Below are 115,343 nucleotides of genomic sequence, written 5' to 3' on the forward strand. Positions count from 1 at the left end.
CGATGATCGCGCGGCGATACTCCGCATAGGGCGGCGGGCTGACCGAGGGCAGGATCGTCAGGTTCACGCCAAACGGCTTGTCGGTCATGGTGCGGCAGCGGTCGATCTCGCGCCGCAGATCATCGGGCGTCGGCTGGGTCAGCGCGGTCAGGATGCCCAGCCCCCCGGCGTTGGATACCGCGCTCGCCAGTTCGGCGCGGCCCACCCACATCATTCCCCCCTGCACAATGGGGTGGGCAATGCCCAAAAGCTGCGTAATCCGGGTCTTGATCGCCATGATTGCACCTCACATCGAAACGGCACGGCCCAGCGCCGTCCCTAACGGGACGCGCCGTGGCCAGGATTGGGGAACGGGGGCTGGGCTTCAGGTAAAGCGCGGCGGACGCCGTTCGGCAAATGCGGCAATGCCTTCGGCCGCTTCGGCCCCGGCGCCGGCATCGGCAATGCGCACCACTTCCAGGTCAAGCTGCGTGGCCAGGTCGTTCTGCATGCTGGCCGCGAGCAGGGCGCGCGCGCCGGCAATCGCGCCAACCGGCCCCTGGGCCAGGCGCTCGGCCACCGCCAGGCCTTCGTCAAGCAGCGTCTCTGCCGCCACCACGCGGGTCACCAGGCCGATCTGCGCGGCCTCCTCGGCACCGATGCGGCGGTTGGTCAGGATGATCTCCTGCGCGCGGCGCAGGCCCACCACGCGCGGCAGGGTCCAGCTCATCCCGCCATCGGGCGTCAGGCCCACCATGCCATAAGCCGCGGTGAAATGCGCAGAGGGCACGGCCAAGGCCACGTCGCCCAGGATCGCCAGGCTCAACCCGGCGCCGGCGGCCGGGCCATTGACCAGCGTGACCAGCGGCTTGCCCATGCGCGCCAGGGCCAGCACGGAACGATGCACCGAGCCGGCCAGGGCAAACAGGAACGCCGATGGCCCCTCGCTCGCGCGGCCGAACGAACCCACGTCACCGCCGCCGCAAAAGAGCTTGCCCGTCCCGGTCAGGACCACGCAGCGCACGCTGGCATCGCCCGCCACGCTCGCCACCACCTGCTCCAGCCGGGTGGCCGTGGGCATGTCGAGCGTGTTGCCCGCCGCCGGGCGATTGAGCGTCACGATCGCAACCGCGCCGCGGCGCTCCACCAGAACCAGATCGTCGCTCATGCGCAGGCCTCCATCGCTTCGCGCCCCAGCCGGACCAGGCGCGGAAAGGCTTCCGCGCGCTGCGCCGCCTGGGCATTGGCCGCCGTGCCGCGCAGCACGCGGCCCTTGATGCCGTGAAAGATCGCCGCCAGCCGAAAGAACTGGAACGCGACGTAGAAATCCCAATTGGCAATGCCATCGCGCCCGGTGCGCGCGCAATAGCGGGCGATATAGTCCGCCTCGCTCGGCAGGCCCAGCGGCTGCGGATCGGCCCCACCCAGCCCGGCAACGATATCGCCCGGCATGCGATACATCATCGCATGATAAGCAAAATCAGCAAGCGGATGCCCCAGCGTCGAAAGCTCCCAGTCGAGCACGGCCAGCACGCGCGGCTCCGTCGGGTGAAAGATCATGTTGTCACAGCGGAAATCGCCATGGACCAGGGTGGTCGTGTCATCATCGGGAATGGCCGTGGGCAGCCAGGCGACCAGCGCATCCATGTCGGGATCGCGCCCCGCCAGTTCGTCTTCCAGGTATTGCCGGGTCCAGCGGCCGATCTGCCGGGCGAAATAGTTGCCCGGCTTGCCATAATCGCCCAGCCCCACAGCCACATGATCCACCCCGTGCAGGGCGGCGATCACCCGGTTCATCTCGTCGAAATAGGCAGCGCGCTCGTCCTTGGCCACTTCGGCAAAGCTCGCGTCCCAGAACACGCGGCCATCCACCATGTCCATCACATAGAACGCGCTGCCGATCACGGCATCGTCGTCACACACGCCCAGGATGCGCGCCACCGGCACATCGCTTCCCGCCAGGGCCTGCTGCACCCGCGCCTCGCGCAGCACGTCGTGCGCGCCTTTCAGCACGGTGCCCGGGGGCTTGCGCCGCAAGACATAGCGCGCCGCGGGCGTTTCCAGGCGATAGGTGGGGTTGGACTGGCCGCCGTTGAACTGCGCCACGCGCAGCGGCCCGGCAAAGCCCGCGACATGGGCGGAAAGCCACGCCGCCAGCGCCTGTTCGTCCAGCGCGGTCCGCACCGCACCGACGCCGGCATTGGCTTGGGCAATCTGCGCCGCATCAAGCTGCGCGGGCGGTGCCGATTGCTCAGTGCGCATGGGCCTGCTTCCAATCGCGCTTGATCTTCTTGGCCAGGCTCCACTTGTGCACTTCGGTCGGGCCATCATAGATGCGGAACGCGCGGATTTCGCGGAACACCTGCTCCACGATGGTCTTGTCAGTCACGCCAGTGCCGCCCATAACCTGGACGCAGCGATCGGCCACGCGCATCAGCGCCTCTGACACTGCTACCTTGCTCATGCTGCTTTCGGCCGTGCCCAGGCTGCCGGTATCGAGCACGCTGGCGCACCAGTCGATCATCAGTTCCGCCTGCTTCAGGTCGATCAGGTTTTCGGCCAGCATGAAGCCGACGCCCTCGTGATCGATCAGCGGCTTGCCAAAGGCCATGCGGCGGTTGGCATAGTCGCTGGCGATCTCGTTGGCGCGCTGGCAGGCGCCCAGCCAGCGCATGCAGTGCGACAGGCGCGCGGGCGAAAGGCGGATCTGGGCATATTTGAACCCTTCGCCCGCCTGGCCCAGCATCTGGTCGGCCGGCACGCGCAAGTTTTCGATCGTGACCGTGGCATGGCCGCCGGGCATCGAGCTGTCGATCGTATTGGGCACATGATCGATGCGGATCGCCGGATCGGGCAGATCGACCAGGAACATGCAGGCCCCGCCCGCGCTGTCGGCCTCTTCCGATCGCGCCATGACAATGCCCACTTGCGCGCCATCGGCCCCGGTGATGAAGCACTTGGTGCCGTTGATCACCCAATGGTTGCCGTCCTTGCGACAGGTGGTGATCATCATCGACGGGTCAGACCCGGCGCCTTGCAGCTCGGCCGGCTCGGTCATGAAAAAGGCCGATCGCGCATGGCCTTCGACCATGGGCTTGAGGAAACGCTCGCGCAGCGCAGCGTCGCCCACTTTGCCCAAAAGGTACATGTTGCCCTCATCAGGCGCGGCCGTGTTGCAGGCCAGCGGCCCCAGCGGCGAAAGACCGCTGGCCGCCAGGACCACCGCCGTCTCGCGCTGGGTCAGATGGCCGCCGTCGGGCATGATGTGCGGGGTCAGCACGCCGGCCGCACGGGCCTTTTCACGCAGTTCATGCACCAGCGCATCGGTCGGCGCGCCGTGATGGTCGCGGCGCGGGTCTTGTTCATAGGGCGCGACCACCTCGCGCACAAAGGTTTCCACCTTGCGCGCCAGGTCTTGCGCCGCTGCCATGCCGATCCCGCTCATCACCCTCTCCTTGTGCTTTTGGTCTGGTGTCTGCGCGCTCAGCGCGGGGCCATGCGGATCGCGCCGTCGAGGCGGATAACCTCGCCATTGAGCATGGAATTGCCCACGATCGCTTCCACCAGCTTGGCATATTCGGCCGGCTGGCCCAGGCGGCTGGGGAACGGCACCTGCTGGCCCAGCGAATCCTGTGCATCCTGCGGCAGGCTGGCGAGCATCGGCGTCCAGAAGATGCCCGGCGCAATGGTGTTCACGCGAATGCCAAAGCGGGCCAATTCACGCGCGATCGGCAGCGCCATGGCGGCCACGCCACCCTTGCTGGCGGCATAGGCGGGCTGGCCGATCTGGCCATCGAACGCGGCAACGCTGGCCGTGTTGACGATCACCCCGCGCGCGCCATCGGCATCGAGCGGTTCAGCGTCAAAGATGCGCGCGGCAAACTTGGACAGCACGTTGAACGTGCCGATCAGGTTGATGTTGATGATCTTGGCAAAATCAGCCAGCGGCAGCGGGCTGCCATCGCGGCTCAAGACCTTGGCTGGCGGGGCAATCCCTGCGCAGTTGACCAGGATGCGCGCCTTGCCGTGCACGGCTTCGGCCTGGGCGATAGCATCGCTCACCGATGCCTCGTCGGTCACGTCCACCGTCTTGAACAGGCCGCCGATTTCGGCTGCCTTGGCCTCTCCGGCTGCCGCGTTGAGATCGAACAATGCCACCTTGGCACCGCGCGCGCCGAGCATTTCGGCCGTGGCCGCGCCCAGGCCCGATGCGCCGCCGGTAACGATGGCCGCAAGGCCGTTGATATCCATGAACCTGTCTCCCGAACTCTGTCGATTTGCTGTTGTCTTTAGGATGCTTTGCCGCGCCACCGCACTGGCCGAAACGCTAGCGCGCCTATCCCGCCCCGGTCATCCAGCCAGGGCCCGCGCGATCACCATGCGCTGGATATCCGATGTGCCTTCATAGATCTGGCACACCTTCACATCGCGATAGATCTTGGCCACGCCATATTCTTCGAGATAGCCATAGCCCCCCAGCGTCTGGATCGCGCCGGACACCACCGCCTCTGCCGTTTCCGAGGCGACCAGCTTGGCCATCGAGGCTTCCTGCAGGCAAGGCGCACCGGTCTGCTTGACGGCGGCCGCGTGCAGCACCAGCTGGCGCGCCGCCTCCAGCCGTGCGGCCAGGTCGGCCAGGCGGTGGCCCACGGCCTGGTGGGCGATGATCGGCTGGCCAAAGCTTTTGCGGTCCTTGGCATAGGCCACGGCAATGGCCAGCGCGGCGTCGGCCATGCCGATGCACTGCGCGGCAATGCCGATGCGCCCTGCTTCCAGGTTGGACAGCGCGATGCGATAGCCCTGCCCAGGCGCGCCCAGCACCATGTCATCTGGCACGAACACATCGTCAAACCGGATCGCGCAGGTATCCGATGCCCACTGCCCCAGCTTGTGCTCCACCTTGTCCACCACATAGCCGGGGCTGTCGGTGGGCACGAGCAAGGCGGTGATCCCCTTCTTGCCGGCGGCCGGGTCACTGGCGGCAAAGACGATCGCCACCTTGCCGATGCGGCCGTTGGAAATGAACTGCTTGGCACCGTTGAGCGACCAGCCACCGTCCACCCGCGTGGCGCGCGTGCGCAGCGCTGACGCATCCGATCCGGCATCGGCCTCGGTCAGGGCAAAGGCGCCCGTGGCCCGTCCGGCCACCAGATCGGGCAGGAAGCGTTCGCACTGCGCGGCACTGCCATAGGCAAGGATGCCGGCCACGATCAGGCTGTTGTGGATCGATACGATCGTCGAAAGCGCCCCATCGCCCGCCGCAATCTCGATCAGCGCCAGGGCATAGGACACCGCATCGAGCCCCACGCCGCCTTCGCTTTCCGGCGCAGTCATGCCCATCAGGCCCAGTTGCGCCATCTGCGCGAACAGGTCGGGGGGATAGCCACCCGCTTCCTCGAACGCGCGGGTGTGCGGGCGCAGCTGCTCCTGGGCAAAGGCGCGGACCATGTCACGCACGGCGGTCTGGGTTTCGTCGAGAATCATGGATACTGACCGGACTATTGTTTACTCACGAGTAGATTGCCTTCTGTCTGGTATCATGTCAACACGGCGTTGCAGCCGATGGAGCCGAAAAGTTGCCGCCAGCCGATTCCCCGTTTCAATCCCCGCAACAGCGCAGCAAGGCGCGCGCCGCCAAGCGCGAGGCCGTGCTGCGCGCGGCGGTGCAGATGTTCAACGAACGCGGCTTTCACCAGACCTCGCTGGATGACGTGGCGGCCAGCCTGGGGATCTCCAAGCCGACGATCTATCACTACCTCGGCAACAAGGATCAGGTGCTGCTCGAATGCGTGACGATCGGCCTGTCGCAATTGCTCGAAGCGGCCGAGCAGGCGCGCGAGACCGACGGCAACGGGGCCGAACGGCTGCGCCTGTTCCTGACGCGCTATGCCCAGGTCAACATGGACGATTTCGGCCGCTGCGTGGTGCGCACCGGGGCCGAAGCACTGGGCCCTGACAGCCGCGCCCAGTTCCAGGCGCTCAAGCGCAAGATCGACAGCGCCATGCGCGAACTGATCGAGGAAGGCGTGGCCGATGGCTCGCTGGCGCCGACCAACACCAAGCTGCTGGGCTTTGCCCTGGCCGGCGCGCTCAACTGGCCGGGCCGCTGGCACGATCCCCAGGGCGAATTGCCCCCGGCGCGCATTGCCGAAGAACTGGTTGCCATGCTCGCGCAGGGTTTTCTGCCGCGCTAGGCGCTCGGCCGTTCCGCTCCCCGGCGCCACAGGCGCGGATCAGCCAGGTGGATCGGCAGTGACAGCGCCAGTGGCAGTGCGATCCACGGCCAGGGCGCACCGACCAGCGCGGCGCGCAGGCCCAGCACGATCAGGGCCGCCGGGCCAAGCACCACCAGCACCAGGCCCAACCCGCGCCCGCGCGTCAGCAGCCAGACCGCCTCCACCACCAGCGCCGCGAGCATCACATCGGCAGCATGGCCACTGGCGAAATAGGCGCCCATCTTGCCTGCCCTAGAACGGGCCGTTCAATTGAACGACCTGCCAGTTAAGCATGCCAGCCACGCTCACCCACGCTAGGTAAGGCAGCAGCAGCACGGCCGCCAGGCGCGAGATGCGCAGGCAATAAAGGATCAGCACCGCGATCGAGCACCACAGCGCGACCAGCTCGAAAAAGGCCCAGTCCGGCCGCTGCAAGCGAAAGAACAGCAGGCTCCACAAGATGTTGAGAAAGCCGTTGAGGGCAAACAGCCCGATCACCGTGTCAGACGTGCGCACATCACGCGCCGCGCGCCAGGCATTGACCCCGGCGGTTGCCGCCAGGGCAAAGATCACCGTCCAGGCGATCGGAAACACCGGGCGCGGCGGGGTGAACGCCGGCTTGTGCAGCGCTTCATACCATGGCCCAAGGTCGGTGATCGTGCCGCCCAGCAGCGCGACCACCAGCGCCGCGACCACGGCGATGCCCACGGGCATGGCCCAGGGCCGGCTCATGGCGCGGGGCTTTCATGAGCCGGCCGGGCCAGGCCGAGCAGGTGCGCGCAATCTTTCAGGAAAATGCGCAAGTGCGCCATGGGTCGCTGCCGCACCAGTCGCTTGTTCATATAGGCCTGCCAGGTGAGTTGCTGCACATCGCGATCGGCGCACATCGCCACAAAGCGCTCGCGGCGCTTGTCGCTGGAATACCAGAAATACTGCATCATCCCGAGAATCCAGAACACACGGCCATGCGCGCGCAGGAACGTGCGCCGCGCCTGGCGCAAGACCGCGGGATTGCCACAGGCCAGGAATTCCAGCGCGGTCTGCGCGGCAATGCGCCCGCCGGCCATGGCATAATAGATCCCCTCGCCCGAAGCCGGCGCCACCACCCCGGCAGCGTCGCCCGCCAACAGCACATCGCGCCCGTTGTCCCAGCGGCGTAGCGGCTTGAGCGGGATCGGCGCCCCTTCGCGGCGGATCGTCTCGCAGCGGGAAAGGCCCATGTCCTGGCGCATCAATGCCACCGACTGGCGCAGCGAAAAGCCCTTGCGCGCCGATCCCACGCCGATGCTGGCGGTTTCGCCATGGGGAAAGACCCAGCCATAGAAATCGGGCGAGACGCGGCCCTGATAGAGCACGTCGCAACGCGTGGCGTCGAAATCCTGCCCGCCAGCGACGCCTTGCGCGGTGGCCGGCGCGCGGATCACCTCGTGATAGGCAAAGACGCAAGGGTTGCGTTCCGCTCCCGGCACATGCGCGCGGGCCACGGCAGAGCGGGCGCCGTCGGCCCCGATCACCAGCCGGGCGCGCACCCGTTGCATCGCGCCGCCGCGCGTGGCGCGATAGCGCACGATCGCCCCGCCGTCCGCGTCGCGCTCCAGGCTGTCATAGGTGCCGGTACGCCGCACCGCACCGGCGGTGGCGGCACGGTGGCGTAGCCATTCGTCAAACACCTCGCGATCGACCATGCCGACATAGCCGATCTCGCCCACCGGCATGTCCACCGCGCGGCGCGAAGGCGCCACCATGCGCGCGGCGCGCGCCCGCGCCACCAGCAGCGATTGCGGCACCTCGAACTCTTCCAGCAGGCGCGGCGGTACCGCCCCTCCACACGGCTTGATCCGCCCGCCGCGATCGAGCAGCAGCACCGAACGCCCGGCGCGCGCCAGGTCCCAGGCCGTGGTGGCGCCACACGGGCCACCGCCGATCACCACGACATCGAATTGCTCTATCGGGTTCATATCGCCACAGACCTCAGGCTGACGACCGGCCGGGCCACGCCGCGCGTGCGCATGGCCAGGAGCGCGGAATAAAGGAACAATCCCGCCTCGGCGGCAAAGATCAGGGCAAAGGCCTTGCCCGGCGTGCCAAACGCGCCGCGCGCCACATCGACGCCCAGCGCGCCGATCAGTCCACCCAGGCCAAAGGCAATGGCCTGCGCCGTACCCCACACCCCCATGCGCACCCCTTCACCCTGGCGGCGGCCGGCACCGGCCAGGCCCATCATCGATCCGATGGCGGACACGGCAAAGGCGCCGTTGCACAGGCCCAAGAAGGCAATATTGGCCGCGATCGGCCAGCCCGGGCCAACCCAGGCAGCCATGGCCAGCCCGGCCAGCGCCACGGCCGAACCCAGGCAGCCGACCATGGTCCAGCTGCGCAGCTCGATCGGCAGGCGCCCGCGAAATGCGCTGCCGCCCACGCCGGTTGCAATCATGCCGATCAGCACGCCGCCGTTCTGCAAGCCCGAGAGGCTGGTCGATTGCCCCGGCGTCATCGCAAAGACCAGGCCGGTGAACGGCTCCAGGATCAGATCCTGCATGCTGTAGGCCAGCATCGAGACGAAGATGAACAGGGTAAAGCGCCGCGCTTCATCATCAGCGAAAATCTCGGCCAGCGCCTCCTTGAGCGAGAGCGGCGGCCCGGCCACTGGCGCCGCGCTGGCAAAAAGCAGTGGCCCGCGCCCCTCCAGGCGGAACGTGGCCAGCACCGTGACGAGCAGCGCCACGCCCACCACGCCAGCAGAAACGGCGGTCAGCCGCTGTTCGGAATAGGGATCGAGCAGCGCCCCGGCCGTGCCAGCCGCCACCACGATGCCAAAAACCATCATGATCCAAGTGACGGCAGCCGCCGCCGCGCGCCGTTCCGGCGCCACGCCGGTGGCCAGCAGCGCCAACACCGAGGTGCCCGCCGCGCCCACGCCGGCGCCGATCAGGGTAAAGGCAAAGACCGACAGGGCGATGCCCTTGACGCGCGATTCATCGAGCATGGTCACGCCATGCACCGCCAACAGCGCGCCCAGGCCCAGCGTGACCATGCCGGCCAGGATCCACGGCGTGCGCCGCCGGCCGATGTCCGATCCATGGCCCCACAGCGGGCGCGACAGCTGCACGCCATAATGCCAGGCCACCAGCCCGGCCGGGATGCCGGCAGCAAGGCCATATTCCAGCACCATCAGGCGGTTGAGCAAAGAGGTTGCCAACATGGTGATCGCCCCGATCGCCGCCTGCACCGCGCCCAGGCGCAGGATGGACCACCAGCCGAACGCGTGCTGTCTCACAGGTATCCTCCCAGGCCGAGCGCGGCGGCCATCATGCCAAAGACATAGAGCGACACGCCGGTGGCGTTGTACCAGGGCGCGCGCGCCGCCGGATCGGCCACCAGCCGCGGCATCAGCGCCAGTTGCGCGGCCAGCAGCACCGCCACGGCCAGCGCCGGCAAGGCCAGATGCCAGCGCCACAGCAGCACCACGACCACCCCCTGCGGCACGGCCATCACCACGCTGGCCAGCAAGGCCGCGCGGCGTTCGCCCAGGATCACCGGCAAGGAGCGCAGCCCGGTCAGCCGATCACCGACCACAGCCTTGAAATCATTAAGTGTCATGATGCCATGCGCGCCCAGGCTATAGAGCGCCAAGACCGCCAGCACCCGGCCCGAGGGCAGCGCCCCGGCCATCACCGCCGCCCCGGTAAACCAGCTCAACCCTTCATAGCTGAGCGCCACCACCGCCGGGCCGATCCAGCCGCTGGTCTTGAACCGCAAGGGCGGCGCGCTGTAGGCCCAGGCGCAAGCGAGGCCCAGCGCCGTGGCCGCCAGCACCCATGGCCCGGTGAGCGCCGCCACCAGCAGCGATACGCCGCTCCAGATGATCGCGATGGCCAGGCCCCAGCGCCCGGCGATGCGGCCGGAGGGGATCGGGCGGTGCGGCTCGTTGATGGCATCGACATGGCGATCGAACCAGTCGTTCACCGCCTGGCTGGTGCCACATACCAGCGGGCCGGCCAGCGCAATGCCCGCGATCAGGAAAGACCAGCGCGAGGCAACCGGCACGCCCGATGACAGCACGCCGCACACCATCGCCCACATCGGCGGAAACCAGGTGATCGGCTTGAGCAGGGTGACAACGTCCCGGAGCGCCGGAAGTGGCGCCATCGCGGGAAAGGCAGCAGAGCGAGCCATGGCCGAAGACTACGCCCATGGCGCGCCATGCGTCAAATTAAATTGACAGAATTTATGTCAATCTTCCGCGTCAGCCATGTTGCCCAAGCCATAGCGATGCAGCTTGGAATAGAGGCTCTGGCGGCTCAGCCCGAGGATCTCGGCGGCCGAGGCGCGGTTGTTCGAGGTATATTCCAGCGCCGCCTCGATACACAGCCGCTCGATCAGGTCGGTACTCTCGCGCACGATGTCGCGCAGCGACATGCGGCCGACCAGTTCGGTCAGCTGTTCGACCGAACGCGGCGAGTCGCTGGTGGTCGGCAGATCGCGCAGGCGGCGGCCGATCGGGCGGATGACGAAGCCATAGCAGATCTGGTCGCTACCAGTGCGCACGGCCGAAAGCTCGACCGGCTCGCCTTCAAAGCCATCGCTGGCGCCCACCACGGTCACCACGTTGCGGGCGCTGTCGTGCTTGGTCAACTGGCCCTCGATCAGGTCCAGGTCGATACCCGGCCGACCGACGTAGTCGCCCAGCGGCTGGCCGCGCAGCTGTTCGGCGCTGGCGGCAGCCACAAGTTCGACAAACGCGGCATTGGCCTCGCGAATGATCATGGCGGCGTCGGTTAAAACAAAGGCATCGGGCATCGCCTCGATCACCCGCACCGTCACCCCGGCATCCGGCCGCGCCGCGCCAACCGGGCTGGACAGCCGCACCAGAATGAACTGGCCGCCGCGTTCGCGGAAACCGCTGGCGGAAATCTGCACCTTTTCGCCATCATGGGCGAGCGCGGCATCGAGCGGCTGCAGCCCGTGCGACACCATCGCCGATCCCAGGAACGCAATGATGTGTTCGCGCGCGGCATTGGCAAACAGCGCGGTCAGCTTGCCACCCTGCAACGATCCGGGCCGGCTGTGGAACGCGCGATGCGCGGCCTGGTTCGCCTCGCGGATGCGGAACCCGTCGGCATCGACGATCAGCACCGGCTCCACAGACTGTTCAAACAGCAGGCGATAGCGCGCCTCAATCTGGCGCAGGCGGATATAATCGCGTTCAAGCGACTGCTGCGCCTGCAACAGGCGCTGCTGCAGCGCGGCTTCGTCGCGCATGTCGCGGCCAATGGCGATGCAGCCTTGGCCGCCCGCGCCCAGGCTGACCGTGACGAAGCGCACGGGAATGTCCCCCTCGCCCGACAGCAGGTTGACCTGGCGCCAGTGCTGGGTCACGCCCTTGCGCATCCCGGCGAGCATTTCCATCACCTTGGGCCGGCTTTCGATAGTGACCGTGTCCAGCCATTCGCGGCCAACCCAGCTGCCTGCTTCGGGAAATTCGCGGGGATCGGCCGATACGTCAACGATGCGGCCATCCGCGTCCAGGATCAGCGCAATCTCGCCCGAGACCATCGCCAGGCGGGCAGCGGCATCACCGGCCAGCGCGGCAAAATGCCGGGTGGCAGAGGTGAAAGGCAGTTTGCCTTCGATGCTGTTCCTGCGGCTGGACATGGGCGTGGCCAGCTATGCGCCGAAGCGGGCGGGCAACGCCTGCATCGGCACCAGGCGCTCGGCCAGATCAAGCGCGCCACAGGCATCCTGTGCGCTGCCATCGGCACCGACCTCGTCGACGAGCGCGGGATTGGCGTTCACCATTCTTCCACCAATGAGAATCTTCAGATCGGGCGATCGCGACACACTGCGCATGGCGGAAATCAGGCTCGCAAGCTTTGCGTTAGGACAATCACAACTGATGGTCAAGCCGACCAGATCCACGCTGTGATCGGCAATATTCTGCAGCAACTCCTTGCGCTCCGGGTCGATCAAAACCTCGGTCTGCCAGCCGGCGCGGGCGAATACTTCCTCCACCATCAGCGCGCCAAAGCTGTGCGGATCGCCAGGGATCGGCGCGAACAGGGCCGAGCGCGTGCGAAACGGCACGGCGCGCGGCGGCGGATAGCGCATGGTCACCTCGCGCATCACTTCCTGCAGCCGCCACAGGCCCATCGTCACATCGACGAAATCGCAATCATCGTCTTCCCAGTGCTTTCCCAGGCGCCGCGCCGATGGCGCCAGCAAATCGACGAACACAGATTCGACGCAGGCCCCGCGCGCCAGGATGCTTTCCACCAAGGCCAGCAGTTCATCCGCTTCGAGCTGCAGCGGCAGCGAGGCAAAGCGCGCCGCCTCGGCCGCGTCCACCTTGGCCGTGCCTTGTGCGGCGATGCGCGGCACCGGGCCATGGGACTGGGCCATGAGCAGGCGGGGAATGATATGTTCGCTGATCAGGGCATCAACGGCTGCGGGGGGGAAGGCCCGCGCACTATCGCGCGCCTTGGCCATGGTTCGGCCGGATGCGGCGTTGCGGCCGTCCTTGGCGCGCGGGGCCCCTTCCCCACGACCGGCCCGCTTTGCCGCGCCTGCACCTAAAACAGTAGCCATGTCAGACCCCTCCGGTCCGGTTTGGCGCAGATCGCGCCTTGCCCGGACTGCGGCATCGATACGGCCACTGCTGTTCGGGACCATGAGCCTACGCCCTTTTCGGCGATCTGACAAACGGCAAAGTGTCATATTTTCTTGTCGTCAAGTTTGATTGACACTTGTGCGAAGTGAGGCGTAGTCTCCCCTCAACAACAAAGGTGAGCATCGACACATGAGAGGGGATGCGATCAGTTCCGGCACCACAAGTGCGAACGGTCAGGGCCGCCAGCCACGGCGCAAGCTCTACACCGCGCAAGAGCGGGCGCGCCGCGACTCGACTCGCTGGACCCTGGTGCAAGGCCTGCTCGCCCCGTTCCAGTTCTTCGTCTTCCTCACCAGCCTCGCCCTCGTCCTGCACAGCCTGGTGACGCACACCGGCACGGCCGCCGCCGATACCTCGGTCGTGGTCAAGACGCTGACGCTCTATGCCATCATGATCACTGGCTCGATCTGGGAAAAGGTCGTGTTCGGGCGCTGGCTGTTTGCTCCGGCATTCTTCTGGGAAGACGTGTTCTCGATGCTGGTGATCGGCCTGCACACCGCCTACCTGGCGATGCTGCTGGGCGGCAGCGGCACGTTCGAACAGCGCATGTACGTCGCTCTTGCCGGCTATGCCGCATACCTCGTCAATGCCGGACAATTCCTGCTCAAACTGCGCGCCGCCCGGCTCGATGCAGAGCGCGACGGTCAGCCCGGCCTGGCCCATTCTCCGATGGCCACATCATGAGCGGCGAAACCGGCCTTGCCCCCGCAATCGCCCCGACCGACACCGGCTGCGCCGATGCACCCGTGCTGCGCGAACGCGGACAGCGCGCGGTGTTCTGCGGGTTGACCGGGATCGTGTGGCTGCACCGCAAGATGCAGGATGCGTTCTTCCTGGTGGTCGGCTCGCGCACCTGCGCCCATCTGCTGCAATCGGCGGCCGGGGTGATGATCTTTGCCGAGCCGCGCTTTGCCACCGCGATCATCGAGGAACGCGACCTGGCCGGCATGGCCGATTGCCATGACGAACTCGATCGCATCGTCGCGCAATTGCTCGCGCGGCGCCCGGAAATCCGCACCCTGTTCCTGGTCGGCTCGTGCCCGTCCGAAGTCATCAAGCTCGATCTGGGCAAGGCGGCGCAACGGCTCGACCGCACGCTCGGCACGCACAGCGGCGCCGCGATGGGCACCCGTGTGCTGCACTATTCGGGCAGCGGGATCGAAACGACTTTTACCGAGGGCGAAGACGCCTGCCTCGCCGCCCTGGTGCCGCATATGCCGGCCGCCAGCGCCGGGACCGCACCTGCGCTGCTGGTCGTCGGCACGCTGCCCGATGTGGTGGAAGACCAGTTCCGCCGCCTGTTTACCGAACTCGGCATCGATCAGGTCGGCTGGCTGCCCGCACGCCAACTGGCCGATCTGCCCGCCGTGGGCGCCCATACCCGCTTCTTGCTGGCACAGCCGTTCCTGGGCGAAACCGTGCGCGCTCTGCAGAATCGCGGCGCGCGGCATCTGCCCGCGCTGTTCCCGTTCGGGGCAGAGGGCACGACCGAGTGGCTGCGCGCCGCGGCCGATGCCTTTGGCGTGTGCCCAATGCAGTTCAACCGCGTGGCGGCACCGGGCCGCGAACGCGCCAAGCGCGCCATCGCCCATAGCCAGGATCGCCTGCGCGGCAAGCGCATCACCTTCCTGCCGGATTCGCAGCTGGAAGTGCCGCTGGCGCGCTTCCTCGCCACCGAACTCGGCATGGTGCCGGTGGAAGTGGGCACGCCCTATCTGCACCGCGAGCTGATGGCGCGCGAACTGCCGCTGCTGCCCAGCGCCACGCGGATCAGCGAAGGCCAGCATCTCGATCGCCAGCTTGACCGCGTGCGCGCCGATCGCCCCGATCTCACCGTCTGCGGCCTGGGCCTGGCCAATCCGCTCGAAGCCGAAGGGCTGTCCACCAAGTGGGCCATCGAACTGGTCTTCTCGCCCATCCACGGGTTCGACCAGGCCGGAGACCTTGCCGATCTTTTCGCCCGGCCGCTGCGCCGCCGCGACGTGTTGAGGGTATAGCGCCATGCAGCTCGCCGTCTGGACATACGAAGGCCCGCCCCATGTGGGGGCCATGCGGGTGGCCACGGCGATGGACGGGGTGCACTATGTGCTGCACGCGCCCCAGGGCGATACCTACGCCGATCTGCTGTTCACCATGATCGAGCGGCGCGATCGCCGCCCGCCGGTTACCTATACCACCTTCCAGGCGCGCGACCTGGGCAAGGATACCGCCGCCCTGCTGCAGGATGCGATCCGCGAGGCGGCCGTCCGCTTTGCCCCGCAGGCCCTGCTGGTGGGCGCATCGTGCACGGCCGAGCTGATCCAGGACGATCCGGCGGGCCTCGCCGAAGCGCTGGACCTGCCCTGCCCGGTCATCCCGCTGGAACTGCCGAGCTATCAGCGCAAGGAAAACTGGGGCGCCGCCGAAACATTCTATCGCATGGTCCGCCAACTGGCCGATCCGGCCGTGCGCCCCGCCCCGCGCGAGGGGCGCCGGCCGCTCGCCAATCTGCTCGGCCCCTGCGCGCTGGGCTTTCGCCACCGCGACGATGTGGTCGAAGTGGTCAAGCTGCTCGAAACTCTGGGCATTGGCGTCAATTGCGTGGCCCCGCTCGGCGCCGCGCCGGCTGATCTACGCACCCTTGGCCGGGCCGATTTCAACGTGGTGCTCTATCCCGAAATCGGCATGGAAGCCGCGCGCTGGCTGGCCCGCACATTTGGCCAGCCGATGATCGATGTGGTGCCGATCGGCGTTGGCGCCACGCGCGATTTCATCCAGGCGGTCGCCGCGCTCACCGGCGTCGATCCGGCCCCGGCGCTCGCCAATCCCGCCGCGCGCCTGCCGTGGTGGAGCCGCTCGGTCGATTCGACCTATCTCACTGGCAAGCGCGTCTTCATTTTTGGCGATGCCACCCATGCCATTGCCGCCGCCCGTATCGCGCGCGACGAGCTGGGCTTCACTGTCTGCGGGCTGGGTTGCTACAATCGCGAATTCGCCCGCGAGATGCGCGCCGCTGCTGCCGACCACGGCCTCGACCCGCTGATCACCGACGATCACCTGGCGGTCGAAGCGGCGATCCATGCCGCCGCGCCCGAACTCGTGCTTGGCACGCAGATGGAACGCCATATCGCCAAGCGCATGGGCCTGCCCTGCGCGGTGATTTCCGCGCCGGTCCACGTCCAGGATTTCCCCGCGCGCCACAGCCCGCAGATGGGCTTTGAAGGCGCTAACGTGATTTTCGACACCTGGGTGCATCCCTTGGTCATGGGGCTGGAAGAACACCTGCTCGCGATGTTCCGCGACGATTTCGAATTTTCCGACGCGGCCGGCCCTTCGCACCTTCATGCCCAGCCCGCCCCGGCACCGGCAACAGTGGCACCGGCGCCCGCCATCGTCGCGCAGGCCGATATTCCCTGGACCAGCGAGGCCGAGCGCGAGTTGCGCAAGGTGCCCTTCTTCGTGCGCGGCAAGGCCCGCACCAACACCGAACGCTATGCCGCCCTGGAAGGCCGTGTGCAGATCGACATCGCCACGCTCTATGATGCCAAGGCGCACTATGCCCGCTAGCGCCGCCCCGCCCGTGCGCGTCGCCATCGTGACGCTGGACAACCACCTCAAGGGCGCGGTGGAACGCGCCGGCGTGCGCCTGGGCGATAGCAACATTGCCATCACCCTCCACGCCGCCGCCGATTGGGATCGCGAAGCCGGCGCGCTCGATCGCGCCAAGGCCGCCGTTGAGCGCGCCGATATCGTCATCGCCACGATGCTGTTCCTCGATGACCATATTCGCGCGATCATGCCCACGCTGGTCGAACGGCGCGAAAGCTGCGACGCAATGGTCTGCCTGATGTCTGCCGGCGAACTGACCCGGCTGACGCGGATGGGTGCCTATCGCATGGATGCCCCGGCCAAGGGGCCGCTCGCCCTGCTCAAGCGGCTGCGCGGCTCGACCAAGCCGGGTGGCAAACCGGGCAGCAATTCGGGCGCCGGGCAAATGCGCATGCTGCGCCGCCTGCCCAAGATCCTGCGCTTCATCCCCGGCACCGCGCAAGATGTGCGCGCCTATTTCCTCACGCTGCAATACTGGCTCGCCGGGTCTGACGACAACGTGGTGGCGATGGTGAGCAGCCTGATCGACCGCTATGCCGCTGGCCCGCGCGCCGGCCGGCGTGGCACCATGGCCGCCGCGCCGCCGCGCGACTATCCCGATCTGGGCGTCTATCACCCGCGCACCGCGCAAAAGATGTCGGAAAGCCTGGCGCTGTTGCCACCGCCAGCCAAGGACACGCGCGGCACGGTGGGGCTGCTGCTGCTGCGCTCCTACCTGCTGGGCAACGATGCCGGGCATTATGACGGGCTGATTGCCGCGATGGAGGCCACTGGCCTGCGGGTGATCCCGGCCTTCTTCAGCGGGCTTGACGCACGCGCCGCGATGGAGCGCTTCTTCCTGCGCGATGGCGCGGTGACGGTCGATGCCATCGTCAATTGCACCGGCTTTTCGCTGGTCGGCGGGCCAGCCTATAACGACGCTGGCGCGGCGGTGGAAACCCTCTCGCGCTTTGACGTGCCCTATATCGCCGCCCACGCGGTGGAGTTTCAGACGATCGAGGAATGGCGCGAGCGGCGCACCGGCCTCGTCCCGCTGGAAGCGACGATGATGGTCGCCCTGCCCGAACTCGATGGCGCGATCTGCCCCAGCGTGTTTGGCGGGCGCAGCGCGGGCCAGGGGCAAATCCAGGCCATGCGCGGGGACGAGGAACGCGCCGCGGCGCTGGCGGCCAAGGTCGCCAGGCTGATCGCGCTGCGCCAGGCCGCGCGGCGCGAACGCCGCCTGGCGATCACCATCTTCAATTTCCCGCCCAATTCCGGGGCCACCGGATCGGCCGCGCATCTGGCGGTGTTCGAATCGCTCCATGCCACGCTGCAGCGCCTGTCCGATGAAGGCTATGCCGTCGCCGTGCCCGAAAGCGTCGCCGCGCTGCAGGATGCGATCCTGCACGGCAATGCCGCCCGCTATGGCAGTGATGCCAATGTCGCCGCGCGGATCAGCGCCGACGAACACGTGCGCCGCGAGCCGCATCTCGCCCAGATCGAGGCGCAATGGGGCCCCGCGCCCGGCAAGCTGCAAAGCGATGGCGGGCATATCCAGATCCTCGGCGCGCATTTCGGCAATGTCTTCGTCGGGGTGCAACCCGCGTTCGGCTATGAAGGCGATCCGATGCGCCTGCTGTTCGAGGGCGGCTTTGCCCCGACCCACGCCTTTGCCGCGTTCTACAGCTATATCCGCCACGATTTCGCCGCCCATGCCGTGCTCCATTTCGGCACCCATGGCGCGCTGGAATTCATGCCGGGCAAGCAGGCTGGGCTGAGCGGGGAATGCTGGCCCGAACGCCTGATCGGCGATCTGCCCAATTTCTACCTCTACGCCTCCAACAATCCGTCCGAAGGCATCCTGGCCAAGCGCCGCTCTGCCGCCACGCTGATCAGCTATCTCACCCCCGCCCTGGCGCGTGCCGGGCTCTATCGCGGCTTTGCCGAACTCAAGTGCAGCGTCGAACGCTGGCGCTGGTCCACGCCAGGGGCAGAGCAGGACGCCCTGGAAGCGCTGATCCGCGAACAGTGCGCCACGCTCGATCTGGATTGCGGCGCCATCGCCGATCTGGCGCCCGCGCTCTATGAACTGGAACGCACGCTGATCCCCACCGGGCTGCACGTGCTGGGCCAGGCGCCGCAAGGGGCAGAGCGCGCCGAACTGGTCGACGCCATGGTCGAGGCCGATGCCCAGGCAGACCGCGCCGGCATCGAAAGCGCGCTCGATCGCAGTGACGAGATCGGCGCGGTGATCCACGCGCTGGACGGTGGCTATATCCACCCGGCGCCGGGCGGTGACATCCTCGCCAATCCGCAAGTGCTGCCCACCGGCCGCAACATCCACGGCTTCGATCCCTTTGCCATGCCCAGCCGGTTTGCCTGCATCCAGGGCCGTGAACAGGCCGAGTGCATCATCGCCCGCCATGTCGAAGGTGGCCAGCCGTTCCCCGAAAGCCTGGCCATGGTGCTGTGGGGCACCGACAACATGAAAAGCGAAGGGCTGCAGATCGCCCAGGCGATGAGCCTGATCGGCGCGCGCCCGCGGATCGACAGCTATGGGCGCGTCGTCGGCGCTGAACTGGTGCCGCTGGCCGAACTCGGCCGCCCGCGCGTCGATGTGGTGATCACCCTCTCGGGCATTTTCCGCGATCTCCTGCCGATGCAGACGCGCATGCTCGCCGAAGCCTCGTTGCTGGCGGCCACCGCCGACGAGCCGCTGGAACAAAACTTCGTGCGCAAGCACAGTCTGGCCCACCAGGCGCAGCATGATTGCGACCTGGAAACGGCGGCGCTGCGCGTCTTTTCCAATGCCGAAGGCGCCTATGGCGCCAACGTCAACCAGATGATCGACGGCGGCGTGTGGACCAGCCCCGATGACCTCGCCAATGCCTTCGAAACGCACAAGGGCTATGCCTATGGCGTCAAAGGCCCGCCCACGCAGCGGCGCGAATTGCTGCACAGCGCGCTGCGCGATGTGGATTTCGTCTATCAGAACCTCGAAAGCGTCGAAGTCGGCATCACCGATCTCGATCAGTATGTCGATGGCCTGGGCGGAGTCAGTCGCTCGGTGGCGCGGGCCAAGGGCAGCGCGGCCACGGTCTATATCGTCGATGCCACACAGGGCGCCGCCAAGGTGCGCACTCTGGCCGAACAGATCGACTTGGAAACCCGCACCCGCACGCTCAATCCCAAGTGGTTCGAAGGCATGCTCAAGCACGGCTTTGAAGGCGTGCGCAGCATCGAGCAGCATGTGACCAACACCGTCGGCTGGTCGGCCACCACCGGCCAGGTCGCGCCGTGGGTCTATCAGCGCATCAGCGAAACTTTCGTGCTCGATCCGCAGATGCGGGCGCGGCTTTCACAGCTCAATCCCAACAGTTCCGCCCGCGTGGCCGGCCGCTTGCTCGAAGCCTGCGAACGCCACCTGTGGGAACCCGATCAACAGACGCTCGAGGCCCTGCGCATGGCCAGCGACGAGCTGGAGGACCGCCTCGAAGGCGTGTTCGCGGCGCAATGAGGAAACCGGCATGACCTTGATCGACACCCCTACGCGCTTCACGCCGTCAGATGGCGAAGGATCGGTGCAGGTTCGCCTCGATCCGCAAGACCGCATCGGCACGGCCAAGGTCTTTGCCGTCTATGGCAAGGGCGGGATCGGCAAATCGACCACCTCGTCCAACCTGTCAGCCGCCTTTTCCAAGCTGGGGCACCGCGTGCTGCAGATCGGTTGCGATCCCAAGCATGATTCCACCTTCACCCTCACCAAGAAGCTGATGCCCACGGTGATCGACGTGCTCGAACAGGTGGAATTCCATTCGGAAGAACTGCGCCCGGAAGACTACATGTTCGAAGGCTATAACGGCGTGATGTGCGTGGAGGCCGGCGGCCCCCCGGCGGGCACGGGCTGCGGTGGCTATGTCGTGGGGCAGACGGTCAAGCTGCTCAAGCAGCACCACCTGCTCGATGATACCGACGTGGTGATCTTCGATGTGCTGGGCGATGTGGTCTGCGGCGGCTTTGCAGCGCCGCTGCAGCATGCCGAGCGGGCGCTGGTCGTGGCCGCCAACGATTTCGACTCGATCTTTGCGATGAACCGCATCGTTGCCGCCATCGGCGCCAAGGCCAAGAACTACAACGTGCGCCTCGCGGGCGTCATCGCCAATCGCTCTGCCGCCACCGACGAGATCGACCGGTTCAGCCAGGCGATCGGCATGCGCCGCCTCGCCCATTTCCGCGACCTCGACGCGATCCGGCGCAGCCGCCTCAAAAAGTGCACGCTGTTTGAAATGGAACCCTCGCCCGAGGTCATCGCCGCGCAGCAGGAATACCTGCGCCTGGCGCAGATGCTGTGGGACGGGGTGGACCCGATCGCGGCGGCACCGATGAAAGACCGCGATATCTTCGATTTTCTGGGGTTCGAATGATGAGCACGCACCCAACCTCTCCCTATGAACTGCAACGCGAACGCCTGGCGCACTATTTCGATGGCAGCGCGCGCAAGGCGTGGATCGACCTGACGTCGAACGCCAAGGTCAGCGGTATCCGCGCCACGGTGCGCGCCGGGCGTGATGCCATGCGCGCACAGTTGCTGGGCTGGCTGCCGCAAGACCTGCGCCGCTGCGCCGTGCTCGATGCCGGCTGCGGCACTGGCGCGCTCAGCGTGGAAGCGGCCTGGCGCGGCGCGGCGGTGACGGCGGTGGACGTGGCCGGCGGCCTGGTCGATATCGCGCGCCAGCGGGCCCCGGCGTTCCTCGGCCATGGGCGGATCGACTGGCACGTGGGCGACATGCTCGATCCGCCGCAGGCGTGGTCAGACAGTGGCACGTTCGATCACATCGTCGCGATGGATTCGCTGATCCATTACAAGCTCGATGACATGGCCTGGGCGCTCGAACGGCTGGCGGCGCGCTGCACCGGCTCAATCGTCTTCACCTTTGCCCCGCATACGCGCCTGTTGGGCGTGATGCATGCCGTGGGCCAGGCTTTCCCCCGCGCCAATCGCTCGCCTGCGATCGTGCCGATTGCCGAAGCCGCGCTGCGCGCCCGGCTGGCCAGGCTCGATGGCTGGCGCGTGGGGCGCAGCGGGCGCATTTCCAGCGGCTTCTACATTTCCAACGGCATGGAACTGGTGCGCCGGTGATGGCCCGCCGCACGCCCCTTGCCAGCAGGTGGAGCCGGGTGGCGCTGACCTGGCTGCCGTTTGCCGATGCGGCCAGCGTCGACATTCCGCTGTCACGGCTGCTGCGCCTGTCGCTGTTCCAGGTCAGCGTGGGGATGATGACGGTGCTGCTCAACGGCACGCTCAACCGCGTGCTCATCGTGGAACTGGGCATCCATGCCTGGCTGGTCTCGCTGATGATCGCCATTCCCCTGCTCGCCGCGCCGTTCCGCGCGCTGATCGGGCATCGCTCCGACGTGCACCGCTCGGTGCTGGGCTGGCGCCGCGTGCCGTTCATCTGGTTTGGCACGCTGATGCAGTTCGGCGGCCTGGCGATCATGCCCTTTGCCCTGCTGCTGATGCGCGATCCGCATCTGTTCGCTGTCGGTCTGGCCGCCAGTGCGCTGGCGTTCCTGCTGGCCGGCATCGGCATGCACACCACGCAGACCGCCGGCCTTGCCCTGGTCGGCGATCTCCTGCCCGATGATCGCCGCGCTCGCGCCGTCGCGCTGCTCTATCTATCCCTGCTCGCCGGGATGATGGTCTGCTCCACCATCCTGGGCGGGCTGCTCAACCATTTCACGCCCACCCGCCTGGTCCAGGTGATCCAGGCCTGCGCCGTCACCACTTTCGTGCTCAACGTGGTGGCGCTGTGGAAGCAGGAAGCGCGCAGCCCCGCGATCGCTTCGCCCGAAACGCCGCGCCCGCCCTTTGCCCAGGTATGGCGCCAGTTTGCCGCCCAGCCGCTGACCATGCGCCTGCTCGCCACGGTAGGCCTGGGCGCGGCCGCCTTTGCCATGCAGGATCCGCTGCTCGAACCCTATGGCGGCGAAGTGCTGCGCCTGTCGGTGGGCGCCACCACCAGCCTGTCGGGCGCCTGGGCACTGGGCGCACTGGCCGGCTTTGCGCTGTCGGCGCGGTGGCTGGGCCACGGCATCGATGCGCTGCGCATCGCCGGCTATGGTGTGGTGCTGGGCATTGCCGCGTTCATGCTGGTGATCTTTGCCGCCCCGCTGCAAAGCCCGCTCACCCTGGGCCTGGGCGCGCTGGTGATCGGCGCGGGCGCCGGGCTGTTTTCGGTCGGCACACTGACGGCGGCGATGGGCCAGGCCGGCAGCGATACCGCCGGTCTCGCGCTCGGCGCCTGGGGCGCGGTGCAGACCACCGCCGCGGGGCTCGCCATCGCGTTCGGCGGCGTCTTGCGCGATCTGGTGTCGAGCTTTGCCGTGGCCGATGGCCTGGGCCTGACGCTTGCCCACCACGCCACCGGCTATGGCGTGATCTACGCAATCGAAATTGCCCTCTTGCTGGTCACGCTGGTCCTGATGGGGCCGCTCGTCGGCCAGTTGTCGGGCGCGCGCGCCACGCTTTCACCTGCCGGAGCGCGTCGCTTTGGCCTGACCGAGTTTCCGACATGAGCAGCCGGGAAGGAGAACTCCCATGAGACACGGCAATATCGTCGGCACAGTGGATGCCGCGCAACTCGCGCTGATCGCTTTCGTCCTATTCTTTATCTGCCTGATTTTCTGGCTCAGGCGCGAAGACCGACGCGAAGGCTATCCGCTGGAAGACGCGTTGACCGGCCGTGTCGATAGCGACGGTGGCCCGCTGTCCACCGCCAGCGCCAAGACCTTTGTCCTGCCCTTCGGCATGGGCACGGTCACGGTGCCCCTGCCCGCCAGCGAAAACCGCGAACCGGTGGAGATCAAGGCGGAACGCCGCGAAAACTTTGGCGGCGCGCCCTATTCCCCGGTGGGCGATGTCTTTGCCGCTGGCGTCGGGCCGGGCGCCTATGCCAATCGCGCGCGCTTTCCCGATCGCGATGCCCATGGCAACGCGCGCATCGTGCCGATCGGCAGCGTGCCGCAGATCACCGTGGCCAGCGCCAGCACCGATCCGCGCGGGCTGTCGGTCTATGGCGCCGATGGCGCGCGGGCCGGGACGGTGGCCGATCTGTGGATCGACCGCGCCGAGCACATGATCCGCTATCTGGCGGTCGATACCGGCACGCGCATCGTGCTCGCGCCCATGGCCATGGCCGTGATCCGCCGCGAAGGCGTGATCATCAGCGCGATCAACGCCGCCGATTTCGCCAATGCGCCATTCCCCGAAAACCCCGGTGAAATCACCCGGTACGAGGAAGAGCGCGTCGTCGCCTATTTCGGCACCGGCTATCTCTATGCCAATGCCGATCGGCTGGAGCCGCTGCTGTGAGCGAATATGATTTCGAGCCGGTGCGCGGCCTTCCCGGCGATCTGCCCCCGGGCGAATGGATTGTATGGCAGGCCGCGCCGCACTGGCAGACATTCAAGCGCAGCGCGCTGTTCGCGCCATGGCTGGCCGGTTATTTCGCGGTGCTGGCGCTGCTGGCGCTGGCCAGCGGCAACCTGATCGGCGCAGGCGCTATTCTGGCGGCCGGCGCCGTGCTGCAAGGCTTGCTCACCCTGTTTGCCGTGCTGGTGGCGCGCACCACGGTCTATACCCTCACCAACCGCCGCGTCGTGCTGCGCGTCGGCATTGCGCTGGGCAAGTGCATCAACCTGCCGCTTTCGCTGATCGCCTCGGCCGATCTGCGCGGCCATGGCCGGGGCCATGGCGATATTGCCCTGACGCTCAAGGGGCAGCATCGCCTGGGCTATGCTATGCTCTGGCCGCACGCGCGGCCCTGGCGCCTGGCCCAGCCGCAGCCGATGCTGCGCGCCCTGGCCGATGCGCCGCGCCTGGCAGCAGCCCTGGCACAGGCCTGCGCCCAAGCCGCGCCGCACGGCATCGTCCGCGCCGATACCGCAGAGCCCGCCCAGCCGATCAGCGGCCCGATTGCGGGAGCTGCCGCATGAGCCACGCCCACTCCCACGAAAACACCGTGCCGCGCCCGGCGCTGGCCATGGCCGGCGCGCTGGTGGCCATCACTCTGGCACTCACCACGCTGGTCCGCGTCGGCGTGCTCGATCGCGAGGCGGTGCCGGCGGTGGAGCGCGCGCAGGACAAGGTTGCCGCGATCGAAGTGCGCCACCTGGTCTTTGCCGATCGTGCCGATGGCGCCGTGGTGGTGGACGATACCGACAGCGGCCGCACGCTGGCCGTGCTGGTGGGTGAAAACGATGGTGGCGGCTTTGTACGCGGGGTGATGCGCGGCATGGCGCGCGACCGCCGCATGCACGGCATCGGCCCGGCCGCGCCGTTCGAGCTGACCCAGTGGGCCAATGGCGCACTGACCCTGCGCGATCCGACGACCGGACGCGCGGTGGAACTCGGCTCGTTCGGCGCCACCAACCGCGCCGCCTTCGCCCGCTTCCTAAAAGGCAGCCAGGCATGATCCGCGCCCGCGCCATTACCGTGCCCTGCCGCATCGCCATCGAGCAAAGCCCGGCGCATTTCCACGCCCATGTCGAGTTGGAAGGCGATCTGGCAGTGCATCCGGGTGACCGCGTGCGCGTGCATGGTGACCCGGTGCGGGTGCTGTTCGGGCAAAGCGTGGTGTTCGAACGCACCGCAACCGTGGTGCGCGCCGGCCCGCTTTTGCGCGCCTGGACCCGCCTTGCCGCCTATCTTGGCCTGACCGAGATTTACGAAGTCAGCTTCACACCTGGGAGCCTCAGATGAACGCCCACACCGCCAAGCATCCCGCGGTGGCCGCCAAGGCCGATGTTCATGCCATGGTGAGCCACGAAACCGTGCTCAGCCCGCGCTTCTACACCACGGATTTCAAGGCGCTCGACGCGATCGACGTGTCGCTGGTGCGGCGCGAATGGGATGCACTGATCGCCGAGATGGTCAGCGACCCCAACAAGCACCACTTCAAGCGCGAGCAGGACTTTTCCGGCATCATCGCCGCGCTCGAACCCGAACTCCGCGCCGAATTTACCGATTTCCTGGTCAGCTCGCTCACCTCGGAATTTTCCGGGTGCATCCTCTATGCCGAAATGGCGCGGCGCACCAGCAACCCGGATATGAAGATGCTGTTCAAGCTGCTGGCCCGCGATGAAAGCCGCCATGCCGGTTTCATCAATGAGGCCTTGAAGGACGAAGGCATCGGGATTGACCTGAGCTTCCTGACCAAGGCCAAGAAATACCATTATTTCAAGCCGAAGTTCATTTTTTATTCGGTCTATCTGTCGGAAAAGATCGGCTACGCGCGCTATATCACGATCTACCGCCAGCTGGCCGCCAAGCCGGAATTGCGCTTCCACCCGATCTTCGCCTGGTTCGAGGAATGGTGCAACGACGAGTTCCGCCACGGCGAAGCCTTCGCCTTGCTGCTGCGCGCCGATCCCAAGCTGCTGCGCGGCGCCAACACGCTGTGGGTGCGCTTCTTCCTGCTGGCGGTCTATGCCACGATGTATGTGCGCGATCATGCCCGCCCGGTGTTTCACCAGGCGCTGGGCCTCGATCCCACCGATTACGATTACCGCGTCTTCACCATCTGCTCGCAGATCGCGCGCCAGGTCTTCCCGGTGGAACTCGATACCGATGATCCCCGCTTCCGCCGCGCGATGGACCGCCTGCTCGTGGCCAGCAACCGCATCGCCGCCGGCAAGGCGCGCGGCGGCCTCGCCGGCGCATGGCTGCGCGCCACCGGGGCAATCGGCGCCGGCGCCAACTTTGCGCGCATGTTCCTGCTGCGCCCGCGCCACAATCGGCTGCCCGCCACGGTCCGGCTGCAACCGGCATGGTAAGCTGGACCGGCCACGTCCTGCCTGTCCTGGCAACGATCCTGATCTGGTTCTTTGCAACCGGGCTGGTCGCGTGGCTGGATAATCGCGCGCGGCACACTTTTGCCCACAGCCTGCTGCTGGCCGGCTGCGCCGCGATCGGCGGCATCGTGATCATCGCGCTGGCGATGCAGCATGCCACGCTGCTGGGCGTCTATGCCTCGCTCGCCGGCGCGATCCTGATCTGGGCCTGGCACGAGATCAGCTTCCTGACCGGGGTGGTCACGGGCCCCCGGCGCGAACCATGCCCGCCCGGTGCGCACGGCTGGCAGCGCTTTTCCCATGCCGTGGCAGCCGTCGCCTGGCACGAAGTGGCCCTGGCGCTGAGCGCGGCAGGCCTGATCTGGATGAGCCGCGATGCGCCCAACCAGGTGGGCGCCATGGCCTTTGCCCTGCTACTGGCCATGCGGCTCAGCACCAAGATCGCCATTTTCCTGGGCGTGCCCAACATGAGCACCGATATCCTGCCGCCGCACCTGGGCTATCTCAAAAGCTATTTCGGCAAGCCGCGCCTGGGGCTTGAGCTTTACGCCGCGATTGCCGCCTGCCTGGCGCTGGCCGCCTGGCTCGCCGCCATTGCCCTGGCCGCGCCCGCCAACAGCGCCGATGCCGCCGGCGCCAGCCTGCTCTTTGCGCTCGCCGCCCTGGGCGCACTCGAACACCTGTTTCTGGCCCTGCCGCTGCGCGACGGGGCCTTGTGGGGCTGGGCGCTGCCCACGCGCCATGCTGCCAATTGAACGCACAAGAACCAAGAACACGGACGAGAGGACCGAGCGCGATGGATTTTGAAACCTATTTCCAGGGGGAACTGGCAAACGTTCGCGAGGAAGGCCGCTATCGCATCTTTACCGAGATCGAGCGCCACTGCGGCCGTTTCCCCCACGCCACGCGCTATGTCGATGAAACCACCCACCCGATCACTGTGTGGTGCTCCAACGATTACCTTGGCATGGGGCAGCACCCGCTCGTGCTCGATGCCATGCACGCCGTGCTGGACGAATGCGGCGCCGGCGCTGGCGGCACGCGCAATATTTCGGGCACCAACCATCACCACGTCGTGCTCGAGGCCGAACTGGCCGATCTTCATGGCAAGGAAGCCGCCCTGCTGTTCACCAGCGGCTATGTCTCCAACTGGGCGGGCCTGGGCACGCTGGCGGCGAAGATCCCGGGCTGCGTGGTCTTTTCCGATGCGCTCAACCACGCCTCGATGATCGAGGGCATTCGCCATTCGCGCGCCAAGTGCCATATCTGGCGCCACAACGATGCCGCCCATCTCGATGAACTGCTCTCCCAATATGGGCCAGACGTGCCCAAGCTGGTCGCGTTCGAAAGCGTCTATTCGATGGATGGCGATATCGCCCCGATCGCCGATATTCTCGACGTGTGCGAGGCGCACGGCGCGATGAGCTATATCGACGAAGTCCACGCGGTGGGCCTCTATGGCCCGCGCGGCGGCGGCGTGGCCGAACGCGAAGGGCTGATGGACCGCATCACCGTGATCGAAGGCACGCTGGGCAAGGCCTTCGGGGTGATGGGCGGCTATATCGCCGCGTCGGCCAGCCTGTGCGATTTCGTGCGCACCTTTTCCAGCGGCTTCATCTTCACCACAGCCCTGCCTCCAGCGTTGGCGGCCGGCGCAGCGGCCAGCATCCGCCACCTCAAGGGCAGCGAGATGGAGCGCGCACGCCACAAGGAACGCGTCGCCACCGTGCGCCGCCGGCTCGATGCCATGGGCATTCCGCACCTGCCCAATCCCAGCCATATCATCCCGGTGATGGTGGGCGACGCGCGCAAGTGCAAGCGCATCAGCGACTGGCTGATGGACAACCACGGCATCTATGTGCAGCCGATCAACTATCCCACCGTGCCGCGCGGCACCGAACGCCTGCGCATCACGCCCTCGCCGGTGCACAGCGACGGCGATATCGATCGGCTGATCGACGCCTTGAGTGACATCTGGTCGCAATGTGAACTGGCCCGCCGCTCCGCCGCAGCGTGACGAGAATGCAGGAAAGGGGCCCGCAACCCAGTGGTTGCGGGCCGTGGACCTTGCTATCCTGCCAGCACGTAGCGCGCGCCAGCCAACCCCTTTATCGGCTCGTCGCAAAGCGGCAAAACCGTCAGCATCCGTTCACGCGCCCGGCCATAGCCACGACGCATCACAGTGAGTGGATCAAGCCGATGGCACAGCCTCTTTCCCGCATCATTCTTGCAACCGGCGCCGCTGCCATGGCGGTCTTGCCGCTGATGGCTGGCAGCGCCTCTGCCCAGCAGGCCGGTAGCTATTCCGATTATCCGCCCCCGCCGCCCCAGCAGGGCTATGGCGCGCCGCCGCCGCCTCCGGGCGATCAGGAGGGAGAGGATCAAGGCCCGCCGCCGGGCTATTACGATCAGAACGCACCCCAAGGCTATAATCAGCAGGGATACAACCAACAGGGGTATGACCAGCGCGGTTATAACCAGCAACCGCCCCAGGGCTATGCCCCCAATGGCACCACCACGACGCTGTCGGTGCAGGTGCAAAGCTATGATCAGGGCCCGCCGCCCGGATACGATGGCACCCGCCCGCCGCCACCGCCACCTGGCTACAGCCCCGCCGCGATCGACCAGGCACAGGCAGAGCGTGACGCGCGCTATGCCGCCGATGCCGAGGCCTGGGCCCGCGACAACTGCGTCAAGGCGCGCAGCAATGCCACCGCCGGCGCGGTGATCGGCGGGATTTTCGGCGCGCTGGTGGGCAATGGCCTGTCGAGCCGCCACGATGGTGGCTTTGGCACGCTGGCCGGCGCGGCCGTGGGTGCCGTGGGTGGCGCCGCGATCGGTGGCAGCACGGCCAACCAGACCAGCCCAGGCTGCCCGCCGGGCTTTGTCGTGCGGTCGGGCGCGGCGCCCTACAGCTATGACACGGTGTATTTTTCCAACTATTACTATGCCGCGCCGGGCTGGTATCGCCCGTGGGTCTATGTCGGCGACCGTTGGACCTATCGCCCTTACCCCTATCACGATTACTATTACCGGGCCTATCGCCCCTACCATCCCTATGGCTGGGGCAATCGCGGCTATTACGGCCGGCCGGGTTACTACGGCCGCCCCTATGGCCGTCCCTATGGTCATCAGGGCTACCGCCACTTCTGACGGCGCCACTCATGACGCCGGTGCGTGGGCCACGCACCGGTTTCAGCTCATGCAGTATCCCCCGTCCATCATGAACTCGCTGCAGGTGACAAAACTTGCCGCGTCAGAGCAGAGATAGACCACACCGCCGGCCATTTCCGCGGGTCGGCCGAGCCGCCCGATCGGATGCGCGGCGACAACGCCCTGCATCGATACCTCAAGCGAGGGCACCGCACCCAGATCGACATAGCGCTGCATGATCGATTGCAGCATCGGCGTGTCGATCCCGCCGGGATGCACGCTGTTGGCGCGGATGTTGTAGCCGAGCGCGGCAAATTCGGCGCCCATGCATTTCGACAGCATCTTCACCGCCGCCTTGCTGGTGCAATAGGCGCCGTTGAACGGTGCGCCCTTGATGCCGCCCACGCTGGAGAAGTTGACTATGGAAGCGCCGCTGGCGCGTGCCTGGCCGCCCGCCTTCAACAGCGGCAGCAGGGTCTGCACCCCGATCACCACGCTTTCCACGTTGACCGCATTGATCCGCCGCCATTCTTCCAGCGGGGTTTCCTCGATGCTCGCGACCACGCTGATGCCGGCCACGTTGACCAGGGCATCGATGCGGCCATAGTGTTCGGCCGCCAGATCCGCCACGGCCTGCCAATCGGCCTGGCTGGTCACGTCATGCGCCAGGGCATGATCGGCCACACCGTCATCGGGCGCCGCCACGTCCGTCGCGATCACCGTGGCGCCAGCCGCCTTCATCGCGCGCACCACCTCGCGGCCGATGCCACCCCGCGCGCCGGTCACCACGGCGACCACGTTGTCGAGTTCAAATGCCATGGCGTCTTTCCCTATTGCGCGGTCCAGCCGCCATCGATGACGAGTTCGGCCCCGGTCATATAGCTGGCGTCAGCACTCGCCAGGAACGCGGCAGGGCCGGCGAGTTCTTCCGGTTCGGCCAGGCGGCCATTGGGCGTGGCCGCTTCCATCGCCGCGACCAAGTCTTCGGGCTTTTCGGCAAAGCCCTTGTCCACCCAGCGCTGGAACCCGGCGTTGAGCAGCGGGGTACGGACAAAGCCGGGATGCAGCGAATTGGCGCGGATCGGCATGCGCTTTTGCGCAAATTCCACCGCGATGCCCTTGGTGAACAGGCGCACCGCCCCCTTGCTGGCGTTATAGGCCGATACTTCCGAATAGCCGACCAGCCCCATGATCGAGCTGACGTTGATGATGCTCGCCCCGCCGGCCACATCGGCGCCGCTGCGCGCCATCAGTGGCACCAGCGCCCGCGTGCCCAGGAACACGCCATCGACATTGATCGCCATGATCTTGCGCCAGGCGTCCAGGCTCAAGGTTTCCACCGCGCCGGTCAGATCGGTGCCAGCGTTGTTGACCAGGATATGGCAAGCCCCCTTGGCCTCCATCTGCGCCGCAATCTCCGCCCAATCCGCTTCGCTGGTAACATCGGCGCGCAGATAGGCCGCATCGCTGCCCAGCGCGGCCAGGGCCTGCGCCACCGCCGCGCTGTCGGGCGCGTCGAGATCGCTGATCGTCACTGCCGCGCCTTCGCTGGCCAGGCGCGTGGCAATCGCCAGGCCAATGCCGCGCAGGCCGCCGGTGACCAGGGCCATGCGCCCATGCAGACGGGCCATCGTCATACCCCCATCATCCCGGCCGTGGTGGCGCCGTCGATCGTCAGTTCCGCGCCCGAAATGAAGCTCGCCTCATCGCTCGCCAGATAGGCGACCAGGCCCGCCACTTCCTCCACCTGCGCCATGCGGTTCATCGGCGCCATGCCTTCATAGATCGCGCGCACGGCGGCCGGATCGGGCTGGCTTTCCATGATGGCGCGGATCAGGTCGGTTTCCACCACGCCAGGCAGGATGGCGTTGACGCGGATGCGATAGCGCTTTTGCCCACAATAGACCGCAGCCGACTTGGCCAGCGCCACGACAGCGGCCTTGGTGGTGGAATAGGTGACATAGTTGCCCAGCGGGCGCGCCGCGTTCATCGAGGAATTGATGATGATCGATCCCGTGGCGCCCTGGTTGCGGGCCATGGCGCGGATCGCGTGCTGCACTGTCAGCATCACGCCGGTCTGATTGATGGCCACGATCTTGGACCAGCCTTCGATCGTCACATCCTCGATATTGGCGTCGCCCTGTTCGGTGCCGGCATTGGCGAATGCGATATCCAGCCGGCCATGCTCGGCCAGCACGCTCTCGATCAGGGCCGGCCAGGCGGCGGCATCTTCCACGCGGTGGCTGGCAAAGCGGCCGCCCACCTCCTGCGCCAGTGCCTCGCCCAGTTCGGCGCGCGATCCGGTAAACACCACCTTGGCGCCTTCGGCCGCGAGGCGGCGCACCGTCCCTGCGCCGATCCCGCTGGTGCCGCCGGTTACCAGCGCCACTTTTCCTTCCAGCCTCCTGGACACGGCCATTCTCTCCCGCATTTTGGTCTTGATGGGTGATCATGCCGCGATCCGGGCGCGCGCGAAACCTATGCTTTCAGCAAGGTGACTTGCGCCGCGTCGCCGTCCTAGACCATGCTGGCATGTAGGCCGGGCAGTCACGATCCGGCGCGAGAGGACAGGATGGCACCCACCATGGCAGCACCCGATACCGCAAGCGCAGACACCGTGGCCCAGCGCCCTACGCCCGAAAGCTGCGGCCTGCCGGTCAGCGAGGGGATCAGCTGGCTGGAACTGATGGCCGCCGATTCGCGGCCCGCGCCCGAGGTGCTGACCACGCCCAGCTATCAGAACCGCGGCAGCACGCCGATCGCCGCAGCGCGCTATACCAGCGAGCATTTCGCCCAGCTGGAACGCGAGCGGATGTGGCCGCGCGTGTGGCAGTTCGCCGCGCGCGAGGAAGACCTGCCCGAGCCGGGCGATTATGTCGTTTATGAAAACGCCGGGCGCAGTTTCCTCATCTCGCGCCAGGACGATGGATCGGTGCGCGCCATGCACAACGTGTGCCTCCATCGCGGCCGCAAGCTGCGCACCGAAGATGGCACGGCCGATCGCTTCGTCTGCCCGTTCCATGGCTTTGCCTGGAACAAGGACGGCAGTTTCAACCACATGCCATGCAAGTGGGATTTCGCCCACCTCGATGAAAACAAGCTGGCGCTGCCGGCGGTAGAGGTGGGCCAGTGGGGCGGCTACATCTTCCTGCGGGAAGAGCCGGGCGGGCCGAGCCTGGAGGAATTCCTCGCCCCCCTGCCCGATCACTTCAAGCGCTGGCGCCATGAAGAATGCGTGACAGTGATGTGGGTGGGCAAGGAAGTGCCGGCCAACTGGAAAGTCACGGCCGAAGCCTTCATGGAAGCCTGGCACACCGTGGTCACCCACCCGCAGCTGCTGCCTTTCACCGGTGATTGCAACAGCGCCTACTGGACCTGGGGCGATCATGTGAACGTCAACCTCGTGCCGTTCGGCACGATGTCGCCGCACCTCGATCCGGCGGGCAAGAGCGAGCAGTGGATCGTTGACCAGTTCGTGAAATACAACGGCCGCAGCGGCGACAACTATGATACCGCCGCCGATCCCTATGCTGTTGAAGTGCCCGAAGGCATGACCGCGCGCGAGGCGCTGGGCGCCAAGATGCGCGCGGCCTATACCGCGCAGACCGGCTATGACCACGATCACGCCACCGATGCCGAACTGCTCGATGCGCTGGTCTATAACGTGTTCCCCAACTTCGCCCCGTGGGGCGGGTTCATGCCCAACATCGTCTATCGCTGGCGCCCCGGAAAAACGCCCGATACCTGCATCATGGAAGTGCGCATCCTGATGCGCGTGAAAAAGGGTGAAAAGCATCCGCGCGGCGTGCCGATGAAGTTCCTGCGGCTTGACCAGAAATGGACCGAGGCGCCCGAACTGGGCATCCTGGGCGACGTGTTCGAACAGGACATGGATAACCTGCCCTATGTGCAGGAAGGCCTCCACGCCTCCAAGACCGGCAAGGTGCAGCTGGGCAACTACCAGGAAATCCGCCTGCGCCAGTTCCAGCAGACGCTCGATCAATACCTCGGCATTCCCGAAGGCAGCGACGGAGCCGGTGCGTGAGCGAACCCGGGCAGAGCCACCCGCGCCGCATCGACTGCGTGCTCATCTGCGGCGGGGTGTGGCACGACATGGATTTCGCCCGGCTGGAACTGCTGAAGCTTCTGGCCGACGATCCCGCCGTGCGCACCCGCGTGTTCGAGGATTACGAGAACATCGCCGCGATCGAGGCGGCCGATATCCTGATCACCTATACCTGCGACGTGACGCCCTCACTGGCCGCGCAGGAAGCGCTGCGCGCCTGGCTGGCGCGCGGCGGGCGCTGGTATGCGCTGCACGGCACAAATTCGGTGCTGCGCCTGCTCGACCAGGGGCCCAACGCCGGGCTGTGGGATGCGCCGCGCTGGGCGCCGCTGTTCATGGACATGCTGGGCAGCCAGTTCATCAGCCACCCACCAATCGCGCCCTATCGCGTCGAAGTGGCCGATCCCGCCCATCCGCTGGTTGCCGGCGTGGAGCCGTTCGACACCACGGACGAGCTTTATCACCTCGAAACCCACGGCAACCTGCACGTCCTGCTCGATACCTGCTGCACCGAGCCGGGCACCGGCTTTGTCGAGGCCGCCGCCGCCCCCGGCCGCCATCCGGTGTTCTACATCAAGGACCACGGCGAGGGCGCGGTGCTCTACCTTACCCTGGGCCACTGCCGCGGGCACTATGACCTGCAACCGATGCTCGACTGGTGGCCCAGCGTGGACCGCTGCGCCTGGGATCTGCCGGTATTCCACGATCTGTTGCGCCGTGGCGTGGCCTGGCTGAAAGAGCCGCTGTAGCGGGACCAAAGCGGGACCCCGGATCAAGTCCGGGGTGACGGTAACATGTTAGGATAGCTTTATTTTCTCGTCACCCCGGACTTGATCCGGGGTCCCGCTGCAATTATCAAAACCGCAACCAGCCTACACCTCGACCATCGTCCCCATCGCCGGATCAGACCAGCTCGGCTTTCCAGTCTCGACGTGGCCGGCAAAGCGGCGGCGAAAGCCATCGGGGCCCTCCACGGCAAGATCATACCAGTGGTGGCTGGCGGCAATCGCCACCCGCACCGTGCGCGCCTGGCCGGGCGCCAGCACGATACGCTGCGGCGCAGCCGGTCCATAGGCCAGGTGCCGCAGCGACAGCGTCACCGGCGCCGCGCCAGGATTGGCCAGTGCCACCAGCAGCGTATCGCCCGCTTCCTGCACCGATACACGCGCGGGCGGCGGCAGCGGCCCGGCCAGATCGCGCACAAAGCCATTGGGCCCGCGCACCGTCAGGCGGCACGGCCCGGCAGCCAGGCCCGGCGGCCGATCGCGCAGGGTCGCGCCCGCTGCCACGGTATAAGTCCACGGCCCTGCAGTGCCCCCGCGATCATAGACCTGGAACACCGCGCCCTGGCGCCCGGTATTGGCAAATTCCAGCTGCCAGTCGGCACCGCTGCCCACCTCTGCCACCGCCAGGCGATAGGGCAGTGCGCGCGCCGGGCGCTGGCCGGGTTCCTGCTGGGGCATGGCCTGCTCGGCCGGCGGATGCGGTTGCGGCAGGGCGGCCTGCGCGGCCACGCGGGCGCGATAGTCGCCGATCGCGGGCAGTGCCTGCAAGGCATGCAGCGCCGATCCATCGGGATCGGCAAAATCGAACATGTCGACCAGATCGCCGGTGACCGCGCGGCGCCAGGGCGAAATGTTGGGCTCCATCACGCCAAAGCGCCGCTCCAGGAAGCGGATCACCGAGGTGTGATCATTGACCCCGGAATGGACAAAGCCGCCGCGCGTCCAGGGCGAAACGATCATCAGCGGCACGCGGATGCCCAGTCCCACCGGCTCGCCCTTGTAGGCCTCGCCATGCGTGTCCACGCTGCTCAAGCCCTGGGCACGGTTCACCGCCGGCACCGGGCCGGGGACATGGTCGAAAAAGCCATCGTTTTCATCATAGTTGATGATCAGCGCGGTCTTCGCCCAGACCTTGGGATTGGCCACCAGCGCTTCGATCAGGCGCGCGGTCAGGCTTTCGCCAAAGGCCGGCGTCGCCTCGGGATGCTCGGAATAGCGCGCCGGCGCCACGATCCATGAAACCTGCGGCAGGGTATCGGCGGCCACGTCCTTGGCAAAGGCAGAGACCAGATATTGCGCCTGCGAGGTTTCGGCCGTTTCTGCGCTCGATCCCGCCACCCACGCCCGCCCGCGCCGATAGAGCGACGACGCACGATCGAGCCCGCGGAAATTGGCGAAGTACGGCAGCGAGTTGTCGCCGAAATTCTCGTATTCCTGATAGACCTGCCAGCTTACCCCGGCCTGTTCCAGCCGCTCGGCATAAGTCGTCCAGCGCGCCGCGCCGGGGAAATCGGCCTTGTCGCGCGCCATGTCGGCGGTCCAGTTGCCATCGTCGGCATTGTCGACCGCCTGGGCGCGATCGTCGCCTGCGCTCAGCCCGCTGGTGCCTGAAAACAGGAACATGCGGTTGGGATTGGTCGGCCCGTGGATCGAGCAGAAATACTGGTCGTTGATGGTAAAGGCATCGGCCAGCGCGTGGTAGAACGGGATGTCCTCGCGCACGAAATGGCCCATCGACTGCGGCGTCTTGTGCTTGATCCAGCTGTCGTATTCCGCCCAATCGGCAAAGGCGCCCTTCCAGCTGTGGTCCAGACTTTTCAGGCCCTGGGCATTGCTGATCCGGCCATCCATGCGGAAAGGCAGCACCACGCCCTGGCGATCGGGCGTGGGCTGGTGAAACACGCTTTGCCCATTGCGCAACAGCAGCGGGCGCGGATCGCCATAGCCGCGCACCCCGCGCAGAGTGCCGTAATAGTGATCGAACGAGCGGTTTTCCTGCATCAGGATGACCACATGTTCGACATCGGCCAGCGTGCCGGTGCGCCGTGCGGCCGGCAGCGCCAGAGCCGTGGCGATCGATTGCGGCAAGGTTCCGGCCGCCCCGGCCGCCGCCACCGCTTTCAGGAAACTGCGGCGCGCCGGCCGATACGTCATCATGCTTGCCTCAATAAACAGGCGGATGCCGGCGCTGCGCTCGCCGGCATCCGTACTCTGTCAAAACCGCTTGCGCAGCGTGATCGAGGCCTGGCGCGGCGCCCCCACCAGCATCGACTGCAGCGTACCACCGGGGTCGGTGAAGGCCAGACCGTTCTCACCGAGCGTCGCGATATACTTCTTGTCGAACAGATTTGTGACGTTCCCCTGGATTTCCAGATTATGCAGCGGGCCGTCGGCGGCATCGAAGTGATAGCCCAGCGAGACATCGACCAGCACGCGGCCGGGCACGCTGGCATCGTTGGTATAGGTGTAATAGCGCTTGGACTGGTAATTGGCGCCGATCCGGCCGCTGATCACGCCATCGTCATAGGCGATTTCGGCGTTGGCGAGGTGCGCCGGAACCGTCGCCACCTGCTTGTTCTTGGTGGGGTAGAGCACGCCGCTCAGCACGTCGTCGTCATACCGCGCATCGGTATAGGAATACGAGCCATAGAGCGACAGCGCCCGGGTCAGGTGATAGGTGCCGGCCAGTTCCACCCCGTTGGTGGTGACCGAACCCACGTTGGACAGCACCGTGGCGCAGCCTACGATGATGGCGCAGGGCTGCACCGAAAGCAGCCGGTTCTCGAACTTGACGTGATAGCCCGCGATAGAGCCTTCGAAGTGATCGAGATGGAAGCGCAGGCCGCCTTCCACCGTCTTCGAGGTTTCCGGCTTGATCGTGTTCTTGATGGCCTGGAAACCGGCCTGGTTCGTCATGAACGGATCGGTGGTAAAGGCGCGCATGTTCTCGGCATAGCTGAGGAACGCCTCGACCTGGGGGTTGAACGTATAGTTCACGCCCGCCTGCGGCAGGAACAGGTCACGCGCCTTGAGCCGGCCCGAGGTATCGCGCGCGGCAGCGCTGGATTGGCTGGCGGGATCGTACTGGTTGTCGACGATCACGCTGAGGCCCTTGAAGCCGGCGTTGATCTTGAGGCTGTCGGTGGCCTGGAACGTATCCTGGACAAAGAACTGCGCGGTGGTGATTTTGAAGTTGTACTTATACTGCGTGTAGAACGGATTTTGCGGCCACTCGCGGTTGTCGATGCTCGACGTGGTCGAGTCCGCCAGCGGGAAGAACTGCCGCGCCGTGGTATACTTGTTGGATTCGTACCAACCGCCCAGTTCCAGTTCGTTTGTGCCGATCTTGTAGGTCAGCGCCCCGGTCAGGCCGCCGCGCGCAATCTTGTACGAGGTGGAACGGATCGACAGCGCCGCGCCGCCCGGCGTTGGGGTATAGGGCGTCCACCACGTGCCGATGCCCTTGTTGTGGTGATAATAGGGCGAAATGCGCAGCGACAGGCCACTGCCAAGGTCTGCCGTCAGGCTGGCGCCGGCCAGGAAGTCCTTACGCAGGCCATAGCCGTTGTAATAGGTATCATCGGCGCAGATCGTCTGGCTGTATCCGGCGTAATTGGCGCAATACTTGGAATAGTTGACCAGATCCGATTGCAGGTTCTTGGCAATCGCCAGAGCGGTCTTGTAATCGTTGCGGATATAATCCCAGTTCCAGCCATATTTCTGGATCAAGGCCGGCGACATATCCATGTAGTCGTCGTCCTTGAAATCGGAATAGTTGGCAAAGGCCGTCAGCTTGGCACTCGTGCCCAGCGGCACCACGATCTTGCTGTTGACCGACCAGGCCTGCTGCTTGCCTTCGCCCTTCCACTTGGGCGCATCGAGCCACGATCCGCTGACATAGGCCTTGACCCCGCCACCCAGATCGCCGGTGTTGAGCCGGCCGAACAGGCGATAGGCGTTTTCGCTGCCATAGCTGGCCTGGGTATCGACGCCGAAATCGTCGGTCGGCGTCTGGCTGAAGAATTGCACGGTGCCGCCCAGGTTGGAACTCGACGGCGTATCGAGCGCGCCCGAACCCTGCGCCAGGGTGGAACTGCCGATGTTTTCCGAGGCGATGGCGCGGCTGATGTGCAGGCCGTTGAAATTGCCATAGCTCATGTCGCCCAGCGGCACGCCATCGAGCGTGAAGCCAAGCTGGTTCTGGCTGAAGCTGCGCACCGAAAAGCGCGTGGACCATTCGTTGGTGCCCAGCGCATTGGCCGATTGCACCGAAACGCTGGGCAGCTTTTCCAGCACCTTGAGCGGGCTGGTGCCGGGCGTGGCGGCCTTGATATCAACCGCGGTAACGGTCTGGACCTGGCGGGTTTCGCCACGGCCATAGACAACGATGGGACTGCCTTCGTCATCGCCCCCGGCAGCAGACGCCGGCGTTGCCGCATCGGGTGCTGATTGCGCGAGGACGGGTGAGGCGGCGCCGGCGAGCGCAAGCAGGGCAACGCCGGATAGATGCTTATAACGCATATGAATTCCCCCATGTGTTGTACTGAATGATCACGGGAACGCGGGCGTTATGCGCTTGTGCGGACTCACCGGATCAATTCAGCCAGGTCCTCCTGTCAAAAAAGTTATGCAAAGCGCAACTTATGGTCAACAAACGCTTTGCTTATGCTGCGGCACCTCCATCTGTTGCGTTGCCGAAACGTTTCTGCACAAGACGAGATAGGCCAGCGCCGAGACCGGCAAGCCGATCAGCATCGAGATGTCTGCCCCGCCCAGGGCGCGCGCGACCGGCCCTGTAAAAACATGCGTGCTGAAGAACGGCACCATGGCCAGGAACCCGGCAAGATAGGCGATCAGCCCGCGCGCATTCCACCGGCCATAGATGCCGTCTGGATCAAATATCGCCGCAATCGAATAATGCCCTTTTCGCACGATATAGAAATCAACAAGGTTTATCGCCGTCCATGGCGTGAAGATATACAACAGCACCGACAGCAGCAGTTCGTAATCGTGCATGAAATCCTTCGACGCGGAAAACGATAGCGCCGAGGCCAGCACGGTCACGATCACCAACGAGACCACGCGTTCGCGGACCGTGCTGCGCAGGGTCATGAAGGAATCCGCAATCGACAGCAGCGTCAGTGACGCGCCGTAGAAATTGAGCGAGGTGGCCGTGATCAGCCCGGCAAAGGCGACGACCAGCAGCACCATGCCGAACCCGGGCACGATCTGGTCCCCCACCATGCGCGCGGCGGCGATCACGCCATCCTGCGGCAGCGCGGCGGCAGCGATCGCGCCCACTGCCATCATCCACACCCCGCCCAGCATGGCACCGCCAAAGGTCCACCAGAACGCCGCGCGCACGCCTACTTCGGGTGGAAGATAGCGCGAATAATCAGAAACATAGATCGACCAGCTGAGCTGATACGCGGCCGCGGCAAAGAACTGCAGCAGGAACGGGATCATCACGAAGCGATGGGGATCGAACTGCCCGGCGGGCAGTGGCACCAGCCAGGCTGCGCCGGCGGTAAACACCGCCAGGATCGCGATCAGGGCAAAGGCCAGCGTGCGCTGCGCCCGGTGGATCAGGTCATAGCCGATCAACGCCACGCCCATCGCCAGAATGGTGAAAACCGCCATCGTCGGCCGGGCCGGCAGGCCTGCCAGTTCCTGCACCGTCTGCGCCGCCAGCACCTGGTTGAACGCGTTGTAGCCAACGTAGGTGATCAGCGCGACCACCCACACCAGCAGCGCCCCGCGATAGCCGAACTGCGGGCGCGACTGGATCATCTGCGGCAGGCCCAGCTGCGGCCCTTGCGCCGCATGGAACGCCATGAAGAACGTGCCCAGCGCGCAGCCGCCCACGATCGCCACCAGCGACCAGAACAGGTTGAGCCCCATGGCAATGCCCAGCGCGCCGGTGGCCAGCGTGGCCAGGTGCGCATCGCCGGCAAACCACACCGGCCACAGATGCCAGACTTTGCCGTGCCGCTCGGCCAGCGGCACGAAATCGATCGAATGCGCCTCTATCCGCGAGCGCGTAACCGGTTGGCTGGACATGGCCCATTTCCCCCGTCTTGGCGGGTCGTGCCTGTGCACGCCCGTGTGTACACGCGATGCTGGGGGGCTTGGCCGGGGGCCGCAAGGGGGGAAATGCGCAAGGCTCACTCGGCCTTGGTGGCGCGGGCAAAGCGGGTGCCACGGCGGGCGGCGGTGGCGGTGATGCCAAACGCGCGGCGCAGATCGCGGGTCAGCGCCGATGCCGAATCAAAGCCCGTGGCCAGCGCCACGTCGAGCACGCGCATGTCGGTGGTTTCGAGCAGCACCCGCGCCCGTTCCAGCCGCAGCCGGCGATAGTGGCGCTGCGGCGAAACGCCCAGATGCGCCAGGAACAGCCGCTCCAGCCGGCGCACGCCCACGCCTGCCTGGCGGGCGAGGTCGGCCGAGCGCAACGGCAGGTCGAGGTGGGCCTCCATCGCGGCGATCGCGCGCAGCAGGTGCGGATCGCGGATCGCCAGGCGCTGGCCGGCCGCCATGCGCTGCCCTTCGCCGGCCGGGCGGATGCGGTCGTGGATGAACTGTTCGGCCACGGCATTGGCAAAAGCGAGGCCATGGGCGCGGGCGATGCGTTCGAGCATCATGTCGAGCGCGGCGGTGCCACCGGCACAGCTGAACAGCCGCTCGCTCAGCGTGTAGAGCGCATCGGCCACGGCGATCTGCGGCCAGGCCTCGCGAAACCCGCTTTCCGCCTCCCAGTGGATCGCCACCGGCCCCGGCCCGGCCACCCCGGCCTGGGCCAGCAGCACGATGCCGGTGTCGATCGCGCCAAACCGCCCGCCCCCGCGCCCAAAGCGGCGCAGCGCGGCCAGCCCGGCGCGCCCAAGGCCGCGTTCGGGATGGAACCCGGCGCACACGATCAGCGTGCCCGGCGGATCGAGCGCAGCCAGCGGCGCATCGACCACCACGCGCATCCCGCTCGATGCCGCCACCGGCTCGCCATCGGCGGAATGCAGGCGCCAGGCAAACAGCGGCTGGGCGGCCAGGCGATTGGCCACGCGCAGCGGCTCCACCGTGGAAAAGAACGCCAGGGCGGAAAAGCCCTCCACCAGCAGGAAATCGATTCGTTCAGGCGGGGGTATCGCGGGTTCGGTCATCGCCGCGCAGGAAAACACGCCGCGTCGCAAATTGCATCATCTGTGTCGTTTTCCGCGTCAAATTTTCACGGCACCTGCCGCATGCTGGCATCATCAGCACGGGGGAGTTGCGATGCAGAGCGACGTGTTCATCACTTGCGCGGTTACCGGTTCGGGCGACACCGCCAGCCGTCATCCCGACCTGCCGATCACGCCGGCGCAGATCGCGCAGGCCTCGATCGAGGCGGCCAAGGCCGGCGCCGCGATTGCCCACATCCATGTGCGTGATCCGCAAACCGGGCAGGCCAGCCGCGATGTCGCGCTTTATCGCGAAGTGGTGGAGCGCATCCGCGAGTCCGATACCGATGTGATCATCAACCTGACCGCCGGCATGGGCGGCGACGTGGTGTTCGGCGCGGGCGAAAATCCCCTGCCGCTCAATCCGGTGGGCACCGACATGGTCGGCCCGATGGAACGGCTGGCCCATGTGGTGGAACTTCTGCCCGAAATCTGCACGCTCGATTGCGGCACGATGAACTTTTCGCTGGGCGACTATGTGATGACCAACACGCCCAGCCACCTGCGCGCCATGGCGGCCAAAGTGCAGCAACTGGGCGTGCGGCCCGAACTGGAAGTGTTCGATTTCGGCCACCTGGTCTTTGTCAAAGACCTGATCAAGGAAGGCCTGCTCGATGATCCCGTGATGATCCAGCTGTGCCTGGGCATCCCCTATGGCGCGCCGGACGATCCCGGCACGACCATGGCCATGGTCAACCAGCTGCCGCCAGGCGCCACGTTCTCGGCCTTTTCGATCGGCGCGCGCCAGCTGCCGTTCGTCGCCATGGCCGTGCTGGCCGGTGGCAATGTGCGCGTCGGCCTGGAAGACAACCTCTATCTCTCGCGCGGGGTCAAGGCCTCCAACGCCGATCTCGTCACCCGCGCGCGCACGATCATCGAGGCGATGAACGTGCGCGTGATGGGCCCGGCCGAAGTGCGCGAAAAGCTCAAGCTGCGGAAGGTGGCGTAATGGCGGCGCACTCCATCGCCCGGGCGGGGCTGGTCGGCGGCGGCGTAATCGGCGCCGGCTGGGCGGCGCGGATGCTGCTCAACGGCATCGACGTGGCGATCTTCGATCCCGATCCCGAAATCGAGCGCAAGGTGCAGACCGTGCTCGCCGCCGCGCGCCGCGCCTGGGACAAGCTGGTGCCCGGTGCCCTGCCCGCGCAAGGCCACCTGCTCCTGGCCAGCAGCGTCGAAGACGCCGTAGCCGATGCCGATTTCGTGCAGGAAAGCCTGCCCGAACGCGAAGACCTCAAGATCGCGATCCTGGCCCGCATCGACGCCGCCACGCGGCCCGACGTGGTGATCGGCTCGTCCACCTCGGGCCTTTTGCCCACACGCCTGCAATCGGGCATGGCCCATCCCGAGCGGATGGTCGTGGGTCATCCCTTCAACCCGGTATACCTCCTGCCGCTGGTTGAAATCTGCGGCGGCGCCCAGACCTCAACCCAAACCAGGGACCGCGCCGCCGCCTTCTATTCGGCCATCGGCATGCACCCGCTGCATGTGCGCAAGGAAATCGACGGGTTCATCGCCGATCGCCTGCTCGAAGCCCTGTGGCGCGAGGCGCTGTGGCTGGTGAACGACGGCGTGGCCACGACCGAGGAAATCGACGACGCCATCCGCTTTGGCGCCGGGCTGCGCTGGTCGTTCATGGGCACGTTCCTGATCTATCGCATGGCTGGCGGCGAGGCTGGGATGCGCCATTTCCTGGCGCAGTTCGGCCCCGCGCTGAAACTGCCGTGGACCAAGCTCGAAGCGCCTGAACTGACGCAGGAGCTGATCGACGCGGTTGCCGCGCAGTCTGACGACCAGGCCGGCGATATGTCGATCCGCGCGCTGGAGCGCCAGCGCGACGATTGCCTGATCGCCGTGCTTTCGGGCCTGCGCGGGCAGGATTACGGCGCTGGGCAAACCCTCGCCAGCTATGCCCGCCGCCTGATGGAGCAGGCCCCCGCCCCGCTCGCCAGCAGCATAGATGAGCGCCGGCCCCTGGCCCTCCACGCCACCGACGTGGCGCCGGAATGGATCGATTACAACGGCCACATGACCGAGCATCGCTACCTCCAGGTGTTTGGCGATACCACCGATGCGCTGCTGCGGCACATCGGCGTGGATGCGGCCTACCTGGCGCAGGCCGGCAGCTGGTTCACCGTGGAAACCCACATCCGCCATCTGGGCGAAACCCATGCCGGGGATCGCCTGGTGGCCGCCACGCAGATCCTGGGCGCCGATGCCAAGCGCGCCCACGTGTTCCACAGCCTGTTTCGCGGCAGCGACGGGCAACTGGTGGCCACGGCCGAACAGATGCTGTTGCATGTCAGCAAGGACACCGGCCGGGCCGGGCCGGCCACCGGCGTGCCGGCGGCGCGCATGGCGGAACTGGCAACGGCGCAGGCCGATCTGCCGGTTCCCGATGGCGCCGGCCGCCGGATATCGCTGGGCTGAACAGAAAGGAAAGACCGATGCGCCGCCTGATGATCGCGTTTCTTCTGGCGGCCACGGCCGCAACCCCGGGCCTGGCCAAAGCACCGGCCCAGCCCGCCGCAATGGTCCCGCCGCTGCCCGATCGCTTCGACGATTTCGGGCCGGCGGTCCAGGCGCTGACCCTGCCAGGTGGGCGCGTGGTCCATTTCACCGACAGCGGTGACCTGGGCGGGCGCAGCGTGGTGTTCATCGGCGGCACCGGCACCAGCGCCCGCGCCAGCGGAATGACCGATTTCCTCAAAAGCCTGCGCGTGGCCCTGAAGCTGCGGTTCATCACGGTGGAGCGCAACGGCTTTGGCGATACCGCCTATCAGCCGGGGTGGACCTATGCCGATTATGCCGGCGAGGTGCGCGCCGTGCTCGACCACCTGGCGGTGCAGCGCTTTGCCGGCGTGGCGATTTCGGGCGGTGGCCCCTATATGGCCGCCGTGGCCGGGGCGATGCCCGATCGCGTGATCAGCCTGCACATGCTTGCCACCGCAGCCACCAATCCGCAGGGGCGGCAATGCGGCGTGCCGCTCGCCACGCTGGCGCAATCCCTTGCCGGGCAAGTGCAGAACCCGCAAAGCTGGTGGGCCTTTCCCGCCACCAGCCCGACGCGGCGCATCCCCGGCTTTGCCGATCGCGCGTTCGAGGAAGGCGCGCGCACGTTCTTCATTCGCGGACAGATGGGCGATCCCCTGCCCGAGGCGGCCGAGATGCAGCGCTATTGCGGCGCGGCGCCCGATGTTTCCAAGGTTACCGCGCCGGTGCACATCTACCAGGGCGGTGCCGATCCGCTGGTCACGCTCGACCAGGCGGAATACTGGCACCACCATTTCCCCAACGTGGTCGCCTTCCGCGTCTATCCCGGCGAAGCGCACGACGTGCAATATCGCCATTGGGACCAGGTGCTGATCGAACTGGCCGGGATCACCGGGCAAACCGTGGTGTGCCAGGGCGGACACAGCGCAGCCCTGGCCGATGCCAAGGTGCCCGCCGCGCTGGCCAAGGGTGCCAGCCTGGGCCTGTGCGCATGGCAGGCAAGAAATTGAAGGTCTAGCGCCAGGAACTGTCGTCGCGCGGCAGGCGGCCATGGTCGTCCACCACGCGCACCTGGTGGGGCGGCGCCTCGGCCCAGGTCCAGAACACCACGTTGCGATCGTCTGCCTGGGCGCGGTGGGCAAAGCTGGGAACGATCACGCCCGCCGCACCCTGCGCCACCAGCCGCGTTGCCAGGTGCCAGGTGGGTGGGGTGTGCCCGCGATCGGCCAGGTCTTCCCAGGCGCAGGCCAGATCCGCCGGGGCCACGCCCAGGGCAGCCAGCGTGGCCGTGTCGGTCAGGTCCACCAGATCGGCGCAATCCACGTCATACGAACACAGCGTTAGCGGCTGCGCCTTGAAGGCAAAGCCCTGCTGCGCTTCCAGCCAGGCGGTTTCCGGGCGCAGCGCGGTATAGAGCGCGGGCATGCCCACGGGATTGAAGCGCCCGCCATGGCGCGCCGCGCCTTCTCCCGAAACCGGATCGAACGCCCAACGCGGATGATGTGCGCGATAGACGGCGCCGCTCAGGCGGCTGAACGGCAACGGATTGCCCACGATTAGATCAGGCAAAGCCGCCCTCGGCCATGCGGCTGAGATAGCGCTTCACCGCTTCCCCCCGCCCGGCGTGGACCAGATCCTCTGCCGTCTGATCCCCGAACGAAGGCAGCGGCTGCGACCGATACCAGGCAAAGGCGGCCAGTTCCGAACCGGCCCAGGGGATCACGCGGTTGACGATCTCCACCATGTCACGCAGCCGCTTCTGCGTGGCGGGCGATGCCACGCGGCTGGCTTTGGACACACTGTCGCGCGACAGGCCCAGCGCATGGGCCAGTTCGGTCTTGGTGATGCGCAGACGGCCCGAGACGACATCGGGCGAAACCGCCCCGCCTTGCCCCACCACATCCACCAGAAACGCCGTAGCCACGCTTGCCTCACCAATTGCCGCGATATAGGGGCAATATACGCGGCAATGGCGGATTTGCAAGATGGGGTCAGCTTAGGTTTCCACCACCCCCAACCCCCTCTGACGAAGAGGGGGCTTTAGGATCAGCGCTTTAACTCCCCCTCCTCTTCAGAGGAGGGGGTCGGGGGGGTGGTGCGAACCCTAGCGCTGATCCCCGTATCGTTCCAAAAACACCCGCGTCACGCCATTGGTCCAGCCAAAGCCATCCTGCAGCGGATATTCCCCGCCGCCGCCCGGCGCATGCGCTTCCACGTCATACTTTTCCAGCATCTTGCCGGTGCTGTCATAGGCGGCCTGCACCGTGCCCAGCCACGCGCGCGCGATCGTGGCGGCAAGATCGCTCTCGCCATAGCGCAGCAGGCCTTCGTGGGCGATCCATTGCAACGGCGCCCAGCCGTTCGGATCGTCCCACTGCTGCCCCGTGCGCAGCGGCGTGGTGCGCAAGCCGCCCGGCGCCAGCAATTGCGCGCGCACCAGCCGCGCCACGGCCTGCGCCTGATCGGGCCGGGCCAGGCCCACGAACAGCGGATAGAGCGTGGCAGCCGAAACGCGCGGGCAGGCCTGGCGGCTTTCGCGATCCCAATCGGCAAAGCGCCCCTGCGCCGGCAGCCACAGCCAGCGCTGGATGGCGCGGGCGCGGGCATCGGCCTGGGCGGCAAAGTCGGCCGCGCAGGCGCGGTCTCCCGCCTCGGCACAGCGGCGGGCGATGGCCTTTTCCTGCGCCCATAGCAGGCTGTTGAGATCGACCGGCACGATCTGCGTGGTGCGGATTGTTTCCAGCCGCGCCGGATCGCCCAGCCAGCGCGAGGAATAGTCCCAGCCGCTTTCCGCCCCGGCACGCAGATCGGTATAGACCTGTTCGGCCGGCCGGCCCGACGCGCGCGCCGTGGCCACGTCTTCGCGCCAGGATTCATCGCGCGGACCGGGGGCATCGTCCCAATAGCGGTTGAGCAGGCTGCCATCGGGCATGCGCACCACGCGCGCGAATGCGCCGCTCTTGCGCGCGGCGGTGGCGCCTTTCATCCAGAATGCATGCTCGGCCCGCAGCGCCGCGAGGTGCCGCGCTGCCGTGGCGGCATCGTGGCGCGGATCGAGATCGGCCATCAATGCCAGGAACGGCGGCTGCGAGCGGCCGAGGTAATAGGTGCGCGTGCCATTGGGCACAAAGCCATAGCGCGCCACCAGGCTGTCGAAATCATCGAGCATGCCGGCGATCAGCGCATCCTGGCCATCGGCCTTGAGGCCGAGCATGGTGAAATAGCTGTCCCAGTAATAGATTTCGCGAAAGCGCCCGCCCGGCACGACATAAGGCTGCGGCATGGCCAAGGCGGATGAACCCGGCGGCGGGGTGAGCGCCGGGCGGGTCAGCTGCGGCCACAGCGCGGCGATATGCTCGCGCAGCGATGGCCGCGCCCCCGGCTCGGCCGGCACCACGAAGTGCCGGTTCACAAACGCGCGCAGCGCCGCCGGGCCCTGCGGCTGCTCCGCCCGCCACGCAGCCATCACCGCATCGGGTGCCTCGCGCGGGGTGGCATCGGCAAAGGTCTTGCTGTCGGGATAGAGCCGCGCTGCCTGCACCGCTTCGAACAGCGGACCGAACAATACCTGCGGCGGGGGCTGTGGCGAAGGTGCCGCCTGCCCCATCGTGGCCAGTGCTACCAGCGCGAGCGCGAGGGGGCGCAGCCTCATGCCCGGCCCGCCTGCAATTGGGCGAGGCTCTTGGCCACCGCCGCCTTTACGGCATCAAGGTGGCGCAGGTTTTCCATGTCGCTCATGCCGTCCAGCATCGGATTATGATCGCCCGCGCGCAAGCCCTGCCCGGTCATGACGGCAAACCAGCTGGCATCGCGGAACAACTCTTCGCCACGCAGCATCAGGCGCCCACTCGTGGTGAACTGGTCCACCTTGTAGGCCAGGCTTTCGGGCAGAGCCGTGGCCTGGCAGTGCTGCCACAGCGGTTCGCTTCGCCCTTGGGTGAAGTGATAGTGCAGGACGAGGAAATCGCGCACGTCTTCCATTTCCTGGGCGAACACGCGGTTGTATTGTTCGGCCAGCAGCGGCGCGCAGTCCTGGCGCGGAAACAGCGACAGCAGCTTGCCAATCCCGGTCTGGATCAGGTGAATGCTGGTCGATTCCAGCGGTTCGAGGAACCCGCTGGCCAGGCCGATCGCCACGACATTGCCGATCCAGGCGCGGCGGCGGCGGCCGGGGGTAAAGCGGATCAGGCGCGGATCGGCCGTGGGCGTGCCGATCGCGGCGATCAGGCTGTCGCGCGCGGCGTCAGCCGTTTCGAACCGGCTGGAAAAGACATAGCCATTGCCCACGCGGTGTTGCAGCGGAATGCGCCAGCGCCAGCCGGCCGCCGCCGCCGTGGCGGTGGTGAACAGCGGCGCGGCCGGATCGGCGGCGGTGGGCGCGGCCCAGGCGCTGTCGCACGGCAGCCAGTGCGACCAGTCTTCAAAGCCGGCCGCCATCTGCCCTTCGATCAGCAGGCCATTGAGGCCCGAGCAATCGATGAACAGGTCTACCGCCAGGCGCTCGCCCCGCTCAGTGGTAAGCGCGCGGATGAAACCGGTCTCGCCATCGCGGTCGATCGCCGTCACGCGGCCCTCGTGACGGCGCACGCCGCGCTCTTCGGCCATGCGCCGCAGGAACGCGGCATAAAGGCCGGCATCGAAATGATAGGCATGGCCCAGCGTCGAGAGCAGCGAGCGCGGATCGCCGCTGCTTCGCGCAAACACGCCGGCCCGCGCCAGTTGCGTGGTGAGCGACACGGCCTCGATATCGATCGGGTGCCCGCCGTTCCACGCGCGGATCAGGCGGTGCGGCAGCATCTGTGCATCGCCTGGCAGGCCATAGGTGCCGAACGGATGGAAATAGGCGCTGCCATCGCCCTGCCAGCCGCGAAATTCGATGCCCAGCTTCCAGGTGGCGCCGGTTGCCTGCATGAACGCCGCTTCGTCCAGGCCGATCAGCTGGTTGAACCAGTGGATCGTCGGGATCGTCGCTTCGCCCACGCCGATCGTACCGATTGCATCGGATTCGATCAGGGCAATGGCCACGCCCTGCGGCGCCAGCGCCTTGGACAAGGCCGCCGCCGTCATCCACCCGGCGGTGCCGCCACCCAGGATGGCGATCGACGCAATCGGCGCGCCGCTCATCGCGGGCCGCAGCCCGTCATGCCCGGCGCGGGGCGCTTGAGCGCCAGATACACCGTGCTCCACAGCTGCGCGGCATTGGATTCATCGGCATCGCCGCCGCGCGCGCCAAAGGCTTCCACCTTGTAGCGGCCGCCCGTCACGCTCCATGACCACAGCTCTGAACTCTGCACCGCGCGGCTGGCATCGATCGCCTGCCACAGGGCGCCTTGCGCGCCGCGCACCTTGGCGCAGACCGCGCCGGGCAGATCAGTGCGCGCGGCCTGGCGTGCCAGGCCGGCGGCGGCCAGCGCCTGGTGCCACGACCACACCACCGTGCCGTGATAGGCATTGCGGCCAAAGCGCGCCTGCAATGGCGCAGGGGCCAGCGCGGGATCGGCCACGACCATGCCCGCGCCGGTCATCAGCCCGGCGGGAAAGGGCCGCGCCATGGTATCGGCGGCCAGGGCCACCTGATCGGCATCGGGCTTGCCCATCAGCAGGGCAAAGCCTTCATCGGAATGGATAATCGGCACCGGCTGCCCGGCGGCGTCAAGCGCAATGGCGTGATAGCGCAGCGGCGCATTGCCCAGCGCGGCAAGCGCGGGGGCCGCCGGCACGCCTTCCTGCCGGGCATAGGCATCGACCTGCGCGCGCGCCGTGGCGGCATCCACGCTTTGCAGGAACAGGCGCGGCGCCTGGTCATGCCACACCTGCGCCATGTGCCCCACGCGCGCCAGCATCGCGCGATCATCCGGCGTGGCATAGGGATCGAGCAAGCCAGCCTGGGCCATGGCCGCCGCCGCATCGAGCGCGGCCGGCACCAGCACGGCGTTGACATCGTAGGGATAGCGCCCGCCGCCCAGGCCATCGTTGCTGTCGCGCCATTCGCCTGCATCCATGCCGGGTTTGAGCGCGATGAGGTTTTGCCAGCGCGGATCGCGGGCAAAGGCGTCGGCCGCCTGCACCACATGACGCAGGTTGCGCATCAACGCTGCGCCCAGCGCGGTATCGCCATCGCGCTCGGCCAGGAACGCGGCGGCGCGCGCCTGGCCGCGTGGATCGTCCACCATGTAGGCACGCGCCACCGGCGCCAGCAGAAACGCGCTGTCGATCATCGCATAGTTGTAGGTGGGCGCATCGCTCGCGCCCTGCCCGGCGGCAAGATGATCGAGCACGGCAAATTCGCCGATATCTTCCTCGTGCGCGACATTGCCATCGGCCGACAGGCGGGTGAGCACCGAGCGCAGGCCGGTTTCCACCGCAGGGGGCGTCAACACCGGCATGAGCAGCCGCACCGACATCAGCGTATCCCGTCCGAAATAGGTGTTGAACCGCCACGAACCGGCCAGGAATTTCTCATGATAGCTCAGGAATTGCAACGCGCGCCGCGCCGCTGGATCGGCGGCGGCCTGCGGGGTGAGCAGGGTTGGCGCGGTATAGGGCGTGAGCGCGGGATCGCCGCTCAACGCCGTGATCGCCAGGGTGATGCGCCCATCCGGCCCGGCCAGGATCGCGCCATCGGCCACGCGACCATGGGTTACGGTCAGTGCCAGGCGATAGCCGGCATGCCCATCGAGCCGGTCCCGCTGCCACACCACGCTGTTGCCATCCACGCGCGGCGCCACCAGCACTTGCGCCGGCGCCTTGCCCAGCGCCTGGTAATCGCGCAGCACGCGCACGCTCGACAGCACCGCCTGCTTGAGATCGAGCCGGGGCGTGGTGATCTGTGCAGCCAGGCGCACCCCGCGCAAGGGACGGCCTTGCGCGTCGGCTTCGTGCACCGGCACCGGCGGCGTGGCCAACGTCCAGCGCGCCGGCTGGGCAAGCTTGCTGAACCACAGCCCGGTGCCGCTGTTGCCCGCGGGAAACGCCACGATCAGGCGCGGATCGCTGCCAGACCGTAGCACAACGTGCGCCGCGACATCGCCCGCTTGCACGAAGGAATTGAGATTGAGCCCCTCCTCCACCACCGGCGCCGGTGCCGTCCCGGTCAGCAGCAGCAGGGCAAGCGGGGCCAGCACGCGGGTGGGGATCATGGGTACTCCTGCAATGAGACGATGTTGGCTAGGTTTTCCTCCATCGTCACCCCGGGCTTGACCCGGGGTGACGAACCAGAAAGCAAAGACCAACTACAAAAAAAGGGGTGTGCCGGGGGCCATGGGAGGGCAGCCCCCGGCACGAGGGGGCTTCAGAACCGGTAGGTCAACGAGGCCAAGGCGTTGCGCCCGGCAATCGCGCGGCCGTAGAAATAGCCGTTGACGATCGTCTGCGTCTGGCCCTGGCGCGGGTTGCCCTCGGTAAAGCCCTTGGCGTTGGTCAGATTGTCGATGCTCACCGCCAGGTTGAGCTGGTCGGTCAGGTTGAGGTTGGTGCCGATCGTGAACACGCTGTAGCTGGGCAGCGCCACGCCATTGCCGGCGTCCGCAAAGATCTTGCCCACGTATTTCCAGCGGCCATAGATTTCACCCAGCCCATGGGGCAGCGTGAACGATGGCGTCACGGTCAGCAGCTTTTTCGGCGTGCGTTCGGGCGTGTTGCCTTCGTATTGCGGCTGCGCCGCGCCATCAAAGCGCAGGTTCACCAGGCGCGGCACCTGATACACCCCGGTGGCGGTGATGCTGAAGAACCGCGTCGGCCGCAATTCGGCGTCAAGCTGCACGCCGTTGGTGGTGTTGTCGGCCAGGGCGTTGACGGCAACGGCCGGATTGGCCGGGTCGATGAACTGGTACGACTGGTTCTTGAACAAGGTGCGGAAGCCAACGATCGAGGCCGACAGGATCGACGTGCGCAGGCGCACCCCGCCTTCATAGAGCGTCAGGTCGGTCGGGCCATGGGCGCCGCCGGTGTCTGCGCCGTTGGTCTGGAAACCCTTGGCCCCGCGCAGGTAGAGCGAGACATTGGACGTCAGCTCGTAGTTGATCCCGGCGGTATAGGCCCAGTCGCTGAAACTGGCGGCGACATGGGTATAAGTGCCGTCAAACGTGCTGCCCACGTCGCGCGCCAGGCCGGGCGTGCCGGCCGGCACTGCTTCGTTGACCATGGCGGTGTTGCCGATGTTGGCCGAAATGTGCTGATGCTCATACCGCGCGCCAAAGTCGATGTGCAGCTTGTCGTTGACGGTCAATTCGTCATTGAAATAGCCCGACAGGCTTTCGACGTGGCTGTTGTAGATGCCCTGGCCCCAGTTGCCATAGCTGAGCATGCCGTTGTTGGTCAGCTGGCCCAGCACCTGGCCACCCTGGTCCAGTGCCACCACGTCATAGATATGCGAATTGTCGCGCACGTCGTTGATCAAGGTGGCCACGGCCGATTGGTCGTTGCGCTGGCGCACGTCGTAATACATGCCGCCCACGGTCAGCGAGTTCTGGATCGCGTCACCGCGCGCGTCCCAGGTCACGCCGAAATTGCTGCCGAAATCCTTGGTCGCCAGCGTCTGGTGGTTGAGCACGGTCTGCTGCAACAGGCCATTGCCGTTGAGCGCATTGAGCGTGCCGGTATCCGAGGCGGCAATCACGTTGCCGGTCAGCGTATCGCGAATGCCGAACTGCGTGGTGCCGGGGAACGCCGCCGCGCCGGCGGCCAGGGTGCTGGCAATCGGCGAGGTGCCCGGCGTCAGATAGTTGACTGCCGAGGCGAGGCCCGCCGTGCCCGAACCACTGCCCGGGAAGATGCCATTGAAATCGTACTTGCCATCAAGATAGCGCGCGCGGGCAAACAGCTTCACGCCATCGGCCACCGGCTTTTCCATATCGATGCGATAGGTCCACGAGGTGGTGTGGATGCCGTCCTCGCCGCTGAACGTGCGCAGGCGATTGCCCGTGGCCGAGGCATCGGGCACCGCGATCGAGCGGAACGCCTGGCCCAGCACGTTGTCATAGCGCAGGTCGGTGCCCGGCACGCTGCCGATCTTGCCCGAGGCATCGACCGCAAACGGCATGTCGGCATAATAGGGATCGTGCTCGTCCCGGCGTTGCAGCGTCAACCGCACAAAGCCATCGTCGTCGAACCGCTTCTCGATCTGGCCCTTCACCTGATAGCTGTTGTAGCGGAACGGCGAATGGCGCTGGCCGCGCTGGCTCCAGTAATAGCCGCTCAGGCTATAGGCCAGGCCATCGCTGATCGGGCCCGACAGATAGGCGTCCGCACGGAAATCGGAATAGGTCGTGCCGGTGGCGCGCACCGCCCCGCCCAGCTTGTCGAAATTGAGCTTGCGCGAGATGAAGTTGATCGTGGCGCCCGCGCCATTGGGGGCCAGCACGCCCGAGGTGCCGCCTTCGACCGCTTCCATGCGATCGACCGACAGGTCCTGCTGGAAATAGAAATCCGCGCCGCCGCCGCCATAGAGGATCGGCAGGCCATCCTGCTCCAGCGTGATGAACGTCTGCCCGCCGCCGCGCAAGCCGCGCACCGAATAGTTGTTGGAGGCAGGGCCGGCCGTTGCCTCGACAAAGATGCCTGGCACGAGTTCGAGCGTTTCCGCGGTGGAACGCGGCGCCTTGCGCTGCAGTTCGGCCGCATTGGCCAGCGTCACGTTGCTGGATGAGTTGAACTGCGTGCGCCGGCCCGAGGTGCTGCCGGTGACCACGATGACATCAGCGGGCGAGGCTTCGACCGGCGCGGGCGCTTCGGCTGCGGCGGGGGCCGGCGCGGGATCGATCGTCTGCGCGGCAGCAGGCGTGGCCATAGGGCGCGGTTCGCTGCGCAGGCGCGGCTGCTGGCCCGACATCCGCGCATCGGGCATGCCCGCATCGGCCAAGACCGCCGTGCGCCCATCGAACGAAACCAGGCGCATGTGGCTCGACGCGGCCAAACGGCGCAGGCCATCGGCCACGGTATAGCGGCCCTTGAGTGGGGCGATGCGGCGGCCCTGCGTGGCCGTGCCCGGCGCCAGAATCTGGATGCCCGCCTGATGGGCAAAGATCACGATGGCGTCCTTGGCCGGCTGACCGGGAACGTCGAACTGGCGCACCTGTTCATCCGCCTGGGCCGGCGCGGCGGCGATCACCGCCGTGGCGGCGAGCATGGATGACGAAATGCAGAAGCGATGGATCGATCGCAAGGTATCCTCCCCTGAAGGTTTGTCACGCCTTTGCGGCGTTCGGCCCTACAGATGACTGGCCAACGATTTTCCGTCGGCTCGGTCCCAAAAAATTTCGAATGTATCTATTTCAGGATGCGGATCACGCCGTCGCCGCGTTCCACCCGCCCGCCGACCATCGCCGCGCAGGCCTGGGCAAAGCCATCCATGTCATTGGTCTGGAACGAGCCGACCACGCGCCGGTCGGCCAGTGCCGGGTCCACTTCCAGGCGATCCTCGTGGTAGGCGTTGAACCGCTGCGCGGCCTGGGCCAGCGTTACATCATCCAGCACGATCTGCCCTTCGCGCCAGGCCAGTTCCTGCTGCGCGGCATCGGGCGCGATCGCGCTGACCGCCAGGCCCACGCCATCATCGAGCCGCGCGCGCTGCCCGGCCTTGACCAGTTGCGGCTCGCCGCCTTCGCTCCACACTTTCACCGTGCCTTCGGTCACCACCACATCCACGCCAACGCCAGCGCGACGGACGTTGAACGCGGTGCCCACCGCCTGGACCCGCACGCGGCCGGCGGTGACGGTAAAGGGCCGGTCGGGCGCCTTGGCCACCTGGAACCAGGCCTCTCCCTGCGCCAGTTCCACGTCGCGGCGGCGGCGGGTGAACGACACGCTCAATTCGCTGCCGCTGTTGACCACGGCCATCGAGCCATCGGCCAGCGGCACGCGGCGCATTTCGCCGATGCGGGTGCGGATGCCCGAACCCTGCGGCCACAGCGCCAGCGCGCCCGCGCCGATCAGGCCACCGGCCACGCCCACCCCGGCCAGCGCCATGGCCTGGCGGCGCGTGGTGCGCCATGCGGCGGTAGCCGGCGCGTCTTCCTCTTCGGCAACAGCACTATCATCGCCGCTGCCCTCCCCCGTGCCCAGCGCGCGGCACCGATCGAGCAGGGCCATGCCCGCCTGCGCCCGCAGCAGCGCACCGCGATGGCGCGGGTCGGCCGCCAGCCAGGCATCGAGCCCGGCCGCTTCCTGTGCGCCCAGTTCCCGGTCGAGCGCGGCCGCCCATTGGCAGGCCTGCGCATCGATCGGATTGGTGATGGGATCTTCGTGGTCGATCATGGCCGGTCTCCCTGCCGCGCGGGGCGGGCAAACAGCGGGCGCCGCCTGCGGCGCGTGGGCATTTCGGCGCGTTCGCCCTCGGTCAACTGATCCAGCACACGGCGCAGGCCGCGCGCCACTTCGTTTTCGACCACGTTCTCGCTCAGGCCCAGCGACGCGGCGATCTCGCGCTGGGGCAGGCCATCGATCTTGCGCATGCGCACGATGCGGCGGCTGCGTTCGGGCAGCGCATCGATCAGGCGCTCCACCCGCTCAAGCGCCATGCGCCCGGCCACGATCCGCTCGGGACTGCATTCCTCGTCCACCGCCCCCTGTTCCAGCACTGCCAGGCCGCTGGCCGCCTCGATCCGCACCACGCGTTCGCGGCGCACCTGTTCCAGCACGATATTGCGCGCGATGCGAAAGAAATAGCGGCGCGGATCATCGATATGGTCGACGCTGGAAAGCCCGGCCAGCCGGCAATAGGATTCCTGGATCACGTCATCGACGTCGATCGCCGGAAAGGCCGTGCGCAGCCACGTGCGCAGCGCGCGCTCGTGCGGCAGCACATGGCGGCTGACCCAACCGATCAGGAACGAAGACATTGCAGGCATCACCACACCGATGCACCGCGCAGGCGTTTCCGTCATCCTACCGCCCAAAATATTTTCGCGATGCGTCAGGCCGTTGGCCGCGCCACCATCAACACGTCGGTGCCTTGATAGATCGGATCGGTGCGATCGAGCCAGGCCAGCGCGGCATGGATATCATCACGCCCGCGCGCGCTGGCCTCGGCCCGGCGGCCCAGTGCCGCGACGCAAGCACGCGCCATGGCCGCGCTTTCGGTCAAGCCCTGGATGAACGGATGGCGATGCAGCAGGAACGGCAGCGACAGCACATGCACGCGCGACAGCGCCGGATCTTCAGGATCGAGTACATGGCCCTGGGCCGGCGCCAGCCCTTCATGCCAGTGGCGGTCTTCGGCCAGGGCCTGCGCGCAGATGTGCAGGCGCAGCGTGGGAAAGGGAAAGTCTTCCAAGCCCAGCGGCGCCTGGCCGCGCGCGTCGATCACTTCGTCAAACCGCTCGACCGCGTCGGCGGCGCCGATCGTCCAGCCACCATCGGCCGCGCGCGCCATGCTGGCATCGCGGCCGATCCGCTGCACGATCAGCACGCCGGCTTCGTGCAGCGCCAGTAGGCGCGCCACCGACAGGTGCGGCACGGCGGCGTAATTATCAACAAACACGCGTTTCAGCCCACGCGAAAAACGCGCCAGATCAGCCTCGCTCAAGTCGGGCACGATGGTGGCAAAGGCTTCGTGCATGCGCAGGATGGCGTGGCGCCAGGCGATCGTCTGCGCGCGGGCATGGCTGTCGCGCGCCTGGGCCAGGTTGGCGCGGGCATGGACAAAGGGATCGCTGCCCATGCGCGCGGCAAAATGGCGCGTGGCAAAGCTGTCAGCGTCGCACGTCGGCAAGTCGATCGTGCGGGCATAGTCGGGGTCTGCCTCAGCCAGTTCGCGGGCGAACAGGGCAAACGTACGGTCAAGATCGCCATCGGCGCCGTGCACGGTGGCGGCCAGCGCGGCGGGCGTGCAGTGGCGCAGCGGCGGCGCCTGTTCCGGCACCCAGAAATCAGCCTCGGGCAGCAGGCCATGGCGCGACAGGAACGTCACGGCAAAGGGCTGCTCCATCGCATAGCGCAGCGTGCCATCAGCGCGTTCGTGGAATTGCCCGTGGCGCACGGCCAATTCCACCGCCGCGTCGATCGCGCTTAGCGAACTGCCGATCACGGCCACGCGCCGCCCGCGCGCGGTGCGGGCGCTCGCCCCGGCCAGCCGCGTGCCGACATCGGGCTTGCCATAGCCGCTGGCCACGATCACCGCGTCGAAATCGGCGGCATGCTGCTGGCCCCGCTGGGTCCAGATCACCCGCGCGCCATCGGGGCGGGCGACGATATCCTGCACTTCGGCATGGCAATACAGCTCTGCCTGACACGGGCCGGCCTCGGGCGCCATCAGGCGGCCCAGCTGGTCGGCATAATAGGCGCCCAGCGCCATGCGCGGGAAAAACGCGCGCGGATCGTGCGCCATCCCGGCCACGCCCAGCGCGGCCTGGCGCCGCGCAGTTTGCCGCATGGCCCAGGCATTGAGCGTTTCACCCACCGGCGGCAGTTCAAAGCCGGCGATATTGGCCAGCAGATGCGCGCCATTGTTGCGCGCATTGAACGGAATGCCCTGCCCCGGTTGGCCGCCCGCCTCCAGCAGCGTGACGCGGCAGGCAGGCCCCTGGCGCTGCAACGCATCCAGCGCATAAACGGCTGTCGGCCCGGCACCGACAATGGCGATGGAAGGGAGGCTGGAAGACGCGGGAAATGGGCCGGATGACGACGGCGCGCAAGGCAGGGGTTGCATGATAGCCGATGAACGGCACGGGCGCCCGATCCGTTCCACCCTGCCCTGCGAAATCGTGCTTTCCTTGATATGGGTTACGAGATTGCCATCTCGCCCGGCATGGCGCCGCGCCGCCACTGCCGCCAGCCCAGCACCGCCAGCACCACCAGCGCGGCATAGAGCCCGGCGGTAAGCCACAGGCCCTTGAACACGAACATGCCGACATAGACGAGATCGGCCGCGATCCACAAAAGCCAGTTTTCCGCGTGGCGCCGCGCCGCCCAGAACTGCGCGACCAGGCTGAAGCTCGACAGCGCGGCATCGATCCTCGGCAGCGCGGCATCGGTATAGTGGCTGGTGAACCAGCCGATCGCCACCGCGCCCAGCGCGCCGTAGCCCAGCCCGGACAGCAGCGCCAGCGGGCGCAGCGGCACCACATCCACCGCGCCGCTGGCCCCGGCAGCCGGCGCGCCCGGCTTCCGGCTGCGCACCCAGGCCACCCAGCCATAGATCATGGCCAGGCCGAACAGCGCCTGCAGCACCATGTCGGCATAGAGCTTCACATCGAGGAACAGCTTGAAATAGAGCGCGCAGGCCAGGATGTTGACCGGCCAGCACACCATCATCCGCCGCGCGGTCAGCCATATCCCCAGCAAGCTGACGACCACAGCCACCAGTTCCAGCACGCTCATGCTTGATCCTCTTGCGCAATTGCGGAGAGCAGGGCCTGCCCCTCTGCCCCGGCGAACCACGCGGCATGGCCGATGAAATAGCCCTGCCAGGCCAGCGCGGCATCGCCCGGGCGCTGCACCTGCCCGGCGAAATAGTCCACCTCCGCCAGCGCGAATTCGACATGCGCCAAGGGCAAGAGCCGCGCCAGCAGCGCGCGATCGGCCTGGTCGAGCGGCGCTTCCTGGGCATAGCCCGCCACAAGCGCGCGGGCCTGCGCCATTTCGGCAAGGGGTGCGGTCCCCTCCCCCAGTTCCAGCCAGCGCACCACGCTGCGTTCCAGCGCGATCGCCAGGTCGAGCAGGGCAAAGCCGCGATCTGCCAGCCCGAAATCGAGCACCGCCGCCACCGCGCCGCCGCTCGTCCAGGTCAGGTTCGAGGGGTGCCAATCGTTGTGCGTCCACAGCGTGGGCCGCAGGCGCAGCGCGCTGGCCACGCCGGGCGCATCGTGCAGCGCCAGCACGCCGGCCAGTTCATCCTGCCAGGCGCGCCCCGCTACCCAGCCGGCCAAGGCCGGCCGCGCGGTGACATAGGCGCGCGCCGCCGCCTGCGGATCAGGGCTGCCCAGGATCGTCGCGCTGCTCACCAGTGGCTCGGCCGGGCGCGCCGGGGCGGCATGATCGGCGGCGGCGCGGTGCAGGCGGGCCAGCGCAGCACCGGCGGCATGGGCCTGGCGGTCATTGAGAAACGGCGTCCACGAGGGCCGATCGCGATAGAGATCGTCGCCCGGCGCCAGGGGATGGGCTTCCCACACCCACTCACCCGCCGGCAGCACGGTGTGCCCGGCGGCATCGGCCAGCGGGCGCAGCACCGGCTGCCCGCGATCGGCCAGATGGCGCATGAAGGCATGCTCTGCGCCCAGGCCCGCCACGCTGCGCATGGCGCGGTGATGCCGCTTGAGGAACACCGTGCCGTGCTCTGCCTGCGCCAGCGCGGCGGCCGAGAACGGGCGCGGGCTGTGCCAGTCCAGGCGCCGCAGTTCACCCCCTTGCGGCAGGCGCGCCAGCACCTGCGCCGCTTCAGCCAGGGTAATCGGCGGCCAGGCCGGCGCTTCCAGCGCCGTGCCCATGCCATGCACGCGGTGTTCGGCCCCGCTCAAAATTGCCGCGCCAGGGTGACCATGAAGGCCCGCCCGCTGCCGATGTAATAGCTGGGCGCCGCACCCGCGATCAGCGTGCCGCCGGTGCCGATGGTGTCGCGCGCGGCGGGCGTTACCGCCTGCACGCCCGACAGCACATGGGGATCGGTCACGTTGATGGCGTTGAGGCGCAGATCGGTGCGCTTGCCGTCGAGCCAGGCGGCCAGGTGCACGCCGATCGACAGGTCGAGCGTGGCATAGCCGGGAATGCGCTCGTCATTCATGAACGTGGCAAACTGCGGCCCGAGGTATTTCATCGCGAAACTGCCGAACAGGCGCGTATCGTCATAGGTGCCGCCCAGGGCAAACTGCCAGGCCGGGCTCGACACCGCAACCTTGCCCGCCGTGGGCAGGAAATCGCCACCCGCCGGCAGGTTGTCCTTGATCCGCGCGCGCAGCCACTCGCCCGAGGCATAGAGGCTCATCCCCGCCAGCGGGCGCCAATCGACTTCGGCGTCGACGCCCCAGCTTTCCTGCCGCCCGGCATTGAGCGTGGTGTTGACCATTGCGCCGTTGACGTTGGCCATCGTCGCCACCAGGCGGTTGCGGAAGGCATAGTGAAACCCGGTGGCCGAGGCGGACAGATTGCGCCCCTGCCAGCGCCAGCCCAGTTCCTGCGCCAGCGAATATTCGTTCTTCAGCGCGGTGGTGCCGTAGGTGGCAATGCCGCCATAGCCATCATAGGTATCGTAGAGCGTGTATTCGTCGGGCGCGCGGAAGTTGGTGGTAATATTGGCAAAGACCTGCTGCCGATCGGTCAGCCGCACATGCAGCGATGCGCGCGGCAGCGCGGCAAAGCTATCGAAATGCAGGCGGCCCTGGTTGCCGGGCAGATTGTTGCGCCCGGCGTGGAGCAGGTCCACTCCCTTGAAGCCCAGGTCCAGCGTCACGCGCGGCGACAGGGCCACGCTGTCGGCCAGGAAGAACGCCTTGGCCACGGTGATCGTCTTGGTATCGCCGATCGAGAACAGCCGTCCATCGGCGGTGCGCACGGCGTGTTCGTCGCGCGCCCAGCCATCGACCGGATCGCCATTGGCGCCCAGCGGGGTAAAGCTTTCCACCACGCGGTCGCTGCCATAGTCGATCCACAGCCCGGCCGTCAGCGTGTGGGCGCCGCGCGCCAGGGTCAGCCGCGCGATCTGCCCGGCGCGCATCTGTTCGCCCAGCCAGTTGCCCAGCACGTTGACCGTGCCGCCATTTTCCAGGCCAGCGAGCTTGAGCGGCGCGTCAAGCGCCTGGGTGCCCAGATAAGTACCGGGGTAATAGCCATCGGGCCCGAGCGAGGCGCCATAGGGCGAGTTGCCATAGCCGAACTGGAGATAGCTGGTGGTATCGAGCGTCAGCCCCGTGCCCAGCACCAGATGCACCGGCGCTGCGAAATAGAGGTTGCGGAACGGCTGGCGATAGAGCCGCCAATAGTTGAGATCGCCCGCGCCATAGCTGGCCGACAGGTTGAACCCGCGCCCCTGCGCCTGCCAATCGGCCAGCGTCGGGCTGAGATAGGTGGAATTGCTGGCGTCGTTATAGGAAACCGACAGGCTGGCGGTGTTGCCATTGCCCCATTCGCCGGCGATCTTGGCGTCGATGTGCTGGCGCTTGTCCACGCCCGGCCCGCGCCAGTTGTCGGCGCTGTTGTTGGAATAGGACAGGAACGCGCGCACCGGCGCCTGGCCCAGATTGCCGCTATCGACCCGCACGAACACCCGGCGTTCGTTGAACGAGCCGAGCGAGGCATCGGCCATCACGCCGAAATCGCGGTGCGGCGCGTCCAGGCTCAAGGCCAGCAACCCACCCACGGCATTGATCACCGGCGCGGCGATATCGGCCGAGCCCTGGCTCAATTCCACCCGCGCCACATTTTCAGGATCGGCAAACTGCGCCGGATAGGCAAAGTAATAGCCGATGTCGTTCTGCGGCGCGCCTTCCATGGTCACGCCGATGGCATCCTGGCCCAACCCGCGCAGGGTAAGGCTGGACGAGGTGGACAGGCCGAACGGATCGGTGCCGGCGACGTTCGCGCCGGGCAGGATGTTGACCAGCTGGAACGCGTTGAACGTGGCGGCCTGCTTTTCGATGAACGCCGCGCCGATCGTGCTGACCGCCTTGGGCGCGTCGGTATCGGGCAGCAGCCCTTCGGGATCGGGATGGCCGATGACGCGGATCGGGCGGGTGCCGTCAGCCGCGCCGGCATCATTGGCCGCAGCGGCATGGGCAGCGACGGCGGCCGTGCCTGCCATCATCGCCAGCGCCATGGCCGCGCCCCGCATGGCCCGCTTGCGCGTCGTGCCGATCATCCCTGTTACACTTTCTTCTGCCTGCAAAGGGGGCGCGCCTACACCCTTATGCGCGGCGGCGAAAGCATGGCCTTTTGGCGGGGGGCAAGTTTGCCGCAGGGTTCAGGCCGGCGCCTGTTCGTACCAGCCGCGCGTGGCCTTTACCACATGCACGATCGACAGCATCACCGGCACTTCCACCAGCACGCCCACCACCGTGGCCAGCGCCGCACCCGATTGCAGCCCGAACAGGGAAATCGCGGCCGCCACTGCCAGTTCGAAGAAGTTTGACGCACCGATCAGCGCGGCGGGCGCCGCCACGCACCAGGCCACCCCCAGGCGGCGCGACAGCCAATAGGCCAGCGCGGCATTGCCATAGACCTGGATCAGGATCGGCACGGCCAACAGCGCGATCACCACCGGCTGCGCCACGATCGCCCGGCCCTGGAAGCCGAACAGCAGCACCAGCATGGCCAGCAACGCGACCAGCGAAACCGGGCCAAGCGCGGCCAGCAGCCTGCCGAGCGCCGGCTGTCCGCCGCGCGCCAGCACAGCCCGTCGCAACACTTGCGCGGCAATCACCGGCACGACGATATAGAGCACGACCGACAGCAGGAGCGTGGCCCAGGGCACCTGCACCGCCGCCACGCCCAGCAGCAGGCCGACCAGCGGCGCGAACAGGAACACCATGATCACGTCGTTGAGCGCCACTTGCGACAGCGTATAGGTCGGCTCCCCATCGCAGAGGTTGGACCACACGAACACCATCGCCGTGCACGGCGCGGCCGCCAGCAGGATCAGCCCGGCGATATAGGATGGCCCCTGCCCGGCCGGCAGCAGCGGCGCGAACAGCCAGCCGATGAACAGCGTGCCCAGCAGCGCCATCGAAAACGGCTTGACCGCCCAGTTGATCAGCAGGGTTACACCCACCCCTTTCCAGTGCTGGCGCACCGCACCCAACGCCGCGAAATCGATCTTGAGCAGCATCGGCACGATCATCAACCAGATCAGCCCTGCCACCACCAGGTTGACCTGTGCCAGCTGCGCGGCGGCAATCGCGGCAAACAGCCCGGGCAAGACCTGGCCCAGCGCCACGCCGGCCACGATGCACAGTGCCACCCACAGCGAGAGATAGCGTTCGAACGTGCCCATGGTTCAGATCACCCGCTGCCCGGCAGCATCGACCACAACCTCGCCATCTTCCTTGGCAAAGGCGCCCAGCTGCGCATGGGGCAGCAGGTCCAGCACCGCTTCGGACGGGCGGCACAGCTTGACCCCCAGCGGCGAAACTACCAGCGGGCGGTTGATAAGGATGGGATGGGCCATCATCGCATCGATCAGGGCGCTGTCATTCAGCGCGGGATTGTCGAGGCCCAGTTCGGTATAGGGCGTGCCCTTTGCACGCAACAGTTCGCGCGGCGTGATGCCGGCGCGGACGATCAGCTGCGCCAGCAGATCGCGCGCCGGCGGCGTCTTGAGGTATTCGACCACGTGCGGCTCGATCCCGGCATTGCGGATCAGCGCCAGCGTATTGCGCGAGGTGCCGCATTCCGGGTTGTGGTAGATGACGATGTCGACGCTCACGCCGCAGATCCTTTCAGCAACAGGGGGATAGCGCGGCGACCAGCGGCGCGCACAGCGCGGCATTGCCCGCGCAGCAATCGGTGACCAGGAACAGCATCACGGCGCGCAGGCCATCGAGGTCTGCCCGATAGACGATCGTGCGCCCTTGCCGTTGTGACTGCACCAGCCCGGCGCGGGCGAGGATGCCCAGATGCGCCGACATGGTGTTTTGCGGCACGCCGAGCAGGCGGGCGATTTCGCCCGCTGCCAGCCCGGCCGGCTCGTGCCGCACCAGCACGCGAAACACGTCTAGCCGCGTGCCCTGCGCCAAGGCACCCAGCGCCGCGATGGCCGAATCACTATCCATATATCCAGATTAATGGATATGTTTCGCGTTGACCAGCCCCGGTGTGCTAGGAAATTGCCGGCGCCAGGCGATCGACGAGGATGGCGCTGGCTTGGTTCAGCCCGATCAATTCCACCGCGATACCATGATGGCGCATCTTGGAAACCACGTCTTCCAGCGCGCCCACGGCGGTGACATCCCACAAGTGGCTGGCGGTCAGGTCGATGCGCACGCGCCTGGCATCATCGCGCAGGTCGAACCGGTCGGCAAAGATATCCGCGCTGGCAAAGAACACCTGGCCCGTCACGACATAGGTGCGCGTATCGCTGGCCGCGTCATAGCTGTCGCGCACTTCCATCATGCGCGTCACCTTGAAGGCAAAGAACACCCCGCTCAGCAGCACGCCCACGGCCACACCGGCGGCAAGATCGTGGGTGGCCACGGTCACCAGCACGGTGGCCACCATGACCACGCCCGAAACCTTGGGATGGCGCGCCAGATCGCGGATCGAGCCCCACGAAAACGTGCTGATCGACACCATGATCATGATCGCCACCAGCGCCGCGACCGGCACTTGCGCCACCCACGGGCGCAGCGGTACCATCACCACCAGCAGGAACACCCCGGCAACCAGCGTGGACAGCCGCCCGCGGCCGCCATAGCGCACGTTCCCCACCGTCTGGCCGATCATGCCGCACCCTGCGATGCCGCCAAACAGCCCGGCGGCAAGATTGGCCAGGCCCAGGCCGGTGCACTCGCGCGCCTTGCTGCTCGATGTTTCAGTCAGATCATCGACCACGCTGGCGGTCATCATCGATTCGAGCAGGCCCACCGCCGCCATCGCCAGGGCATAGGGCATGACGATGCGCAGCGTTTCCCACGCCATCGGCACGCCGGGCCAGGTCAGCGACGGCAAGGTGGCAGGCAGGCGGCCGAGGTCGGCGACAGTGTGGACCGGCATGGGAAACGCCATGCTGATCGCAGTCAAGGCCACGATGCAGATCAGCGGCGAGGGGATCGCCGTGGTGATGCGCGGCGCCAGATAGATGATCGCCAGGCCGGCGGCGATGAGGGCATAAGTATGCCACGTCACATCCAGCATCTGCGGCACCTGCGCCGAGAAGATCAGGATGGCGAGCGCGTTGACAAAGCCTGTCCGCACCGAACGCGAAACGAAGCGCATCAGCACGTCGAGCTTGAGCAGCCCGAACACGATCTGGAAAACGCCGGCGAGCAGCGTGGCGGCCAGCAGATAGGGCAGGCCGTGGGCATGCACCAACGCTGCTGCAACCAGCGCGACAGAGCCTGCCGCGCCCGAAATCATCGCAGGGCGCCCACCGGCAAAGGCAATGACGATGCCGATCACGAACGAGGCGAACAGGCCCACTTCCGGGTCGATCCCGGCGACGAAGGAAAAGGCGATAACCTCTGGAATAAGCGCAAAGGTGCCGACCATGCCGGCTAGGACATCGCGCCGGGCGCTGGTGGCGCTGTCCCACCATTCGGCGCGATAGCGCGCAAAACTGCTGTTGTTCATGCTGTAAAAAACCGAGGAGGTCGCAACGGGCGATCAGGCGGCCGATCTGGCGGGCAGCAGGGGCTGCCATCGGCCGGCCACAGGGCTGAAAGCGCCCCGGCGACAAGCATTGTCCGGCGGATTGGCGGCCGGAATAGCCACCCGGGGTTGCACCGGGTCCATGCGATTGGCGCCTCCCTATCGCCGCGCGGCGCCCAGGGCAATGCCCTGCGTGCAGAGAAAAAATCATGGCCCGATCTGATCGGGCCTGCCCCAAAGGCCATGGAATATGCCGTGGGCAATACCCATAACGCGGGCTGACACCCCGCCGGGCGCCCGCTGCCCGGCTGCCCAGCCCCAGGAGAATTTCCCCTGTCCGACATTCTTGCTACCGCCCGCCGTCGCCACACGGCCAAGGCCTATGACCCCACGCGCCGCATCAGCGACGCTGATATCGAAACGCTGGAAAACCTGCTGCGCTTCAGCCCGTCGAGCACCAATCTCCAGCCCTGGCACTTCATCGTGGCCGGCACGGACGAAGGCAAGGAACGCGTGGCCAAGGCCGCGCAGGAACGCTTTGCCTTCAATGCCAAGGCCATCCGCGATGCCTCGCACGTGGTGGTCTTTGCCAGCCTGATCGATGCCAGCGCCGAACACATCGCCCGCATTACCGCCCAGGAAGAGGCTGATGGCCGCTTTGCCGCCGATCCCGACGGGATGAAGGCGCGCGCCAATGGCGGGCGCATCACCTTTTCGGGCATCCACAAGTTCGACACGCGCGACCAGCAGCACTGGCTGGACAAGCAGGTCTATCTCAATCTCGGGCAGTTCCTGCTGGGCGCGGCCACGCTGGGCATCGATGCCACGCCGATGGAAGGGATCGACACGCGCCTGCTCGACGCTGAATTCGGCCTGCGGGACAAGGGCTTCACCAGCCTGTTCGTGGTCGCGCTGGGCTATGCCGACAAGGATGCCGATTACAACGGCCGCCTGCCCAAGTCGCGCCTGCCGATCGAAACGATCATCACCCGCGTCTGAGTGAGCGGGCGGTAAAAGCCTGCGCGCTGGGGCAAGCCCCGGCGCGCAGGCTTTTACACACACCCTTGCGCAAGCGCCCGCGATTGCCGATGGACGGCGACCGGGCATGACACACACGCAAGGCAAACTTTTCCCCCTCTGGCGCGGCGGCGCCGTGGTGCTGTTCGCGCTCTGCGGCCTGGCAGGCCTGGCGGCGTCCGGCGCGGGCGCCCCGCCAGTGACGGTCCAGCCCCACGCGGCCCAGCAGCCCGCACCGCCACCCGCACCACCGCCGGCCTGGCAGCATCGCAGCTGGACCGCGCGCGATCATGCCCCGCGCTTTGTGCAATCCCTGGCGCAAGACCGGGATGGCTTCCTGTGGGTGGGCAGCGTCGAAGGGCTGTTCCGCTTCGATGGCACCACGTTCGAGGCGGTGCCGCCGCCGCCCGGCCACCCGCGCGCCGCCACCGCCGTCAGCGCGCTGGCCGCCGCGCCCGATGGCAGCATCTGGCTGGGCTATGCCGGGCGCGGCGGCGTGGCGGTCTATCGCGACGGGCGCCTGCACGATGCCGGCCGCCCCGGCGATGCCGCCGAAATCACCAGCATCACGATCGGCCCGGATGGCGAGCCGTGGATCGCGGTGGGCGATGGCGAGCACGCGGTCTATCGCCACACCGCCACCGGTTGGCAGGCGATGATCGCCCCCACGTTCGACACCAACGAGGCCGAACCCCAACTGCTTTCGCGCCAGGGGGACATGTGGTTCGTCACCTGGGGCGGGCAGCCGTTCCGCTGGCCGATTGGGCCTGGCCCCTTTCGCCCCACGGCGGTGCCGCTCACCGTGTCGGGCGGCGGCGCCATGATGCAGACGCCCGACGATGCGCTCTATCTCATCGATTCCCACGGTGTGCGCCGCGTGCCGGATCGCGGCGCCGCCGCTCGGCTTGTCGTGCCGGGCACCGCGCTGCCTCCGGCCAACTTCTATCGCGCCGTAGCCGATCCGTTCGGGCGGATCTGGGCCACCACCGCGATTTCGGGCCTGGTGGCGATCTGGCCGCGCAGTGGCGCGGTGGAGCGGATCGGCGAAGAGCAGGGCCTGACTTCTGATCGCGCATCTCCGATCCTAGCTGATCGCGATGGCAATGTCTGGGTGGGGACAGAGCGCGGGCTTGACCGGTTTTCTCCCTCACCGCTGCGCGTGCTGCCGAATATGGCGCCGCGCGGCGGCAGCGGTCTCTTGGCCACGGCCCAGGGTGGCCGTGTCTATCTTGCCAACGATGCGGCGGTATACCAGATCGATCCCGGCCAGGCGCCGCGCGCGCTGGCCCAGGTGCCACCGTGGGTCATGGGCCTGTGTGCGGGCGCCAATGGCGATGTCTGGGCAATCAGCCCGGATCATGCCCAGGTGGTGGCCGGGCCGCACCGTGGCCAGATGCTTCCCATGCCCCGGCACGTGCTGGAAGTGAAGGATTGCGCCGCCGATGCCAGTGGCGCGCTGTGGCTTTCGCCCAGCGGCCTGGGGTTGTTGCACCAGGTGGGGGCACGGCTGGAACCGGTGGCGCTCGACCCCCGGCTCGGCCAGCCGCAAAGCCTGGCCTTCGACCGGCAGGGGCGCCTGGTCATGATCCTCGATCGGCGCACCATCGCCCGGCTCGATCATGGTGCGCTCAGCACCTGGGATGGCAGCAAGATCGGGTTCGAGCGGCCCGGCACGCTCAGCGTGCGCGCTGACGATGTGCTGATAGGCGGCACCACCGGCCTGCTGCGCCTGGATGACAAGGGCGTGCAGATCCTCGACGCGCGCGATCATCCCTGGCTGTTCGATACGCGCGGGGTGGTGTCCACCGCCGCTGGCCAGACCTGGCTGATCGGCTATCACGGCCTGTCGCGGGTCAGCACCGCCGCGCTCACCCAAGCCTTTGCCAACCCGACGCGGCCGATCCCGCACGTCACGTTTGATGATGACGATCGCCGCATCGCCCTGCCCCAGGCCGGCGCGGGCGAACAGATCGTGCGCGATGGGCACGATCGCGTCTTTGCCCTCACCCGCCAAGGCGTGCTTGAAGCATTGCCCTGGGCCAATCCCCTGCCCGAAACCCGCTTTTCGCTGTTCGTGCGCGCGCTGGGCGCCAATGGCCACGAATGGCCAGCGCGGCCGGGCCTGGCGCTGCCGGTGGGGACGACGCAAGTCACCATCCGCTATGGCGTGCTCGATCTTGCCACCCCGGCGCAGCGGCGCTTTCGCGTGCGGCTTGGCGGGCTGGACGATGGCTGGGTGGCCAACGGCACGGCGCAAGACATCTCCTATGCCAACCTGGCGCCCGGCACCTATCGCTTTGACGTGCAGACCACCGACCGTGAGGGCGCCTGGCAGCCGCAGGGCGCGGCGCTGACGTTCACCATTCGCGCGGCATTCTGGCAGACCACCTGGTTTCGCCTCGCCGTCGCCGCGCTCGTGCTGTTCGTGGCCCAGGCGCTCTATCGCCAGCGCACCCGCGTGCTGATCGCGCGCGCCAAGGCCAAGCGCGAGGGCCAGATCGCCGAGCGCGAGCGCATCGCGCGCGAATTGCACGATACCCTGCTGCAAGGGGTGCAGGGCCTGATCCTGCGGTTCCAGGCGGTGGCCGCGCGTGGCGCACTCGATCGCACCACGCGGGCCGAACTCGATGCCGCGCTCGAACGCGGCGATGACGTGGTTGCCGCCGCGCGCGACCGCGTGATCGACTTACGCTCCCCGGCGCCCGATGCCGTCGATCTGGCGCGCGCGCTGGCGCCGCTATGCAGCGATGGCCATGTGCCGCCCGTGATCCTGCGCTGCAGTGGCAAGCCGCGCACGGTGGCGATCGCCGTGGCCGAGGAATGCGTGGCGATCGCCCACGAAGCGGTGGCCAATGCCCGTCGCCACGCTCAGGCACAGACCATCACCATTGCCCTGCATCACGGCCGCCGCATGCTCACCCTGCGGATCAGCGACGATGGCGTCGGGTTTACCGGCGCGACGCAAGGTGCGGCGGGCCATTTCGGCCTGATCGGCATGCGCGAACGCGCCGCCACGCTGGGTGCGCGGATCGAAATCCGCAACGGCGCCACCGGCGGCGTGGTGGTGCAGTTGCAGGTGCCCGGCCGCCGCGCCTATCGCGCGTAGCGATCGGTGGCGCGGATCAACTGATCGAGAATGCCCGGTTCGGAAAAGGCATGGCCGGCCCCTTCAACCAGGTGAAACTCCGCCTCGGGCCAGGCCTGGTGCAGCGCCCAGGCATAGTGGGCTGGGCACGGCATGTCATAGCGGCCATGCACGATCGTGGCGGGGATATGGCGCAGCCGCTCTGCCCCGGCGAGCAGCTGGCCTGGCTCCAGCCAGCAGCCATGCGTGAAATAGTGCGTCTCGATCCGGGCAAAGGCCAGGGCGAAATGGCCATCATCGTGCTGGGCACTGTTGGCCGCATCGGGCAGCAGGGTGATCGTCTCGCCCTCGTACAGGCTCCATGCCCGCGCAGCGGCAATGCGCTCTTCCATCGGCCCGGTGGTCAGGCGGCGGTGATAGGCGGCCAAAATGTTGCCGCGTTCCTCGGGCGGGATCGGCGCGACAAAGCGGGCATATTTGTCGGGAAACATCTGCGACACGCCGAACTGATAGAACCAGTCCAGCTCTGCCTGGGAACACAGATAGATGCCACGCAGCACCATGGCGCTGACGCGGTCGACATGCGCCTGGGCATAGGCCAGCGCCAGGGTGGAGCCCCACGACCCGCCGAACACCAGCCACTGCTGCGCGCCGACCATCTCGCGCAGCCGCTCGATATCGGCCACCAGGTGCCAGGTCGTGTTGGCCTCGAGCCCGGCATGCGGGGTGGAACGGCCACAACCGCGCTGGTCGAACAGCAGCACGTCATAGCGCGCCGGGTCGAATAGCCTCCGATGCGTGGGCGATATGCCCCCGCCCGGCCCGCCATGCAGAAACACCGCCGGCGTCGCGCCGGGCGTGCCACAGCGTTCATAGGCAATGACATGGCCCTCGCCGGTATCGAGCGTGCCGGTTTCATAGGGTTCGATCGGGGGATAGAGCGTGCGCAACATCGGCCTATGTTGCGCCGTGGCGCGGCAAAATCAATCCACCCATTCCCGCGCCAGATGGCGCGCGCCTGCCAGCATCAGCACGGCCGCGAGCAGGTAGAAGCCCAGGCCGATCTGGATCGCCTGGCGAAGCGCATCGTTGCCGAAATGCGGCGTGAGCAGGTCAGACAGCTTGCCGATGGTCAGCGACCCCAGGCCCACGCCGATCAGGTTGTTGATCAGCAGGAACGCGGCAGAGGCCGTGGCGCGCATCGGTGCGGGCACCAGGTGCTGCACAGCGGTCAGGATCGGGCCGAGCCAGATATAGACCAGCGCCTGGGGCAACAGGAACAGCCAGAACGCCAGCGCGGCGCTGCCGGCATGGAGCCCGGCGACGAACAGCGGCACCCCGGCCAGGAACGCCAGCGCGGGCACACGGGCATAGGCGGCGCGGCTGCGCGTGCCCAGCCAATCGGCCAGCACGCCCCCGGCCATCACCCCGGCAGAGCCGCCCACCAGCAGCAGCAGGCCAAAGAACTGCGAGGTTTCGACCAGGCCCAGGGCAAACGAGCGGCGCATCAGCGAAGGCAGCCAGAACGCCAGGCCATAGCCCATCATCGAACACGATGCCGCGCCCAGCGCCAGCAGCCAGAAACTGCGCTTGCGCGCCAGGATCGCCAGCACCGCGCGCATCGCCGGCGCTTCGCCCGCTTGCGGACGGCGCGGATCGCGCACGGTCCAGGCAAACAGCGGGGTGAATGCCAGGCCAGCCAGGCCCACCGCCAGGAACGCCGCGCGCCAGTTCACCGCCGCCGCGACATAGCCGCCCAGGAGGATGCCCGCTGCCGATCCCAGCGGGATGCCCAGCGAATAGATCGCCAGGGCCCGCGCCCGCCGCTGCGGCGGAAAGGTATCGGAAATCAGCGCATAGGATGGCGCTACGCCGCCGGCCTCGCCCACCCCCACCCCCAGCCGGCAGGCAAACATCGCCCAAAAGCCCGAAACCATGCCGCACAGCGCGGTAAACGCGCTCCACACCGCCAGCGAGGCTGCGATCACCCGCGTGCGCCCGCGCCGATCGGCCAGCCAGGCCAGCGGCAGGCCCATGGTGGAATAGAGCAGGGCAAAGGCAAAGCCGCCCAGCGCGCCCAGTTGCGTATCGCTCAAGCCCAGATCGGCCTTGATCGGCCCGGCGAGAATGCCCAGGATCTGCCGGTCGATGAAATTGAAGGTATAGACCACCAGCAGCATCGCCAGCACGAACGCCGGGCGGCGCAGCAAGGGCAGGCTATCGTGCGATTCTGGCGCAGGTGGCATTCGTCTCTCCCATTGAGCGCGGCATGGGCTTGGCTGTACCTTGCGCTGCCGGCCGGTTCCGGCATACTAGTGAAAAATGAATCACTCTTCAAATTAGAACTGGCTGCTCATGGCTGAAACCCGGACTTCTCCCGCGCCTTCCTCCGCCACGGCGGCACCGCAGCCAGATGCGGCGGCGGCAGCACCAGCGCCCCGCCCGTCCAAGGTGCCCAAGACCGAGCGCGGCCGGCGCACGCTGCGCGCGCTGCTCAATGCGGCGGCGGAAGAGTTTGGCGAAAAGGGCTTCCACGATGCCGCGATCAGCCAGATCACCGCGCGCGCCGGGGTCGCCACCGGCAGCTTCTACGTTTATTTTGACAGCAAGGAAGCGATCTTCCAGGCGCTGGTGCGCGATCTATCGGGGCAAGTGAAGGATTTCGTCGGCCCCAGCATTGCCGCCGCGCCCAACCAGCTTGCCGCCGAAAGCGCCGGCCAGCTCGCCTATCTGAACTTCGTGCGCCAGCACAAGGAGATCTACCGGATCATCGATGAATCCGAATTCGTCGATCCGGCCGCCTATCGCGAGCACTACACCAATTCGGCCGCGCGCATCGCCGCCCGGCTCGAAGCGGCCGCCCAGCGCGGCGAGATCAGCGCCGGCGACAGCGAGGTGCGCGCCTGGGCGATCATGGGCATGAACGTGTTCCTCGGCCTGCGCTTTGGCGTGTGGGGCGATGAGGCCCCCGAAGCCGTGGTGCAAGAGGCCGGCCGCCTGCTTGCCCATGGCCTGTCATCGCCACGTGCCAGCGGGGAGGAACGCGCGTGACGGGTTCTGCGCCGTTCGCCCTGCGCCAGTGGACATCGCCCGATGGGCTGGCGCTGTCGGGGCGTGACTATGCCGCCGCGCCCGGCCCGGCGCGGCTGCCGGTGGTGTGCCTGCACGGCCTGACCCGCAATTCTCGCGATTTCGAGGCGCTCGCCCCGTGGCTCGCCGCGCGCGGGCGCCGCGTGCTGGCGCTGGACATGCGCGGGCGCGGGCTTTCGGCGCGCGATCCGGCGCAGCGCTATGACGTGGACACCTATGTGGCCGATGTCTGCGCCCTGCTCGATGACCTGGGCATTGCCCGCGCGGTGTTCATCGGCACGTCGATGGGCGGGCTGATCACGGTGGCCCTCGCCACCCACGCCCCCGCCCGCGTCGCGGCCGCCGTCATCAACGATATCGGCCCGGAACTGTCGCCGCGCGGGCTGGCGCGCATCGCCGGCTATGTCGGCAAAGGTGGCGCGATCGCCACATGGGACGATGCGGCCAAGGCCTGCGCCACGCTCAACGCCGATGTCTTTCCCCACCATGGCGCGGCAGACTGGCTGGCCATGGCCCGCCGCCTGTTCCGCGAGGAGGACGGCGCGATCGTGGCGGATTACGATCCGGCCATCGCCGAGGCCTTTGGCAAGATCGTGGCCGATCCCGATCCCTGGGGTAAATGGCATGCCTTTGCCCAGGATCGCCCAGTCCTGCTGCTGCGCGGTACGGCCACCGATCTGCTGGATGAAGCCGTGGCCCGGGCCATGGTCGCGGGCAAGCCGCAGGCCCGGCTCGCCGCCATTCCCGGCATCGGCCACGCCCCGATGATGGACGAGCCCGACAGCCTCGCCGCGCTGGAGGCCTTTTTCGCCACCCTGCCCTAAGCCGCACCCCATGCCCCCATTGCCAGGGAAACATCCCGCCACGGCAGAGTTCACCAGCCAAAGCGGGTTCAAAGGGTTAAGGGCGTGGGCGCAGCAGCAACGGACAATGCCGATCGGCGGCGCGCAACCCGCGCCCTGCAGGCGCTCAATTTCTTCATGGCCGATATGCAGGCCGGCATCGGCCCGTTCCTGGGCGTGTTCCTGCAGCAGCGCGGCTGGCAGACCGGACCTATCGGCACGGTGATGACCGCCGGCGGCATTGCCGGCATGGCGATGACCGTGCCGGCCGGCGCCTTTATCGATCACACCGCGCACAAGCGCTGGGTGGTGGTGATCACCGGCATCTGCACCGTGCTCGCCTCGTTCCTGCTCTTGTGGTCGCAGGCGTTCCTGGTTGTCGCCGGCAGCCAGGTCGCCACCGCGATTGCCGGCGCAGCGATCGGCCCGGCCGTGGCGGGGATTACCCTGGGCGTAGTGCGGCAGCGCGGGTTCAACGCACAGAACGGCCGCAACCAGGCGTGGAACCATGCCGGCAATCTGGTCGGCGCCGGGCTGTCGGGCTGGCTCGGCTGGCGCTTTGGCATGCCGGCGATCTTCTTCCTGGCGGCAGCGTTCGGCGTCCTGGCGATCACCGCCGTGCTCTCGATCCCCGAACGCGCGATCGATCACCGCGCCGCGCGCGGGCTGGAGCCGGAACACCAGGCCACCGCCGATGGCCAGGCCGAGGGCTTTCGTGAACTGCTTTCCAACAAGCCGCTGCTGATCCTCGCCGCCGCGCTCGCCTGCTTTCACCTCGGCAACGGGGCGATGCTGCCGCTTTATGGCATGGCGGTGGTCGGCATGGGCAAGGGCGATCCGGCCATGTTCACCGCGACCACGGTGATGGTCGCCCAGGCGGTGATGATCGTTGCCAGCCTCGCGGCGATGAAACTGGCGGATCAGCGCGGCTATTGGCTGGTGCTGCTGGTGTCGTTCGCGGCGCTGCCGCTGCGCGGGCTGCTTGCCGGCGCGTTTATCGAACACTGGGGCGTGTGGCCGGTCCAGGCGCTCGACGGCATTGGCGCCGGCCTGCAGAGCGTGGCGGTGCCGGGCCTGATCGCCTGCCTGCTCGATGGCACGGGCCACGTCAACGTGGGCCAGGGCGCGGTGATGACGGTGCAGGGCGTGGGCGCCAGCCTCTCTCCCGCGATCGGCGGCTGGCTGGCGCAGATGCTGGGCTATCACGCCACGTTCTTCATCCTCGGCGGCTTTGCCCTCGCCAGCCTGGCGCTGTGGATAGGCTTTGCCGGCACGCTGCGCCCGGCTTGCGCGGCCGGCGCCGGGCGGCCATGACGACGTCGATGTCAACTTCCACCGGCGCCATCTGGGCGATCGCCAGCCTTGCCACCGCCGGGGTGATCGCGCGCCCGATGCGCTGGCCCGAATGGATCTGGGCCGCCAGCGGCGCCGCGCTGCTGGTACTGACCGGGCTGATGCCGCTGCCCGCCGCCGGCGCCGCCGTGGCCAAGGGGCTCGACGTTTACTTGTTCCTGACCGGCATGATGCTGCTGAGCGAGGCGGCGCGCCAGCACGGCGTGTTTGACTGGGTGGCGGCGGCCGCCGTCAACCACGCCGGCGGATCGCGCGCGCGGCTGTTCACCCTGGTCTATGCCACTGGCGCGGTGGTCACCGTGTTCCTGTCCAACGATGCCACCGCCGTAGTGCTGACCCCGGCGGTCTTTGCCGTGGCGCGCAAGGCGCGGGCAGAGCCCTTACCACTTCTGTTTGCCTGCGCGCTCATCGCCAATGCGGCCAGTTTCGTGCTGCCGATTTCCAACCCCGCCAACCTCGTACTCTATGGCGGGCACATGCCGCCGCTGGGGCCGTGGCTGGCGGCCTTTGCCCTGCCATCCCTGGCGGCGATCGGCGCCACTTATGCCGTGCTGCGCTGGTATTTCCGCCGCGATCTGGCCGGCACTTGCGCCGCCGTGGTGGAACGGCCCGCCCTGTCGCGCGCGGGCAAGGCGGCGGTGCTGGCCATCGTGCTGACGGCCGGCGTGCTGCTGGCGGCCTCGGCGCTCGATCGCCCGCTCGGTCTGCCCACGGCCGTGGCGGGCCTGGCCTGCGCCATCGGCGTATCGCTGTTCGCGCGGCAATCGCCGCTGGGCCTGGCGCGCCACATTTCCTGGGGCGTGCTGCCGCTGGTGGCCGGCCTGTTCGTGGTGGTAGAGGCGGTGGATCGTACCGGCGCGATCGGCGCCCTGGCGCGGATGCTGTCGCAGGCCACGGCCCAGCCGGCAACGACTGCGCTGGCCGCCGGAACGGTGCTGGCGTTTGTCTGCAACATCATGAACAACCTGCCCGCCGGGCTGGTCGCGGCCGGAACAGTGGCCCTGGCACATCCGCCGCGCGTGGTCGTCGATGCCCTGCTGATCGGTGTCGATCTTGGGCCGAACCTGTCGATCACCGGCTCGCTCGCCACGATTCTGTGGCTGCAGGTGATCCGGCGCGAGGGCGAAGACGTGGGCTTTGCCACGTTCTTCAAGCTGGGCCTGATCGCGATGCCGCCCGCCCTCGCCCTCGCGCTGCTGTGCCGGGTATTTCTGGCTTAGCTTAGCCCAGCTGGCGGTCGAGCCAGCTTGCGGCCAGGTTTGTCCACTGCCCGGCCGGCGCATTGGCCGGGCCGGTGCCAAAGCCGTGGCCGCCTTCTTCAAAGAAATGCGCCTCCACCGGGCGGTGGGCGGCCTGCATCGCTTCGATGAACAGCGTGCTGTTCTGCCACGGCACGGCCGGATCATCGAACGAATGCGCCAGCATCACCGGCGGCGTCTGCACGCCGACATGGCGCGCCGGCGATCGCCGCGCGATCAGCGCCGCATCGGGATGATCGCCCAGCAAGCGGCTGCACGACAGCGCGTGAGTATAGGGCGGCTCCATCGCGATGACCGGATAGACCAGCACGCCGCAGGCCGGCCGCGCATCCAGACGGTCGATCGCATCGCCTGGCGCGAACAAGGCCTCGTCATACCCGGTCAGCAGCGAAGCGGCGAGATGGCCACCGGCGGAAAAGCCGATCGCCGCCACCTGCGCCGGATCAAACCCGTGAGCGCCGGCCAAGGCGCGGATCTGCCGCATCGCGCGCTGGGCATCGGCCAGCGGCACATCGGCGCGCGGGGTCCAGCCTTCGCCGGGCAGGCGATAGACCAGCACGAACACGGTATAGCCCAGCGCGGTAAACCGCGCGGCCACGTCCACGCCTTCGTTGCGCACCGAAACGAAGGTATAGGCGCCGCCCGGAATCACCAGCAGCGCGCGGCCATTGCCGTGTTGCGGGCGGAACACGCGCAGTTCCGGTACAGCCACGTCGGTCACGAACGTGGCCGCCAGATCGGCCGCGCGCGCCACCGGGTGAAAGGTTCCACCCGGCGCCACGCGCCCCTGCCACAGCGGCACGGCCTCTGCCGCCTGCCACGCCGGCGGCAGGGCGCTCGCCCCGATCGGGGTTTGCAGCGGCGCGCGCGCATGGCCCGCCGCTGCATCGGCAAACGAACCGGCCATCATGGCGCCCCCCAACAGGCCCAGCATGCCCCGCCGGTTGATTGCATGGTCCATCGCCCTTCCCTTCGCACGTTCGCGCTTTCCAGCGTCAATACTTGAAGCCGATGCGAATGCCATAGGTGCGCGGCGGCGCATAGCTTGCCGTGGTCGAACTCCACACCGGCGTCACCAGCGTGGGAATGCGGCGATCTTCCAGGTTATTGACGAACAGGTTGACATAGGCATGGCCGCTGGCCTCGTCGAACTGCAGGTTGAGGTCGGTCTTGGTATAGCCATCGATCAGGCCCTGCGCGATGTTCTGCGCCGTGGCATAGCTGTGAGTCTGGTAATAGAAATCCACCGCCGGCGTGATCTTGGCGCCCGAGGCAAATGTGAACGTGTGGCCATAGCTGGCGCGCGCGCTGAACGTCGGGGCATTGGGCAGGCGCTTGCCGGTATTGTCGGTCGTGGCGGCATTGATCGGCGCATAGCCCAGCAGCGGCGCAAAGATGTTGTACATCGTATCGGCATAGAGCAGCCCATCGGGCGTATTGGCAAAGCTGCGGAACTTGGCGTCCATCAGCGAGATATAGCCCGAGAAGCGATCGGCCGAGGTCGGCCGGAACGTGGTTTCCAGCTCCAGCCCGCGAATGCGCGCCTTGGCGGCATTGGTCGTCACCGCGATCGGCCCCTGCACCGGATCGACGATGATCGTCGAAACCTGCAGGTCGCGATAGTCCATCTGATAGGCGGTAAGGCCCACGAACAAGCGGTTGTTGAGCAGGTTGGCGCGCAAGCCCGCTTCATAGTTGGTCACGGTTTCAGGCGCATACTGGCGGAACGCAGCGGGGTTGGTGCTGGCCTGCAGGCCGCCGCCGCGATAGCCGGTCGATACCGAGGCATAGCCGATCACGTCAGGCGTGATGTCGGCATCAAGGCCGACTTTCCAGTTCACCTTGCTGAACTTGGCCGCCGGGCGGTTGCTGTCGTCGGTATAGGCGAGGGCAAAGGTCGGGCAGGTGGTGGAGTTGATATTGGCGCGCGTCACCGTGTCGCCCTGGCAGACCAGCTGCTGCTCGCGCGAGAACACCTTGTCCCAGGTGGAACGCAGGCCCAGGTTGATGCGCAGGCCCGATACCGGCTTGAGCGTCGCCTGGCCGAACAGCGCCTTGGAACGGCTGCCCGTGCCCGAATAGGTGTTGACCACGTCCACCGCACTGATCGTGGAAATCTGGTTGCCGGTGCCGGCCACCTTGGCGCCAAAGATGTTGTACACGCTGTTGAACGGTGCCGGCGCGGTGTTGCCGGCGTGCAGCAGGCGCTGGCCCGAGGGCTGCTTGTCTTCCGAGATATAGGCGCCGGCAACGAGCTTGATCGGCCCGCTTTCATAGTTCACGTCAAGTTCGTGCGACCAGGTCTGCATGCGCTGGTTGATGTATTCCTGCGAGAATACGCCGCTGGTTGCGGTCACGCCGTTGTTCTTGAGTTCGGAATAGCCAGCCAGCCAGGTCAGGCTAAGCGCGCCCGATGCGCGCCACACCATCTTCGAGCGCACGTCATAGCTTTTGACCGCCTGGCGATTGTTGGTCACCAGATCGAGGCCGGGATTGACCGCATCGCTCGGCACGATCACGCCCTGGCCGAACGTGCCGGCCTTGAGATCGGCATTGGGATAATAGGTATAGTTGCGCAGATAGACCGCCGGCACGGTGCTGTTGTTTTCGCCATAGGCGCCCGAAACGCGCCAGCTCAACGTGGGCGTGATATCCCACTTGGCAGTGACACGCACGGCCGACAGATCGGTCTTGTCAAAGCGGTCGGTCTTGAACTGCGGGCCATAGCCGTCGTTGATCTGGTGGAAGGCGGCAATGCGGATGCCGAACGTATCGGCAATCGGCAGGTCGATCGCGGCCTGGGCGCGGATATCGTTGAAGCGGCCATATTGCACACTGGCGCTGCCGCCCAGGTTGCGCCCCGGATCCGCAGTGTTGATGTTGACGACGCCGGCCGTGGCATTGCGGCCATAGACCGTGCCCTGCGGCCCGCGCAGCACCTCGATCGAGGCCACGTCGAACACCGCCATGGTCAGCGCAGCGGAAAACGGATTGTAGATGCCGTCGATCTGGGTGGCGACGGTGGAATAGCCGCTGAAGCCGTTGTTGCTGCCGATGCCGCGAATGGCAAAGCCGTTCTGCGACAGCTTGAGCGAAGGCACCGTGGTGGCCAGCTGTTCGCCGGTGGTCAGTCCCTGGCGATCGAGCAGGCCCTGCGCCACCACGCTGACGGCGATCGGCGCCTTGCTGATGCGCTCGCTGCTCTTTTGCGCGGTGACGACGATTTCGGCCGGTGGCGTATCGGCCACAGCCTCGGGCGCGGCCTGCGGGGCGGCTTCCTGCGCCAAGGCGGTGGTGGGCGCCGTCAGGGCCAAGGCCAGGATGCCGGCCGAGCCGAGCAGGATGGTGCGATGGATCATGTGTCTCTCTCCCTGGTTGGATCGGCGCTGCACCGGCCGGGCCGGCGCGTGGTCGTCCGCGATTCGACGCTACGCCTACGCCATCATTTTCGTTTGCGCAATCGATTGCGCATCGATGCACAAAAATTGCCCTGGCCGCCTTGGCGGGTGTCTCACGCTGTCACGTTGGCTGTCGTCAGGTGGGCTGTCGTCAGGTGGCTTGCGCTCAGGTTGACTGGCGCACCAGCAGGCGCGGCTCGATCCGCACCGAGGCGGCGTCTTCGCCGGCAATGCGCCGCATCAACAGATCGACCATGATCCGCGCCCCTTCGCGCAAGTGCTGGTCGATCGTGGTGAGCGCGGGCACGAGATGCCCGGCGATCGGCAGCCCGTCATAGCCGATCACCTTGATCGTGCCCGGCACGTCACAGCCCATTTCGGCCAGCGCCTTGAGCATGCTGGCGGCCGTCACGTCGGCGCCGGCAACGATGCCATCGGGCATGCTGTCGAGCGCGCCCAGGTGCTTGGCCAGATCGCGATAGGCGGCATCGGGCTCGAAGTGCGAGGGCAGTTCCACCGGCGGCGGCAGGCCGGCAGCGGCCAGCGCGGCGCGCACCCCGGCCAGGCGCTCGCCAAATTCCACCCCCAGCCCCGGCCCGGCAAAGGCCAGCAGGCGGCACCCCCGCGCGATCAGATGTTCGGCCGCCATCTGCCCGCCGCGGAAATTGTCCGATCCCACCGCGCAATGGCGCTGCCCTGGCATCTGCCCGCCCCACACCACCATCGGGCGATAGCGGCGGGCCATGCTTTCGATCACATGGTATTGATCCGATTGGCCGATCACCAGAATGCCATCGACCCGGCCGGTGCCGATATAGCGATCCAGCCAGCGCTCATCATCGGGCAGCACGCGCGAGAGCAGCAGGTCATAGCCATGCTCGACCAGGGCATCGGCGAGGAAGCCGATCATCGTGTTGAAGAACGGGTCAGACAGGTGCTGCAACGCATCGTGGCCCATTGGCACCACCACGCCCACCGTCATTGTGCGCTGGGTGCGCAGGTTGCGGGCGATTGCGTTGGGCTGATAGCCCAGCTTTTCCGCCAGGGCGACGATCCGGCTGGTGGTCTCTTCGCTGACCCGGCCCGTCCCGCTCAGCGCGCGGGATGCGGTTGCGGTGGAAACCCCTGCCAGTTCAGCAAATTGCTTGAGATTCATGTGGTCCGTTTCATCGTATCGCCGCTGCCGCCGGCACCATGGCGCGGCGGCTATCCCACGGCAAGGCCATGCCTGTGCCCAGGCGGGCGCCTATCCCGCCGGCTGGCCAAACGCGCGGCGCAAGGCCGCCAGCCGCGCCGCGATCAACCGGCACGAGGGCGATGCATCGGGCACCACGCGGTCAAACCCGTGATAGGCGCCGGGGATCACCAGCAGTTCGGTCGGCACGCCGGCATCGGTCAGGCGCCGGGCATAAGTGATGTCTTCATCCACGAACAGATCGATCCCGCCCACCGCGATGAACGCCGGCGCCAGGCCGGCCAGGCGCGCACAGCGGGCCGGCACCCCGGCCGCCGGCACCGCACGCGATCCCGGCGTGGCGCCCAGGAAACTCTCCCAGCCAAAGCGATTGGCCTGCGCGTCCCAGCCCAGCTTGCCGATGCCCGGAGGCGGCATCACCGTGCTGCCGGTGCGATCATCGAGCATGGGATAGGTCAGCACCTGCAAGACCAGCGGCACCTCGCCCCGGTCGCGCGCCTGGATCGCCAGCAGGGCGGCATGGCCGCCACCGGCGCTTTCGCCCATCACCGCCAGCCGCCGCCGGTCGACGCCCAGCGCCTCGGCCTGGTCATGCAGCCAGCGCAGCCCGGCATAGGTTTCCGCCACCGATCGGGTAAACCGTGCCTCGGGCGCCAGGGTGTATTCCACCGAGACGATCACGCAATCGAGGGCGTGGGCAAAATCCTGCAGATAGCCGCGCTCGGCCAGGGCGGAACCGGCCACGAACCCGCCGCCATGGGTGTGCAGGATCGCCGGGCGCGGGCCACCGCTGGCCCGGCTGCCGGCCCCGCTGCTGGCATTGATCACCTGCACCGTTACGTCGGGAATGCCTGGCCCCACCGCGATCTTGCGCGCTTCCACCGGCACATCGGCGCGCAGCGGCCCGGCCATCGCCGCCCCGCCGGCGCGCAGGATCGGCAGCCGCGCGGTGGTCAGCGGGGAAAGCTTGGCCCCCATGGCCAGGACAGTGGCCGCGCCAGCGCGCAACTCGGGATCGACGCCGGCGAGCGGATCGGCCGCCGCCGCGCTGGCAAAGTCCAGCCCGCCGATGCCCAGGCTGCTCAGGCCCATCCCACCCAGGCCAACCCCCAGCGCCACGCCACCCCGGCGCAAGACCGACCGTCTGTTGATCATCACCTTCTCCCTCGCCGTCGCGGCCATGCCATCTTGCATAAGGCGGCTATTTGCACAATCGTTTACTCAAACGCGCAAGAGCGCCATCCTGAAAGGCCCACCATCCGATGTTCGCAACCCTGTTACCACGCCTTGCCGCCCCGGCGCTGGCCCTTCTCGCCGCCCCTGTCGCTGCGCTGCCCGCCTTGGCCCATGCCGATGCGCCCATGGCACCGCCCCCCGTGCTGGAGCCGGCGTTCCGCGCGCATGTCCTGTTGGGCGAAAGCCTTGACGTGGGCCAGACGCCGCGCGGCGGGCGCAGCCTGGTGCGCATTACCGGGGGCACGGTCGATGGGCCCATGCTGCACGGCGTGGTGCTGCCCGGTGGGTGGGACTGGCAGTTGCACGGAGCGGGCGGCTGCATCGAACTGCATGCCGACTATATGCTCAAGGCCGCCGACGGGGCCGTGATCAACGTGGTCAACCACGCCAAGGCCTGCCCCGGCCCCCACGGCGAAAAGCCGCAGATGGTGGGCATGCCTATGTTCGAGGCGCCGCTCGGCCCGCAAGGCTGGCTCAACAGCGGCGCCTATGTCGCCACGGTCACCGGCGGCAGCGATCCTGCCCATCCGGCCGTGGACATTGCCGTCTACAAGGTGCGCTGATCAGCGGCGGGCGGTCTTGGGTGGCATGGCGCAGGCCGTCACGCCGCCCTTGGTCCTGGCCACCAGCGGATAGCGGCACAGCGGCCGCTCCCGCCCGGGCCAGGGCGTGGCCGGGCCGGCCTTGGCCGCCAGCGCTTCGGGCGCCTTGCCCTGCTCCACCCAATCGACCAGCGCGCGCAACGCGTCATAGCGATCGGTGGCCGGGCCACCGGCGCAATGCGCCATGCCCGGCACCGGAAACACCCGGGCATAGCCGGCCGCACGCCCGCCACTGTGGCGATCGAGCGCGCGCCACCAGCCCAGCGTATCATTGAGCGAAAAGACCGGATCGGAGGCGCCATGCGGCACGATCAGGCGGCCGCCGCGCGCCTGGAAGCGATCGAGATCGGGCACATGCGCGCCCACGTCCTGCCAGGCAGAGCGCGGCCAGCCCGGCGCGGTGGCGGTCACCGCCGCGGCATCGCGCGCCGGATCAAACGCCAGTTGCGCCGCCAGGATGGCATCGGGCGCCAGCGGCACATTGCCCGGCGGCGTGGCAAACAGCACCACGCGCGATGGCCCGCCCAGCACCACGTTGAGCGCCGGCACGCGCCCATCCGGGCTGCCGGTCATCCAGATGCGCCAGCCTGGATCGAACCAGCCGGCGTCCCAGCCAAAGCCGGGATAGATCTGCCGCCCGGCGCCATCGCGCACCCCGTCGTGAATCTGCTCCAGCGCGGTGACCTGGGCCGGGCTCAGGCCGGCGGCGCGCAATTGCGGCACGACCAGCGCGCTGGTGCAGCGCGCGCCATCGGCGACGATGCCATCCTTGGCACCGTCCAGCCCGTCGCACGCGGCCAGGATCGCCTGGCGTACGCGCGTGCCGTCTTCCACGGAAAAGGCGCGGGCGAGGTTTGCCACGGTGGGCGCGTCGCCGCGCGCGGCCAGCACGCCGCCCATTGCCTTGGTATTCCACGCCTCTGCCAGGGCGGCGCGCGGCAGGGCAAAGCCCGGCGCCGCAGCGACGATGCCGTTGTAGAGATCGGGCTCCTGCTGGGCCAGGACCATGCCTTCCTGCCCGCCCTTGGAACAGCCATAGAAATAGCTGAAGCGCGGATTGCGCCCGTAATAGGCCGCAACCAGCGCCTTGGCCGCCAGAGTCACCGGGCGCAGCGAAGCGCCGCCGTAATCGGCGCGGGCCTGGGGATCATGGGCAAAAGCCACCATGCCGCCGCGCGCGGGATCGGTGTTGGTGGCATTGTCATGCCCTGAATCCTGCGCCAGCACGGCAAAACCCTGGGCAAGCGCCGGTGCCTGGTCCATGCTGACCTTGCCGATCGCATCGCCCACCGTGCCGTTGGTGCCGCCCCCGCCCTGCATCAGGAAGCGCCCGTTCCAATCGCTGGGCAGGCGCAGGCGGAAGCGGATGGCATAGGCCTGGGCATCGACGCCACGGCGTTCGTGCATCACGCCTTCGACCTCGCAATGGGCCGGCAGCACGGCCTGGGTGGGCGGGGCATCGGGCTGGCCCACCAGCGGCACGGCATAGCCGGCCGGGCGCCAGGTCGCCGCCACGATCCGCGTGCCGGCCTCGGGCCAGGCAACATGGCCCGCCTGCGTCAGGGCGGCGCAGCTATCACTGCCCAGCGGCGCCGGTGCAGCCGCGGCGGCATGGGCCAGCGGGGTGAACGCGAAAACCGACATGCCGGCCAGCAAGCCGCCAAGACAACGCAGGGACACGCGCATCATTACCTCTTCCCGCCCGATCGGGGCCTTGTCATATCGTAATGACACATAGCAGTTGATCGGGCCTTTGCAACGCAGTGGCCGCGCCTGTGGCGTCTTATTCGTCCTCGTCCTCTGCCTCGTCCGCGTCACCCGCAGGCGGCTTGGCCGGCGCGGCATGCGGCGCTGGCGGGGCGATCAGGCCATAGGCCCTGTAGCGCCGGTCGATGCGCGGCGCGATGGCGCGGGCGGCGGCCAGATCGGCCGCGCCGCCGGTGGCATCGCCGCTGGCATCGCGTGCCAGCCCGCGCACGAACAGCGCCGCGGCCAGGCGCGGGTTGCTTGCCAGCGCAGTTGTTTCGTCGGCAATGGCGGCGGCATAGGCCTTGCGCCGGTATTGCACCAAGGCGCGCGTATCGAGCATGGCCGGCTGCGGCCCGGCTTTCTTGATCGCCAGATCGCAATCCTTGAGCGCGCGATCGAGATCGGCATTGGCCAAGGCGCGGTTCCAGCTGCGCGCGTTGAGCAGGCTGGGATAGACCGAATCGTCGCGGTGCAGCGCCACTACTGCATCGATCAGTGCCAGCCCGCGATCGGCCGCGCCCAGCCGCTCATAGAGATTGACCACCTGCATCACGTCGAGCGATCCGGGCGGCAGATGCGCCGCCGCCGCATCGGTATCGGCGCGCGCGCTGGCGCGGTCCCCGGTGGCCAGCCGCAATTGTGCGCGCCGCGTCAGCAGGCGGTGATCGGTGGGGCGGATCGCCAGCCCGGCATCGAGATCCTGGCGCGCCAGATCCAGCTTGCCACTGCGCAGATAGGCATTGGCGCGATGCTCCAGCAGATCGGCCCGCGTCGGCGCCAGGCGCAGCGCCTCGGAAAAATCGGCAACCGCGCCGGCAGTATCGCCGCGATCCATCCGGCCAGAAGCGCGCCCGGCAAATTCGTCGGCCGTCTTGGGATCGGCCGTGGTTTCGGCCTTGCCCATGTTTTCGGCACGGGTTTCCAGCCGCCCGATTTCGCCATCGGTCGTTGCGGAAAAGATCGGCCCGCCATTGTACGTCACGAACATGAGCCTTTGCGCGCGCGACACGATAATGTGGTGCGACAGCAGAAAGTCGACGCCCAGGATCATGTCGCTCGATCGGTCATCGTCGGCATCGTCGATCACCCGGATCGGGCTGTTGCGGATTTCCTCGCCCCCGATCGAGATCGTTTTGGTGCGCACGATCCAGCTTTCCCGCCGCTTCATGCCAATGCCGCCCATGCGCATCGAATTGACCACATCGGGCGCAGACATATCTATGCCAGCGCGCTCGGCCGCCCGGCGGCCCAGCAGAGTGGTGGGCGCCCCAGTATCGAGCAGGGCGTGCATCGACTGCCCGTTGATCATCACTTCGACGATGATGTGGTAATCATGCTCGTCGGTCGGGCGGAACACGCGCGCCTCGCCCACCGACATGCCCTTGCCCCAATAGGCCAGGCTGATCCCGTCGCAGCCGCGCTCCTGGAACAGGTTGACCACGCCCTTGGCAAGATCGAACTCGGTGGTCTGCACGCCCAGCAGGTTGGCGCCGAGGAAGCCATTGCCGGCATCGCTGCCGCCCACCAGGAACTGCACGTTGTGCAGCGTGACGCCCACGATGCCAAAATCACGCACTTGCGCCAGTTCGGGCGTCACCGTGCCGCCGATTCCGGTCATGTAGAACCCGATCGGTAGCGGCTCGGTCCGCAGGCCCAGTTCCACCGCGCGGGCCTTGGGCATGAAGTTGAAGAACGCCCCGCTATCGAGCCAGACGCGCGTGTCCTTGCCGTTGACGGTTACCGGCACGCTGGCGCGGGTGTTTTCCATCACCACCGGCAGCTTGGCGATCAGGCCCACCTTGCACTTGTTCGCGCCCTCGGCATGGGCAGCGGGCGCGGCCAGGCCAGACACGGCAACCCACAGCCCTAAGCTGGTCAACAACACCCGATTCATGGTTGCATGCCCCTTGTCCAAGCGACACGCCGTTTGATCACGAATCCCGGCAAGCGGCCAGAGGCAAATAGCGCCGAATCAACCGTTTTTCCGGTTGAGTGGAAGCGTACCCGGCCCGCCCCGGGGCAGGCCGGGCCACCGCATTATGCCCCCGGGGCAGCCGCCTTGGTCGCCGCATCCAGTTCGGCGGCGGTCATCGAGATGAACAGGCCATCCGCACCCAGGCCAAACGCCGTCTTGGGCAAAGCGACTGCACCGGCGCTGCGCGCCACGATCACCTGGTCGCCCTTCACTTCCTTGACCGTGCCGATCGCGCCGCCGGCCTTGCCTTTCACTGCGGCGCCGGGAACCATCGCTGCTTCCACGGCCGCGCTCGCCTTCTGGTTGGCAGCGGCCACCTGTTCGTCGATCTGGGCCTTGGTCATGGCGATGATCGGACCCTTGGGCCCAGTGCCGATGGCGCTCTTGGGCAACGTGGCCTTGTTGGTCCCGGTATCGACCACCACGGCATCACCGGTCATGGTCACGATCTTGCCCACTTCGCCGCCCTGCGGATCGAAGATGGTGCCACCCACGGCCACGGTTGCCGCAGCGTTCGCCGCCGGTGCGGTCTGGGCCTGGGCCAGCGCCGGAACACTGGTCATCGCCGCTGCTGCCACCAGGAAATGGAAAACCTTCACGTGTCGAACTCCCATCTTGCCATAGAGTTAGCGCTTGGCCAGGCAAACCCGGCCTGGTCTCGCAACCGGCCATCACCCGATGTGGTTCCCAAGATCGTGTCGATAATCTTTTTCCTGAAAAGAAAACCGACGCAAATTCGCGTCGTTTCAGAAGCCCGCCGACCAGGTCAAGAGCAGTTGCCGCCCACCCAGGATCGTCTGCGGCACGGCGTCGCTATAGCGGCCGATCGTGGCGCGATAGGCGGTATCATCCAACGCGTTGCGCAGCGCCAGGCGCAGCGTCTGCCGGCCCCAGTGCCGCGCCATGGCCAGGTCCACCTGCCGCGATGGGCGCACCCAGGTATCGAGCGCGCTGCCCGATAGCGGCGCGGTGCCGGCAAAGGTCGGCACGTCGATCCCGTATTCCTGGATATAGGCGCCGGTCAGCCGGCAGGCGGCATCGGCAGACCAGCGGCCGTCATCATAGTGCAGACGCAGCAAGAGGTTGCTGGCGGGGGCATATTGCGTGCGCTCCACCCGGTCGAGCGCGGGATTATTGAGGTGCACCGCGCTGTGCAGCAGGGTGAGATCGGCCGCAACGGCCAGATGGCGCAACACGCCAGCCACCAGGTCCAGCGGCACGGCCATGCTCGCCTCAAGCCCCAGAATCGTCGCGGTGCCGCCGTTTTCTGGGCGGATCAGGCGGATCGCGCGGTATTCCATCACGCTGGCCGGATTGTTGAGATCGTTGCCGGTATCATTGAGATAGCGCGCCAGGTGCTTGGCAAACCCGCCCAGCGCCAGGTGCAGCCCGCCCGGCCCCTGCCAGGCCACGCCCAGATCGGCATTGGTGCCGCGCACGGATTTGAGATCGGGGTTGGACAGCTGGATTTCGGTCACCCCCTGGCTGTCGCGCGTAGCGCTGCCTCCGCCGGTCAGCTGATAGGGCGATGGCCGGGTCAGGCTGGTCCACAGCGCTGCATCGAACGTCCATTGCCGATCGGGCCGCCAGTGCAGCGTGGCGCTGGGCAAGAGCGCGGCATAGTGGGCCGACAGGTGGTTCCAGCCATAGGCCACGCCATCGGCCGGCACGCCATCGTTGCCCGCCAGCCAATAGCGCCCGCTCACGCCAGACCATTCGCCGCGCAGGCCCAGCGACAGGTCAAGCGCGCCCTCCCCCGCATCGCCCTCCCCCGCATCGTCATCCCCGCCCAGGTGCCGCGTCACCATGGCATAAGCGGCCAGGCGGTCTTCGTGCAGGGCATAGGCATTGGCGTTGCTGTCATCGATCGTGCGCGGCTGCACGCTGGCCCGGCCGATCGCACGCAGCAGCGCGGCATCGGCGATGGTCGGGATGGCATAGTCATAGACCCCGCGCAGCACCGGCCCGATCTGCCCATCGACCAGCCCGCTGTTGCCCAGCGTCGTGCCGGCGGGCAGCGTATCGGCATAGAGGAAATGCGCGGTCTCCCGGCTGCGCCATGATCGCAGCGCCAAGCCGCCAATCTCGGCCTGCCAGCCCGGCGCGGGGCTGGCCTGCACGCGCCAGTCCCCGCCCAGGCGGTGGTCCTGGCTCGTCTCGCTTTCGCGCTCCCCCTGGTTGTGCACCGGAAAGGCGAGTGGATTGGCGACCAGCGCGGCATCGGCCGGGGCGAGCTTGAGCACGGGAAAGCCGCGCACATCCGCCACGTTGACCCCGCCGGAAAGCCGCGTGGTATCCGCGTCCCAGAACGAAATCTCGATATGGTCGGGCCGGTCGGTGCGGCCCAGCGCGGCAAACACGCGGGCCTGCGCCTTGGTCGCGCCAGCGTCCCACGCCAGCGCGGCCTGGGCCATGCCCAGCCGGTCGCGCTCGGGGTTGGTTTCGAACCAATAGTGCGCATCGGCGCGCACGCTCTGGGTGCGCAGCAGGCCATCGGCCGTGGCGGTCTGGGCAAAGAAACCGGCGGCGCGGCCGCCCTGCACGCTCACCTGATAGACATCCTGGGCAATCGCGCGGCTTGCCCACATCGCACTCGCCGTCAGCGTCAGCCGGTCGCTCGCCCGCCACCCCAGCGACAGGAACGCGGTCTCTTCGTGCGCGGTACCGCGCGTGACCTGTGCGTTGACCGAGGCGAGCAGCAGGTTGGCCGCCGGGTCGAGCCCAGGGGCGCTGTTGCCCTGCGCATCGGTCAGGGCATAGGCCAGGTTGCCCGATTGATAGGTCTGCTCCACGCTGGCGAAATGGCGCCGGCTCAGCGCCGCGCTGGCCACGAGCGCCAGCCGCCCATCGGGCGATTGCCAGCCGAACCCGGCATTGGCGCCCCAGGTGCCGGCATTCTGGCCAAAGCGCCAGGCCTGGTCATCGGCCCCGGCGGTCAGGCCCAGGCGCAGGCCCTGCGCGCGCGGCGCGAACGGCGCCAGGTGATCGATATCGAGCGTGCCGGCAATCGCTTCCCCCGCCAGCCGGGCATCGAGCACGCGGTGCACCTGCAGGCCCAGATCGGGCGCCAGGGCCATCAGCCCCAGTTGCGTGCCCCGGCTATAGGGCAGGCTTTGCGGTATCTCGATGCCGTCGATCCGCGTTTCGACATAGGCACCGGGCAGCCCGCGCATCGCCACGAAATCGCCCGTCGCGCGGCCCGCGTGGTCCACCCGGCCCATGGCCCCTTCCAGCGACGTTGCCAGCGTGACAATGCCGGGAAGCCGGCCCAGCGCCTCGGCAATGGTGCGATCGGGCAAGCGGCGGATCTGCGCGCTGGCCAGGGCATCGGGCGTGTCTTCGGCCGCGCCGTCACGCCAGGCCCGCGCCGCCAGCGAGGCTTCCACCACGATAGCGGTGCGATCCTCGATCATGGGCACTGGCAGCGCCGCCACCGCATGGCGGCGCGGTGCTGCGCGCAGGGACGCGGGCTGGCGCCTGCGCGGCGCCAGACGCACGGCGCCACCGGCCAGCCGCGTGGCCACCAGGCCATTGCTGCGCGCCAGGATGGACAAGGCCTGGTCAAACGTGGCGGCGCGCACGGGTGGCGCTTGCGCCCCGGCCACGTCGGCGGCGGCAAACAGGATGTTGCGCCCGGCCTGCCGCGCCAGGGCCAGCAAGGCCTGGCCCAGCGGCATGGCCGGCAGCACGATGCGCGTGGGCGCGCCAACGGGCTGCGCCGTCGCGGCCATGGCCGGAACGGGCGCGGGCACAAGGCACGCCGCGCCCAGCAAAGCGGCGCTAGCGGCGGAAAACCTCATACCCACGCTCGGTTCGGCGCCACGCCACGGGATAGAGCGCGCCAACGGCATCGAGGAACTGCGCCACATCGCCAAGGCGATAGGTGCCATAGACGCGCAGATCGCCCATCGCGGGATCGCGCAGCGCGATCGGCACGCCGCTCAATTGCGAGAACCGCGCCATCACCGCCGCCAACGGCAGATCCTGCGCCACCAGCCGCCCGTCGCGCCAGGCCAGCGCGGCATCGGCATCGATCGCAGCGATCGTGGCAGTATCGCCGGCCAGCGACGCCTGCTGCCCGGGATGGGGCGTGGCGATCAAGGCGCCGCTGCGGCTGTCCTCGATATCGATCGCCCCGCGCGCCAGGATCACCGCCGTCTGCCCGGCGCGCCGCGCCACGGAAAACAGCGTGCCACGATCGACCACGCGCACGTCACCCGCCGTCACCGCAAACGGGCGCCGCTCGTGCTTCACGTCAAACGTGCCTTCGCCATCAAGCGCAACCGACCGGCCCAGCAGGGTGGCGCGCATCGTCACCGCGCTCCCCGGCGTCAGCCACACCCGGCTGCCATCGGCCAGGGCAAAGCTGGCAGTGCGATCAGCCGGCGCTGCCAGATGCTGCTCGTGCACGGTCAAAGTCCAGGCGGCCACGGCAGCCAGGGCGGCGCAGGCCGCGCCCAGCACCGGCCCCGCCACGCGCCAGCGCCCCGCACCGCGCGCGGCGGCGGGTTCAGCCAGGCGCGCGCGCGGGCGCAGGCCACGCCCTGCCGCGGCACGCGGCGCCTCGCGCCAGGCGCGCTCGACCAGGTCCATCGCCGCGACATGCTCGGGCCGCTCGCGCAACCAGGCGCGAAAGGCCTGGCGATCTTCCTCGCTGCCATTGCGGGCGCGTTCCATCCAGCGCGCGGCCTCGGCCAGGATCGGGCTGTCGTGCAGGTTGGGCGCCGTCATCGCGCGGCTCTCCCGCCGCTGCCCCTGCCGCTACCCTCGCCAAGCGCCAGACGCCCGGCCATGCGCGCCAGCGTGCGCTCCACATGGTGCGAAACCGCCTTGGGCGTGATGCCCAGCCGTTGCGCGGCTTCCTTGTGGCTCAACCCTTCCACCCGCACCAGCAGAAACGCATCGCGCGCCACTGGCCCGATCGCCTCGAGCGCATCGCCCAGCAGCGCCAGCTCCTGGCGGCCAGAAGCAATGCGTTCGGGCGCCAATGCGCCATCGTCGACGATATGCTCGTCCAGCGTGGTATGGTGTTCGGACAAGCGGGCAGCCTTCCTGCGGTAACGGTCGATCAACAGGTTTGACGCAACCCGGCGCAGAAATCCCCGAACATTGGCAACAGGATCGGCTTCCGGCGTCGAAAGCACGCGCAGATAGACGTCCTGGACCATGTCGTCCAGGTCCTGCCCATCGCGCATGCGCCGTTTGAGATAGGCGCGCAGCGCGGCCATCTCGCCGGCACTGGTGGCCGCCTCCAGCTCTTCGGCACGGCACGATGCCGCCCCCTGCGGCAGCTCTGGTGGCGGCGCATGACTATCCCCGTCGATGCTCCGCATGGTCGACCCCGTTCTTGCCATCATTGCCCCCCGGCGGCACCCGGCCAAAACGCGCGGGATTGATCCCCTGGGGCACATGGCCGGGCGCCCTAGGCGGCAGGTGTGACAGCGCCGTGACAATCGCGCCATCAAATTTTTTCGGGGAATCGTGGGGCGGCGCTGCGTCCTTTCCAGCAGACCCGCCCGCCGTGGCTGGTCGTGTTTCCTAAAGGGGGAAAACATGCCCGTTTCGTATCTGCGCCCGGCCCTGCTCGCCAGCGCGCTGCACACCATGATCGTTCCCGCGCTGGCGCAACAGGCGCCGCTGCCCGCGCCCGATGCCACCGCCGATTCCGCTGGCGATGCTGCCGCCCCGGCCGATGCCGAACGCGCCATCGTGGTGATCGGCACGCGCAAGCAGGCCGCCGATATCCAGTTCCAATCCTCGCACCCGATCTCGGTGCTGTCGGAAGAAGACCTGCGCCACACCGCCGTGCACAACGTGGCCGAGGCGCTGGGCCTGCTGCCCGGCGTCAACGTGGTCAACACCGGCTCGTCGTTCATCGGCGGCGTCGATGGCGCCTCGCGCGGGGAAGGCATGTATGTCGCCATCCGTGGCCTCAATTCCGAATACAACGTCAACCTGATCAATGGCGTCAACGTCGCCCAGGGCCAGCCCTACAGCCGCGGCGTGCAGCTGACCCTGCTGCCGCCCACGGGCCTCAACACGATCGTGCTCAACAAGGCCTCGCGCGCCGACATGGATGGCGATGCCATCGGCGGCACGGTGGACTTCCGCACGCCTTCGGCGTTCGACTATTCCGATCGCCTGCACGGCAGCGTGACGGCCTCGGGCCGCCTCGAAACCCGCGCGCGCACCTATGGCGACAGCGGCCTGGGCGGCGGCCTGGCGGCGGAAATCTCGTCGCGCTTTGGCCCGGGCCACACCATGGGCATCTACGTCAGCGGCTATTACGACAAGCGCACCTATACCAACAGCGAGATCCGCGGCGCGCAATCGGCGCACGACGATGGCAGCTGGGGCTATCTCAACGCGTCGGACAGCAAGGGCACCAGCTATCCCGGCCTCGATCCGCAGCGCAATGCCGCGCTCACCGGCTTTGACGCCGGCGTATCGAGCGGCAAGACCCGCCGCTTTGGCGGCAATGCCTCGCTCGACTGGCGCCCTGACGATACCACCCGCGTCTATCTGCGCGGCACTTATGCCAAGGCGCTGACCGAGCAGGATTCCACCCTGGCGCAGTTCAACGGCGGCACCAAGGCGTGGATTCTCTCGCCCGGCACCGATCGCTATGTCCTGACCGTGCCTTCGGTTTCGGTGCGCAACTACTTTGAAACCAACCCCGAAACCGCGGTCCTGGCCACGGCCGCGTTCGGCGGGGAAAAGCAGCTCGGCGACTGGAAGATCGCGCCCGAGGTGTTCTACAGCGAAGGCCACAACAACCGCCCCAACCATATCGAGGCGTCGGCCCGCATCAACCAGTCCGACAAGTACACCAGCGGATCGAAGATTCCGCTCGGTGGCCAGTCGGTCGGCTATTCCGACAACTATCCGGTCGCGCTCTATAACCAGGCGATCTTCAACGCGTTCGACAATTCGGCCAGCGTGCTGCCCGCCCGCCGCGCCGGCCAGTTGACCGAGCAGTTCAGCGGCCAGCGCAAGTGGGGCGGACGCCTCGATATCAGCCGCGATTTCACCGATGGCGGCCTGCTGCAAAGCATCGCCTTTGGCGCCAAGCTGCAAAGCAGCAAGCGCAACGTGACCAGCCGCGACTGGACCACCGACTATGTCGCCAACTATGTCGGCCACGCCGTCACCTGGGCGCAGCTGGGCCTGACCAACGGCACGTATGCCCACACCTATCCGGGCCTTTATGACTGGTCGCTGCCACGCTTCAACAAGACGGCGCTGTTCAACCTGTTCAACAAGTACCAGTTCGCCAACGAAGCCGATGGATCGAGCTACAACAGCTTCGACACCTGCGGTTCGCTCTATGTGAACAACTTCAACTGCGGCACGCTGTCGGGCCGTGAAACCGTGGCGGCGGCCTATGCCACGGCCACGCTCAAGGCCGGCAATCTGGAAATCATTCCGGGCCTGCGCTTTGAACACACCACGATCAACAACACCTATTGGGTCATGGCCTATAGCGGCGGCGTGGAACAGCCCGGCGCCTTTGCCAGCAACCGCACCACCTACAACGAACTGCTGCCCAGCCTGTTTGCCAACTGGCGGCCCAGCAGCACGCTGGTGGCGCGTGGCGACGTGTGGTTCTCCTATACCCGCCCGCCGTTCTTCCAGCTTGGCGGCAGCTCCACCGCGCGCACCGGTGACGATGGCAAGACCACGATCGTGCAAGGCAACCCCAACCTCAAGCCGATCCGCGCGATCAACGTCGACAGCTCGGTCGAATGGAACTTCGCTCCCTCGGGCCATGTCATGCTGGGCGGCTATTACAAGCGGCTGACCAACTATCTCTATGACAGCGGCACCACCCTGCTCAACACCGCCACCAACGACGGCACCAACCAGACGTTCATCACCCGTCCGCTCAACGGCGGCAGCGGCAATGTCTATGGCCTGGAATTCCAGGTGCAGAAAACCTTTGTCGAGCTGCCCGGCGCGCTGCGCGGCTTCGGCATCGGTGCCAACCTCACCCGGCAGTGGACCAAGGTGGACATCGGCAACGGCGTGATGCGCAATATCCAGAACGCGCCCGACGTGATGGGCCAGGCGCGGGTGTTCTATGCGCTCGGCGGCTTCTCGATCGACGCCATCTACAACTACACCGGCGCCTATCTGGAATCCTACAACTACCTCGGCCAGCCCACGGGTTGGGACGATCGCTGGGTGCGCCCGGTCAAGCGGGTTGACCTGCACGCCGGCTATGACTTCGGCAATGGCCTCAAGGCCGATGTCTCGGTGGCCAACCTGTTCAACAACTACACCTACTGGGCCCACATCGGGCGCCACTCGCTGGCCATTTCCGACATCGTCAATTCCGGCACCACGGCGCTGGCCAGCATCAAGTACTCGTTCTGATCGCCTGATCCCCCGGGTCGTCCCTCACTGACCCGATCGCAAACTGGGGCGGCGGCGCGTTTATCGCGGCCGCTGCCCCTCTTTTTGCCGCGTCGCTTCTGTTTCACATTTGCCCCCGTTTCACATTTGCCAAGTAAGGCTGCCCGCCATGCTCGCTCGTGCCCGCTTCACCCCCCGCCTTGCGCTGTGCCTGCTCGCCGCGCTGATCCCGGCCATGGCGATCGCCCGCCCGGCGCCAGACAAGACTCCGCGCTATCGCGTCGATCGCGTCGTGCTGCTCATCCGCCACGGCATCCGCGCCCCGCTCGATGGCGAAGCGGCCGCTGCGCCGCTGGCTGACCAACCCTTTCCCCACTGGGATACCCCGCCCAGCCAGCTTACCCCCCACGGCGCCCAGGCGCTCGGCCGCCTTGCCGATTACGAGCACACGCGCCTGGTGCGCCAGGGCCTGCTGCCCGCCGGGGGCTGCCCGCAAGCCGGCAGCATCGCGATCTGGACCAACAGCAAATCGCGCACCATCGCCAGCGGCCAGGCCCTCGCCCAGGGCCTCGCGCCCGGTTGTCCGCTGGCGGTCGATCACCTGCCCGAAGGCCAGGCCGATCCGCTGTTCGACGCGCTCGATACGCCGGCCGTGCCGTTCGATGCGCGCGCCGCTGCTGCCAGCATCAACGCCGAACTCGACAATGGCCGCGCGCTTATGGTCGGCATGGGCCCGGCCGTCGCCACGATCGAACGCGTGCTGGGCTGTCGCGCGCCTTGCCCGATTTCCACCCAGCCCAACCGCATCGCCCCTTCGGCCGATGGCAAGGGGTTGAGCCTGGCTGGCCCGATCGATCTCGCCTCGGGCACGGCGCAGGTGTTCCTGCTGCAATACACCGAAGGCATGCCGCTCACCCAGGTCGGCTGGGGCCGGGCCAGCGCGGCCGACATCGCCACGATGTCTCCGCTCCACGCCCGGCTGTTCGATGTCTTTGCCCGCTCCGCCTATATGGCGCCGCGCGTTGGCGGGTTGATCGCGCGCAAGATCGCCGCCACGCTGACGACGCGCCAAGCACCGGCGTTCAGCGTCTTGGTCGGCCATGACAATACCATCGCGGCGGTTACCGCGCTGATCGGCACCGGCTTTACCCTGCCCGGCTATGGCCGCAACGATCCGCCGATCGGCGCGGGCCTGCTGTTCGAACGCCTGACCGACACGCGAACCGGCCGCCAGTTGCTGCGCCTGTCATACCTTGCGCAAACCCCCGATCAGGCGCGCCACCTGGTGCCCTTGCCACAATCGGGCGCCGGCGCGCCGCTGCATCCGCTATCGCTCGGCCGCTGTGGCACCACGTGCACGCCGGCAGGCTTTGCCCAGTTGATCGCCCGGCAAACCCGGGTGCTCGATCAGGCGAAATAGCCCCCTGCCCCAAGGGCCATACGGAACTGTCCTTCGCGATGGTGGGTTCCTTTACCGCATATGGAAGAGGAACCCACCATGGCCGAAACCCTGCGCAAGGGCGCGAAAGTCAAATGGCACAGCAGCGGCGGCACCGCCCACGGCAAGGTCGTGCGCAAGGTGACCAAGCCGATGAAGATCAAGGATCACAAGGTCGCCGCCTCGCCCGATGATCCGCAGATCCTGGTGGAAACCGCAAGCGGCGCCCGCGCCGCGCACAAGCCCGCAGCGCTGGAAAAGGAATAGCGCCATGGCCGGGCAACACTTCACCCCCACGCTCAAGATGGCGGCCAATGCCAGGCGCGGCCTGCGCCTGCGCGAAAAGTTTGGCTGTGGCGGCACGGATGTGGGCGTGCGCCGCGCGCACCAGCTGGCCGAGCGCCGCGATGTGAGCGAGGCTGACGTGAAAGCCATGGCCAGCTATTTCGCCCGCCACGAGGTGGACAAGCAGGGCGCTGCCCACCAGTGGAACAGCAACAGCGATCCCTCGGCGGGCTTTATCGCCTGGCTGCTGTGGGGTGGTGACGCCGGGCGCACCTGGGCGGACGCCAAGCGCGCCAAGCTGGCGGATTAGGAATTGCTGCGCAGATAGCTGCTCGCCGCCTGGGCATCCTGCACGTCATAGGCGAACCACGTGCTCTGCGCGTGGTCGAACACCTGCACCACGCCATCGCCCACGCGCGCCTCGAAATGAGCGCCGCTGGCCCGATCGAAACCGCGCACCTGTTCGCCGTCAATGGTGAACGAAACGAAGGCCTTGCTGCCCTCGTCGTGGATTTCGGGCAGCGTGCCGGCAAAAGCCACATTGCGTTCGCCGTCAAAGCCCTTGACCTGGTCGCCGCGCCGCTCTGCCGCCACGCGCAGATCGCGGCCGGCGGCGTGGTCAAACAGCCCGGCCACCGTCTTGCCGGTGGTGGAGGCAAAGGCGACGGCGGCGATCATGGCGCGGGTATCGGGGTTCATGCCCGCCGATGTCGCATGCATGGCGGCCTACTTCAACCCCTGCGCCCCCACCCCCGCCGCCGCCCCCGCCGACAGCCACAGCGTGCGCAGATGGGCCAGACCAGCGCGGGCATAGGCCGCTGGCGGCGCCAGCGCAGGATCTTGTTCCGCCTCGATCACCATCCACCCGGCATAGTCGATCGCGGCGAGCGCCGCGCAAACCGCGGCAAAATCCACTGCGCCATCGCCCGGCACGGTAAACATGCCGGCAATCACCCCATCGAGGAACGAGGCGCCCTGGCCGATCGTCTCGGCCGCCACCGCCGGGCGCACGTCCTTGGCATGCACGTGCACCACGCGGGCGGGATGCTCGCGGATCAGTGCCGGCACATCGATTCCGCCCAGCCGCGCATGGCCGGTATCGATCACCAGGCCCACGCCCTCGCCCGTGGCATCGATCAGCCGCGCCAGATCCTGAGCATCCTCCACCACCGTGCCCAGGTGATAGTGATAAGCGAGGCGCAGGCCCCGATCGGCCAGCCGCGTCGCTATGTCGTTCAGCATGGCGCCAAACGCGGGCCATTCGCCGGGCGCCAGGCGCGGCCGCTGGCGGAGCGGCGTGTGGCGCTGGCCATGCACCGCCCCGCTGGTTTCCGCCAGGATGAACACGTCACAGCCACACGCCGCCAGCAGCGTGCCTTGCGCCTCGATCGCCGCGCTTTCCCCCGCCAGGCCATGGGCAAGCAGGCTGCTGCCGTGCCACGCCCCGGCCAGCGCCAGCCCGGCCTGGTCCAGCCTGGCGGCGAGCGCAGCCGGTTCGGCCGGAAAAATCCCGCCCCGCTCGATCCCGGCAAAGCCGATCGCCCCCGCATCGCCCAGGATCGTGTCGAGCGTGGTGCCCGCGCCCAGGCTGGGCAGGTCATCATTGACCCAGCCGATCGGGCTGACGCCCCAGCGCACGGTCATGGCCGCTGCTCCAGCGCTGCTTCATAGTCCGCGCGGGCGGCCATCACCGCCTCACGCGTGGAAATTTCCGGCACGGCCACGTCCCACCAGGCGCCGCCCAGATCGCGGCCGCCATCGGGATCGGTCTCGATCACCAGCACGGTGGGCCGATCGGCCGCACGCGGGGCCGCCAGTGCCGCTCCCAGCGCGGCGCAATCGGCCACCTTGTGCGCCACCGCGCCCAGCGCGCGGGCATGGGCGACGAAATCGATCGCCGGCAGCCCGTCCCCGCGCAGTGTGGCGAACGAGGCATTGCCGGTGCGCCCTTGCAGGCGGTGGATGCAGCCAAAGCCCCGGTTGTCGAGCAGCACCACGGTAAACGCCACGCCCAGCGCCGCCGCGCTCGCCAGTTCGGAATTGAGCATCAAATAGCTGCCATCGCCGACCATCACCACCACATCGGCGGTGCGATCGGCCAGCGCGATGCCCAGCCCGCCGGCCAGCTCGAAACCCATGCAGGAAAAGCCATATTCCACGTGATAGCGCCCCGGCGCCGGGCACGGCCAGAAGCGGTGCAGATCGCCCGGCAAGCCGCCGGCCGCCGCCACGATCGTGGCATCGGGAAGGGCGCGCTGCACCGCGCCGATCACCGCCACGTCATCGGGCAGCGTACCCGGCGGCACCGGCCGATCGCGCGCGGCCCTGGCCGCCTGATGCCATTGCGTGGCCCAGGCCCCGGTCTGCTGCGCCCAGGCGGCAGGCACGGTCCACCCATCCAGCGCGTGGGCCAGCGCATCGACCACCACGCCGGCATCGCCCAGCACCGGCTGCGCGCCATGCTTGGCGCTATCGTGCAGTGCCACGTTCACCTGGAACAGCTGCGCATCGGCGCCGAACAGGCGGCGCGAGCCGGTGGTGAAATCCTGCAACCGCGTGCCCAGCGCCACGATCACGTCTGCCTCGCGCGCCGCCGTGTTAGCCGCGTCGGTGCCGGTCACCCCGATCGCGCCCAGCGCGCCGGTTGCCGCATCAGGCAACGCCCCCTTGCCCGCCTGGGTTTCGGCCACCGGCAGCCCGGTCTGCGCCGCCAGCGCCGCTAGCGCCGGCGCCGCCCCGGCATAGTGCACGCCGCCCCCGGCAATCACCAGCGGCCGCTGCGCCCCGCGCAGCGCCGCGACCAGCGCGGCCAGTTCGCGCGCATCGGGCGCCGGCCGGCGGATGTGCCACAGACGCGGCGCCAGGAAATCGGCCGGCCAGTCGATCGCCTCGGCCTGCACGTCCTGGCACAGCGCCAGCGTTACGGGGCCACACGCCGCCGGATCGGTCAGCACCGCCATGGCGCGGGGCAGCGCATCGATCAGCTGCTCGGGCCGGGTAATCCGATCGAACAGGCGCGAGACCGGGCGCAGGCAATCGTTGGCCGAGACCGTGGCATCGGCAAAATGCTCGACCTGCTGCAACACCGGATCGGGCCGGCGCGAGGCATAGACATCGCCGGGCAAAAGCAGCACCGGCAGGCGGTTGACATGGGCCAGCGCCGCCGCCGTCACCAGATTGGTTGCCCCCGGCCCGATCGAGGTGGTGCACACCATCGCCCGCCGCCGGGCATGGGCGCGGGCAAAGCCGATCGCCGCATGGGCCATGCCCTGCTCGCTATGCGCGCGATAGGTGGGCAGGCGCGCCGGGTCTGCCTCCGCCAGCGCCTCGCCCAGCGCCGCCACGTTGCCATGGCCAAAAATCGCCCAGACGCCGCCGAAAAACGGCACGCGCGCGCCGTCTGCGCCCACCACGTCCTGCGCGGCGAGCCATTGCACCAGGGCCTGGCCGGCGGTCAGGCGCAAGGGGCCAGCGCCTTGGCCCGCGCCTGGCGCCAGGTGGCGACCATGGCGGCAAAGTTCTCGGTCAAACGCACCAGTGCGGTTTCATCATCGATCATGCCGGTAAACCATTCCTGCGCCACGTCTTGCCAGATCGCCCGCCCCACGGCAAAGCCCTTTACCACCCGGCGCGGCGCGGCCGCGGCAAAGCTGGCGGCCAGATGCGCCTGGCTGCTTTCCGCGCCCAAGACCACCACGCCGCGGCACCACGGATCAGCCTGGGCAATCACCGCCTCGATCGCCGACCAGGCGGCGGGATCGTCGGTCGCTTCCAGCTTCCACCAATCGGGATAGATGCCCAGGGCATAGACATGGGCCATGACCCGCGCCACCGTATCGTGGTGCACCGGGCCATAGGGCGCGGCGATGATTTCCAGCAGCAGTTCGTGGCCGGTGCTGCGCGTGGCATCGAACAGGCGCGCCAGTTGGGCATCCTGCTCGGCGCGCAGATCGGCCGGATCATCGGGATGATAGCGCAGGTTGCATTTCACCGCATGCGGGCGCGGCCAGGATCGCAGCGTGATCGCCACGTCGGCCCCGCCCTCGAACCGCAACGGGCGCGAGCCGGAAATCTCGATCGGCCGCCCGATCCAATAGGGCGCATCGGCCGCCTGGGCCAGCGCGCGTGCGCCAAACCGGCCATCGAGCAACAGGCCACAGGCGCGATCGCCGGCGGCGGTGCGCTCCATCGCCAGGCCGGCCAGATCCTTGAACATCGCCACGCGCGCCGCATCGCCACCGCCGCTCGCGATCAGGGTTTCGAACAGGCCGCGATGGTCGATCGCCAGGATCGTCAGCGCCTCGTCGGCCGGGGCGCGGGTGGTGGCCCAGTGCACCTGGTCCAGGCTGGCCGGGCTGCGCGCGCCCTGGCCCGCCATGAACGCGTCGAGTTCGGGCCAGGTCGGCATCGCCGGGGCACAGCCATGGCGCGCCACCACGATCGCGCCACAGGCATTGCCCCAGGCCGCCGCCCGCGCCATCGGCTCGCCGCGCAGCCAGCCGCGCAGGAACCCGGCCATGAAACCATCGCCCGCGCCCAGCACATTGGTCTCTGGCACAGCGAACGCCGGCGCCACCAGGCCTTCGTCCAGCTCGCCCGGGATCACCCCTTCAAACACCACGCAGCCCTTGGCCCCGCGCTTGACCACCACCGGCGCGTCGGTCAGCGTGCGGATCGAGCGCAGCGCATCAAGCGTGTTGGTCGATCCGCCCAGGATGTGGATTTCCTCTTCGGTGCCCACCACCAGGTCGACCAGGTCAAGCACGCCCTGCAGGGTGGCGGTCACGCTGTGGCTCGGCACATAGCGATCCTCGCCACAGTCGCGCGGCGCCAGATCCCACAGCACCGGGCGATAATCCACGTCGAGCACCACGCGCCCGCCCTGTGCGCGCATCAGCTGCGCGGCGCGGCGGCTGGCGACGGCGGTCTGCGGCGTGGAAAAATGCGTGCCCGACAGCAGCACGGCGCCGGCCTGGGCGATCAACGCGGCGTCAACGTCGGCCTCGCACAGCGCCATGTCGGCGCAATCCTGGCGATAGAAGATCAGCGGATAGGTGCCGTTTTCGCGAATGCCGAGCAGGACCAGCGCGGTCAGCCGCGCCGGATCGCTGCGCACGCCGCGCGTGTCCACCCCTTCACGCACCAGTTCCTCGCGGATGAAGCGGCCCATGTGATCGCCACCCACGCGGGTGATCAGCCCGGCGCGCAGGCCCAGCCGCGCCATGCCGATCGCGGTGTTGGTCGGGCTGCCGCCCACATACTTGGCAAAGCTGGCCATGTCTTCCAGCCGGCCGCCCACCTGCTCGCCATAGAGATCAACCCCGGCGCGGCCGATCGCGATGACATCGAGTGGCTTCATGGACGGCGCCGTTTCCCTGGCTGGTGAAGGTTGCCCCCGCTATGCCGCCAAGCGCGCGCTCTGGCCAGTGCCGCTCTTGTGCCGGCGCGCCAGTTTCGGCACAGACGCGCCTGAACACGCCGAAGGAACCGCCAGGCCTCATGCACACAATCGCTCTGCTGGGCGCCGGGCGCATCGGCGCCGTCCATGCCGCGCATATCGCCCGCCATCCCGGCCTGCGCCTGGCCGTGGTGGCCGATATCGATCCCGCCGCCGCCCAGACCCTGGCCGATCGCCACGGCGCCCTGGCGCTTTCGCCCGAACAGGCGCTCGATCATCCGGGCCTTGCCGGCACGGTGATCGCCAGCCCCACCGCGCTGCATGCGCCGCAAACGCTCGATGCTGCCGCGCGCGGCTTGGCGGTCTTGTGCGAAAAGCCGCTCGCGCTCGATCCGGCCGTGGCGCAGGCGGCGCTGGCGCGGCTCGACGCGCTGGGCGCGCGGGTGCTGATGGGCTTCAACCGCCGCCACGATCCCGATTTCGCCGCGCTACAGGCCGCGCTGGCCCAGGGCGCGATCGGCGGCATCGAAACGCTGCACATCATCAGCCACGATCCCGCCCCGCCGCCACCGGCCTATGTCGCCACCTCGGGCGGGATCTTCCACGACATGGTGATCCACGATTTCGACATGGCGCGTTGGCTCCTGGGCGAAGAACCGGTGGAAGTGATGGCCGCCACGGCCTGCCTGATCGATCCCGCGATCGGCGCTGCGGGAGACGCCGATACCGCCAAGACCATCCTGCGCACCGCCAGCGGGCGCATGGCGATGATCAGTTCCAGCCGCCGCAGCGGCTATGGCTATGACCAGCGGATCGAGGCGTTCGGCGCGCGCGGCGCGCTGCGCGTGGGCAACGTGCCACACAGCCGGGTGGAGCACTGGGGGCCGGCGGGCGCCGCCGGCGCGCCGTTCATGGATTTCTTCCTCGATCGCTATGCCGCTGCCTTTGCCGCGCAGATCGCCCATTTTGCCCAGGTGATCGAGGGCGCCGCGCCGCTGGTCAGCGCGGCCGACGGGCTGCGCGCGCTGCTGCTGGCCCAGGGCGCACAGGAATCGGCGCGCAGCGGCGCGTTTGTCCGCGTCTAACCGGCATCAGCCCAGCGCGTTGCGCGGCGGGCGTGTGTCGGGCGCATGACCGAATGCGGGGTTGGGCCGGGTATCCATCTCGAACACCAGATGCCCGCCGCGCGCCAGTTCGGCATGGCTGATCCAGCTGCGGTTCCACACCTGGCCGTTCCAGCGCACCTGCCGCACATAGACCGCCGCCGCGCTGTTGCCCGGCGCCTCGATCACCAGACGCCCGCCCGGCACGGCCAGTTCCGCCCGGTTGAACAGCGGCGAGCCAAACACCCACACCCCGCTGACCGGATCGACCGGATAGATCCCCAGCGCGCTCAGCACGAACCACGCGCTCATCTGCCCGCAATCCTCGTTGCCCGCCAGCCCATCGGGCGCGGCGCGATACATGCTGGTCAACAGGCTGCGCACCCGCGCCTGGGTCTTCCACGGAGAGCCTGACCAGGCATAGAGATAGGCCACGTGGTGCGAGGGCTCATTGCCATGGGCATATTGCCCGACCAGGCCGGAAACATCGGGCGGCGCATCGGCCGGCAGCGTGCTGTCGGCGGCAAACAGCGCATCCAGCTTGGCCTCGAACGCGGCGTCCCCGCCCATCAGGTCGATCAGGCCTTGCGGATCGTGCTGGGCCATGAACGTCGCCTGCCAAGCGTTGCATTCGGTAAAATCGCGCCAGTGGTTGGTATCGTGGCCCAGCGCGCGCGGATCGAACGGCGTGGCCCAGGCGCCATTGGCCAGGCGCGGACGGACAAAGCCGGTATCCTTGTCAAACAGGTTGCGCCAGTTGCGCGACCGCGCGCGCAGCGCCGTGGCATCCTCATGCGCGCCGGCCGCTGCGGCGATCGCGGCCATGGCCCAATCGTCATAAGCATATTCCAGCGTCTTGCTGGCCGCCTCGCGCACGGTATCGGCTGGGATATAGCCCAGCCGGCGATAGGGCTCCAGGCCACTGTCCTCGCGCTCGAACGCCAGGTGGCGCAGCGCCGGCCACAGCGTGGCCAGGTCCAACCCGCTGGCGCCCTTGTTCAGCGCGTCGGCCATCACCGCCACCGAATGCCAGGCGATCATGCAATGCGTCTCGATCCCCTGCAACGGCCACACCGGCGGCCCGAACGGGCTTTCCAGCGTCATCCGCGCCAGGTTGCGGGCAAAGGCGGCATTGCGCGGCGCATCGACCAGGCTGAGCAGCGGATGCAGCGCGCGATAGGTATCCCATAGCGAATAGGTGCTGTAGTTCGCCTCACCGGCCGGCAGCGTACGCACCGCGCTGTCCATCGCGCGATAGCGCCCGTCGACATCGCAAAACAGGTTGGGCGCGGCCGCCGCGTGATAAAGCGCGGTGGCCATGATCTTGCGCTGATCGGGCGTGCCACCCGACACCTGCACCGCGCCGAGCCGCGTAGCCCAGGCCGTCCGCGCCGCGCCGCGCACGGCGGCAAAATCCCAGCCCGGCACTTCGGCATCGAGCGCGGCCAGCGCCCCGGCCACGTCCACGCCCGAAAGCCCGACCTTGACCATGACGGGCCCGGCCGCAGCATCGGGCAGCATTACGGCGGCTTTCAGGTTTGCCCCGGCCACCTGCGTGGCGCCCTCTGGCAGCGGCGCATCGTTGCTGAACAGGCGCACTTGCGCCGCCGGGCGCGACAGGCGCAGCGCGAAATGGATCTGCCGCCCATCGGCCCACTGATGCACGCGGCGGCTGCCGGTGATAAGATCGGGCGCGGCCAGCTGCAGGCTCGCCTCGGTCACCTTGGTCGGGCCCGATGGATCATCGGCAATGCTCGCCTCGTCCGGCTCGTCCCGCGCGCCGTGGGCCAGGTCGATCAGCAAGTGCCCCGCCCCGGCAAAGTGGTAACGGTGCAGCCCCACCCGCGCCGTCGCAGTCAATTCCACGCCGATGCCGCTCTCGCGCAAGTGCACCGCGTAATAGCCGGGCTCAACCGTTTCATCGGCATGGTCAAAGCTCTGGCGATAGCTGCCCTGCGGCTTGGCCCGCGTGCCGGGAGACAGCACCACCGGCCCGGTGCGCGGCACCACCAGCACGTCCATCAGGTCACCCACGCCCGTGCCGCTCAGGTGGTTGTGGGAAAAGCCCAGCAGCGTCGTATCGTCATGGTGATAGCCCGAACACGCGTCCCACCGCGCATTGTCGGTATCCGGGCCCAGCTGGACCATGCCGAACGGCACCGTGGCCGCCGGCGTGACATGGCCATGGCCGCCCGTGCCGATCATCGGATCGACCAGCGCCAGCGCCGCATCGGGCGCGGCTCGCGACAGCGCAGCGGCCTGTTGCGCAATCCCGCTGGCCAGCGTTCCGGCCAGGCCCGCCGATCCCTTGAGCATGTCGCGACGCGTGGGCTTCATCATCTTCTCCTGCTGCCAGGGCAGAAAAGGGGCCGGGCAGCCCCCTTCTGCCCGGCCCCTTCCCCGAAATACCGCCCGCAGGCGGGAAGGAATGATCAGAACTTCATCGTCGCTGTCACCAGCGAGGTGGTTCCCGAATTGACGATATCGGAAATCGCCAGGCTGTGCTGCCCGATGTGCGACCAATAGCTGGGCGTGTTGAACAGGTTGGCGATCGACAGGTCCAGCTTGAACATGCGGCTGAAGGTATAGCCGGCATGCACGTCCACGCGGCTCACCGGGCGCACCCACACATCGTCCCACGTCGCATTCTTGCCCAGCGTGTCGTAGATCGAGACGTAATCGCCGGCATAGCTGTAGTTCACGTCAAGCGAGACCGGGCCCTTTTCAAAGAAGACCTGGCCATTGGCCATGACTTCGGGCGCGTTCTGGATGCGGTCCATGCGCGTGCCATCGCCCAGCACGTCAACCCGCGTCCACTGCCGGGTAAAGTTCACCGCCACGCCCAGGCCGGAAAGCAGGCCGGGCAGGGCCGAAAACTTCTGCCGCGCTTGCAGCTCGATACCATAGACATGGCCCGAACCACCGTTCTGCGGCTGATAGGTCACCGTGCCGGTGGTGACGCCGGCATTGCTGCCGGTCACGATCCCGGCGCTGCTGCCGTTGTCATAGATATAGTGCGCCAGGTGCTTGTAGAACCCGGCCAGCATCACGTGGCCGCCGCCCGGAATGGTCCATTCGCCCGAAGCATCCAGGTTGATCGCGCGGATCGCCTTGAGGTTGGGGTTGCCCTGGGTGATGGTGGTCACCCCGCCCGACACGTTGGTCGAAGCGCCGCCACCCAGCTGCAGGAACGGCGGACGGACATAGCTGGTCCAGGCCGAGGCGCGATAGACCGCCCCGCCATTGTCGCGATAGGTAAAGGCGATGCTGGGCAGCACCGCATCGAACTTGGCCTTGTTCGAACCGAACGCGCCGGTCGCGGTGGTGCCATTGTCGGTCGGCGTCACCCAGAACACGTTCTTGATGTCGGTGTGCTCGTACCGCACGCCGGGCACGATCTCCAGGTTGCCATACTGCAGCTGGCCCATGACATAGCCGGCCCAGACCGTCTCGTTGGCCTTTTGCGTGTTGCAGTTATAGCTGTTGATCGGGTTCGATCCGCAGGTATCGATCGTCGCGTCGGTCGCGCCGCCCAGCTGGTTGAACAGCGAGAAGACCTTGCCCTGGTCGATCACCGGCACCTGCCAGGTATAGCGCTTGGGCCAGACCGCCGGATAGATCTGCTTGATCACGCCCAGATCGCCCAGCGTGGCGGCATTGCCATAGCCAGGCACGGTGTAATCGCGGTTGGTGATTTCGCGGTGGCTGGTTTCCACGCGGAAGCCGGCCTTCAGGAACGTGAGATGGCCGCCATCGAAATCGAGCTTGAGGTCGATCTTGCCGCCGCCCTTGCGCTGGAAGCTGGTCTGCGGGGTATATTCCGGCGGGCCGCCATTGGCGGGCATGCCGCTGATGTTGTTGAGCTGGTTGCGCACGGTGGCAGGCAGCAGCGGCACGGGATAGCCGTTGTCATAGCCGAACAGGGTGGAGCCGCCATAGGCCACCGGAGCATAGCGCCCGGCCACTTCGATGTGGTTGGGCCGCGCGTTGCTGCCCCAGCTGTAGAACAGGCTGGGCGACACGGTCAGCTTGCCGGCGTGCTTGTCCATGCCCAGCTGCACAGTGCCGAGCGTGGCGATCGCCGGGTTGGTTTCATACCAGAAACGCGCCTGAACCGCGCCGATCACCGGGGCATAGGTGCCGTTGCCCAATGCCGTGCCGCTCGACCCGTCCTGCTTGTTGACCCCAACGATCTGGGTCAGCTGGCTGTTCTGGTCGGTCTTGGCGCGGGCATAGCTGGCGCGCAGGTAGATCGAGGTATCTTCATCCGGGCGCCAGTCGAACGTGCCGTTGCCGCCAAAGCGTTCGGTATAGCCGCTCGACAGGCCAAAGTTGGCCGCCGTCTGGATCAGGTTGGCGGCCGGATCGAGGCCGGGCGCGCTGTTGCCGGCGGCATCCTGCACGGCAAAGTCATAGCCGTTGTCGCAGCAGCCCGATTCCTGCACGCCGCCCACCAGGCTGTTGGCAAAGTGGCGGATATCGTAAAAGCCGCTGACATAGACGCCGAACTGGTGATCCGCGCCGAACTTGCGCGAATAATCGGCCCCCGCGTTCCAGCCCAGGCCATTCTGGCCATAGGCCCGCGCCCGGCTTTCCACGCGGCCGCCGATCGTTACCGACCCGCGCGAATCCGCTGCATAGTCGAACGCCGAAGGGGTGCGGAAATCGATCGTGCCGCCGATAGCATCGCCCAGCATGTCGGGCTGCGAGGTCTTGTTGACGATGATCGTCTGCAGGCCCGACGGGGGCAGCAGGCTGAGCTGGACGCCGCGGCTATAGGGATTGCCCTGCGCCACCGACACGCCGTTGATCAGGTTGATGTTGTATTCGGAATTGAGGCCACGCACCGAAACGAACATGCCCTCCCCGCGCGAGGCGCCGTCGACGCCGCCGGCAAAGGCCGAACCGGTGTTCATCACGTTGATGCCCGGCACCATGCCCAGCGCTTCGGCCACGTTGTGCACGGCCGTATGCTCAAGGTCCTGGGCGGAAATCACGTTGACCGTGTTGGCCGAACGCATCTGCAGGGTGGCCGCCTGATAGCGGTTGCCCACCACCACGATGCCGGCGGCCAGATCCGCCTCGCTGCCGGTGGGAGTGCCCGCCGTCGCATCGGCCAGTGGCGCTGCCGATGCCGGCGCCGTGGCGGGAAGGGTTTGGGCGGTGGCCGGCGTTTGTGCCGCCAAGGCCAGCATCATGGTCGATCCGCTAAGCAGCAGACGCGACCGACAGAGCAATCCGATCATTTCACAAACCCCCATATCCCTCTCGCCACGTTTCGGGCGTTGAGCGTATGGAATGGTATTGCCCGTCTTCTGTCAATATGATTTTTCTGTTTCTAATATTTTTGATATAAAAATTTCAGAATTGCGACGGTCGCGCCACAGCAGGCCATCGCTTTGTCACGAGGCATCGCCGCCGCTGCCAGGTGCCCCTGCGGCCACGCTGCGCTGCTGGTCATAGGCCAGCCCCACCACCAGCGCCTGCGCCAGGCACAGCGATGAGGACAGCGAGCGAAAGCCGCGCACTTCGGATTCGCGCACCAGCAGGGTCTGCGCCGCGCGCTTGGCAATCGGGCTCAGCAGGCTGTCAGAAATCGCCAGGACTTTGGCGCCCGCCGCGCAGGCCGCTTCCACCGCGGACACCGTTTCCGGGGCATAGGAGTGATAGCTGATCGCGATCAGCACGTCGTCCGGCCCGATCGCGCGCAATTGCTGCGCCGCCAGGCCGCCCACGCCATCGACCAGCATGGTCGGCTTGCCCGCCTGCGGCACGGCATAGGCCAGATAGGCCGCCACCGGAAAGGCGCGACGCATGCCGACCACATGCACCACGCGCGCCGCCGCGATCAGCGCCACGGCATTGGCCAGCCCTTCGCGCCCCACCATCGCCCGCGTGTTCTGTAGGGCCATGATGTCGCCCTCGGCAAACTCGTCGATCAGCGCGCCGATGCCGCCGGCCGAGACCGAATCCTCCACCGCCGCGCCAAACTGGTGCACCCGCTCGCTATAGCCCAGCGCACTGTTCTGCGCGATCAGGCTGTCGCGCAGCAGGCGCTGCATCGGCCCTGCCCCGGTAAAGCCCAGCGCCTTGGCAAAGCGCACGATCGCCGATGGCTGCGTGCCCGAACGCTCGGCCAGTTCATTGAGCGTGAGCAGCGCCATGTCTTCGGGATGATCGAGGACATAGCGGCCGACCTGCTGCAACACCTTGGTCATCCCGTCGTAACGCGCCAGGATCATGTCACGCAGCGCGTCGGCGCTGCCGGGCAGTCCATCGCCGTCTGCCGCAGCATCGGGGGCATTGTCTTGCGAGGCGGTCATCGCTGTCTCCACTGTCCTGGCCGGTATATGCCAGTGGATCGACGATGCAACATTTCATCGTGGAATAAAATTTTCATATTGACGTAATCATGGCATTTCCTGATTACTACATCCATGAGCACGGCACCCATCACCGCTATCGGCACGCCGCCTGCAGGGCGCGCGCGCATGACGTTTGCCGGCGCGCTATCGGCCAACATGCTCAACATGATCGGCGTCGGCCCGTTCATCACCATTCCGCTGGCGCTGGCCGCCATGGGCGGGCCACAGGCCCTGCTGGGCTGGCTGCTCGGCGCCGTATTGTGCCTGTGCGATGGCTTTGTCTGGGCCGAACTCGGCTCGGCCCTGCCCCGCTCGGGCGGCTCGTTCCACTATCTGCGCGAGGCGTTCGGCCCGCAGGGGCTGGGGCGCCTGTTCGGCTTTCTCTACCTGTGGCAGACGCTGCTGATCGGGCCGATGTCGATCGCCTCGGGCACGGTGGGCATGGCCCATTATCTCACCTGGCTTGAGCCGGGCCTGTCGCCCTGGACGCTGGCGGCGATCGCTGCCACGGTCTGCCTCGTCAACCTCGGGCTGTTGTGGCGCGATATCCGCGCGATCGGCGTGCTCTCTGTCGCCACCAGCGTGATCGTGATCGGCTCGTGCCTGTGGATCATCGCCTCGGGCGCGGTCCATTTCGATGCCGCGCGCGCCTTTTCCTTTCCGCCCCATGCCTTTGCCATCAACGGCGGGTTCTGGATGGGCCTGGGCGCGGCCACGCTAATCGGCGTCTATGATTATGGCGGCTACAACACGATCTGCATGCTGGGCGATGAAGTGGTGGAGCCGCGCCGCAACATCCCGCGCGCCGTGCTGCTGTCGATCCCGCTGGTGGCGCTGCTCTATATCGGGCTGAACCTGGCGATCCTGGGCGTGCTGCCCTGGCAGCAGGCGATGCATTCGCAGGCCGTGGTGGCCGATTTCATGGCCGCGATCTATGGCCCCACCGGCGGCCGCATCGTCACCGTGCTGATCCTTATCGCCAGCTGGGCTTCGGCGCTGATGAACCTGCTCGGCGCCTCGCGCGTGCCCTTTGCCGCCGCGCGCGCCGGTGATTTCCTCGCCGTGTTCGCCCGCACCAATGCGCGTGGCGATGTGCCGGCGGTCTCGCTGCTGTTCATGGGCCTGGCCTCGGCCCTCGCCTGCCTGGTTTCGCTCGATACGCTGATCGCGGTGATGATCGTGGTGCAGACGATGTTCCAATATACCGCGCAATGCATCGCCGTGGTCCTGCTGCGCCGACAGAACCCGCAGGCTGCACCCGGCCAGTTCCGCATGCCGCTCTATCCGCTGCCGGTGATCATTACCCTGGCGGGCTGGGCCTATATCGTCACCACCGCGCGCCCGCCGCACATCCTCGCCGGGGTGGCAATGATCGCGGTGGGCAGCGCGCTGTTCCTCGCCATGGCGCGCCGCACGCGCCAGTGGCCGTTTTCGTCAGACAATTCCTTGCACAAGGCTTCTCGCCCATGACCGTCCGCTTCGATGTCGCCGTGGTTGGCGAAATCTATGTCGATCACATCTTCAGCGGCTTTCCTGCCTGGCCCCTGCCGGGTGAGGAAGTGACCACCGATGCCTATACCCGTGAAATGGGTGGCGGCACCATCGCCACCGCCTGTGGCCTTGCCCGGCTTGGCCGCAAGGTGGGGGTGGTCGGCCTGATCGGCGCGGATGATCGCGCCTGGTTCGAGCAGCGCCTCGCCGGCTATGGCGTGGCCTTCGACGGCATCCGCATCGGCGATGGCTTTACCGGCACGACGATCTCGATCTCCACGCCGCAGGATCGCTCGTTCTTCACCCACATCGGCGTCAATTCCGCCGTCGGCGCGCTGGCCATGGGCGATGGGCTGGCCACGCTTTGCGCCGCATCGCACGTCCACTTCGCCATGCCGGTGCCGCACACCGTGGCGCAGGTCGTGCTGCCGCTGCTCGCCGCGCGCGGGATCACCACCTCACTCGACATGGGCTATCAGCCCGAATGGCTGGCCAGCCCGGTCAACCGCCCGACGATCACCCAGGTCGATTACCTGATGCCTAACGAAAAGGAAGCCGAACTGCTGTTCGGCAGCACCGACGTTGGCACCTATTTCGATCACGCCGCGCGCATTGGCATCCGCAACCCGCTGCTCAAGCTGGGCGCGCGCGGTGCCGCCGCGCTCGACAACGGCGAGATCGTCCACGTGCGCCCGCCCGTGGTGCAGGCGGTCGATGCCACGGGCGCGGGCGATGCCTTCGATGCCGGTTTCATCGATGCGCTGCTCGATGCCGCGCCCTTGCGCCGCCGTCTCGAACGCGGCTGCATCACCGGCGCCCTTTCCACCCGCAAGCCGGGGGCGCTTGGCGGCATCCCCGATGCACAGGAGCTTTGGACTGTTCATGACCGCAACTATGCCCTCCACGACTGATCGCAAGCTGACCCTGATCGGCGGCGGCGGTGTTCGCACTCCGCTGGTCACCTTTGGCGTCAACGATGCCGCCCAGGCGCTGGGCGCGCGCGAACTGGTGCTGTGGGATCCCGACGCCGATCGCCTGGCGATCATGGCCGCGCTGGGCCGCGCCATCGTGCGCGCCGAAGGCGGCGATCTGATCGTCCGCGAGGCCACCAGCATCGAAGACGCGATCGAGGGCTCCTCGTTCGTGATGAACTCGATCCGCGTCGGCGGCATTGCCGGCCGCGCCGCCGATGAACGCACAGCGATCGAGCATGGCTTTCCCGGCCAGGAAACCACCGGTCCGGCGGGCGCTGCCATGGCGCTGCGCACCGTGCCGATCGCAATCGAGCAGGCCCGCCTGGTCCAGCGCCACGCGCCCGACGCGTGGATCGTCAACTTCACCAATCCGGCCGGCCTCATCACACAGGCGATCGCCAACCACACCGATGCCAAGATCGTCGGCATCTGCGATACGCCCACCGAACTGTTCCACAACATCGCCCATGCGCTGGGCGCCATGCTGGCCGACGTGGAATGCGATTATGTCGGCCTCAACCACCTGGGCTGGGTGCGCGGCATCCGCCTGCATGGCGAGGACGTGTTCGACCGCGTGCTGGCCGACGATGCCGTGCTTGACCAGCTCTATTCCGCCCCGGTGTTCGACAAGGCGATGATCCGCGCGCTGCGCCTGATCCCCACCGAATACCTGTTCTTCTATTACGAGCGCCGCCGCGCCCTGGCCAACCAGCAGCGCCACGGCTCCAGCCGTGGCACCGAGGTGGAAGCGCTCAACGTCACGCTGATCGAAACGCTGCGCGATCGCCTGGGCGCAGACGATGGGCCGGGCGCGATTGCCGCCTATGCCGCCTATCTCAACCGCCGCTCTGGTTCGTACATGAAGCTGGAGGCCGAAGGCGGCTCTGCCTTCGATCCCGAGGCGACGTTCAATATCGATCCGTTCCGCGTGGCCAGTGGCTATCACCGCATCGCGATCGACGTGATGAGCGCGCTGACCGGGGCCAAGCCCGCCACCATCGTGGTCAACACGCGCAACCAGGGCGCGCTGCCCAACCTGCCGGCCGGCGATATCGTCGAAACCAGCAGCCGGATCGATGCCAACAGCATCACCCCGCTGCCCATCGCGCCGCTGCCCGATGTGGCACTCGGCCTGGTTCACGGCATCAAGGCCTATGAACGCGCCGCGATCGATGCGGCGCTCACCGGCGAACGGCCCACCGCGCGCAAGGCGCTGCTGATCCACCCGGCGATCGGGGAATGGGACCCAACCGGCGCGCTGCTGCACGATCTGCTCGATCCCACCTGCCAGCACTGTTGAGTGATGCTGTCGGCAAGCCGGCGCACGATCCTGGCCAGCACGGCGGCGATGGCTGCCGCGCTGGCCCGATCCCCGATCGTTGCCCAGGCGCTTGCCGCCCCGGCGGCGGGGACGCCTCCACAGCCTGACAGTCCCCGCCGCCGGTTATCGCTTGAGGCAGACTGGCGCTTTCACGCCGGCGACATTCCCTTTGCCCCACTGCTCGATCACGAGGCGGCCTATGCCCATGCCAAGGCGGGCAATGCCACGGGCGGCGCGGCCGAGGATTGCGACGATGGCGATTGGTCCATGGTCAGCTTGCCGCACGATTTCGCCCTGGGCCAGACGCCCGATCCGGCAGCCAATCCCGATCAGGCCTATCGCCCGCGCGGCATCGCCTGGTATCGACGCGGCGTCCTGCTCGATCCCGCCTGGCGCGAGGGCGCGCTCGATCTGGTGTTCGATGGCATCGCCACCAACGCCACGGTGTGGATCAACGGCACGCTCGCCGCGCGCCATTTCGGTGGCTACACCCCGCTGGTCATAGATCTGTTGCCCTTCGCCCGCTTCGGTGAAGAGCCCAACACCATCGCCGTGCGGGTTGACGCGCAAGACAGCGAAGGCTGGTGGTATGAAGGCGCCGGCCTCTATCGCCACGTCTGGATCGAACGCCGCGCGCCCGTGCACATCGTGCGCCACGGCCTGGTCGCGCGGCCCCATCCGCTGGGCCAGGGCGACGGCGCGGCGACGACCAGCGATTGGGCCGTTCCGCTCACGCTCGATCTCGCCAATTCCGGCGCGGCCGACGCCGCCGTTACCGTTGCCGCGCGCCTGATGGCGCCCGATGGCACGATCATCGCCACCGCGCAGGCCGCGCTCACCCTGCCCGCGCAAGGCCAGGCGCAGGCCGCCCTCACCCTCGCCGTGCCGCCCCCCCGGCTATGGTCGCCGGCCGATCCCGCCCTCTATCACCTGGAAACGCGCGTGCTGGCCGATGGCGTGCTTGCCGATCAGGAAAGCTGCGCGCTGGGCCTGCGCACCGTGCGGTTCGATGCGGATCGCGGCATGCTGCTCAATGGCCGGCCCTGCCCGATCAAGGGCGTCTGCGCGCATCAGGATCACGCCGGCGTCGGCGTGGCCGTGCCCGACAGCCTGTGGGACTATCGCCTGCGCCGCATCGTTGCCATGGGCGGCAATGCGCTGCGCACCGCGCACCATGCTCCCGCGCCCGAACTGCTCGATGCGGCAGACCGCCTGGGCGTGATGATCCTGGCGGAAAACCGCACGCTATCGGCCGCGCCCGATACGCTCGATGCCCTGGCCGCGCTGGTGCGCCTGGGCCGCAACCATGCCAGCGTCATTGCCTGGTCCCTGTGCAACGAGGAATCGATCCAGGCCAGCGGCATCGGCGTGGCCATGATCACGCGGATGAAAGCGCTGGTCCGCGCGCTCGATCCAACCCGCGCGGTCACCGCCGCGCTCAACGGCGCGATGGAGGCAGAGCCCAACATTGCCGACATGCTCGATGTGGTCGGCTTCAACTATGGGCGCGGCAGTATCGATGCCTATCACGCCGCCCATCCCACCCGCCCACTGCTCAGCAGCGAAGATACCTCTGCCCTGATGACGCGCGGCGCGGCGACGGGCGATGCCGCGCGGCACTTGATCGCCGATGATGACATGACCGCCGTCCCCTGGGGCCAGACCAACAGCGCCGCCTGGGCCTTCATCGCCCAGCGCCCGTGGCTGGCCGGCGGCTTCCTGTGGACCGGCTTTGATTATCGCGGCGAGGCAACCCCGTTTGGCTGGCCCAGCACGTCGAGCTTCTTTGGCGCGATGGACCTGTGCGGCTTTGCCAAAAGCGGGTTTCACATCCGCCGCGCGCTGTGGAGCGCCACGCCGGTCATCGCGATCTGGCCGCACTGGACCTTTCCGGGGCAAGAGGGCCGCGCCGTGCCGATCCTGGTCGCCAGCAATGCTGATCTCGTGTCGCTGCACCTTGATGGCCGCGAACTGGCCCGCGCGCCGGTGCATGATGGCGTCGCGCGCTTCTCCCCGGTCTATGCCCCTGGCCATCTCGTCGCCCAGGGCTGGCGCGACGGGCGCGTGGTCGCCAGCGCCACCTGCGTCACCGCCGGCCCGCCGGTGGCGCTGCGCCTGGTGCCCGATCGCCTGCGGATCAGGGCCGAACGCCGCGATGCCGTGCCCGTCACGGTCATGGCGGTCGACGCCGCCGGGCAGTCCGTGCCCGTGGCGCAACATGGCTTTGCCCTGCACGTCGAGGGCGGGCAGATCCTCGGCCTCGGCAATGGTGATCCCAACCTCGCCCTGCCCGAAACCCCGGCTGCCGATGGCCGCAACGGGGCCATGGCGCTGTTCAACGGGCTGGCCCAGGCGATCGTCTGCGCCGATGGCAGCGGCCCGCTGCACCTGGTCGCCACCGCAGCCGGTCTCGCCCCGGCGCGCTGCATCCTGCGCGTCGATCCCGGCACGGTCGCCGCGCTGCCGGCCGTGCCGCCGGCGCAACCGCTCACCGAATGGCGCCAGGCACCGGCCAGCGCGCAACGCCCGGTGCCTGGCCAGCGCCTCGGCGATGGTGACATGAACTCCTGGGCCTGGACCAAGCCGGGCGCCA

The 115,343-nt window shown here is 67.6% G+C and carries 92 protein-coding genes and 1 other annotated feature (2 of these 93 only partly in view); of the genes, 37 read left to right on the forward strand and 55 right to left on the reverse strand.

Annotated features, from left to right (window positions below; all coding sequences use genetic code 11):
- The 6 genes from IP65_RS08255 to IP65_RS08280 form a co-directional block, all read right to left on the reverse strand.
- On the reverse strand, positions 1-277 hold the beginning of the coding sequence (locus IP65_RS08255) for a nitronate monooxygenase family protein (RefSeq protein ID WP_022678328.1). 701 nt of this gene lie to the left of the window's left edge; 277 of the gene's 978 nt are visible here — the first part of the coding sequence; it begins with the start codon at positions 275-277; its stop codon lies beyond the left edge, outside the window.
- 87 nt (positions 278-364) lie between these two features.
- The gene (locus tag IP65_RS08260) at positions 365-1,147 is read right to left on the reverse strand and encodes an enoyl-CoA hydratase/isomerase family protein (protein WP_054131391.1); all 783 of its coding nucleotides are present in this window, start codon (positions 1,145-1,147) and stop codon (positions 365-367) included.
- Positions 1,144-2,241, reverse strand: coding sequence for a phosphotransferase family protein (locus IP65_RS08265; RefSeq protein ID WP_022678330.1), 1,098 nt, complete (start codon positions 2,239-2,241; stop codon positions 1,144-1,146). The genes IP65_RS08260 and IP65_RS08265 overlap by 4 nt, the downstream gene beginning before the upstream one ends.
- A complete protein-coding gene (locus IP65_RS08270; protein WP_022678331.1) occupies positions 2,231-3,424 on the reverse strand; it encodes an acyl-CoA dehydrogenase family protein in 1,194 nt (397 codons plus the stop codon). The genes IP65_RS08265 and IP65_RS08270 overlap by 11 nt, the downstream gene beginning before the upstream one ends.
- 38 nt (positions 3,425-3,462) lie before the next feature.
- The gene (locus IP65_RS08275; RefSeq protein ID WP_054131392.1) at positions 3,463-4,230 is read right to left on the reverse strand and encodes an SDR family NAD(P)-dependent oxidoreductase; all 768 of its coding nucleotides are present in this window, start codon (positions 4,228-4,230) and stop codon (positions 3,463-3,465) included.
- Positions 4,231-4,329: 99 nt separating this feature from the next.
- A complete protein-coding gene (locus tag IP65_RS08280; RefSeq protein WP_054131393.1) occupies positions 4,330-5,463 on the reverse strand; it encodes an acyl-CoA dehydrogenase family protein in 1,134 nt (377 codons plus the stop codon).
- A 92-nt stretch (positions 5,464-5,555) separates the two neighbouring features.
- Between IP65_RS08280 and IP65_RS08285 the strand changes: the two genes are divergently transcribed.
- A complete protein-coding gene (locus IP65_RS08285; RefSeq protein WP_054131394.1) occupies positions 5,556-6,173 on the forward strand; it encodes a TetR/AcrR family transcriptional regulator in 618 nt (205 codons plus the stop codon).
- Here the strand turns inward: IP65_RS08285 and IP65_RS08290 are convergent.
- The 7 genes from IP65_RS08290 to IP65_RS08320 are packed head-to-tail and all read right to left on the reverse strand — an operon-like array spanning position 6,170 to position 12,779.
- The gene (locus IP65_RS08290; RefSeq protein ID WP_054131395.1) at positions 6,170-6,436 is read right to left on the reverse strand and encodes a hypothetical protein; all 267 of its coding nucleotides are present in this window, start codon (positions 6,434-6,436) and stop codon (positions 6,170-6,172) included. The two genes, IP65_RS08285 and IP65_RS08290, sit on opposite strands and share 4 nt — an antisense overlap.
- A 10-nt stretch (positions 6,437-6,446) precedes the next feature.
- The gene (locus IP65_RS08295; protein ID WP_082349952.1) at positions 6,447-6,926 is read right to left on the reverse strand and encodes a TspO/MBR family protein; all 480 of its coding nucleotides are present in this window, start codon (positions 6,924-6,926) and stop codon (positions 6,447-6,449) included.
- Complete coding sequence (locus tag IP65_RS08300) at positions 6,923-8,152, reverse strand: geranylgeranyl diphosphate reductase (protein WP_054131396.1); 1,230 nt, start codon at positions 8,150-8,152, stop codon at positions 6,923-6,925. Before IP65_RS08300 ends, IP65_RS08295 begins: the two co-directional genes overlap by 4 nt.
- Positions 8,149-9,471, reverse strand: coding sequence for a BCD family MFS transporter (locus IP65_RS08305; protein WP_054131397.1), 1,323 nt, complete (start codon positions 9,469-9,471; stop codon positions 8,149-8,151). Before IP65_RS08305 ends, IP65_RS08300 begins: the two co-directional genes overlap by 4 nt.
- Positions 9,468-10,370: a chlorophyll synthase ChlG gene (gene chlG, locus IP65_RS08310; RefSeq protein WP_054131398.1), complete on the reverse strand. Its 903-nt coding sequence runs from the start codon at positions 10,368-10,370 to the stop codon at positions 9,468-9,470. Before chlG ends, IP65_RS08305 begins: the two co-directional genes overlap by 4 nt.
- A 57-nt stretch (positions 10,371-10,427) precedes the next feature.
- Positions 10,428-11,849, reverse strand: coding sequence for a transcriptional regulator PpsR (ppsR, locus tag IP65_RS08315; protein ID WP_022677449.1), 1,422 nt, complete (start codon positions 11,847-11,849; stop codon positions 10,428-10,430).
- Between the two features lie 12 nt (positions 11,850-11,861).
- On the reverse strand, positions 11,862-12,779 hold the full coding sequence (locus IP65_RS08320; protein WP_082209216.1) for a B12-binding domain-containing protein: 918 nt from the start codon (positions 12,777-12,779) through the stop codon (positions 11,862-11,864).
- Between the two features lie 211 nt (positions 12,780-12,990).
- On the opposite strand from IP65_RS08320, the gene bchF reads away from it, so the two are divergent.
- The 15 genes from bchF to IP65_RS08395 all read left to right on the forward strand — a co-directional run bounded on the left by bchF (position 12,991) and on the right by IP65_RS08395 (position 29,436).
- Positions 12,991-13,545, forward strand: a complete 555-nt coding sequence (gene bchF, locus IP65_RS08325) for a 2-vinyl bacteriochlorophyllide hydratase (RefSeq protein WP_022677447.1) — start codon at positions 12,991-12,993, stop codon at positions 13,543-13,545.
- Complete coding sequence (locus IP65_RS08330; RefSeq protein ID WP_022677446.1) at positions 13,542-14,858, forward strand: ferredoxin:protochlorophyllide reductase (ATP-dependent) subunit N; 1,317 nt, start codon at positions 13,542-13,544, stop codon at positions 14,856-14,858. The genes bchF and IP65_RS08330 overlap by 4 nt, the downstream gene beginning before the upstream one ends.
- Positions 14,859-14,862: 4 nt before the next feature.
- Positions 14,863-16,407 (forward strand): ferredoxin:protochlorophyllide reductase (ATP-dependent) subunit B, encoded by a 1,545-nt coding sequence (gene bchB / locus IP65_RS08335; RefSeq protein WP_054131399.1) that lies wholly within the window; start codon positions 14,863-14,865, stop codon positions 16,405-16,407.
- Positions 16,397-19,948: a cobaltochelatase subunit CobN gene (locus IP65_RS08340; RefSeq protein WP_082349954.1), complete on the forward strand. Its 3,552-nt coding sequence runs from the start codon at positions 16,397-16,399 to the stop codon at positions 19,946-19,948. The genes bchB and IP65_RS08340 overlap by 11 nt, the downstream gene beginning before the upstream one ends.
- Before the next feature lie 10 nt (positions 19,949-19,958).
- Positions 19,959-20,855 carry a ferredoxin:protochlorophyllide reductase (ATP-dependent) iron-sulfur ATP-binding protein gene (gene bchL, locus IP65_RS08345; RefSeq protein WP_054131400.1) on the forward strand — a complete coding sequence of 299 codons (897 nt, stop codon included), beginning with the start codon at positions 19,959-19,961 and terminating at the stop codon, positions 20,853-20,855.
- Positions 20,852-21,571: a magnesium protoporphyrin IX methyltransferase gene (gene bchM, locus IP65_RS08350; RefSeq protein ID WP_369801247.1), complete on the forward strand. Its 720-nt coding sequence runs from the start codon at positions 20,852-20,854 to the stop codon at positions 21,569-21,571. Before bchL ends, bchM begins: the two co-directional genes overlap by 4 nt.
- Positions 21,571-23,007: a BCD family MFS transporter gene (locus IP65_RS08355; protein WP_054131402.1), complete on the forward strand. Its 1,437-nt coding sequence runs from the start codon at positions 21,571-21,573 to the stop codon at positions 23,005-23,007. Before bchM ends, IP65_RS08355 begins: the two co-directional genes overlap by 1 nt.
- Before the next feature lie 22 nt (positions 23,008-23,029).
- Positions 23,030-23,803: a photosynthetic reaction center subunit H gene (gene puhA, locus IP65_RS08360; protein WP_022674708.1), complete on the forward strand. Its 774-nt coding sequence runs from the start codon at positions 23,030-23,032 to the stop codon at positions 23,801-23,803.
- The gene (gene puhB, locus IP65_RS08365) at positions 23,800-24,426 is read left to right on the forward strand and encodes a photosynthetic complex putative assembly protein PuhB (RefSeq protein WP_054131403.1); all 627 of its coding nucleotides are present in this window, start codon (positions 23,800-23,802) and stop codon (positions 24,424-24,426) included. Before puhA ends, puhB begins: the two co-directional genes overlap by 4 nt.
- Positions 24,423-24,905 (forward strand): photosynthetic complex assembly protein PuhC, encoded by a 483-nt coding sequence (gene puhC / locus IP65_RS08370; protein WP_054131404.1) that lies wholly within the window; start codon positions 24,423-24,425, stop codon positions 24,903-24,905. The genes puhB and puhC overlap by 4 nt, the downstream gene beginning before the upstream one ends.
- Positions 24,902-25,192 (forward strand): hypothetical protein, encoded by a 291-nt coding sequence (locus IP65_RS08375; RefSeq protein WP_054131405.1) that lies wholly within the window; start codon positions 24,902-24,904, stop codon positions 25,190-25,192. The genes puhC and IP65_RS08375 overlap by 4 nt, the downstream gene beginning before the upstream one ends.
- Positions 25,189-26,265: a magnesium-protoporphyrin IX monomethyl ester (oxidative) cyclase gene (acsF, locus tag IP65_RS08380; protein ID WP_022677146.1), complete on the forward strand. Its 1,077-nt coding sequence runs from the start codon at positions 25,189-25,191 to the stop codon at positions 26,263-26,265. Before IP65_RS08375 ends, acsF begins: the two co-directional genes overlap by 4 nt.
- On the forward strand, positions 26,259-27,038 hold the full coding sequence (puhE, locus tag IP65_RS08385; protein ID WP_054131406.1) for a putative photosynthetic complex assembly protein PuhE: 780 nt from the start codon (positions 26,259-26,261) through the stop codon (positions 27,036-27,038). The genes acsF and puhE overlap by 7 nt, the downstream gene beginning before the upstream one ends.
- 41 nt (positions 27,039-27,079) lie before the next feature.
- Positions 27,080-28,300, forward strand: coding sequence for a 5-aminolevulinate synthase (gene hemA / locus IP65_RS08390; RefSeq protein WP_022677144.1), 1,221 nt, complete (start codon positions 27,080-27,082; stop codon positions 28,298-28,300).
- A gap of 182 nt (positions 28,301-28,482) precedes the next feature.
- Positions 28,483-29,436, forward strand: a complete 954-nt coding sequence (locus tag IP65_RS08395) for a hypothetical protein (protein WP_148291763.1) — start codon at positions 28,483-28,485, stop codon at positions 29,434-29,436.
- A gap of 42 nt (positions 29,437-29,478) precedes the next feature.
- On the opposite strand, the gene IP65_RS08400 is transcribed toward IP65_RS08395, so the two are convergent.
- Genes IP65_RS08400 through IP65_RS08410 form a run of 3 tightly spaced genes read right to left on the reverse strand, consistent with a single transcriptional unit; the run spans position 29,479 to position 31,849 of the window.
- Positions 29,479-30,255: an SDR family oxidoreductase gene (locus IP65_RS08400; RefSeq protein ID WP_022677142.1), complete on the reverse strand. Its 777-nt coding sequence runs from the start codon at positions 30,253-30,255 to the stop codon at positions 29,479-29,481.
- An 11-nt stretch (positions 30,256-30,266) separates the two neighbouring features.
- Positions 30,267-31,067, reverse strand: coding sequence for an SDR family NAD(P)-dependent oxidoreductase (locus IP65_RS08405; RefSeq protein ID WP_028658081.1), 801 nt, complete (start codon positions 31,065-31,067; stop codon positions 30,267-30,269).
- A 2-nt stretch (positions 31,068-31,069) separates the two neighbouring features.
- The gene (locus tag IP65_RS08410; RefSeq protein WP_028658080.1) at positions 31,070-31,849 is read right to left on the reverse strand and encodes an SDR family NAD(P)-dependent oxidoreductase; all 780 of its coding nucleotides are present in this window, start codon (positions 31,847-31,849) and stop codon (positions 31,070-31,072) included.
- A 171-nt stretch (positions 31,850-32,020) separates the two neighbouring features.
- Between IP65_RS08410 and IP65_RS08415 the strand changes: the two genes are divergently transcribed.
- Together IP65_RS08415 and IP65_RS08420 are read left to right on the forward strand one after the other, a co-directional pair.
- Positions 32,021-33,481 (forward strand): SRPBCC family protein, encoded by a 1,461-nt coding sequence (locus IP65_RS08415; RefSeq protein WP_082349958.1) that lies wholly within the window; start codon positions 32,021-32,023, stop codon positions 33,479-33,481.
- A 68-nt stretch (positions 33,482-33,549) separates the two neighbouring features.
- The gene (locus IP65_RS08420; RefSeq protein ID WP_216643497.1) at positions 33,550-34,251 is read left to right on the forward strand and encodes a ThuA domain-containing protein; all 702 of its coding nucleotides are present in this window, start codon (positions 33,550-33,552) and stop codon (positions 34,249-34,251) included.
- Between the two features lie 123 nt (positions 34,252-34,374).
- On the opposite strand, the gene IP65_RS08425 is transcribed toward IP65_RS08420, so the two are convergent.
- From IP65_RS08425 to IP65_RS08440, 4 genes are all read right to left on the reverse strand, one after another.
- Positions 34,375-36,444, reverse strand: a complete 2,070-nt coding sequence (locus IP65_RS08425; RefSeq protein ID WP_197279236.1) for a phosphocholine-specific phospholipase C — start codon at positions 36,442-36,444, stop codon at positions 34,375-34,377.
- Positions 36,445-36,501: 57 nt separating this feature from the next.
- Positions 36,502-38,808 (reverse strand): TonB-dependent receptor, encoded by a 2,307-nt coding sequence (locus IP65_RS08430; protein WP_054131408.1) that lies wholly within the window; start codon positions 38,806-38,808, stop codon positions 36,502-36,504.
- A gap of 126 nt (positions 38,809-38,934) precedes the next feature.
- Positions 38,935-40,347: a cytosine permease gene (locus tag IP65_RS08435; protein ID WP_054131409.1), complete on the reverse strand. Its 1,413-nt coding sequence runs from the start codon at positions 40,345-40,347 to the stop codon at positions 38,935-38,937.
- Positions 40,348-40,451: 104 nt separating this feature from the next.
- Positions 40,452-41,441 (reverse strand): GlxA family transcriptional regulator, encoded by a 990-nt coding sequence (locus IP65_RS08440; protein ID WP_054131410.1) that lies wholly within the window; start codon positions 41,439-41,441, stop codon positions 40,452-40,454.
- A 112-nt stretch (positions 41,442-41,553) separates the two neighbouring features.
- On the opposite strand from IP65_RS08440, the gene IP65_RS08445 reads away from it, so the two are divergent.
- From IP65_RS08445 to IP65_RS08455, 3 genes are read left to right on the forward strand one after another with little or no spacing between them, the layout of a single operon-like run.
- Positions 41,554-42,447 (forward strand): 3-keto-5-aminohexanoate cleavage protein, encoded by an 894-nt coding sequence (locus IP65_RS08445; protein ID WP_054131411.1) that lies wholly within the window; start codon positions 41,554-41,556, stop codon positions 42,445-42,447.
- Positions 42,447-43,928, forward strand: coding sequence for a carnitine 3-dehydrogenase (locus IP65_RS08450; protein ID WP_054131412.1), 1,482 nt, complete (start codon positions 42,447-42,449; stop codon positions 43,926-43,928). The genes IP65_RS08445 and IP65_RS08450 overlap by 1 nt, the downstream gene beginning before the upstream one ends.
- Positions 43,929-43,945: 17 nt before the next feature.
- Complete coding sequence (locus tag IP65_RS08455) at positions 43,946-45,001, forward strand: alpha/beta fold hydrolase (RefSeq protein WP_231627612.1); 1,056 nt, start codon at positions 43,946-43,948, stop codon at positions 44,999-45,001.
- Between the two features lie 4 nt (positions 45,002-45,005).
- Here IP65_RS08455 and IP65_RS08460 read toward each other — a convergent pair whose 3' ends face one another.
- The 16 genes from IP65_RS08460 to IP65_RS08535 form a co-directional block, all read right to left on the reverse strand.
- Positions 45,006-45,545 (reverse strand): RES family NAD+ phosphorylase, encoded by a 540-nt coding sequence (locus IP65_RS08460; protein WP_231627613.1) that lies wholly within the window; start codon positions 45,543-45,545, stop codon positions 45,006-45,008.
- Between the two features lie 7 nt (positions 45,546-45,552).
- Complete coding sequence (locus tag IP65_RS08465) at positions 45,553-45,915, reverse strand: antitoxin Xre/MbcA/ParS toxin-binding domain-containing protein (protein WP_054131413.1); 363 nt, start codon at positions 45,913-45,915, stop codon at positions 45,553-45,555.
- Positions 45,916-46,095: 180 nt separating this feature from the next.
- The gene (treF, locus tag IP65_RS08470; protein WP_054131414.1) at positions 46,096-47,643 is read right to left on the reverse strand and encodes an alpha,alpha-trehalase TreF; all 1,548 of its coding nucleotides are present in this window, start codon (positions 47,641-47,643) and stop codon (positions 46,096-46,098) included.
- Positions 47,640-49,115, reverse strand: coding sequence for a tryptophan halogenase family protein (locus IP65_RS08475; RefSeq protein ID WP_054131415.1), 1,476 nt, complete (start codon positions 49,113-49,115; stop codon positions 47,640-47,642). Before IP65_RS08475 ends, treF begins: the two co-directional genes overlap by 4 nt.
- Positions 49,112-51,130, reverse strand: coding sequence for a hypothetical protein (locus IP65_RS08480; RefSeq protein ID WP_054131416.1), 2,019 nt, complete (start codon positions 51,128-51,130; stop codon positions 49,112-49,114). The genes IP65_RS08475 and IP65_RS08480 overlap by 4 nt, the downstream gene beginning before the upstream one ends.
- Positions 51,131-51,282: 152 nt before the next feature.
- The gene (locus IP65_RS08485; protein ID WP_156306484.1) at positions 51,283-54,117 is read right to left on the reverse strand and encodes a TonB-dependent receptor; all 2,835 of its coding nucleotides are present in this window, start codon (positions 54,115-54,117) and stop codon (positions 51,283-51,285) included.
- Between the two features lie 140 nt (positions 54,118-54,257).
- Positions 54,258-55,244, reverse strand: a complete 987-nt coding sequence (locus tag IP65_RS08490; protein WP_054131418.1) for a FecR domain-containing protein — start codon at positions 55,242-55,244, stop codon at positions 54,258-54,260.
- Positions 55,241-55,837 (reverse strand): RNA polymerase sigma factor, encoded by a 597-nt coding sequence (locus IP65_RS08495; RefSeq protein ID WP_231627614.1) that lies wholly within the window; start codon positions 55,835-55,837, stop codon positions 55,241-55,243. The genes IP65_RS08490 and IP65_RS08495 overlap by 4 nt, the downstream gene beginning before the upstream one ends.
- A gap of 65 nt (positions 55,838-55,902) precedes the next feature.
- Positions 55,903-57,636: an FAD/NAD(P)-binding protein gene (locus IP65_RS08500; protein ID WP_156306486.1), complete on the reverse strand. Its 1,734-nt coding sequence runs from the start codon at positions 57,634-57,636 to the stop codon at positions 55,903-55,905.
- Positions 57,637-57,710: 74 nt separating this feature from the next.
- The gene (gene pnuC / locus IP65_RS08505) at positions 57,711-58,307 is read right to left on the reverse strand and encodes a nicotinamide riboside transporter PnuC (protein WP_054131420.1); all 597 of its coding nucleotides are present in this window, start codon (positions 58,305-58,307) and stop codon (positions 57,711-57,713) included.
- Positions 58,304-59,446, reverse strand: a complete 1,143-nt coding sequence (locus IP65_RS08510) for a phosphotransferase enzyme family protein (RefSeq protein WP_231627635.1) — start codon at positions 59,444-59,446, stop codon at positions 58,304-58,306. Before IP65_RS08510 ends, pnuC begins: the two co-directional genes overlap by 4 nt.
- A complete protein-coding gene (locus IP65_RS08515; RefSeq protein ID WP_231627615.1) occupies positions 59,440-61,776 on the reverse strand; it encodes a TonB-dependent receptor in 2,337 nt (778 codons plus the stop codon). Before IP65_RS08515 ends, IP65_RS08510 begins: the two co-directional genes overlap by 7 nt.
- Positions 61,777-61,878: 102 nt before the next feature.
- Positions 61,879-62,907, reverse strand: a complete 1,029-nt coding sequence (arsB, locus tag IP65_RS08520; RefSeq protein WP_054131422.1) for an ACR3 family arsenite efflux transporter — start codon at positions 62,905-62,907, stop codon at positions 61,879-61,881.
- Positions 62,908-62,910: 3 nt separating this feature from the next.
- Positions 62,911-63,339, reverse strand: coding sequence for an arsenate reductase (glutaredoxin) (gene arsC / locus IP65_RS08525; protein WP_054131423.1), 429 nt, complete (start codon positions 63,337-63,339; stop codon positions 62,911-62,913).
- A 13-nt stretch (positions 63,340-63,352) separates the two neighbouring features.
- The gene (locus tag IP65_RS08530) at positions 63,353-63,685 is read right to left on the reverse strand and encodes a helix-turn-helix transcriptional regulator (protein WP_022677752.1); all 333 of its coding nucleotides are present in this window, start codon (positions 63,683-63,685) and stop codon (positions 63,353-63,355) included.
- 46 nt (positions 63,686-63,731) lie between these two features.
- On the reverse strand, positions 63,732-65,201 hold the full coding sequence (locus tag IP65_RS08535) for a SulP family inorganic anion transporter (RefSeq protein ID WP_054131424.1): 1,470 nt from the start codon (positions 65,199-65,201) through the stop codon (positions 63,732-63,734).
- 107 nt (positions 65,202-65,308) lie between these two features.
- Positions 65,309-65,364: a sequence feature (sul1 is cis-regulatory element that is thought to sense ions involved in sulfur or methionine metabolism; They are found in Alphaproteobacteria), on the reverse strand.
- Between the two features lie 197 nt (positions 65,365-65,561).
- Here IP65_RS08535 and nfsB point away from each other — a divergent pair.
- Positions 65,562-66,218, forward strand: coding sequence for an oxygen-insensitive NAD(P)H nitroreductase (nfsB, locus tag IP65_RS08540; RefSeq protein WP_255352180.1), 657 nt, complete (start codon positions 65,562-65,564; stop codon positions 66,216-66,218).
- 106 nt (positions 66,219-66,324) lie between these two features.
- Positions 66,325-69,342 (forward strand): sensor histidine kinase, encoded by a 3,018-nt coding sequence (locus tag IP65_RS08545; RefSeq protein ID WP_054131426.1) that lies wholly within the window; start codon positions 66,325-66,327, stop codon positions 69,340-69,342.
- Here the strand turns inward: IP65_RS08545 and pip are convergent.
- A complete protein-coding gene (gene pip / locus IP65_RS08550) occupies positions 69,330-70,274 on the reverse strand; it encodes a prolyl aminopeptidase (protein WP_054131427.1) in 945 nt (314 codons plus the stop codon). The two genes, IP65_RS08545 and pip, sit on opposite strands and share 13 nt — an antisense overlap.
- Positions 70,275-70,304: 30 nt before the next feature.
- Positions 70,305-71,567: an MFS transporter gene (locus IP65_RS08555; RefSeq protein ID WP_054131428.1), complete on the reverse strand. Its 1,263-nt coding sequence runs from the start codon at positions 71,565-71,567 to the stop codon at positions 70,305-70,307.
- Positions 71,568-71,676: 109 nt separating this feature from the next.
- Between IP65_RS08555 and IP65_RS08560 the strand changes: the two genes are divergently transcribed.
- From IP65_RS08560 to IP65_RS08575, 4 genes are all read left to right on the forward strand, one after another.
- Positions 71,677-72,372, forward strand: a complete 696-nt coding sequence (locus IP65_RS08560) for a TetR/AcrR family transcriptional regulator (RefSeq protein WP_082349967.1) — start codon at positions 71,677-71,679, stop codon at positions 72,370-72,372.
- Positions 72,369-73,235: an alpha/beta fold hydrolase gene (locus IP65_RS08565; protein WP_054131430.1), complete on the forward strand. Its 867-nt coding sequence runs from the start codon at positions 72,369-72,371 to the stop codon at positions 73,233-73,235. The genes IP65_RS08560 and IP65_RS08565 overlap by 4 nt, the downstream gene beginning before the upstream one ends.
- 84 nt (positions 73,236-73,319) lie before the next feature.
- Positions 73,320-74,567, forward strand: coding sequence for an MFS transporter (locus IP65_RS08570; RefSeq protein ID WP_054131431.1), 1,248 nt, complete (start codon positions 73,320-73,322; stop codon positions 74,565-74,567).
- Between the two features lie 8 nt (positions 74,568-74,575).
- Positions 74,576-75,826: an arsenic transporter gene (locus tag IP65_RS08575; RefSeq protein ID WP_054131558.1), complete on the forward strand. Its 1,251-nt coding sequence runs from the start codon at positions 74,576-74,578 to the stop codon at positions 75,824-75,826.
- A 1-nt stretch (position 75,827) separates the two neighbouring features.
- Here the strand turns inward: IP65_RS08575 and IP65_RS08580 are convergent, their stop codons facing one another.
- The 4 genes from IP65_RS08580 to IP65_RS08595 all read right to left on the reverse strand — a co-directional run bounded on the left by IP65_RS08580 (position 75,828) and on the right by IP65_RS08595 (position 81,613).
- Positions 75,828-76,826 carry an alpha/beta hydrolase gene (locus IP65_RS08580; RefSeq protein WP_054131432.1) on the reverse strand — a complete coding sequence of 333 codons (999 nt, stop codon included), beginning with the start codon at positions 76,824-76,826 and terminating at the stop codon, positions 75,828-75,830.
- Between the two features lie 34 nt (positions 76,827-76,860).
- Positions 76,861-79,224, reverse strand: coding sequence for a TonB-dependent receptor (locus IP65_RS08585; protein WP_054131433.1), 2,364 nt, complete (start codon positions 79,222-79,224; stop codon positions 76,861-76,863).
- Between the two features lie 205 nt (positions 79,225-79,429).
- The gene (locus IP65_RS08590; RefSeq protein ID WP_054131434.1) at positions 79,430-80,419 is read right to left on the reverse strand and encodes a LacI family DNA-binding transcriptional regulator; all 990 of its coding nucleotides are present in this window, start codon (positions 80,417-80,419) and stop codon (positions 79,430-79,432) included.
- A 90-nt stretch (positions 80,420-80,509) separates the two neighbouring features.
- The gene (locus IP65_RS08595; protein WP_231627616.1) at positions 80,510-81,613 is read right to left on the reverse strand and encodes an alpha/beta hydrolase; all 1,104 of its coding nucleotides are present in this window, start codon (positions 81,611-81,613) and stop codon (positions 80,510-80,512) included.
- Positions 81,614-81,720: 107 nt separating this feature from the next.
- On the opposite strand from IP65_RS08595, the gene IP65_RS08600 reads away from it, so the two are divergent.
- Complete coding sequence (locus IP65_RS08600) at positions 81,721-82,257, forward strand: DUF3237 domain-containing protein (RefSeq protein ID WP_054131435.1); 537 nt, start codon at positions 81,721-81,723, stop codon at positions 82,255-82,257.
- On the opposite strand, the gene IP65_RS08605 is transcribed toward IP65_RS08600, so the two are convergent.
- The 6 genes from IP65_RS08605 to IP65_RS08630 all read right to left on the reverse strand — a co-directional run bounded on the left by IP65_RS08605 (position 82,258) and on the right by IP65_RS08630 (position 91,353).
- The gene (locus IP65_RS08605; protein WP_197279237.1) at positions 82,258-83,985 is read right to left on the reverse strand and encodes a tannase/feruloyl esterase family alpha/beta hydrolase; all 1,728 of its coding nucleotides are present in this window, start codon (positions 83,983-83,985) and stop codon (positions 82,258-82,260) included.
- Positions 83,986-84,079: 94 nt separating this feature from the next.
- On the reverse strand, positions 84,080-85,939 hold the full coding sequence (locus IP65_RS08610) for an aspartyl protease family protein (RefSeq protein WP_156306488.1): 1,860 nt from the start codon (positions 85,937-85,939) through the stop codon (positions 84,080-84,082).
- A gap of 143 nt (positions 85,940-86,082) precedes the next feature.
- The gene (locus tag IP65_RS08615) at positions 86,083-86,619 is read right to left on the reverse strand and encodes a hypothetical protein (RefSeq protein ID WP_054131437.1); all 537 of its coding nucleotides are present in this window, start codon (positions 86,617-86,619) and stop codon (positions 86,083-86,085) included.
- A gap of 147 nt (positions 86,620-86,766) precedes the next feature.
- Complete coding sequence (locus IP65_RS08620; RefSeq protein WP_156306492.1) at positions 86,767-89,820, reverse strand: TonB-dependent receptor domain-containing protein; 3,054 nt, start codon at positions 89,818-89,820, stop codon at positions 86,767-86,769.
- Positions 89,801-90,751, reverse strand: coding sequence for a FecR domain-containing protein (locus tag IP65_RS08625; protein WP_054131439.1), 951 nt, complete (start codon positions 90,749-90,751; stop codon positions 89,801-89,803). Before IP65_RS08625 ends, IP65_RS08620 begins: the two co-directional genes overlap by 20 nt.
- Positions 90,748-91,353, reverse strand: coding sequence for an RNA polymerase sigma factor (locus tag IP65_RS08630; RefSeq protein WP_022677803.1), 606 nt, complete (start codon positions 91,351-91,353; stop codon positions 90,748-90,750). The genes IP65_RS08625 and IP65_RS08630 overlap by 4 nt, the downstream gene beginning before the upstream one ends.
- A 220-nt stretch (positions 91,354-91,573) precedes the next feature.
- Between IP65_RS08630 and IP65_RS08635 the strand changes: the two genes are divergently transcribed.
- The 4 genes from IP65_RS08635 (at position 91,574) to IP65_RS08650 (ending at position 96,408) form a co-directional block, all read left to right on the forward strand.
- Positions 91,574-94,396, forward strand: coding sequence for a TonB-dependent receptor (locus IP65_RS08635; protein ID WP_054131440.1), 2,823 nt, complete (start codon positions 91,574-91,576; stop codon positions 94,394-94,396).
- A gap of 148 nt (positions 94,397-94,544) precedes the next feature.
- A complete protein-coding gene (locus IP65_RS08640) occupies positions 94,545-95,795 on the forward strand; it encodes a histidine-type phosphatase (RefSeq protein ID WP_054131441.1) in 1,251 nt (416 codons plus the stop codon).
- A 78-nt stretch (positions 95,796-95,873) separates the two neighbouring features.
- A complete protein-coding gene (locus tag IP65_RS08645) occupies positions 95,874-96,080 on the forward strand; it encodes a DUF2945 domain-containing protein (RefSeq protein ID WP_028658256.1) in 207 nt (68 codons plus the stop codon).
- A 4-nt stretch (positions 96,081-96,084) separates the two neighbouring features.
- On the forward strand, positions 96,085-96,408 hold the full coding sequence (locus IP65_RS08650) for a hypothetical protein (protein WP_054131442.1): 324 nt from the start codon (positions 96,085-96,087) through the stop codon (positions 96,406-96,408).
- Here the strand turns inward: IP65_RS08650 and IP65_RS08655 are convergent.
- From IP65_RS08655 to iolC, 4 genes are read right to left on the reverse strand one after another with little or no spacing between them, the layout of a single operon-like run.
- Positions 96,405-96,797, reverse strand: a complete 393-nt coding sequence (locus tag IP65_RS08655) for a hypothetical protein (protein ID WP_022677808.1) — start codon at positions 96,795-96,797, stop codon at positions 96,405-96,407. The genes IP65_RS08650 and IP65_RS08655 overlap by 4 nt on opposite strands.
- Before the next feature lie 27 nt (positions 96,798-96,824).
- Positions 96,825-97,742 carry a myo-inosose-2 dehydratase gene (gene iolE / locus IP65_RS08660; protein ID WP_054131443.1) on the reverse strand — a complete coding sequence of 306 codons (918 nt, stop codon included), beginning with the start codon at positions 97,740-97,742 and terminating at the stop codon, positions 96,825-96,827.
- Complete coding sequence (gene iolD, locus IP65_RS08665; protein ID WP_054131444.1) at positions 97,739-99,562, reverse strand: 3D-(3,5/4)-trihydroxycyclohexane-1,2-dione acylhydrolase (decyclizing); 1,824 nt, start codon at positions 99,560-99,562, stop codon at positions 97,739-97,741. The genes iolE and iolD overlap by 4 nt, the downstream gene beginning before the upstream one ends.
- Positions 99,553-101,457, reverse strand: a complete 1,905-nt coding sequence (gene iolC / locus IP65_RS08670) for a 5-dehydro-2-deoxygluconokinase (protein WP_054131445.1) — start codon at positions 101,455-101,457, stop codon at positions 99,553-99,555. The genes iolD and iolC overlap by 10 nt, the downstream gene beginning before the upstream one ends.
- A gap of 140 nt (positions 101,458-101,597) precedes the next feature.
- Between iolC and iolG the strand changes: the two genes are divergently transcribed.
- On the forward strand, positions 101,598-102,581 hold the full coding sequence (iolG, locus tag IP65_RS08675) for an inositol 2-dehydrogenase (protein WP_054131561.1): 984 nt from the start codon (positions 101,598-101,600) through the stop codon (positions 102,579-102,581).
- Positions 102,582-102,587: 6 nt separating this feature from the next.
- Here iolG and IP65_RS08680 read toward each other — a convergent pair whose 3' ends face one another.
- The 3 genes from IP65_RS08680 to IP65_RS08690 form a co-directional block, all read right to left on the reverse strand.
- Positions 102,588-104,939, reverse strand: coding sequence for a GH92 family glycosyl hydrolase (locus IP65_RS08680; protein ID WP_197279238.1), 2,352 nt, complete (start codon positions 104,937-104,939; stop codon positions 102,588-102,590).
- 92 nt (positions 104,940-105,031) lie between these two features.
- Positions 105,032-107,845, reverse strand: a complete 2,814-nt coding sequence (locus IP65_RS08685; RefSeq protein ID WP_171794801.1) for a TonB-dependent receptor — start codon at positions 107,843-107,845, stop codon at positions 105,032-105,034.
- 156 nt (positions 107,846-108,001) lie between these two features.
- Positions 108,002-108,922, reverse strand: coding sequence for a MurR/RpiR family transcriptional regulator (locus IP65_RS08690; protein ID WP_054131448.1), 921 nt, complete (start codon positions 108,920-108,922; stop codon positions 108,002-108,004).
- A gap of 114 nt (positions 108,923-109,036) precedes the next feature.
- On the opposite strand from IP65_RS08690, the gene IP65_RS08695 reads away from it, so the two are divergent.
- The 4 genes in view from IP65_RS08695 to IP65_RS08710 are tightly spaced (at most 3 nt apart) and all read left to right on the forward strand, a layout consistent with a single transcriptional unit that may run on beyond the window.
- A complete protein-coding gene (locus tag IP65_RS08695; protein WP_082349976.1) occupies positions 109,037-110,434 on the forward strand; it encodes an APC family permease in 1,398 nt (465 codons plus the stop codon).
- Positions 110,431-111,366: a carbohydrate kinase family protein gene (locus IP65_RS08700; RefSeq protein WP_022675485.1), complete on the forward strand. Its 936-nt coding sequence runs from the start codon at positions 110,431-110,433 to the stop codon at positions 111,364-111,366. Before IP65_RS08695 ends, IP65_RS08700 begins: the two co-directional genes overlap by 4 nt.
- Positions 111,350-112,729 (forward strand): 6-phospho-beta-glucosidase, encoded by a 1,380-nt coding sequence (locus IP65_RS08705; RefSeq protein ID WP_171794845.1) that lies wholly within the window; start codon positions 111,350-111,352, stop codon positions 112,727-112,729. Before IP65_RS08700 ends, IP65_RS08705 begins: the two co-directional genes overlap by 17 nt.
- Positions 112,730-112,732: 3 nt before the next feature.
- Positions 112,733-115,343 carry the 5' portion of a glycoside hydrolase family 2 TIM barrel-domain containing protein gene (locus IP65_RS08710; protein WP_054131451.1) on the forward strand. 287 nt of this gene lie beyond the right edge of the window, so only the first 2,611 of its 2,898 coding nucleotides appear in the window; it begins with the start codon at positions 112,733-112,735; its stop codon lies off the right edge, out of view.

Source organism: Novosphingobium sp. AAP1, assembly GCF_001295765.1.
In the GTDB taxonomy this organism is placed as follows: domain Bacteria; phylum Pseudomonadota; class Alphaproteobacteria; order Sphingomonadales; family Sphingomonadaceae; genus Novosphingobium; species Novosphingobium capsulatum.

Bases quoted from the DNA above. Each gene is read 5' to 3' on its own strand.
- IP65_RS08260 (WP_054131391.1), bottom strand. From the start codon at position 1,147: ATGAGCGACGATCTGGTTCTGGTGGAGCGCCGCGGCGCGGTTGCGATC.
- IP65_RS08265 (WP_022678330.1), bottom strand. From the start codon at position 2,241: ATGCGCACTGAGCAATCGGCACCGCCCGCGCAGCTTGATGCGGCGCAG.
- IP65_RS08270 (WP_022678331.1), bottom strand. From the start codon at position 3,424: ATGAGCGGGATCGGCATGGCAGCGGCGCAAGACCTGGCGCGCAAGGTG.
- IP65_RS08275 (WP_054131392.1), bottom strand. From the start codon at position 4,230: ATGGATATCAACGGCCTTGCGGCCATCGTTACCGGCGGCGCATCGGGC.
- IP65_RS08280 (WP_054131393.1), bottom strand. From the start codon at position 5,463: ATGATTCTCGACGAAACCCAGACCGCCGTGCGTGACATGGTCCGCGCC.
- IP65_RS08290 (WP_054131395.1), bottom strand. From the start codon at position 6,436: ATGGGCGCCTATTTCGCCAGTGGCCATGCTGCCGATGTGATGCTCGCG.
- IP65_RS08295 (WP_082349952.1), bottom strand. From the start codon at position 6,926: ATGAGCCGGCCCTGGGCCATGCCCGTGGGCATCGCCGTGGTCGCGGCG.
- IP65_RS08300 (WP_054131396.1), bottom strand. From the start codon at position 8,152: ATGAACCCGATAGAGCAATTCGATGTCGTGGTGATCGGCGGTGGCCCG.
- chlG (WP_054131398.1), bottom strand. From the start codon at position 10,370: ATGGCTCGCTCTGCTGCCTTTCCCGCGATGGCGCCACTTCCGGCGCTC.
- ppsR (WP_022677449.1), bottom strand. From the start codon at position 11,849: ATGTCCAGCCGCAGGAACAGCATCGAAGGCAAACTGCCTTTCACCTCT.
- IP65_RS08320 (WP_082209216.1), bottom strand. From the start codon at position 12,779: ATGGCTACTGTTTTAGGTGCAGGCGCGGCAAAGCGGGCCGGTCGTGGG.
- bchF (WP_022677447.1), top strand. From the start codon at position 12,991: ATGAGAGGGGATGCGATCAGTTCCGGCACCACAAGTGCGAACGGTCAG.
- IP65_RS08330 (WP_022677446.1), top strand. From the start codon at position 13,542: ATGAGCGGCGAAACCGGCCTTGCCCCCGCAATCGCCCCGACCGACACC.
- bchB (WP_054131399.1), top strand. From the start codon at position 14,863: ATGCAGCTCGCCGTCTGGACATACGAAGGCCCGCCCCATGTGGGGGCC.
- IP65_RS08340 (WP_082349954.1), top strand. From the start codon at position 16,397: ATGCCCGCTAGCGCCGCCCCGCCCGTGCGCGTCGCCATCGTGACGCTG.
- bchL (WP_054131400.1), top strand. From the start codon at position 19,959: ATGACCTTGATCGACACCCCTACGCGCTTCACGCCGTCAGATGGCGAA.
- bchM (WP_369801247.1), top strand. From the start codon at position 20,852: ATGATGAGCACGCACCCAACCTCTCCCTATGAACTGCAACGCGAACGC.
- IP65_RS08355 (WP_054131402.1), top strand. From the start codon at position 21,571: ATGGCCCGCCGCACGCCCCTTGCCAGCAGGTGGAGCCGGGTGGCGCTG.
- puhA (WP_022674708.1), top strand. From the start codon at position 23,030: ATGAGACACGGCAATATCGTCGGCACAGTGGATGCCGCGCAACTCGCG.
- puhC (WP_054131404.1), top strand. From the start codon at position 24,423: ATGAGCCACGCCCACTCCCACGAAAACACCGTGCCGCGCCCGGCGCTG.
- IP65_RS08375 (WP_054131405.1), top strand. From the start codon at position 24,902: ATGATCCGCGCCCGCGCCATTACCGTGCCCTGCCGCATCGCCATCGAG.
- acsF (WP_022677146.1), top strand. From the start codon at position 25,189: ATGAACGCCCACACCGCCAAGCATCCCGCGGTGGCCGCCAAGGCCGAT.
- puhE (WP_054131406.1), top strand. From the start codon at position 26,259: ATGGTAAGCTGGACCGGCCACGTCCTGCCTGTCCTGGCAACGATCCTG.
- hemA (WP_022677144.1), top strand. From the start codon at position 27,080: ATGGATTTTGAAACCTATTTCCAGGGGGAACTGGCAAACGTTCGCGAG.
- IP65_RS08395 (WP_148291763.1), top strand. From the start codon at position 28,483: ATGGCACAGCCTCTTTCCCGCATCATTCTTGCAACCGGCGCCGCTGCC.
- IP65_RS08400 (WP_022677142.1), bottom strand. From the start codon at position 30,255: ATGGCATTTGAACTCGACAACGTGGTCGCCGTGGTGACCGGCGCGCGG.
- IP65_RS08405 (WP_028658081.1), bottom strand. From the start codon at position 31,067: ATGGCCCGTCTGCATGGGCGCATGGCCCTGGTCACCGGCGGCCTGCGC.
- IP65_RS08415 (WP_082349958.1), top strand. From the start codon at position 32,021: ATGGCAGCACCCGATACCGCAAGCGCAGACACCGTGGCCCAGCGCCCT.
- IP65_RS08420 (WP_216643497.1), top strand. From the start codon at position 33,550: ATGGATTTCGCCCGGCTGGAACTGCTGAAGCTTCTGGCCGACGATCCC.
- IP65_RS08425 (WP_197279236.1), bottom strand. From the start codon at position 36,444: ATGATGACGTATCGGCCGGCGCGCCGCAGTTTCCTGAAAGCGGTGGCG.
- IP65_RS08430 (WP_054131408.1), bottom strand. From the start codon at position 38,808: ATGCGTTATAAGCATCTATCCGGCGTTGCCCTGCTTGCGCTCGCCGGC.
- IP65_RS08435 (WP_054131409.1), bottom strand. From the start codon at position 40,347: ATGTCCAGCCAACCGGTTACGCGCTCGCGGATAGAGGCGCATTCGATC.
- IP65_RS08440 (WP_054131410.1), bottom strand. From the start codon at position 41,441: ATGACCGAACCCGCGATACCCCCGCCTGAACGAATCGATTTCCTGCTG.
- IP65_RS08445 (WP_054131411.1), top strand. From the start codon at position 41,554: ATGCAGAGCGACGTGTTCATCACTTGCGCGGTTACCGGTTCGGGCGAC.
- IP65_RS08450 (WP_054131412.1), top strand. From the start codon at position 42,447: ATGGCGGCGCACTCCATCGCCCGGGCGGGGCTGGTCGGCGGCGGCGTA.
- IP65_RS08455 (WP_231627612.1), top strand. From the start codon at position 43,946: ATGCGCCGCCTGATGATCGCGTTTCTTCTGGCGGCCACGGCCGCAACC.
- treF (WP_054131414.1), bottom strand. From the start codon at position 47,643: ATGAGGCTGCGCCCCCTCGCGCTCGCGCTGGTAGCACTGGCCACGATG.
- IP65_RS08475 (WP_054131415.1), bottom strand. From the start codon at position 49,115: ATGAGCGGCGCGCCGATTGCGTCGATCGCCATCCTGGGTGGCGGCACC.
- IP65_RS08480 (WP_054131416.1), bottom strand. From the start codon at position 51,130: ATGATCCCCACCCGCGTGCTGGCCCCGCTTGCCCTGCTGCTGCTGACC.
- IP65_RS08485 (WP_156306484.1), bottom strand. From the start codon at position 54,117: ATGCTCGCCGCCACGGCGGTGATCGCCGCCGCGCCGGCCCAGGCGGAT.
- IP65_RS08490 (WP_054131418.1), bottom strand. From the start codon at position 55,244: ATGATCGACCACGAAGATCCCATCACCAATCCGATCGATGCGCAGGCC.
- IP65_RS08495 (WP_231627614.1), bottom strand. From the start codon at position 55,837: ATGCCTGCAATGTCTTCGTTCCTGATCGGTTGGGTCAGCCGCCATGTG.
- IP65_RS08500 (WP_156306486.1), bottom strand. From the start codon at position 57,636: ATGCAACCCCTGCCTTGCGCGCCGTCGTCATCCGGCCCATTTCCCGCG.
- pnuC (WP_054131420.1), bottom strand. From the start codon at position 58,307: ATGAGCGTGCTGGAACTGGTGGCTGTGGTCGTCAGCTTGCTGGGGATA.
- IP65_RS08515 (WP_231627615.1), bottom strand. From the start codon at position 61,776: ATGATCGGCACGACGCGCAAGCGGGCCATGCGGGGCGCGGCCATGGCG.
- arsB (WP_054131422.1), bottom strand. From the start codon at position 62,907: ATGGGCACGTTCGAACGCTATCTCTCGCTGTGGGTGGCACTGTGCATC.
- IP65_RS08530 (WP_022677752.1), bottom strand. From the start codon at position 63,685: ATGGATAGTGATTCGGCCATCGCGGCGCTGGGTGCCTTGGCGCAGGGC.
- IP65_RS08535 (WP_054131424.1), bottom strand. From the start codon at position 65,201: ATGAACAACAGCAGTTTTGCGCGCTATCGCGCCGAATGGTGGGACAGC.
- IP65_RS08545 (WP_054131426.1), top strand. From the start codon at position 66,325: ATGACACACACGCAAGGCAAACTTTTCCCCCTCTGGCGCGGCGGCGCC.
- pip (WP_054131427.1), bottom strand. From the start codon at position 70,274: ATGTTGCGCACGCTCTATCCCCCGATCGAACCCTATGAAACCGGCACG.
- IP65_RS08555 (WP_054131428.1), bottom strand. From the start codon at position 71,567: ATGCCACCTGCGCCAGAATCGCACGATAGCCTGCCCTTGCTGCGCCGC.
- IP65_RS08560 (WP_082349967.1), top strand. From the start codon at position 71,677: ATGGCTGAAACCCGGACTTCTCCCGCGCCTTCCTCCGCCACGGCGGCA.
- IP65_RS08575 (WP_054131558.1), top strand. From the start codon at position 74,576: ATGTCAACTTCCACCGGCGCCATCTGGGCGATCGCCAGCCTTGCCACC.
- IP65_RS08580 (WP_054131432.1), bottom strand. From the start codon at position 76,826: ATGGACCATGCAATCAACCGGCGGGGCATGCTGGGCCTGTTGGGGGGC.
- IP65_RS08585 (WP_054131433.1), bottom strand. From the start codon at position 79,224: ATGATCCATCGCACCATCCTGCTCGGCTCGGCCGGCATCCTGGCCTTG.
- IP65_RS08590 (WP_054131434.1), bottom strand. From the start codon at position 80,419: ATGAATCTCAAGCAATTTGCTGAACTGGCAGGGGTTTCCACCGCAACC.
- IP65_RS08595 (WP_231627616.1), bottom strand. From the start codon at position 81,613: ATGATCAACAGACGGTCGGTCTTGCGCCGGGGTGGCGTGGCGCTGGGG.
- IP65_RS08600 (WP_054131435.1), top strand. From the start codon at position 81,721: ATGTTCGCAACCCTGTTACCACGCCTTGCCGCCCCGGCGCTGGCCCTT.
- IP65_RS08605 (WP_197279237.1), bottom strand. From the start codon at position 83,985: ATGATGCGCGTGTCCCTGCGTTGTCTTGGCGGCTTGCTGGCCGGCATG.
- IP65_RS08610 (WP_156306488.1), bottom strand. From the start codon at position 85,939: ATGAATCGGGTGTTGTTGACCAGCTTAGGGCTGTGGGTTGCCGTGTCT.
- IP65_RS08620 (WP_156306492.1), bottom strand. From the start codon at position 89,820: ATGAGGTTTTCCGCCGCTAGCGCCGCTTTGCTGGGCGCGGCGTGCCTT.
- IP65_RS08625 (WP_054131439.1), bottom strand. From the start codon at position 90,751: ATGACGGCGCCCAACCTGCACGACAGCCCGATCCTGGCCGAGGCCGCG.
- IP65_RS08630 (WP_022677803.1), bottom strand. From the start codon at position 91,353: ATGCGGAGCATCGACGGGGATAGTCATGCGCCGCCACCAGAGCTGCCG.
- IP65_RS08635 (WP_054131440.1), top strand. From the start codon at position 91,574: ATGCCCGTTTCGTATCTGCGCCCGGCCCTGCTCGCCAGCGCGCTGCAC.
- IP65_RS08640 (WP_054131441.1), top strand. From the start codon at position 94,545: ATGCTCGCTCGTGCCCGCTTCACCCCCCGCCTTGCGCTGTGCCTGCTC.
- IP65_RS08645 (WP_028658256.1), top strand. From the start codon at position 95,874: ATGGCCGAAACCCTGCGCAAGGGCGCGAAAGTCAAATGGCACAGCAGC.
- IP65_RS08650 (WP_054131442.1), top strand. From the start codon at position 96,085: ATGGCCGGGCAACACTTCACCCCCACGCTCAAGATGGCGGCCAATGCC.
- IP65_RS08655 (WP_022677808.1), bottom strand. From the start codon at position 96,797: ATGAACCCCGATACCCGCGCCATGATCGCCGCCGTCGCCTTTGCCTCC.
- iolE (WP_054131443.1), bottom strand. From the start codon at position 97,742: ATGACCGTGCGCTGGGGCGTCAGCCCGATCGGCTGGGTCAATGATGAC.
- iolC (WP_054131445.1), bottom strand. From the start codon at position 101,457: ATGAAGCCACTCGATGTCATCGCGATCGGCCGCGCCGGGGTTGATCTC.
- iolG (WP_054131561.1), top strand. From the start codon at position 101,598: ATGCACACAATCGCTCTGCTGGGCGCCGGGCGCATCGGCGCCGTCCAT.
- IP65_RS08680 (WP_197279238.1), bottom strand. From the start codon at position 104,939: ATGATGAAGCCCACGCGTCGCGACATGCTCAAGGGATCGGCGGGCCTG.
- IP65_RS08685 (WP_171794801.1), bottom strand. From the start codon at position 107,845: ATGATCGGATTGCTCTGTCGGTCGCGTCTGCTGCTTAGCGGATCGACC.
- IP65_RS08690 (WP_054131448.1), bottom strand. From the start codon at position 108,922: ATGACCGCCTCGCAAGACAATGCCCCCGATGCTGCGGCAGACGGCGAT.
- IP65_RS08695 (WP_082349976.1), top strand. From the start codon at position 109,037: ATGAGCACGGCACCCATCACCGCTATCGGCACGCCGCCTGCAGGGCGC.
- IP65_RS08700 (WP_022675485.1), top strand. From the start codon at position 110,431: ATGACCGTCCGCTTCGATGTCGCCGTGGTTGGCGAAATCTATGTCGAT.
- IP65_RS08705 (WP_171794845.1), top strand. From the start codon at position 111,350: ATGCCCTCCACGACTGATCGCAAGCTGACCCTGATCGGCGGCGGCGGT.